This window comes from Dactylosporangium sp. NBC_01737 (assembly GCF_035963215.1).
GTDB lineage: Bacteria > Actinomycetota > Actinomycetes > Mycobacteriales > Micromonosporaceae > Dactylosporangium.
Window position 1 is genome coordinate 4167932 of sequence record NZ_CP109153.1, and the last position, 115343, is coordinate 4283274.

Below are 115343 nucleotides of genomic sequence, written 5' to 3' on the forward strand. Positions count from 1 at the left end.
CGGTGAGGCTGCCCGCGACCGCGAGGTACGTCCCGGCCGCCCCACCGGCGACGAGCAGGGCGACGCCGCTGGTCGCCGCGACCCGCCGCGGCCGGCGCGGCTCGTCACGGGCCCGGTGCCGCGCCGCGAACTCGGCCGTCTCCGCGGTCAGCAGAGAAGCCAGCTGGCGCCGGCTCACCTGCCGGTAGACGTCGTAGCACGCGGAGCGCCAGGCACCGGTGACCTCACGGTGGACCTTGAGCCAGAGCCCCACAGCCGTTCCCCTCCGTCAGTTGTCGTCGCAGCGACATGGCACTGTGTTCCCTGTGACCGAACAACCTGTGGGCCCCACCGACTGGCTGACCATGCCGGACGTCGCTGAACGCCTCGGCATCCCGGTGAACCGGGTGCACCAGCTCGTCCGGGAGCGCAAGTTCCTCGCCGTGCGCAAGGACGGCGTGCTGCGCGTACCGGCCGACTTCATCAGCGACGACGGTGTGGTGAAGCACCTGCCCGGCGTCCTCACGGTGTTGTACGACGCTGGGTACAACGACGATGAGGCCCTGCGGTGGCTGTACACGCCCGACGACACCCTGCCGGGCACACCCGCCGCGGCGTTGCGCGGCAACCGGGCGACCGAGGTCAAGCGCCGCGCGCAGGCGCTGGGCTTCTGACGGTGCTGGCGCACTGCACGTACCTGCTGGTGCTCGCCGGCTGTCTCTTCGGCGCGCTGTGGCTCGAGCCGCTGCTGAAGGTCGGCGTGCTCCGGCAGGTACGCCGGCTCGTCCTGACCATCGCGCCGGTCGCCGCCGTGTTCGTCGTCTGGGACCTCCTCGCGATCCGCGCCGGGCACTGGACGTTCGACCCGCGGCAGATGCTCGGCGTGGTCCTGCCCGGCGGGCTGCCCCTGGAAGAGGTGCTGTTCTTCCTCGTCGTGCCGGTCTGCGCGATCCTCGGCTTCGAGGCGACCCGGCAGACCCTGCTGCGCCTCTCCCGCGCCTCCGGCGCCTCCCGGTCCTCCCGGCGCCGGCCGTGACCTACACCGCCGCCGCCGTCACCGGGGTCGTCGCAGCCGTCCTCATCGACGTGTTCGTGCTGCGCAGCCGGGTCGTGCTCGGGCGGGTGTTCTGGTGCACGTACCCCATCGTCTTCGGCTTCCAGCTGCTGTCCAACGGCATCCTCACCGGCCGGGGCGTGGTCCTCTACAACCCCGCGGACATCCTCGGCCTGCGGCTCGTGTACGCCCCCGTCGAGGACCTCGCGTTCGGCTTCGCGCTCGTCGTCCTGACGTTGTCGCTGTGGGTCAGACTGTCCGCTGCGTCGCCGCCTGGGCCAGACCCGTCAGAACCTCCCGCGCCTCCGCGGTGACCTGCGCGCCGTCCAGCGCCGCCAGGGCCTCGGCGGTCAGGTCCTCGATCCTGCGTTCGGTGCTGCGCAGCGCCCCGCTGTCCACGATCACCTCCCGCAACCGCGCGACGCCGCCGGCGTCCAGGCCGGGGTTGCCGAGCAGCTCGTCGAACAGCTGCCGGGCGCCGCTCTTCTCGAGCGCGGCCGCGACCAGGTAGGTGCGTTTGCCCTCCCGCAGGTCGTCCCCGGCGGGCTTGCCCGTCACCGCCGGGTCGCCGAACACCCCCAGCACGTCGTCGCGCAGCTGGAACGCCTCGCCGAGCGGCAGCCCGTACCCCGAGTACGCCTTCGCGAGCGTCTGCGACGCCCCGGCGATCGCCGCGCCCAGCAGCAGCGGCTGCTCGATCGTGTACTTCGCCGACTTGAACCGCGCCACCAGGCTCGCCCGCGCCGTCGACGTGTCACCCGTCGCCTGCGTCTGCACGTCGAGGTACTGCCCGATCGTCACCTCGGTCCGCATGTCGTCGAACACCGGCCGTGCCCGCGCCACGGTGTGCGGGTCGAGCCCGCTCGCGTGCAGCATCTCGTCCGACCACACCAGGCACAGGTCACCGAGCAGGATCGCCGCCGCCGTGCCGAACCCGGCGGGGTCACCACGCCAGCCCGCCCCGGCGTGCAGCCTCGCGAACCTGCGGTGCACGGCCGGCTCCCCGCGGCGGGTCTCCGAGCCGTCCATGACGTCGTCGTGGATCAGGGCACTGGCCTGGACCAGCTCGAGCGCCGCGACCGCGGCGACCACGGCGTCGTCGTCGGCACCCCCGGCGCCGCGATACCCCCAGTACGCGAACGCCGGCCGCAGCCGCTTGCCGCCCTGCAGCACGAGCGCCTCGATCGCGTCGGCGACCGGGGCGAGGGCCTCCAGCTCGATCTCGGCCAACCGGCTCCGCCGCCGCTGCAGGAAGTCACCGAGCGCCTGCCGCACCCGCGTGCGAAGCTCGGCCCGGTCGAGAAAGGGGTGGGTCACGGCAGAGACGCTAGCCCGAAACGGCCGCGACCGCCGCTCCGGTCCCCGCCTTCGCCCACCGGTCCAACCACTCGGCCGACACATTCCCGCCTGCGACAACCCAGCGAAACCATTCCTGCGCAGACCGTCATCGCACTCGGGTCGCCCCTCCCGGCCGCCGCCCAACCCACCCCGCTCCGGACCGCGATCTTCCGCCGGGCTCGGCGGCGCTGGATCAGGTGAGCGCGGACATGGCGTGGCATCACCTCGACACGGCGCGGACCGTCATCGCGCTTGGGTCGCCCCTCCCGGCCGCTGCCCGGCCCACGCCGCTCCGGACCGCGATCTCCCGCTGGTTGCGTGGGCTCTGCCGGTGTTGCGATGTGGGTGATTTGTGCTCGTTCTTGAACCAGCGACGGTGTGGCACCACCGAATGACGACCTCGGCGGCGCTGGATCAGGTGAGCGCGGACCTGGCTCGGCATCACCTCGACACGGCGCGGACCGCAACCGCGCCACCCGTCCGCGCCGCCGGAGGCCGCGCGGAACCACGAAGGCCGCAGCCGTGCCGGATCTTCTGTTACGGGCATGACGAACACCGCACGCGAACCGCAGCACAAAGGCGGCCACCGCACCGGTGCACCGGGTCGCTGCGTCAACTGGCCACCCGCCCCGGAACCTGGGCCGTGCCGATCGGGATCACCGCCGGCCGCCCCGACGCTGACGCACCACCCGGCAGATACGCCGCGGCCGAGCCGGCCAGGTCCGCATAGACGCGCAGTGCCGCGGCCGGCCGTCCGGCGCCGATGGTGGCGTGCAGGGCCGCATCGACACGCCGCAGCCGGCGCAGCACCCGGAACGAGCCCGAGTCCACGCACGTGAGCAGCGTCTCGGTGGCCGCGTCGCAGGCCGCGTCGAGGTCGCCGACGCCGAGGTGGGCGTGGGCCGCGGCCGCGCTCACCAGACCGACCGTGCGGTTCCGCGCGGTCGGAGCGCGCAGCGCGGCGGCGAGCCGGGGCAGCGCCGCCGCGGACCGGCCCGCCGCGGCCAGGCTCAGGCCGGCGAGCGCGTCCACGTGGGCGCCGTCCAGCCAGTAGAGCCAGGGCGGGTCGGCGCCGGGCACCCTGCGGCTGTGCATGTCCTCTGCGGCGGCGAGCGCCGTGTCGCAGGTGCGCCGCTCGCCGGCGTGCGCCGCGCGAACGCGACCCGCAGCGACAGCACCGTCGCGGTCGCCGGGTCGCTGCCGGCCGCGACCCGCTCGGCGGTGGACGCGACCCGCAGCGCGGCCGGCCGTCACCGCGCTCCGCGACGGCCTGGGCGTGGCAGCCGAGCAGGTGGCCCGCCAGGGCCGGTCACCGGCGGCGAGCGCCGCCCGCACCCCACCACGCTGGACGCCGTCCGGCGGGTGCCGGCCTGCGTCGGCGGCCACCCAGGTGTGCAACTGGGCCAGCTCCGCGACCTGCGCCGGCGCGCCGCACCCGGCGGCGGTGTCGCGGGCGGCGGCCCGCAGCTCGGCGAGCACCATGGCGAGCAGCTCGGGCCCGGCGAGGAGATCGTCCATGCGGCGCAGCTCGGCGATGCGTGCACGGCGGTCCGGACCACCGCCCCCACCCTGTCCTGCCCCACCCTGCCCTGCCCCACCCTGCCCTGCCCCACCCTGCCCGCGCGTCACCGCAGCCGGTGCCAGAGCCGGTGCCAGAGCCGTTGCCGTCGGTGGTGGCGGTGCCGTGATGGTGGACATGGTGGTGGACATGGTGGTGGTCAAGGTCATGGTCGGCTCCCTCTGCCGGCGGGTCAGCGCCGCGGCGCGCTCCAGGTCGTCGAGCGGGGTGTCGAGCACGAACGCGAGCCAGCCCAGCCAGACCCGGCTCGGGACGCGCTCCTCCCGCTCCCATCTGGAGATCTCGTGACGGGTCAGCGTCGGCAGCCCCGACGCGGCGCACAGCAACCCGGCGAGCCTCACCTGCGACTTGCCCTGCGCCTGGCGCAGGCGGGTCAGCAGCTCGCCGAGCGACTCGCCCGGACGCGCGGGCGGGTCGATCCTCTGGGACATCGGTCACGACCTCCTGGAACCAGCGACCCCCGTCCGCTCGCGGTCCAGCCGGACACCCGCCACCCGCGGGCCTTCGCGATGCCCGCGGACGTCGAACCGTCCAACGTCTTTTCTACCCCGGGGGTACGACATGATTCGGTCGCCGCGGAGCTCCCGGCCGCGGCGCCGGTGGCACTACAGTCGGGACGTGGCTTCTGGACTTCCTTCTGTGATGGGTGGTGGACCCGCGGCGATCGGTGACCTGATCGCCGGGGACGCACCGACGTTCTCCTTCGAGTTCTTCCCCCCGAAGACCCCCGAGGGCGAGCGCCAGTTGTGGCAGGCGATCCGGGAGCTGGAGCCGCTGCGCCCGTCGTTCGTGTCCATCACGTACGGTGCCGGCGGCACCACCCGCGACACGACCGTCGCCGTGACCGAGCGGGTGGCGACGGAGACGACGCTGCTGCCGATGGCGCACCTGACCGCCGTCAACCATTCCGTCGCCGAGCTGCGCAACGTCATCGGCCAGCTCGCGGGCGCCGGCATCCGCAACTTCCTGCTGGTGCGCGGCGACCCGCCCGGCGACCCGATGGGCGAGTGGGTCCAGCACCCTGAGGGCGTGCTCTACGCGGAGGACCTGGTCCGCCTCGTCCGCGAGTCCGGAGACTTCAGCATCGGGGTGGCGGCGTTCCCGTACAAGCACCCCAGGTCGGCCGACATCGAGTCCGACACCGCCAACTTCGTCCGCAAATGCCGGGCCGGCGCCGACTTCGCCATCACCCAGATGTTCTTCGACGCCGATGACTACCTGCGGCTGCGGGACCGGGTCGCCGCGAGCGGCTGCACCACCCCGATCGTCGCCGGCGTCATGCCGGTCACGGCCATCGGCACCATCGCGCGGTCCCAGCAGCTGTCCGGCGCGCCGTTCCCGCCGGCGCTCGCCGCCCGGTTCGAACAGGTCGCCGACGACCCGCAGGCGGTCCGCAGCCTCGGCATCGACCTGGCCAGCGAGATGTGCGAGCGGCTCCTCGAGGAGGGCGTACCGGGGATCCACTTCATCACACTCAACCGGTCGACGGCCACGCGAGAGGTCTGGCAGCAGCTCGGTGTCGGCGCCCGCGTCTGACGTCCGCGACTGGGACGGTTATGCCGTGCGGTGGGCGGCGGCGCACGGCGGCTACGACCCGAGGTCCGCGCCGCCGCTCGTGCGAGGCTGGCTGCGCATGTCCTACGAGATGGGCGCCGCCCTCGCCCGCATCGGCGTCCGCAGCCCCAACGCCGTCACCGTCCTGGGGCTGCTGCTGTCCGCCGCGGTGCCCCTCACCGTCGCCGTCCCCGGCGGCACCGGCTGGGCCTTCGCGGGTGCCGTACTGGTGCTGCTGTCGGCGATCGCGGACACGGTCGACGGCGTCCTTGCCGTGGTCACCGGCCGGGCGACGCGTCTCGGCCAGGTCTACGACTCCGCCGCCGACCGGATCGCCGAGGCATGCTGGCTGGTCGCACTGGTCATCCTCGGCGGGCCGGCCTGGCTCGCGGCGGGCTGCTGCGGCGTGATGTGGCTGCACGAGTACGTGCGAGCCAGAGCCACCGTCGCCGGCATGACCGACATCGGCACGGTCACCGTCGCGGAGCGGCCGACCCGCGTCCTCATCACGATCTTCGGCCTCCTCGCGATCGCGGGCGCAGGCGCGGCAGGCCGGTGGGAGGAGCAGACCGTCCTCGCCGTGCTCGTCGCCATGGCCGTGCTGACCGTCGCCGGCTTCGTCCAGCTCATCGCCGCCGTCCGCCGCGCCCTGTCCTGACCTCATGGCAGAATCCTGCAAGGGGTGTGAACCGGCGGAATCACGGAAGGTGATGCACCGGCCACGATTCCGAGGGGTGCTTTTTCGGGGGGTGTACGGTTGCTTGGAAGCAGTCAGCCGGCACCGGACCGGGTGCCGGGCCTGAGGCTACGCGGGGCCGATCCGGCCGGCGACGATCTTCGCTGACAGCATCACCAGCGGCAGGCCGCCGCCCGGGTGGACCGACCCGCCGACCAGGAACAGGTCGCGCACGGCGCCGCGGTTCGGCGGGCGGAGCAGGCCGGTGAGGCCGTGGCTGGCGGTGCCGTAGATCGCGCCGCCGGGGGAGCGGGTCGCCGTCTCCAGGTCCGCCGGGGTCAGCACGTCGCGGAACAGCAGCCGGTCCCGCACGTCGAGGCCGCGTTCGGCGAGCGTGGCGAGGACCCGGTCGGCGTAGCCGTCGGCGACGCCGGGCGCCCGCCAGTCGAAGGGGCCCTGCGGCGGGGCGTTGACCAGGACGAACCACGCCTCGTGGCCGTCCGGGCGGGCAGCGGGGTCGTCGGGTGACGTGACGAAGACGGCGGGGTCGGACGGCGGGCGGGGCGGGGCGCTGGTCCGCGACACACCGGCCCCGGCGGTGCCGAAGATCGCGTCGAACTCGGCGTCGTAGTCGCGGGGGAAGAACACCGTGTGGTGCGCCAGTTGCGGGGTGGTGCCGCGCACGCCGAGCAGCAGGACGAACCCGCCGAGGCTGCGCTGGGCGAGGCCGGCCGCGCGGCGGGGGGACGGCAGCAGGTCGCGGTAGACGTGCAGCGCGTCGGCGTTGGCGACGACCAGGTCGCTGCGGACCGTGGTCCCGTCGGCGAGGACGACGCCGGCGGCCCGGGAGCCTTCCACGAGCACGGATGCGACGGCCGTGGCGAAGTGGACGGTGACGCCGAGCGCGGCGCACCGGGCGAGCAGCGCGTCGGCGAGGGTGCCGAGGCCGCCGCGCAGGTACCAGCCGCCGAACTCCAGCTCCGCGTAGGGGATCGCGAGCAGCGCGGCCGGTGCCCTGCGCGGGTCGGCGCCGGTGTAGGTGGCATAGCGGTCCAGCAGCATCCGCAGCCGCGGGTCGCGCAGGTGCCGGCGGCCCAGGCCGCGCAGGGTCCGGCCGGGTGCGATCGCGGCCAGGTCCCGCAGCCGCCACGCCAGGCCGGCCAGTTGCAGCGGGCTGTCGAGCGGGGCCGTGAGGACGTGCCGCCACGAGGTGTCCCAGACGCGGCCGGCGCGCCGCCACAGCCGCCGCCAGTCGTTCGCTGCCGAAGGACCGAGCGCGGCCTCGATCCGGTCGGCGAAGCCGGGCCCCGCGCACGAGTCCAGGGTCGTGCCGTCGGGGAAACAGTGCCGTACCAGCGGATCCAGCGCGACCAGGTCCAGTTCCGGCGCGGGGCCGCCGGTGTGCGCGAACAGCTCCGCCGCCACCTGCGGCAGCGTGAACAGGCTCGGCCCGGTGTCGAACCGGAACGTGCCCTCGGCGGTCACCCGTGACCGCCGGCCGAGCTTGCCGCCGGCGGACGTGGCCTGCTCGAAGACGGTGACGCGGTGCCCGGCCGCGGCGAGCCTGGCGGCGGTGGCGAGCCCGCCGACGCCGGCGCCGATGACGGTCACGGTCGCCATGTGGGGCGCCCCTTCCAGGTGACCCGGCCGCGGCGCCGGTAGGACCGGGCGACCAGCCAGGCGAACAGCAGCACGGAGACGGGGTGGGCGAGGGCGTCGGGCCAGGCCCGGCCGCCGGTCGTTCGGGCGCTGACGACCCGGCCGGCCACGCCGAGCAGGTAGCCGGCCAGCCCCCACCAGGACCCGGCGAGGACGGTGAGCGGCAGCGCGACGTACAGCAGGAGCAACAATGCCACGACGGCCGCCGCACCCGCGGGGGAGCCGAACGACGCCCACAGCGACTTGCTGTAGCCGTCGACCACCTCGCGCCACGACGTGTACATGCGGCACGTGGCAAGGCCGGAGCCGTCGGCGAGCGCGATCCGGCCGCCGGTGCGTTTCACCGCGCGGGCCAGTTCGATGTCCTCGAGGACCTTGTCGCGGACCGCGGCGTGCCCGCCGGCCCGGTCGTAGGCGGCCCGCCGGACCAGCAGGAACTGCCCGCCGGCCGCGGCGAGCGACGGCCGGGGCGAGCGTTCCACGGCCCGCAGCGGCAGGAACGTCAGCCACGACCACTGCAGCAGCGGCTGCACGAGCCGCTCGCCTGCACGTTCCGCGGTGATCCGGGGGTACGGGCTGAGCAGGTCCACGCCCGCACCGGCCAGTACCGCGGTGGCCGCGTCGAGCGCGTCGGGGCGCAGTACCACGTCGGCGTCGAGAAACACGAGGACGTCGGCGGCGGACGAGACGGCGGCGTCGGCGAGCTGCTGGCAGGCGTGCGGCTTGCCGAGCCAGCCCGGCGGCAGCGGCCTGCCGGTGAGCAGCGTGACCCGGTCGCCGGCGGGGGCGAGCACCGACCGGACGAGGTCGGCGGTGCCGTCGGTGGAGCCGTCGTCGAGGATCAGCAGGCGGGGCGCGCCGCGCAGGGCGAGCAGCGCCCGCAGGCACGGCTCGACCCGGTCCGCCTCGTCGCGCAGGGGCAGCAGCACCGCGACCCGGTCGTCCGCCGGCCGCGAACCGGCGGGCGGCCTGCGCAGCAGCAGCGCGTTGACCAGCGTGTGCACGGTGAGCGCGAACACCGCGACGGTCAGGATCGCGAGCGCCACAGCGTCACCGCCAGGGGGACCGCGACCAGGCCCATGCCGAGGGCGCCCCACGCCGCCGACGCCGGCATGCCGAGGAACACCGCGTGCGCGAGGACACTGGAGCCGTACGTCCACAGGTAGAGGGCGTACATCGGCCGGTCATCCGCGCTTCGAAAGCCGACGGCGGTCAGGGCGGCCGCCAGTACCAGCGCCACCACCAGCCAGCCGAGATAGTTGGTGAGCGGGATGCCGGGGACACCGGGCAGCGCCGCACCCGGGGCGTCCCAGTGCCAGTGCCCCTCGGCGACCATCTGCGGGTCGAGGAAGAGGTCCCAGGCGGCCAGCCCCACCCCCGCGGCGGCGACCCGCAGCCACGGCCGTGCGGTGAGGCGGGCGGCGGCGACCCACGCCGGCCACGCCATCCACGTCCAGGCCAGGGGGATCACCAGCGGCACACCCAGCAGGCGCGGCCCGAGCGAACCGGTGTAGTCGTAGTCGCCGAACGGGAAGCCGGTCGCCCGGCCGAGCGCCTCGACCGCGAACCCGCCGCCGGTCGTGACCGCCACGAGCCACGCCGCGGCGCGCGGGCCGCGGGACAGCCAGGCGTGCCCGACGGACAGGACGTAGCCGGTGACGACGGTGGCGACGGTCAGCGCGGCGCGGGTGCCGCCGTGCACGAGCGGGTAGGCGATCTCGACGAGGACCAGTGCCGCGAAGATCGCCCAGAGGGCTTTCACAACGGCAGTTGCCGGCCGAGGACGGCGAACGGGCGGTCGTCGCCCGGGAAGTTGAAGTGCCGCAGGACGTCGACGAAACCGAACCGCCGGTAGAGCCGCCAGGCGCGCGACGTGGCCTCGGGTGCCTCGGGCGTGGACAGCAGCGCGGTCTGCTGCGGCGCGTTGCTGAGCAGGTCGTGCAGCTGGCGTGCGCCGATGCCGTGGCCCTGCGCGTGCGGGCGGACGTGCAGCTCGACGAGCTCGAAGCAGTTGCCGAGCCAGAACTTGCGGTGCTCCCGGCGCAGTGCGTTGCGCACCTGGTCGTGCCACCACTGCCCGGACGTGCCGCGGTAGCCGTAGCCGAAGCCGAGCAGGTTGTCGTCGTCGTCGAGGGTCGCGACCGCCTGGAACGACTCGCGCCGGGTGTGGCCGGCCACGTAGCCGCGGCGGGTCTGCAGCAGCTGGACCGAGTAGCCCATCGCCTCCCCGTAGACGGCGATGACGTCGTCGAGCCGCGCGAGGAGGTCGTCCCCGCGCCACCGCACGAGCCTCACGGGCTGTCCCTCCAACCGATCACCGCACGGTCGCCGGTGACGTCCAGCACGCGGAACCGGGCGAACAACTCCTCCGCATACCAGCCTTCCCGGGTCGTACGGTCCACGACGGCGGCATGCTCGGGCTGACGGTACGCGAAACGGACGACATCCGCCGCACCGCGCCAGAGGCTGACGGTGCCCTGGAATCCTACGGGTGCCTCACCGATGCCGAACGCGCAGATCATGCCCTCCGCCTGAGGGAGTGCCCGGGACACGGGGTCGATGGCCTTCCAGAACGCGGGCGCCTTGCGGGCCTTCAGCCGGGCCCTGGTCAGCACGGCGATCATGCCGTCCTGTTGCGGGGCGCGCCCCGGTACGAACGGTGCCTGCCCCGCCCACGTGCCGCGGCTCGCGACCGGCTCCAGCGTGATGACGCAGCTGGCAGTGACGCCGCGCATCGGCGGGGTCACCGTGGCGTCGCCGACGATGAGCGCGGCCCAGCGGGTCAGGTCGGCCTTGCCGGCGCCGAACTCGCCGCCCCGGCCGGTGCCGAGCAGCTTCACGAACGTGGCGTCGCGGCGCAGCCGCCGCCGGTCGGCCGCCATGCCCCACAGCGCCCGGGGCACGGCGGCGGGCCGCACCCGCCAGACGTGCAGGCGGACCGTCACGCGACCTCGGCGGGGGTGCCGGCGGTGATGCGCACCAGCTCGGCGTACGTGATCGGGAAGACCGCCTGGGGGATCCCGCCGGCGGCCCAGATCTCCTCGTACTGCCCGAGGTCGACGTCGACGAGGGTGTGCACGGGCTTCGGGTGGCCCAGCGGCGACACCCCGCCGATCACCTGGCCGGTGTGCTCACGGACGAAGTCGGCGGTGGCCCGCCTGACCTTGTTCTTGCCGATGCCGAGCAGCGCGGCGACCTTCGCGGTGTCGACGCGGTGCGCGCCGGACGTGAGGACCAGCAGCGGGTCGCCGGCGGCGTCGAAGATCAACGAGTTGGCGATCTGGCCGACCTCGACCCCGACCGCCTCGGCGGCGGCCGGCGCGGTGTGCACCGGCGCGGTGAGCACCGTGACCTGGCAGGGGGTGCCGGCGGCGGTGCGGGCGCCGGCGGCGTCGAGGGCGTCCTGGATCGCCTGCACGTTGGGATGAAGCTGCATGCGTCGACTCTAGTTCGCGGGCAGGTGCGCCGGCCCGGACGGCTCGGCCTTGATCCGCGCGGTCTCGGCGAGCCCGACCCCGGCGAGGATCAGCACGCCGCCGCAGATCTGCGCCACGTTGAGGTGCTCGTGCAGGACCAGCCACGCCACCGCGGTGGCGATCACCGGCTCCGATATGCCGATGATGCTGACGCTCGTCGGCGGCAGGTGCCGCATCGCGCCGGCGAGCAGCAGGTACGGGGCGATCGACCCGCCGATCACCACGTAGATCAGCAGCAGCCACACCGGGACGCCGTGGGTGGTGACCGTGGTGCGGGCGAAGTCGAAGTCCCACCACGGCCGGACCACGGAACCGGCGAGGGCGGACACCCCGAACGCGTACGCGGTCAGCGACAGCGTGTCGCGGCTGGCCACGCCCCGGGCGCTGAGCAGGTAGTAGACGGCGAGCAGCACGGCGGCGCCGAGCGCGGCGCTCACCCCGACCGCGTCCAGGCGCAGTTCGCCCCAGATCTCCGCGACGCAGGCGAGCCCGGCGAGGCTCGCGGCGAGCCCGGCCCACAGCCTCGGCCGCACCGCGTGGCCCTGGACGAACCGTGCCCACAGCGCGACCAGGACCGGCGCGGTGTACTCGAACAGCAGGCTGATGCCGACGGGCAGCCTCCCGATGCCCACGAAGTAGAGCATCGGGACGAAGAAGAAGCCGGCGAGGCCGTACGCGACGAGCATCGGCACCTCCCGGCGGGTGATCCGCAGCCGGGCCGGGCGCAGCAGCAGCGCCAGCGCGAACAGTCCCAGCGCGGCGCCGCCGGCCCGCAGCGTGGTGAGCTGCGGCGCGTCGATCCCGGTCTCGGCGGCGAGCTTGGAGACGGTGCCGTTGACGGCGAACAGGACGCTGCCGGCGAGGACCATCGCGACACCGATGGCGGGGCGGGGCTGGTGGGTCACCCGCAGAGGGTACAGGTCAGGGGTGGGTGGCTTGAGACTCCTTACGGGGTTGCGAGCCAGGCAGTGCGGCTCGCCTGGACGGTGAGGTCGGCGCGGTGCGGCACGGCCTCGGCGAGGGCCTCCAGCGCGGCCAGGTCCTCCGGGCTCAGCCGGCCCTCGAGGCCGTCGCGCAGGCGGCGCAGGGTCGCCTGCGCGTACCGGCCGGTGGCCTCCGGCAGCGGCGGGCGCAGGTCGATCTCGAAGCGGTGCTCGTCCTGCACGGTGAAGCCCGCCGCGCGCAGCAGCGGCGCCCAGTCGGCGCCGAGGTGCGGCATGTCACTGACCCGCGCCTCGGTCACCGCGGCGTGGCAGCGGGCCTCGAGCGTGTCGCCGGGCAGGAACCGCGGGAACGCGCTCATCTCCAGGGCCACGAGGTGCCCGCCGGGGCGGATCGCGGCGCGGATCGTGCGCAGCGTGCCGACGGGGTCGGCCAGGTGGTGCAGGGAGTTGGCGGCCCACACCAGGTCGGCGGAGGTCTCGCCCGGGATGTCGCCGCGGGTGTCGAGGTCCGCCTCGACGGTGCGGATCCGGCCGGCCACGCCCGCGGCGTGCGCCTTGTGCCGCAGGTACTCCAGCATCTGCGGGGACACGTCGACGGCGGTGATCCGCGCGTCCGGGAAGCGGCGGGCCAGCGCCAGGGTGCCGGCTCCGGTGCCGGCGCCCAGGTCGAGGACCGTCGCGGGGTCGCCGGCGCGCCCGTGCACCCAGGCCATGACCTCGGTGAGGTGTTCGTGCAGCACCTCGGCGTCCAGGTCGAGGATGTCGGCGAGCCCGGCGTGGTGCTCGTTTTCATGGTGTACGTGGTGACGGTGGTCGTGTGCCATGCGCCGACCATAGCGGGCGATTGCGCGAATGACATAGCATCTTGCGTATGACGCAAGACGGTGAGCTCGACGGACTGGTCCGCAAGCGGATCCGGGGGCTGCGGGTGGCCAAGGGCTGGTCCCTCGACGACCTCGCCTCCCGCTGCTACCTGAGCCCCTCCACGCTGAGCCGGATCGAGACGGGCCACCGGCGCATCGCCCTGGACCAGCTCGCCCCGATCGCCCGCGCGCTGGGGACCAGCCTCGACCAGCTCGTGGAGGGCGTCGACGACGAGGACGTGGTGATCCGGCCGCGGCGCGACACGGCGCACGGGATGACCACCTGGATGCTGACCCGGGAGCCGGGACCGCACGGCGTCTCCGTGGCCAAGATGCGGGTCACCCGCCCGGTCCCGGAGGAGCTGCGGGTGCATCCCGGCAAGGACTGGTTCACCGTGCTGTCGGGGACGATCGTGCTGCGGCTGGGGGAGCGGACCATCCTGGTCGAGACCGGTCAGGCGGCGGAGTTCTCCACCATGACGCCGCACGCCTTCGGGGCGCACGGCGGCCCGGCGGAGATCCTCTGCATCTTCGACCACGACGGCGAGCGCACCCATCTGCACCCCTCGACGGGGGCCGACACGACCGGATGATCGTGCGAACGAATGTTCGAAAAATCTGTCCCCACCGTTGCACCTCCCCCGCCCCCCGGGTGTAGTCTTATCCCAGTCGAACGAGTGTTCGAACTGCTTCGGGAAGGCGATTCGCGGCGTTCTTCCCGAGCGCGGTCCGCGACACCGCGGAGGCCGGATTTTCGCGGGTCTGGCCTCAGGTGGGGTCGCTGCCCGCCGCCCACGACCCCCGGGCGGCGGGCAGCGGCCCAGCCGGCTCGCCGGCCGGGGGTGGTGTGGGGAAGCTCCACGCCCGGTCGGCGACGTCGCCGTTCGACCCGCTGTCCGAGCACCGTTCGACCCGCGCGCGTCACCGCTACTCCCCCAGCGGCGACCCGCACGCACCACGGGCACCCATGGCGGGGCCCGCCGACGCACCACAGAGGGAGACACCGATGCCGACGAACCGTTCGACCCACTCGTCCAACGTCAGTCGATTCCCGACCGCCCCGGCCACCTCAGCGGTCGCCGGCCCGGCCGGCGGTGCACCCCGACAGCAGCTTCCGGTTCCCGCACACGCGCTTCCCCACCGCACTCCGCGGGAGCTGTTGACCCTCGCCCGCCGCGGCCTCGAAGAGGCGGCGGAGATCCGCACCGACGGCATGCGCTATGCCACCGCCCACCTCGCCGCCCTGCGCGCCGCCGCCGCCGTCCTCGCCGCCCGGGCCGTGCCCGCCGCGCCGGGCCGCCGCAGCCGGGTGACGAGCGTCTGGTCGCTGCTGGTGCTCGTCGCGCCCGAGCTGACCGAGTGGGCGGCCTATTTCGCCGCCGGCGCCAGCAAGCGCTCCGCCGCCGAGGCGGGCATCCCGCGGGTGGTCACCGCCCGGGAGGCCGACGACCTCATGCGCTCCGCGGAGCAGTTCATCGCCGTCGTCGAGGTCGGCCTCGGCTTCTCCTATCAGCCCAGGATCGAGGGCCTGGCCAGCTGACCCGCGGCCGGTGCCAGCACCCGACCGGCCCAGGCCCGCGCCGCCACCATCCCGGTTCCGGCGCCCACGCCGCGGTGACGACGACCGCAGCCGCCCGGCATCGAAGCTGCCGTCCAGGGTCCCGGTTCGTGGTGCCGGTCGCAGGTCTCCGGTCGCGGCCGGGTCTCGCCCACCTCGCGCCGGACCGGCATCAGGTCCCACCGCGGGACCGGTCGGACCGGGTCGGGAGGCGGTGGCCGGCGTCGCAGACGGTGGCCGGTCCGGGCGGGAGCCCGGGGCACGTGCCCCGGACCGCGCCGCGGGCCCTGCCGGGCCGGCGGTGCGGAGCGTTCGGACCGGCCGCCATCTGCGACGCCGGCCACCCGGCCTCGGCGCCGACGGGAGCTTCGGTCGCAGGCAGGATCCGTCAGCCGCCCGCACCGTTCCTCCGCCGCATCGTTTCTCTCGCAGGCCTGTTCAGCGCGGCACCCGACCGGCACCCGCCGGTCGACCGGCATCCACGAGCTGACGGGACGGCGTCGAAGGTGCGGGACCTCTGGCCCAGCAGGTGTGACGGCGGGACCGGCAGGTGGGCAGCGGGATCTGACGGCACGGTTTGACGGCGCGGGCCTTGGCCGGCGGCACGGCGGGACAGCATCGCAGCAGGACAGCGTCACGCAAGGCCGTCGCAGCGGGCGGGCCGGAGCGCGGCGGGAGAACAGCACAGACAGTGGGGGAGCAGGTGCCGTGGCTGGCATGTCGGCTTCGGTGGCCGCCGAGTCCTACGACGCACACGTCGGCGCCGACGCTGTGCTCAGGACCGACGGCATGACCACTCCTGCCCACCTCCAACCGGACCCCGGCCCAGCCCGCCCTCAGCCGGACCCCGTTCCCGTTCGCCTTCGGCCGGACCCTGCTCTGCGCGCCCCGGCCGTCCGCCGCGGGCTGCAGCCCGGGTCTCCCACCGCGAGCGGCCAACCCCAGGACATGCCCGCCGTCCCGGGTCCGCTGCGGCTCGCCGCAACTTCCGCTCCCGCGCTCGCTCCCGCACCGGCCCGCGGTGAACAGCCGGTCCGCGGTGAGCAGCCGGTCCGCGGTGAGCAGCCGGCGTCGGTCTCCGGGCGCGTCGAGCAGCCCGCCGGTGGGCCCGGCCGTTCCGGCGGCCGGCAGGATCCGCCGGCAGACTCGGGCCGGTTACGGCTCGCTCCGGTGCCCGGCTCCACCCACGGTGGACGTGGGGGCGGTGCTCCGGTGGCCCACCCGGAGCCGGCGGGCGGGGCCGGACAGGTCCGGGACCTCAAGGAGCAGCGGGGCAGGGGCGAGCCGGTTCGTGGGTTGGCGGGGCTGGTCAGCGCCGGGATGGTGCGGCCGGCGAGCGAGCACACCGCCGAGGCGGGGATCGGGGTCGGGAAGGTCCTGCCGGTGCTTGCTGGGCTGCGGGCGTTGCTGCCCGGCGGGGGGCTGCGGCGGGGCGCGACGATCGCGGTGCAGACGTCGTCGGTGCTGCTGGCGTTGCTGGCGGCGGCGAGCCGGGCCGGGTCGTGGTGCGCGGTGGTGGGGATGCCGGCGCTGAGCCCGGTGGCGGCCGCCGAGATGGGGATCGCGCTGGATCGGCTGGCGCTGGTGCCGGACCCGGGGACCGAGTGGGCGAGCATCGTCGCGGCGCTGCTCGACGGGGTCGACATCGTGGTGGCGGCGGTGCCGGGGACGGTCGCACCGGCGGTGGCGGGCCGGCTGGCGGCGCGGGCCCGCCAGCGCGGCAGCGTGCTCATGCCGGCGGGGGTGTGGGCGGGCGCGGACGTGACGGTGACCCCGGTCCAGCAGAGCTGGGGCGGCCTCGGCGAAGGCCGGGGACGGCTGCGCTGCCGGGAGCTGACCATCCAGGCCCGCGGCCGCGGAGCGGCGAGCGCCGCACGCGAGGTGACGCTGTGGCTGCCCGCGCTGGAGGGGCCGCTGCCACCGGTCCGTGACGCCCGGATGCCACGCAAGGCCGCCACCGTGCTGCGAAGGGTCGGCTGAGATGCCGCCGGGGTGGCCACGGCACGACTTCGACCACGGATGTGCGGTGTGGTCGCGGGCCTCGGTGGCTTCGGTGGCTGGCGGTGGGCGGCGTGTCGTGATCGAAGTCGCGTGGTGGTCGCGGGGGTGGCCACGGCACGACTTCGATCACGGGTGGGTGGTGTGGTCGGTGGCTTCGGTGGCTGGCGGTGGGCGGCGTGTCGTGATCGGAGTCGGGTGGTGGTCGCGGGGGTGGCCACGGCACGACTTCGATCACGGGTGGGGTCGGTGGTCGGTGGTGGGTGGTGCGGGCGTGATCGGGGTCGGGGGGTGGGGGTGATGGTGCGGACGATCGTGGTCTGGTGCCCGGACTGGCCGGTGGTTGCCGCGGAGATCGTCGACGGGTACCCGGCGGACGAGCCGGTGGCGGTGCTGCACGCCAACCGGGTCCTTGCCACGTCGCCGGCGGCGCGGGCCGAGGGGGTGCGGCGGGGGCTGCGGAAGCGGGAGGCGCAGGGGCGGTGCCCGCACCTGATCGTCCTTGAGCACGACCCGGGGCGGGACATGCGGGCGTTCGAGCCGGTGCTCATGGCGGTCGAGGAGCTGGTGCCCGGGGTGGAGACGCTGCGGCCGGGGGCGTGTGCGCTCGCGGCGCGGGGGCCCGCGCGGTACTACGGCGGCGAGGCGGAGGCCGCAGAGCGGATCGTCGAGCAGATCGCGCAGCGGTGCGACGTGGAGGCGCAGGCCGGGATCGCCGAGGGCACGTTCGCGGCGGGGCTCGCCGCGAGGGCCGGGGTGCTCGTCGCGCCGGGGGAGACCGCGGGGTTCCTCGCGGACCTCAGCATCGCGGCGCTCGGGCGGCCCGCGCTCGCCGACCTGCTGCGGCGGCTCGGGATCCACACGCTCAGCGAGTTCGCGGCGTTGCCGGGGGCGGACGTGCTGGCACGGTTCGGGTTCGACGCGGCGCTCGCGCACCGGCTCGCCGGTGGGCGGGACGAGCGGCCCCTCGCGCCGCGGCGGCCGCCGCCGGACCTCGACGTGACGGAGACGTTCGACGAGCCGGTCGAGCGGGTCGACGCGGCCGCGTTCGCCGCCAGGGCCCTCGCGGAGCGGCTGCACGAGCGGCTCCAGCAGCACGGGCTCGCCTGCACACGGCTGGGGATCGAGGCGACCACCGTCACCGGGCAGGAGCTGCTGCGGACCTGGCGGCACGACGGGCTGCTGAGCGTCAACGCGATCGCCGACCGGCTCCGCTGGCAGCTCGACGGCTGGCTGAAGAGCCGGTACAGCCCCAACAGCGGCATCATCAGGCTGCGGCTGGTGCCCGAAGGGGTCGTCGAGCACCTCGGGCTGCAGCCGGGGCTGTGGGGCGAGGCGGGGGAGGAACGCGACCGCGCCCACCGGGCCCTGACCCGCGTCCAGGGGCTGCTCGGGCCCGATGCCGTCCTGACCGCGGTCCTGGACGGCGGGCGCGCCGACAGCAGCCGGATCCGCCTTGTGGCGTTCGGCGACGAACGGGTCGCGCAGGGCACGGACGCGCCGTGGCCGGGGCGGCTGCCGTCGCCGTCGCCGGCGACCGTGTACCCGGTGCCGCTGCCCGCGGTCGTCGCGGACAAGGACGGGCAGGTGGTGCGGGTCAGCGGGCGCCTGGAGCTCAGCGGCGCGCCGGCGAGCGTGCGCATTGGCGAGGAGCAGGCGGTCGGGGTGGTCGCGTGGGCCGGGCCGTGGCCGGTCGACGAACGCTGGTGGGACGAGGACGGGGCCCGCCGCCGCGCCCGGTTCCAGCTCCAGCTCGCCGACGAGCGGGCGATCCTGGCGGTCCTCGAGGAAGGCACCTGGCACGTGGAAGGGCTGTACGACTGATGGGATTCTCCAACCCCGACATCCCGTGGCGTGAGTTCGAACAGAAACTCAGCGGGAGAAGAGCCGAGTACCACCCCGACCCCCTGGCCGCCGACGACGGCGACGGCGGGGACTCCCCGGCGTGGACCCGCAAGCGCGCCGGGTACACGGCACCGCCGGAGCTGGAGAAACCCGCCGACGTCGTGCCGTACGCCGAGCTGCACTGCCACACCAACTTCAGCTTCCTCGACGGGGCCAGCCACCCCGAGGAGCTCGCCGAGACCGCGGCGCGGCTCGGGCTGTCCGCGGTCGCGATCACCGACCACGACGGCTTCTACGGCGTGGTCCGGTTCGCGGAGGCCGCCAGGGAGCTGGACATCCGGACCGTGTTCGGCGCGGAGCTGTCACTCGGGCTGCCCGGGCCGCAGAACGGCGAACCCGACCCGCACGGCCGGCACCTCCTCGTCCTGGCGCGGGGGCCGGAGGGGTACGCGCGGCTGTCGCGCACGATCAGCGACGCGCACTTCCGGGGCGGGGAGAAGGGCCGGCCGGTGTACGACCTGGAGGAGGCCGCGGCGAACCTCAAGGACCACGCGCTGGTCCTCACCGGCTGCCGCAAGGGGCACGTCCCCGCGGCGCTGCTGGAGCACGGCCCGGAGCAGGCAAAGAAGGAACTGGACCGGCTGATCGACCTGTTCGGCCGGGAGTCGGTGGCGGTGGAGCTGACCTCGCACGGCGGCCCGTACGACGACGAACGCAACGACGCCCTCGCCGAACTGGCTGCGGCCGGACGGCTCGGCACGGTCGCGACGAACAACGTGCACTACGCGACCCCGGGCCGCCGGAAGCTGGCGACCGCGCTCGCCGCCGTGCGGGCCCGGCGCAGCCTCGACGACATCGACGGCTGGCTGCCCGCCGCCGGCACCGCCCACCTGCGCTCCGGTACGGAGATGGCGGCCCGGTTCGCGGCGTGGCCCGGCGCCGTCGCCAGAGCCGCGCGGTTCGGTGAGGAACTCGCGTTCGACCTGCAGCTGGTCGCGCCGAGGCTGCCGGACTACGCGGTGCCGGTGCCCGGCATGTCGGAGATGGACTGGCTGCGGCACCTGACGATGACGAAGGCCGCCGACCGGTACCGCGGCAACGCGAAGGCGTACGCGCAGCTGGAGCACGAGCTGGCCCTCATCGAGGAGCTCAACTTCCCCGGGTACTTCCTCGTCGTCTACGACATCGTCACGTTCTGCAAGGAACACAACATCTACTGCCAGGGGCGTGGCTCCGCGGCGAACTCGGCGGTCTGCTTCGCGCTCGGCATCACCAACGTCGACGCCGTCAAGTGGGGGCTGCTGTTCGAGCGGTTCCTGTCCCCGGAACGCGACGGGCCCCCGGACATCGACATCGACATCGAGTCCGACCAGCGGGAGAAGGTCATCCAGCACGTCTACGCCAAGTACGGCCGGCGGTACACCGCGCAGGTCGCCAACGTCATCTCGTACCGGCCGAAGTCCGCCGTGCGGGACATGGCGAAGGCGTTCGGGCACTCACCCGGGCAGCAGGACGCGTGGAGCAAACAGGTCGAGCGGTACGCGGCGATGAGCGACGCCGACCACGACGACATCCCGCGGCAGGTCGTCGAGCATGCCAACGCGCTGCTGACGTTCCCCCGGCACCTCGGCATCCACTCCGGCGGCATGGTCATCTGCGACCGGCCGGTGATCGAGGTCTGCCCCGTCGAGCACGCGAGGATGGCCGACCGCACCGTCCTGCAGTGGGACAAGGACGACTGCGCCTCCGTCGGCCTCGTCAAGTTCGACCTGCTCGGCCTCGGCATGCTGTCGGCGCTGCGGTACGCGTTCGAGATGATCGGCGGCGAGCTCGACATCTCCACGATGCCGCTGGACGACCCCGAGGTGTACGACATGCTGTGCCGCGCCGACTCCGTCGGGGTGTTCCAGGTGGAGAGCCGCGCCCAGATGGCGACCCTGCCCCGGCTGAAACCCCGCGAGTTCTACGACCTGGTCGTGGAGGTGGCGCTGATCCGGCCCGGCCCGATCCAGGGCGGTTCGGTGCACCCGTACATCCGCCGCAAGAACAACCTGGAGCCGGTCACGTACCCACATCCGCTGCTGGAGCGGTCCCTGGAGAAGACGAAGGGGGTGCCGCTGTTCCAGGAGCAGCTGATGCAGATGGCGATCGACGTCGCCGGTTTCAGCCCCGCCGAGTCCGACGAGCTGCGCCGCGCCATGGGCTCGAAGCGGTCCATGGAGCGCATGGGCCGCATCCGGCGGCGGCTGTACGAGGGGATGGCGGCCAACGGGATCACCGGCGCACTGGCCGACGACCTGTTCGACAAGCTCGCCGCGTTCGCCAACTACGGCTTCCCGGAGAGCCACGCGATGAGCTTCGCGTACCTCGTGTACGCGAGTGCCTGGCTGAAGCGGTACCACCCGGCGGCGTTCTGCGCGGCGCTGCTCAACGCGCAGCCGATGGGGTTCTACTCGCCGCAGTCGCTCGTCGACGACGCCCGCCGGCACGGTGTCACCGTCCGCCGCCCCGACGTCAACCTGAGCGCCGACGCGGCGACCCTGGAGGACCCCCTCCCCGGCGAGACACCGGGCAACGGGCCCAGCGGGTGGGGGCGGGGCGGGCCGGTCGTGCGGCTCGGGCTGTCCGCGGTCCGGTCTCGCCGCCGTCGCCGAACGGGTCGCCGGCGAACGGGCGGAGCACGGCCCGTACACCTCGATGAGCGACCTCGCCAGAAGGGCCGGGCTCACCACCGCGCACCTGGAGGCCCTCGCGACCGCGGACGCCTTCGCGGGGCTCGGCCTGCGCCGGCGGGAGGCGCTGTGGGCGGCGGGCGCGGCGTCCCGGGAGACGGCGGGGCGGCTGCCCGGCACGACCGGCGGCCTGGAGGCGCCGATGCTGCCCGGGATGGACGCCGTGGAACGCATGGTCGCCGACGTGTGGGCGACCGGCCTGGCACCGGACGCGCACCCGGCGCAGTTCGCCCGCGAGTACCTGGACCGCATCGGCGCGGTGTCCGTGGAGCGGCTGCACACCGTCGAACACGGCCGCAGGGTCTCCGTCGGCGGGGTCGTCACGCACCGGCAGCGACCGGCGACCGCCGGTGGGGTCACGTTCATCAACCTGGAGGACGAGACGGGGATGCTCAACGTCACCTGCACGCCCGGGTTGTGGCAGCGGCACCGCAGGGTCGCGCGCACCGCGAGCGCGATGGTCGTCCGCGGAATCCTGGAGAAGGTCGAGGGCGTGCTCAACCTGCGCGCCGACCACCTCGCCGTGCTGAGCCTGCCGATCCGCTCGGCGTCACGCGACTTCCGCTGAGGGGTCGACCCGCTCGCACGCCGACCAGCCCCGCGGGTTGCCGGTGACGGCAGACGCGCCGGCGGGTTCCTTCATGCAGAGGGGCGGGCCCGCAGCAGCCACCACAGGCCGATGACCGGCAGGACGAGCGGGACGTACCCGTACCCCTGCCCGAAGTCCGACCAGACGGTGGCGTCCGGGAACGCCTCGCTGTCCACGACGCTGAGCGTGCCGACGGTGAGTACGCCGAGCAGCTCGAACCCGCAGGCGGCGAGCGCGACCCGGCGGGCGCCGCGGGCCAGGGCGACGGTCGCGACGATGTACACGGCGCCGGCGAGCGCCGACAGCGAGTACGCGAGGGGCGCGTCACCGAAGCTCGTCGCGATCTGCACGCCGGCGCGGGCGGTCGCGGAGAGCGCGAACACGCCGTAGATCGCGACGAGGACCCGCCCGGGTCCCTTGTTGAGCCGTTCAGCCATTCCAGATCTGTCCCAGTCGCAGGATGAGCACCGGCACGATGACGGCGGCGCTGCCGATGAGCAGAGAACCCCAGCGGGTCGGCTCCATCCTGGCGAGGACGGCACCGGCCGGCGGCAGCAGCAGCGCCGTCAGCATGTACCCGACGAGGGTGACGACCTCGCCGCCCTCGCCGGGCCCGTGGCCGCCGGCGAGACCGACGACGAGCGCGACGACCTGGACCGCGACGAGCACCCCGACGACACCGAGCCCGGTGAAGAGCGGGCGGGTCGGCTCGCGGTGCCGGAAGAACTCCACGAACGCCCAGGCCGCCAGGGCGAGCGACAGCACGTGGATGGCGACTGCCAAGGGCCCGATCACGGCCGACAGCGTAATGCGGCGGGCCCGGAGCGCCTGCCCCGGGCCCCTCCTGCTCTATGTTCCGGGCTGGTTACCGGCCTCGTGAGGGGTTGACGACGCTGTGGACACCGCAGGACATCGGGTTCGAGCGGTGTCCCCAGCTGCCCGGTGACACGGCCGCCGGCGCCGGTGCGGTTCGGGACTGTCGCCTACCTTGCACAGCGCTGGGCGGTGGCACGTTTCGGGGATTCAATGCAGTCCAGGATTGCCTAACGTTCATGGCAACGGAGCAACGCGATCACAGATGAGCTGGGGGATGTAATGAGCGAGTGGGACAGCGGCGACAACGGCGGCGTCGACTACGGCCACGTTGAGGCCGGCCAGGAGCACGAGTCGCTGGACCAGCTGCACCAGGTCCACGCGGCGGAGAACGACTACGACTCGAACTTCGGCGTGTACGAGCAGGACCACGCGTCGGCGGAGTCGACGTCGTTCGACCAGGGCCACCACGTGGAGTACTCGAACCCGTCGGGTGAGCACTACGAGGAGTCGGACTTCACCTCGTACGACCACAACGAGGCCGAGACCGACCACGTGTTCGCCGCGGAGGGCTCGGAGTCGTCGCACGCGTCGGAGTACGACCAGCTCGACGCCCTGCAGGCCCGCTTCGACAGCGCGTTCGCCTCGGGCACCGAACTGCACACCGACGGTGGCAGCGCCGCCCTCGGCGTGGCCTCCAACTGAGCTTGCGCTGCCCGAAGGCCGGCACCCCCGGGGTGCCGGCCTTCGGCGTGTCAGTGACCCAGGACCGGGTGCGGCACGTACGGCGCCTCGAGACGCTCGATCTCCTTCTCGTCCAGCGTCAGCCCGGTCGCGGCGATCGCGTCGTCCAGGTGCGACAGTTTCGTCGCGCCGACGATCGGGGCGGTCACCACCGGCCGCGACAGCAGCCACGCGAGCGCCACCTGCGCCGAGGGCACGCCCCGCTCACCGGCGACCTCCGCGTTGACGTCGACGACGGCGAAGTCGTCATCGGTGTACATGGAGGTGAACGCGTCGTTGGCGGAGCGCACCGTGCGGCGCTCGTCGCCGCGGCCCCGGTTGCCGGCGAGCAGCCCCCGCGCCAGGGGGCTCCACGGGATGACGCCGATGCCCTGGTCGGCGCAGAGCGGCAGCATCTCCCGCTCCTCTTCCCGGTACACCAGGTTGTAGTGGTTCTGCATCGACACGAACTCGGTCCAGCCCCGCTCACGGGCGGTGTGCTGCATCTTCGCGAACTGCCACGCGTACATGCTCGACGCGCCGATGTAGCGGGCCTTGCCGGCGCGCACCACGTCGTGCAGTGCCTCCATGGTCTCCTCGACCGGGGTGTCCGGGTCGAAGCGGTGGATCTGGTACAGGTCGACGTGGTCGACGCCGAGCCGCCGCAGCGAGCCGTCGATGCCGGCCAGGATGTGCTTGCGGGACAGCCCCGAGTCGTTGGGCCGGTCGCTCATGACGCTGAACACCTTGGTGGCCAGGACGTAGTCGTCGCGGCGGGTGAAGTACTTCGCCAGCAGCCGCCCCGTGACGGTCTCGCTGGCGCCGAGGGAGTAGACGTCGGCGGTGTCGAAGAACGTGATCCCGGCCTCGACGGCCCGGCGCACGAACGGGTCCGCGGCCTCCTCGTCGAGCACCCAGTCACGCCACGCTGGATCGCCATAGCTCATCATGCCGAGACAGATCTCGGAGACCTTCAACCCGGTCCGGCCAAGTCGCACCTGCTTCATGTCTGAAAAACTATCGCGGTGCAGACCCTCGGACGACTCCATCTCATCACCGACACCCGCCCCGGGCGAGACGTGCTCGGCGTGGTCGCGCACGCCCTCGCCGCCGGGTTCGGCGTCGTGCAGGTCCGCCCCGAGGACGCCGTCACCGACCGCGAGGCGTTCGACCTGACCGTCCGGGTCGTCGCGCTGTGCCGCGCCGCAGGCGCGACCTGCCTCGTCAACGACCGGCTGCACATCGCCCTCGCCGCCGGCGCCGACGGCGGCCACGTCGGCGCCACGACCGCCCGTCGCCGCGGCCCGCCGCGTCCTGGGGCCCCGCACGCGATCCTCGGCGCGACCGCCCGCAACCCGGTGACGGCGCGGCAGGCGGTCGCGGACGGCGCCACGTATCTGGGTGTCGGCCGGCCGTACGCGACGACGACGAAGACCGGCCTGCCCGACGCGATCGGCCCCGCCGGGGTGCGTGCCGTCGTCGAGGCGGTCGACGTGCCGGTGATCGCGATCGGGGGCGTCACCCCGGAGCGGGCCGCCGAGCTGTTCGCGGCCGGTGCGCACGCGGTCGCCGTCGTCGGCGCGATGAGCGCGTCCCCCGACCCGGCCGCGACCGCGGCCCGCTTCGCGGCGGTCCTCGCCTCGGCGCCTGCTACCGGCATACACGAAATGTCGGACATATACGGGCATTTGCGCCTGGACATGTCCGGGGAGGACGGGGCGGCTGCGGGGAGGGGGCGGGCGTGAAGGTCGGGGTCGTCGGGGGCGGGATCATCGGGCTCTGCGTCGCGTGGGAGCTGACGCGGCGCGGGGAGCAGGTCACCGTGTACGACGCCGATCCTGCCCGCGGCGCGGGACGGGTCGCGGCCGGGATGCTGGCGCCGACGGCCGAGGCGAACTTCGGCGAGGAGGCGCTGCAGGAGCTGATGCTCGACTCGATGCGGCGCTGGCCAGGGTTCGCCGCCGAGCTGGGCGCCGCGACCGGGATGCCGCTCGGGTACCGCACCGACGGCACCCTGCTCGTCGCGCTCACCGACGACGACCTCACCGAGGTGCGGCGGCTCGTCGACTACTACCGGCGGGCCGGGACACCCATCGAGCCGCTCGGCGGCCGGCAGCTGCGCGAGCTCGAACCCCTGCTCAGCCCCCGGGTCCGCGGCGGCGCACGGGCCGGCGGGGACCATCAGGTGGACCCGCGGCTGCTCCTCGCGGCGCTGCGGAGCCTGCCGGTGCGGCACGAGCGGCGGGACGTGACCGACCCGGGCGACCTGCGCGACGATGTGATCATCGTCGCCAACGGGTGCGGGCTCGCCGCGTCGGCCGGGCTGCCGGTGCGGCCGGTGAAGGGGCAGCTGCTGCGGCTGCGGGGGCCGGAGCCGCTGCTCACGCACGTGGTGCGGGGGGTGGCGCTGGGCCGGCACGTGTACCTGGTGCCGCGCGCCGACGGGGAGCTGGTCGTCGGGGCGAGCGAGGAGGAGCGCGGCGCCGACACGACGGTGACCGCCGGTGGGGTCCTCGACCTGCTGCGACCCGCCGCGGACCTGCTGCCGGGCGTCGCCGAGCTGGCGCTCGCCGAGACCCTCGCGGGGCTGCGGCCCGGCACCCCCGACAACGCCCCGATCCTCGGGCACCTGCACGGCAACGTGTACGTGGCGGGCGGACACTACCGGCACGGGGTGCTCCTCGCGCCGGTCACCGCGCACGTCATCGCCGACCTCGTCACCAAGGGATCGACAGACGTAAACGTCACGCCGTACCGGGCGAGCCGCTTTACCTGAGGACCGCGACGGGGTTATGGTCAGCGCGTACCCCACGGGAGTCCGGTGTGACCGGGCTGAGAGGGGGGCTGTCAGCCCCCGACCGTCGAACCTGATCCGGATCATGCCGGCGCAGGGAGTCAGGAGTGAGCCGCATGCAGCTCGTGGTCAACGCCGTCACCGCCGACGTGGACGACACCGCCACCATCGCCGACGTCATCCAGGGCCTGGTCGGCGACGCCGGCCCACGGGGGATCGCCGTCGCCCTCAACGGGGCCGTCGTCCCGCGGGACACCTGGGCCGCCACCAGGCCCGCCGACGGCGACACCATCGACGTGCTCACGGCGGTCCAAGGTGGCTGACGATCTGACGATCGCCGGGGAGCAGCTGCCGTCGCGACTCATCCTCGGCACCGGCGGGGCGACCAGCCACGCCGCCCTCGAAGCCGCGATCCGCGCCAGCGGCACCGGCCTCGTCACCGTCGCGCTGCGGCGGCTCGACCCGGCCGCCCCGTCGCTGCTGGACGTCGTCGACCGGTGCGGGGTGCGGGTCCTGCCCAACACCGCCGGCTGCTACACCGCCACCGAGGCCGTGAAACTCGCCCACCTCGCCCGCGAGGCGTTCGACACGGCGTGGGTGAAGCTGGAGGTCATCGGCGACGAGGAGACCCTGCTGCCGGACGCGGTCGAGCTGGTCGCCGCCGCGGAGCGGCTCGTCGAGGACGGCTTCACGGTGCTGCCGTACACCACCGACGACCCGGTCCTCGCCCAGCGTCTCGCCGACGCGGGATGCGCCGCGGTCATGCCGCTGGGCAGCCCCATCGGCTCGGGGCTCGGCATCCGCAACCCGCACAACATCGCGCTGATCCGGCAGAAGGTGACGGTGCCGGTCATCCTCGACGCCGGGATCGGCACCGCCTCCGACGCCGCGCTCGCCATGGAGCTCGGCTGCGACGGGGTCCTGCTCGCGTCCGCGGTCACCCGCGCCGAGCACCCCGCGCGGATGGCGGCGGCGATGCGGCTCGCCGTCGAGGCCGGACGCCTGGCCCACGCCGCCGGGAGGATCCCGCGCCGCCTGTACGCGACCGCCTCGAGCCCGACTGGAGGGTTGCCGTGGTGACCCGATTGATCCTGTTCACCGACCGGCTGCAGGCACACCGGCCGCTCGACGAGGTGGTCAACCGCGCGATCGACGGGGGCGCGCGGCTGGTCGTCCTCGGCGAGCAGGACCTCCCAGCGCCGCAACGTCAGGACCTCGCCGACCGGCTGCGGGTCATGCTCGACGGCGTCAAGGGCCGCCTGGTCCTCGCCGAGGACACGACCGCGTTCCGCAAGTGTCACAACCTCGGCGACCTGGTCGCCGCCGCCGAGGCCGAGGTGGGGTTCGCGACCCTGTCACCGATCTACCCGACCCGCTCCAAACCCGGCTACGGACCCCCGCTGGGCCTCGCCGCCCTGGGCAGGATGGCGCAGGTCGTCCCGCTGCCGGTGTACGCCCTGGGCGGCGTCGACTCGCCGCAGCGCGTCCGGGACTGCCTCGACGAGGGGGCCACCGGGGTGGCCGTCATGGGCGCGGTCATGCGCGCGGAGGACCCCGCGAGGTTCGTGAAGGAGCTGATGACCGCATGAGCGGCCAGCGCAGCGGTTCGGGCGGCTCATCAGCATCACAGGTTGGCTCGGGCCGGCGCCGGAGCGCAGCGGGGGTGACGGCATGAGCGGCCAGCGCAGCGGTTCGGGCCGCTCATCAGCATCACAGGTTGGCTCGGGCCGGCGCCGGAGCGCAGCGGAGGTGACGGCATGAGCACCCCGGTCGTCGCGCTGACGATCGCCGGTTCGGACTCCGGCGGGGGTGCCGGCATCCAGGCGGACCTGAAGACGTTCGCCGCGCACCGGGTCTTCGGCACCAGCGTGATCACGGCGCTGACCGCGCAGAACACCACCGGCGTCAAGGGGATCTCCGCGGTCGGCCCCGGGTTCGTCGGCGCGCAGCTCGACGCGGTCCTCGACGACCTGCCCGTCGCCGCGGTCAAGACCGGCATGCTCGCCACGCCGGAGACCGTCGCCCTCGTCGCCGGGTACGCGCCGCGGCTGCCGGGGCTGGTCGTCGACCCCGTCCTCGTCGCCTCCTCCGGCGACCGGCTGTTCACCCGCGACGCCGAACGGGCGTACCTGGACCTGCTGTTCCCGCACGCCGCGGTGGTCACCCCCAACCTGCGGGAGGCGTCGGTGCTGCTCGGCCGCGACGTCCTCGACGTCGACGACGCGATCAAGGCGGCCCAGGACCTGGCCGCGACCGGGGCCCGGTGCGTCGTGGTCAAGGGCGGGCACCTGCGCGGCAGCCGCGACGCCGTCGACGTCGTCTGCGCCGGCGACACCGTCGAGCTGCTCAGCGCGCCGTGGGTCGACACGGCCAACAACCACGGGACCGGCTGCACGCTCGCCGCGGCGACGGCGGCCCGGCTCGCGCTCGGGCAACCCGTCGCCGAGGCCCTTGCCGGGGCGAAGGAGTACGTGCACGCGGCCCTGACCGCATCGTCCGGCTGGCGGCTCGGCACCGGCCACGGCCCGCTCGCATGGGGACCGTTCGAGCCGCCGCTCACCTAGACACCCGGCCGAAGCTCACCCAGTACACCTGCCGAAACGCGGAACAGGTGCGCCTCCGGCGTGCCCGCTCCGCCGTGCCCGAGAGAGGATCCGCATGAAGCGCAAGGTCCACGTCCAGGGGTCCCGCGACGACGTCCGGGTGCCGTTCGCGGAGATCGAGCTCAGCGGCGGCAACCCGCCGGTGCGGCTCTACGACACCTCCGGCCCGCTCAACGATCCGCCCGTGGGCCTTCCGCCGCTGCGGGCGCCGTGGATCGCCGAGCGCGGGGTCGAGCGGACCCAGCTGTACTACGCGCGGCAGGGGATCGTCACGCCGGAGATGGAGTTCGCCGCGATCCGTGAGGGCGTTTCTTCAGCGGTCGTGCTGGAGGAGATCGCGGCCGGGCGGGCGATCCTGCCCAACAACGTCAACCACCCGGAGAGCGAGCCGATGGTCATCGGCAGCCGCTTCCTGGTGAAGGTCAACGCCAACATCGGCACGTCCGCCGTCTCCTCCGGTGTCGAGGAGGAGGTCGCGAAGCTCACGTGGGCGACGAAGTGGGGCGCCGACACGGTCATGGACCTGTCCACCGGCAAGCACATCCACGCGACCCGCGAGGCGATCGTGCGCAACTCGCCGGTGCCGATCGGGACCGTGCCGATCTACCAGGCCCTGGAGAAGGTCGGCGGGGACCCGCTCAAGCTCACCTGGGAGGCGTACCGCGACACCATCGTCGAGCAGGCCGAGCAGGGCGTCGACTACATGACCGTGCACGCCGGGGTGCTGCTGCGGTACGTGCCGATGACCGTCGGACGGGTCACCGGCATCGTGTCCCGCGGCGGTTCGATCATGGCCGCGTGGTGCCTGGCCAAGCATCGCGAGAACTTCCTGTATGAGAACTTCGCCGAATTGTGTTCGATTTTCGCCCGGTACGACGTCGCCTTCTCCCTCGGCGACGGCCTGCGGCCGGGCTCCATCGCCGACGCGAACGACGAGGCCCAGCTGGCGGAGCTGCGCACCCTCGGCGAGCTCACGACGATCGCGTGGAAGCACGACGTGCAGGTGATGATCGAGGGCCCCGGCCATGTGCCCATGCACAAGATCAAGGAGAACGTGGACCTGCAGAAGGAGTGGTGCCACGAGGCGCCGTTCTACACGCTCGGCCCGCTCACCACGGACGTGGCACCCGCGTACGACCACATCACCAGCGCCATCGGCGCCGCCATGATCGCCATGTACGGCACGGCGATGCTCTGCTACGTCACGCCGAAGGAGCACCTCGGGCTGCCGAACCGCGAGGACGTGAAGGCCGGGGTCATCGCGTACAAGATCGCCGCGCACGCCGCCGACCTGGCCAAGGGCCACCCGGGCGCGCAGGCGTGGGACGACGCGCTGTCCAGGGCACGGTTCGAGTTCCGCTGGGAGGACCAGTTCAACCTGGCCATGGACCCGGACACGGCCCGCGCGTATCACGACGAGACGCTGCCGGCCTCGCCCGCGAAGACCGCGCACTTCTGCTCCATGTGCGGACCCAAGTTCTGCTCCATGAAGATCTCCCAGGATCTGCAGGAGTACGCGGCGCTCGGGATGGAGGCGAAGTCGGCCGAGTTCGCGTCGTCGGGCGGTCAGGTGTACCTGCCGGTCGTGTCGTAGCGGGGTACTAAGGTCGTGGGGGTGGAGTCCTCTGTGGCGTCGCCACGCACCGCGGTGGTCTGGCAGGTCCTGCGTCGCGAGATCGCCGGGGCCGACCACCCCCTGACCGCCCTCGACGTCGGCGGCGGCACCGGTGGGTTCGCCGTGCCCCTCGCCCGCGCCGGGCACTCCGTCACCGTCGTCGACCCCAGCCCCGACGCCCTGGCCGCGCTCACCCGGCGGGCCGCGGAGGCCGGGGTCGCCGACCGGATCACCGCCCTGCAGGGTGACGGCGACGACCTCGTCGACCTCGTCGCGCCGGACAGCGTCGACCTGGTCCTGTGCCACAGCATGCTGGAGGTGGTCGACGACCCGCACAAGGTCGTCACCGCCCTCGCCGCGACCCTGCGCCCCGGCGGCGCCGCCAGCGTCGTCGTCGCCAACCGGGCCGCGGCCGTGCTCGCCAAGGCCATCGGCGGGCACCTCGCCGCCGCGGCGCTGCTCGTCGCCAGCCCCGACGGGCGCGGCGACACCCGCGACCGGCTCCGCCGCCGGTATGACGTCGACACGGCCAAGGCACTGCTGTCCGGCTGCGGGCTCGCCGTCGAGCAGGTCCACGGCGTGCGGATCATCGCCGACCTGGTGCCCGGCATCGTCGCGGAGAGCGAGCCGGAGGCGCTGCAGGCGTTCGAGCTGGCCCTCGCGGGCTCGTCGCCCTACCGGGACATCGCCACCCAGCTGCACCTGCTCGCCCGGCGAGCCTGATGGGCCTCCTCGACCAGGTCGCACCCCGCTACGGGCAGGGCAGCCTCGCCGAGGTCATGCCCAGCGTGCTCAGCGTGCTCGGGATGCCGTATGAGCGCGACGCCCTCGGCCTCGGCGCCACCCTCGCCGGCGTCGACCGGGTCGCCGTGATCCTCCTCGACGGCCTCGGCTGGCACCAGCTCGGGATCGCCGCCCCCCACGCGCCGACCCTCACCGACTTCCTCGGCGGCCGGCTCGGCACCGCCCGGTCGATCACGGCGGGCTTCCCGTCGACGACCCCGGTCAGCCTCGTCACCCTCGGCACCGGCGCCCCGCCCGGCGCCCACGGCATCGTCGGCATCGTGCTCAACCAGCCCGGCACCGACCAGCTCGTCAACCACCTGCACTGGGACGGCCGGCCGGACCCGGCGCAGTGGCAGCCGCTGCCGACCGCGTTCACCCGGGCCTTCAACGCCGGCCTCGCCCCGACCGTGGTCAGCAACCCGCAGTTCGAGCGGACCGGGCTGTCCGTGTCGGCATACCGGGGCGCCCGCTTCGGCGCGGGTGTCGCCGCTGACGAGGTCGCGGCCGCGATGCTCGCCGCCCTCGCGACGTCCCGGCTCGTCTACGGATACCTGCCCGACGTCGACCGCGCCGGCCACGACCACGGCATCGGCACCGGCGAGTGGCGCACCGCCGTCGGCAACGCCGACCGGCTCCTCACCCGTCTCGTCGACGGGCTGCCGCCCAACTCGGCGCTGGTCGTCACCGCCGACCACGGCCAGATCGACGTCCCCGCCGACCGGCGCCTCGACCTCGACCAGGACGCCCGGCTGCGGGCCGGGGTGGCCGTCGTCGCCGGCGAGCCGCGGGTCCGCTACCTGCACACGATCCCCGGCGCCCGCGCCGACGTCATCGCCGCCTGGCAGGGCGTGCTCGGCGCGGCCGCGACCGTGCTGAACCGGGAGGAGGCGGTGGCGGCGGGCTGGTTCGGGCCAATCCCGCAGCAGCACCTGGCCCGCGTCGGCGACGTGGTCGTCATCTGCCACGACCGGTGGGTGGTGATGGCCTCGGAGCACGAGCCGCGCCGGCTCTCCCAGATGGTGGCGTTCCACGGCTCCAGCACGGCGGCGGAGATGCAGATCCCGCTGCTGGTGGTGCGCCGCTAGCTTTTTCCTCTTCGTCTTCGTCTTCGTTTTGTCTCTTGCTTCGTCTTTTGTCTGCCGTCTGCGTCTTTTGTCTGCCGTCTGCCGTCTGCCGGCCTAGCAGCCGGCCGGGGTCCTTGTCGCCGTCAGTCGGTGCATCGTGGCCCGCAGCTCCGGGCCGGCGTCCACCGCGTGCTCCAGCACGATCGCGAACAGATCCTCGCGGGTCGCGGCGACCACCACGCCCGGCGCGCCGGCCACGGGATCGTCGCAGAGCACGGCCACCCTCGCCCGGCGGATCCCCAGCTGGCCGGCCTGGTTGAGGAACGTCTCGCCCTCCACCGGCAGCGGCACCCGGCGCGCCCTGGTCCAGCCCGCGACCAGGAGCACGGCGAGGGCGCACCGGTCCGCTCCGGGCCGCCAGCCGTCGCCGCCGCCCGTCATCAACCCCGGCGCGACGCAGCGCACCAGATCCGGATACTGCAGCCGCAGCCCCTCAACGGCCGCGACGACCGGCGCCAGCGGCGAGGTCAGCGCGAGGAGGGCCATCTCAGGAAGGTAAGGCAAACCTAACTTTTCGTCAATTCGTTCAGGTGTACGGCTCGCCTCGCGTTTTTGTCGGGGGGTCTGGTTAGGGTGCGGGGGTGGGACGCAGTCAGGTGGTGCCGAGGGACGGTTCGGGCGCGGGGGAGTTCGGCCCCGACGCCGACGACACCGGCTGCACGATGCTGCACGTCGACATGGACGCGTTCTACGCCTCCGTCGAGATCCGCCGCCGCCCGGAGCTGCGCGGCAAGCCCGTCATCGTCGGCGGCGCCGGCCCGCGCGGCGTCGTGTCCGCCGCCAGCTATGAGGCCCGCAGGTTCGGCGTGCACAGCGCCATGCCCGGCAGCCGGGCCCAGCGGCTCTGCCCGCACGGCATCTTCCTGCCACCCGACTTCGCCGCGTATACCGAGGCGTCCCGGGCCGTCATGGCGATCTTCCGCGACGTCACCCCGTTGGTCGAGCCGCTGTCACTGGACGAGGCGTTCCTCGACGTCGCCGGCGCCCGCCGGCTCCTGGGCCGCCCCGCGCAGATCGCGGCCCTGATCCGCCACCGGGTCGCCACCGAGCAGCGGCTCACCTGCTCCGTCGGGGTCGCCTCGACCAAGTTCATGGCCAAGCTCGGCTCGACCCGGGCCAAGCCCGACGGCATGGCGGTCGTCCCCGCCGACCGTGCCCTGCAGTATCTGCACCCGCTGTCCGTCAGCGCGCTGTGGGGCGTCGGCGAGCGCACCGCCGAGACCCTCCAGCGGCTCGGCCTGAAGACCGTCGGCGACCTCGCCGCCGCCCCGCTCGGCATGCTGCGCGCCGCCGTCGGCGACGCCGCCGCGCACCACCTGCACGAGCTGTCCTGGGCGAGGGACCCCCGGCGGGTGATTCCCGACCACGTGGAGAAGTCGATCGGCGCCGAGACCACGTTCGACGTCGACGTGAGCGACCTGTCAATCATCCGACGCACGATGCTCGCCCTGTCCAACAAGGTCGCCCAGCGCCTCCGCCACGCCGACCAGGCCGGCCGCACCGTCTCGGTCAAGATCAGACTCGCCGACTTCCAGACCCTCAGCCGGTCACGCACCGTTGATGTCCCGACCGACGTCGCCCGCGAAATCTTCGAAATCTCATGGGCGTTGTTCTCCGCCGCCCGCCCCGGCGAGCGCATCCGCCTCATCGGCGTCCGCGTCGAAGGCCTCACCTCCGCCGACGGAGCGCCACGACAGATGACGCTCGGTGAGCGCGACCACGGCTGGCGCGACGCCGAACGCGCCGCCGACGCGGTCGCCGCCCGCTTCGGCACAGGCCTCGTCAAACCCGCCAGTCTGCTGCGCGGCGACGGCGTCCGCCAAGACGGAAACGGCGCCGCACCGCCCCCCAACTCCCCGGAAGGGCCTCCGACACGACACAATGGGGGTAGATAGAGACCGACTCGACGGAAAATCGGCACGGCCGGACCATCGTCCCGCTTTCCGACCCGGTGAGCCCCTCGTAAACTTGCCAGTACGCAGCCCGACGGGCTGTGCCGGACTGTCGGTCCATCAGGGTCGACCTTCGCGACCGGGGAGGAGTGCCGTGCCGCTCTCGGAACACGAGCAGCGGCTGTTCGAGCAGATCGAGCGGTCGCTAGCCGAGGACCCCAAGTTTGCCTCGGCGGTGCGAGCCACCGACCCGCGGTTCCATGCCAAGCGTCGGATGATCGCCGCCGCGGTGCTCCTACTCGCCGGCATGGCGCTACTGGTCTATGGCGTCGCCATCTCAATCCCACTCCTCGGCGTCGGCGGCTTCGTCGTCATGCTGGGCGCCCTGTTCTTCGGCGTCCAGGCATATCGCCGCGGACAGAGCACCGACCTGCACGCCGTCGGCGGCACCGCCACCCGCCGCACCCGGCAACGCAGGGCGGGACTGGTCGACCGCCTGGAGGAACGCTGGCGCCGCCGCCCAGAAGGCGACGCCTGACCAACCAGGCCTGAGGGCGCGTCGACCCCCGTGTCGACGCGCCCACCCGTCTGCCCACCTCCCGTCCATTTCACCCTGCCCGCCACCCGCTCGCATCACCCCGCCCACTGCGTGTTTGCGCCACTCTGCGCACTTCCGGCCCGTGCACTCCCCGCCTGCGCCGGCCACCCTGCCCGCCGCACGCTCGTGCCGCCCCGTCCACCGCGTGCTTGTGCCGCCCCGTCGACCGCGTGCTTGTGCCGCCCCGTCCACCGCGTGCTTGTGCCGCCCCGTCCACCGCGTGCTTGTGCCGCCCCGTCCACCGCGTGCTCGTGCCGCCCCGTCCACCGCACGCTCGCGCCACTCTCCGCCCCCCGCCTGCGCCGCCCTGCCCGGCAGCAGGCTCGCGCCCTCGCCGCCGCCCACCACGTGCTAGCGCCACCCTGCGCACTTCCCGCCCACTCAGCCCTGCCAGCCACGCGCTCGCGTCACCCCCCGCCCGCTGCGTGCTCGCGTCACTCTGCGCACTTCCCGTCCACTCAGCCCTGCCCGCCGCACGCTCGCGTCACCCCGCCCACCGACTGCGCCGCCCCGCCTGCGCCGCCCGCCGTCGATGCCTGTTTGCCGCCGCTTGCACCCGTTTTCGCCGCTTCCGTTCGTCGGCGAACGCCTTGCACGGCCGGAACATGCCGGATCAGGTTGGCTTCGATCCTGCCGGGGTCGTGCTGGTCAGACCGGTGGCAGGTCCCGCCTCGCCTTCGCGCTCATTGCCAGCGGCATCCTGCGCGCCAGCAGGATCGGGCGGCCCACGCCCATCTCGCCACCATCGACCTGGCGCCTTGACGCTGCTCGTCAACCCATGTCGGCCCGCTGGTCGCCGGTCACGGGCCGGCCTTCGCACGGTGCCCCGCCGTCTCCGTCGATTCGATCTCGGGTCCGTGATCGAAGGACGGCCCTGGTCGTCCCCGCGGCCGGAGCGCGCCTTGGATCACTGGCGGGGTTCGCCGCTCGATGCTGGCGCTGCGATCCCGGGAGGTGATCAGGCCGATTGCGGACGTTGGTGCCACGCTCGGGTCGCTGTCTTTCGTTGCGTTCCCCGTCGATTCGATCTTTGTTCGATGATCGAAGGACGGTCCTGGTCGTCCCCGCGGCCGGAGCGCGCCCTGGATCACGGTGGGGGTCGCCGCTCGGTGCTGGCGCTGCGACCTGCAGATGATCGCGGGACTTCGATGGCGCCGCAGGCACAGCGACGTTCCGTGATCACGGGAGGCGATCAGGCCGATTGCGGGCCGTGCCACGCTTCAGGTGGCGATCTTCGCCGGGCTCCCCAGTGATTGGATCTTGGTTCCGTGATCGAAGGACAGGGCTGGTCGTCCCCGTGGCCGGAGCGCGCCTTCGAACATCGGTGGAGTTCGTCGCTGAGTGTCGAGCACTGTGACCTTCAAGTGATCACGGACGTTCAGTGGCACCCCGGGCCCAGCGAAGCTCCGTGATCACGGGGAGGTGATCAGGCCGGTTGCGGGCCGTGCCACGCCCTGATCGCTGTTTTGTCGCGTTCCCGCGATTCGGTCGCGGGTCCATGATCGAAGGATAGGGCTGGTCCGCGTACGCACCAAAGCCCGCAAAAGGGTGCCGCTCAGCGGGAGGCTGCCCGGGGTGCGGGTGATCGTGGGACTTCGGCGGACCAAAACGTCCACCGAAGTTCCACGATCACGGGCGAGCGGTCGGCGGGGTCAGCGGTCGGCTCGGCGGGCGACGAAGCGGCGCACGCTGATCGCGCGCATCAGCTTGTCCCAGCCTCGGCCGAGCCACAGGGACGCGGTGCTCGAGCGCTGGGACGTGGTGGCGCGCCAGCGGCGCAGGACCGACGGGGGCAGGAGGACCGCCAGGATGCGGGTCTTGCGGCTGGCCCGGGCGGCGAACGCCGTGCGGACGTCGTCGACCGCGGAGCGCAGCTGGCCGCCGGTGAGCGGGTGGCGGGCGTACCGGGCGTGCTCCTCGACCGTGCTGAGGAGGCGGACGCCCTGCTCGGCCTGGTCGCGGAGGCGTTCCTTCGTGACGAGGCGGGTGACCGTGGCCCGTGGGGTCTCGGCGTCGTCGGTCGGCACGTGGTAGTCGATCATCGTGTCGACGAGCTCGTCCCAGGCGTGGTGGGCCTGGGAGCGGGCAACGTGGTCCTCGCCGACGAGGACCATGACGCCGGGGGCGGCTTCGTCCGGGGCGAGCTTCGGTGCGGCGGCCGCGGACTGCAGGCGGGTGCGGCGGGTGCGGCCGCGGACGAGGGCCGGTGACAGCAGCAGCGCGACGATGAGCAGGCCGCCGAGGAGCCAGCCGCCGGCCACGGCGGCCGTGGCGAGCAGTGAGCCGGTGTCGCCGGTGACGCCGGTGCCGCCGGTGTCGCCCGGGTTGTTGCCGGGGTCGCCGACGGCGCCGGGGTCGACGCTGCTGGTCGGGTTGGCGCCGGGGCGGTTGCGCAGGTTCTCGTCGACCGGATCGCCCGTGTCGCTGGTCTCGCTGGGCAGGTACGACGGGGACACCGAGCCGCCGATCGACTGCGAGGGGGTCGCGTCGAAGGGCAGCCAGCCGTAGCCCGCGAAGTACACCTCGGTCCAGGCGTGCAGGTTGAAGTTGGTGAGGGTCATCGTCTGGCCCTGGCGGGTGCCGCCGCGGGCGAAGCCGAACGCGACCCGGGACGGGATCTTGGCCTCGCGCAGCAGCCAGCCGAAGGCGGCCGCGTACTGGGCGCAGTAGCCGCGCTTGTTCTTGAGGAAGTCGGCGATGCCGGTGCCGCTGGTGTCGGCGCCGGTGCTGGTGTCGTAGGCGAAGCCGTTGGCGACGGAGAAGTACTCCCAGATCGCCTTGACCTTGTCGTACTGGGTGGTCTTGCCCTTGGTCAGCTCGGCGACCTTGTCGGTGACCACCTTGTTGGCCGGGGCCATCATGGTGCCGCGCAGCGCCGGGTCGTTCTCCTTCACGGCGGGTGCCTTGCGCAGGTCATCGGGGCTGATCTCGGCGCGTGTGTACTCGACCGTGTACTTCTTCTTGGCGGTCGTCTGCTTGCTGGAGTACACGACGGCGGTGTTGGCGTCGAAGGACCAGTTGTTGTCGACCTTCTCCAGCTTCGTCGGCCAGGTGTAGATCGGCAGGAAGTAGATGGCCAGGTCGTTGGTGATCTCGATGCTGGCCTTCTGGGTCGTGGTCTTGACCGAGGGGTCCCAGACGGGGGCCGCCAGGCCGGAGCCGACGGTCTTCCCACCGGTGATCGGCTTCTGGTTGAAGCCGCGGCTGGTGAGCTCCTCGAGCACGTTGAAGCGCAGGTAGTACGGGTTGGGGTCGTTGCTGACGTTGGTCACCTTGACCATGTCGAACGCCTTGTCCCGGTTGAGCTGCCCGGAGAGCAGGGCGAACATGCTGACCTGCTTGCCGTTCTTGCCGCCGGGGCCGATCCCGCCGCCGCCACCCGCGCCGGAGCCGAGCTGGTCGATCACGCCGGCCGGCATCGCGAACGGGATGAGGGGCAGCAGTACCGCGGCGATGACACCGACCGCACCGAGCCGCTGACCGGCGGCGGCGAGGGGGGAGGGCTCCCACAGGTCGACGTCGCGGCCGTCGCCGGTGAAGCGGCGGCCGAAGCGCCGGACCCGGTCGACGTTGTCGGTGACCAGCAGCCACAGGAAGCCCACGGCGCCGAGCACGAACGGGAACCAGTTGGTGCTCTCGGTGGTCACCGTGACCGGCACGGAGTAGATCGCGAGCATCGGCAGGCCGGCGAGCGCGGGCCGGCGCAGCACGACGGCGAACAGGTCGACGACGAGGGCGACGACCGCGACGCCGAGGGTCGCCAGGAACAGGAACCCGGGCCGGTCGCCGACCGGGGTGGCGAACTCGCTCATCTCGGTCGACGCGGTGCTCAGCAGCGAGCCGAAGTGCTTGATCGTGCCGGGGGTCGGGATGATCCCGATGAACTCCTGCGAGCTCGGGTAGAGCCAGGTCAGCCCGAACAGGGCGGCGACGGCCATCGCGGCGCTCGGCGCCCAGCTGGGCGCGCGGAGGCTGCGGACCAGCAGCGCCACGCCGCACATGGCGGCCACGACGAGGAACGCCCGGATCGCCCAGGTGATCTCCTCGAAGACGTTGATCAGCGGCAGCGCCGAGAGGAACGCGGAGCCGGCGGCGATCAGGGTCAGGTGCTTGCGCTGGTTCACCGCACGCCTCCGGCGACGCTCTCCGCCGACGCGGCCCGCCAGGCGAAGCCCTGCGACCCCCGTCCGGCCTGTGGCCACAGTGCGGGGAGTTTCGCACCGTGCGGCACCTCGACGACCCGCCAGCCGCTGCGCAGCAGCGCGAGCGAGGCGACGCCGTGTGCCTTGTCGGCCTCCTCGCGGGCCGCGGTCGGTAGGTTGAGCCACGTCGAGGAGTCGATGAACAGGGCGATGCAGGTGGCGTTGTTGGACCGGAACCCCGCGAGGAGCTCCGCCTCCGCCGAGGACAGCAGCCCGAAGACGCCGATGATCAGGCCGCCGTCGCTGCGGCGGCGGACCCGCTCGATGAGGGTGGCGATGTCGCCGCGCTGGGCGAGCCGCACGTCGGCGAGCTGGTCCAGCAGCGGGCCGTCACCGTCGATCTCGGTCGCGTCGACGTCGACGCCGGCCTCGGTGACCAGGCGCATCTTGTAGCCGGCGTGACGCAGGTGGACCGCGACGCTGGCGGCGGCCGACACCGCCCACTCGAAGCTGGCGGTCGGGCCCTCACCGCGGTGGGCGGTGGAGCGGGTGTCCAGCACGACGGTCGCCCGGCTCTCCCACGGCTGCTCCTCACGGCGGACCATGAGCTCGCCGGTGCGGGCGGTGGAGCGCCAGTGGACGCGGCGCAGGTCGTCGCCGTAGCGGTACTCCCGGGTGGCGGCGTCGTCCTCACCGTGCACGGCCACGGACCGGGCGCGGCTCTCGCCGGAGCCGGCGAACTCGCCGGCGAGGCGCACCGACGGCAGCGGCACCACCTGCGGGATGACGGTGAGCCGGTCCACGGACGGGAACGCCCTGGTCAGCTCGCACAGCCCGAACGGGTCGGTGAGCCGCACGACGAGCGGGCCCACCTCGTAGCGGCCGCGGACGTCGGCCCGCACCGTGTACGCCACGGAGCTGGCCTGATGCGCGCCGAGCTTCTCCAGGACGAGGCGGGGTCGGCTGCCCAGGGCATACGGCAGCCGGTCCTCGAGGAGCATCGTGCCGGTGGGCAGCCGGGACAGGTTCTGCAGGCGCAGGATCACCCGGGCGCTCGCGCCGACCTGGACCCGGTGCGGGTCCAGGGTGCGGCTGCAGGACAGCCGGTAGCGGGTGCGCCCGACGTAGGCGGCGGACAGCAGCGGCAGCGCCGCGAGCAGCACCGCCACCCGGAGCAGGTCACGCTCGCCGAGGATCAGCGACGCGATGAGGGCCGCTGCGGCGGCGGCCAGGAAGCTACGGCCCCGTGTGGTGAGCCCCCGCAGCGCCTCGCGCATGCTCAGCGACCCCCGAACTGTTGTCCGCGTGGCGGCGCGGTGCGGGTGTCATACGGTGACCGCGGCTGCCGGTCCGAGGGCAGCGGCAGCCGGTGGACCAGCTCGGCGATGATCGCGTCGGTGGTGCGCCGCGACAGCTGCGCCTCGGCGGTCGGGATGACCCGGTGCGCGAGGACCGGCACGGCCAGGGCCTGCAGGTCGTCGGGGAGCACGAACTCGCGGCCCTCGAGGGCCGCGACGGCGCGGGCGGTGCGCAGCAGCTGCAGCGTGGCGCGGGGCGACGAACCGAGCCGCAGCTCGCTGGACTCGCGGGTGGCGGTGACGATGTTGACCGCATACTGCTTCACTGCGTCGGCGACGTGCACGTCGCGGACGGTGGCGATCATCCGGCGGACCTGGGTGGCGTCGGAGACGGGCAGGATGTCGTCGAGCGCGTCGTGGCGGCCGTGCACGTCGAGCATCGCCAGCTCGGCACCCATGTCCGGGTAACCCATCGCGATCCGGGCGGTGAACCGGTCGCGCTGCGCCTCGGGCAGCGGGTAGGTGCCTTCCATCTCGATCGGGTTCTGCGTGGCGATGACCATGAACGGGATCTGCAGCGGGTAGGTCGCGCCGTCGACCGTGACCTGCCGCTCCTCCATGCTCTCCAGCAGCGCCGACTGCGTCTTGGGGGAGGCGCGGTTGATCTCGTCGCCGACGACGATGTTCGCGAACACCGCGCCCGGCTTGAACTCGAAGTCGCGGGTCTCCTGGTTGTACACGCTGACCCCGGTGACGTCGCTGGGCAGCAGGTCGGGCGTGAACTGGATGCGCCGCACCGAGCAGTCGATGGACTTGGCAAGGGCCTTGGCGAGTTTGGTCTTGCCGACGCCGGGAACATCTTCGATGAGGAGGTGGCCCTCAGCGAGCATGACGGCGAGCGCGAGCCGCACGGTGGCGGTCTTGCCCTCGATGACCTGCTCGATGTTGGCGACGATCGCATCGGTCGCGGCGCGGAACTCCGGGCTGGGAAGTGGGGCCCCGAGCTCCTCGAACGTGCGGTGCCTGGTCAACTGGCCTCCTCGTGTCCTGCTGTGGCCACCGTTAGGTGTAAGACCCATAGGTGAACCGCCCGGTTGCACAAATAGGTTGGCAAGCCGAGCCGCTTGTATCCCCTCAGGCTAGCCGGGGAATTGACACCGCGCCGCACCGGAAACCGTCATTGCGGACATCACGGTCGTGACTGTCTGCGACGTTTTTTCCGGCGGGCCGGCGGCGAGCCGCACGTACCCCCGCAAATGTTCAACAAACGGATCTGCCGGGATGCGGCCGGCGCCGATTCCGGCAGACTGGGACCGTGGACGAGGGGCAGCTCCTCAACGGTCGCTACCGCCTGGGCGACCGCCTGGGCGAGGGCGGCATGTCGGTGGTGTGGCGCGCCCGCGACGAGGTGCTCGACCGGTCCGTCGCGGTCAAGGTCCTCGCCGGCACGTTCGCCGCCGACGCCGATTGGCGCCGCCGGATCCGGGTCGAGGCCCGGGCCGCCGCAAGCCTTTCGCATCCGAACGTGACCAATGTGTACGACTACGGCGAAACCGCAGAGGGCAACCCGTTCGTCGTCATGGAACTGCTGCGCGGCCCGACGCTCGCCGAGCGGCTCACGGCGGGCCCGCTGCGCCCCGCCGCGGCGATCCGGGTCTGCGCCGAGGTCGCCGCGGGGCTCGCCGCCGCGCACGCCGCGCAGTTCGTGCACCGCGACGTCAAACCCGCCAACGTCGTGCTCACCCCCGCCGCGGCGAAGCTCGTCGACTTCGGCATCGTGGGCATCCCCGGCGACCCCGGCAGCGGTCTGGACGCCGACGGCCTGGTCCTCGGCACCCCCGCCTACCTGGCCCCGGAGCGGCTCGTCGGCGACGACGCGGTGCCCGCCAGCGACGTCTACGCGTTCGGGCTGCTGCTCTACCGCTGCCTCACCGGCCGGTTGCCGTGGGACAGCGAGACCACCACCCAGATGCTGCGCTCGCACGTGACCGTCGCGCCGGATCCATTGCCGGAGCTGCCCGGGGTGCCACCGCAGGTCCGTGACCTGTGCATGCGCTGCCTGGTCAAGGCGCCCGCCGCGCGACCCTCCGCGGAGGAGGCGGCGGCCGTCCTGGCGGCGGCGGCGGGCGTGTCGCCACGTCCGAGTGCCGAAGAGCTGGATGTGGTACACCCGGCGCCACCGTCGCCCGTCGACGCCACCGCCCTGGTGTACGCCGGAGCGGGCCCCGCCGCCGCGGTCATGACGGATGGCACCCCCACCGAAGGTCTCCCGTCCGGGGAATCGACCGGCCTCGTGCGTGCCGGGCAGGACGCGCCCGACGACGGCCCGACCGGCCTGGTGCGGGTCGGGGGCATCGCGGCCGTCGACGGCGCCACCGACGTGATCGGCGACGACGCGGGCGAGCGCCGCCGGGTGCTCGCCGGTCTCGCCGTGGTGGTCGTGGTCGCGGCGCTGCTGGTGACGTTCACGCTGCACCGGCCCACCGGAGGGCCGCAGGCCTCGGCCGAGGCGGCCCGCGGTGGCCCAGGTCGCGGTGCCGTGGCCACCGCGACCGCAGGCCCGGCCGTGCCGCCGTCCGGTGACACCGGCACCCCGGCGTCCGCCGATGCCGAGGTGCCGGCCGTGGAGGACGGCGCCACGGGCGGGCCCGGTGGCGGCCCAGGCGGCGGACCCGGTGGTGGACCCGGTGGCGGACCCGGTGGTGGACCCGGCAGGGGGGGCAGGGCGGCTCGGTCGGCGGGCCCGGCCCCGGCAGCACCGGCGGTCCCGGCAGCGGCGGCTCCGGCGGTGGGGGTACCACACCGGCCGCCGGAAACCCGGTCCGCCTCGGCACGCTCGGTGGCGTCATCGTCGCGGTGTGCTCCGGGAACAAGGTCAACGTCACCGGCGCCGAACCGGCCGCGGGCGCCACGCTGGTCTCCCTGCAGAGCGGCGCCCGCGACAAGTCCCGGGTGGAGTTCAACCTGGCCGGGATGCGGCTGCGCTTCGAGGTCAGGTGCGCCGGGGGAGTCCCGGTGGCCACCCCGGACTGAAACGCGCTGCGACCGGCGGCGGACGCTGCGGTACACTGCGAGACATGACACGGGCAGTCCGGCTTCTTAGTGAGCCGTGCTGACGCACTGACAGCGTCCGCACGGCGACCCCTCCTGCGTGAGGGGTTTTTTCATGCCCGGACAATGACGCCGGGTGAAGCGTGCATCCCCGAGACATCCGGCGAGACCGAAGGCGGCGAGAAGCTCATGAGCGAGGCTGTGACCGACGGAGCGGTCGACATTCCGCCCTACCGATACACGGCGGCGATGGCGGCGGACATCGAGGCGTGCTGGCAGGACTACTGGTCCGAGCACAGCACCTTCTACGCGCCGAACCCGACCGGCCCGCTCAGCGACCCGAGCCACCCCCGCGCGGGCGCGCCGAAGCTGTACGTGATGGACATGTTCCCCTACCCGTCCGGCTCGGGGCTGCACGTCGGGCACCCGCTGGGCTACATCGGCACCGACTGCTACACGCGGTACTTCCGCATGGCCGGCTACAACGTGCTGCACCCGATGGGGTTCGACGCGTTCGGCCTGCCCGCCGAGCAGTACGCGGTGCAGACCGGCACGCACCCGCGGATCACGACCGAGGCCAACGTCGAGCGGTACCGCGGGCAGCTGCGCCGGCTGGGCCTGGCCTACGACGACCGGCGCAGCGTCGCCACCACCGACACCGAGTTCTACCGCTGGACACAGTGGATCTTCCTGAAGATCTTCAACTCGTGGTTCGACACCGACGCGGGCAAGGCCCGGCCGATCGAGGAGCTGATCTCCGCTTTCGCCTCCGGTGAGCGGGTTGTGCCGGACGGCCGCGCGTGGGCGGACCTGACGCCGATCGAGCGGCGCGAGGTGATCGACGGGTACCGGCTGGCGTACATCTCCGAGGCGCCGGTCAACTGGTGCCCTGGGCTGGGCACCGTCCTGGCCAACGAGGAGGTCACCCCCGACGGGCGCAGCGAGCGGGGCAACTTCCCCGTGTTCAAGCGCAGCCTGCGGCAGTGGATGATGCGGATCACCGCGTACACCGACCGCCTGCTGGACGACCTGGACCGGCTGGACTGGCCGGACAAGGTCAAGACCATGCAGCGCAACTGGATCGGCCGGTCCCGGGGCGCGCACGTCGACTTCGCCACCGACGGTGACGAGCCGATCCGCGTCTTCACCACCCGCCCCGACACGCTGTTCGGCGCGACGTACATGGTGCTGGCCCCCGAGCACGAACTGGTCTCCTCGCTGATCCCGCCGGCGTGGCCCGCCGGTACCAACGACAAATGGACCGGCGGCGCGGCCACCCCGGCCGAGGCGGTCGCGAGCTACCGCGCGTTCGCGGCGGGGAAGTCCGACGTGGAGCGGCAGGCCGACGCCAAGGAGAAGACCGGCGTCTTCACCGGCGCGTACGCGGTCAACCCGGTCAACGGCACCCGCATCCCGGTCTTCATCGCCGACTACGTGCTGGCCGGCTACGGCACCGGCGCGATCATGGCGGTCCCCGGCCAGGACGAGCGCGACTGGGCGTTCGCCGAGGTCTTCGACCTGCCGATCATCCGCACCGTGCAGCCCTCCGCGGACTTCCCGTCCGACGGCAAGGCCTACACCGGTGACGGCCCGGCGATCAACTCCGCCTTCCTGGACGGCCTGGGCGTCACCGAGGCCAAGGCGAAGATCATCGACTGGCTGGAGGCCGAGGGCCACGGCGTCGGCGCGATCACGTACCGGCTGCGCGACTGGCTGTTCAGCCGCCAGCGGTACTGGGGCGAGCCGTTCCCGATCGTCTACGACGAGACCGGCCTGCCGATCGCGCTGCCCGAGTCGATGCTGCCCGTCGAGCTGCCCGAGGTGGAGGACTTCTCGCCGCGCACGTTCGACGTCGACGACGCCGACAGCATGCCCGAGACGCCGCTGTCGCGCGCCAAGGAATGGGTCGAGGTCACGCTGGACCTGGGCGACGGGCCGAAGTCCTACACCCGCGAGACCAACGTCATGCCGCAGTGGGCCGGCTCATCCTGGTACGAGCTGCGCTACCTGGACCCGGCCAACAAGGACGACCTGGTCGACAGGGAGAACGAGCGCTACTGGATGGGCCCGCAGCAGCCCGGCGACGTCGGCGGCGCCGACCTGTACGTCGGTGGCGTCGAGCACGCGGTGCTGCACCTGCTGTACGCGCGCTTCTGGCACAAGGTCCTGTTCGATCTGGGCCACATCAGCAGCGAGGAGCCGTTCCGCAAGCTGTTCAACCAGGGCTACATCCAGGCCTACGCCTACACCGACGAGCGCGGCGTCTACGTGCCCGCCGAGGAGGTCGAGGAGCGCTCCCCGGGGCAGTTCTTCTACCGCGACGGCCGCGTGAAGCGCGAGTACGGCAAGATGGGCAAGTCGCTGAAGAACGTCGTCACGCCCGACGAGATGTGCGAGCGGTACGGCGCCGACACCTTCCGCGTCTACGAGATGTCCATGGGTCCCCTGGACGTGTCCCGCCCGTGGGAGACCCGCGCGGTCGTCGGCGCGCAGCGCTTCCTGCAGCGCGTCTGGCGCCTGGTCGTCGACGAGCAGACCGACGCCACCCGCGTCGTGGACGCCCCCCTGGACGACGAGACCCGCCGCCTGCTGCACCGCGTCGTGGACGGCGTCCGCGTCGACATCGAGGAGATGCGGTTCAACACGGCGATCGCGAAGCTGATCGAGCTGACGAACCGGGTCACCCAGGTCTCCGCCGCCGGCGCGCCCCGCGAGGTCGTCGACCCGCTGGTGCGCATGGTGTCACCGTTCGCGCCGCACCTGGCCGAGGAGCTGTGGCAGCGGCTGGGCAACGACACGTCGATCGCCTACGCCGACTTCCCGGTCGCGGACCAGGCATACCTGGTCGCCGAGTCGGTGAAGTACCCGGTCCAGGTCAACGGCAAGGTCCGCGGCACGTTCGAGATCGCCGCCGACGCGGGGGAGGACGCGGTGCGCGAGGCCGCGCTGGCCGAGGTCGCCACCCACCTGGCCGGCAAGACCCCGAAGAAGGTCATCGTCGTGCAGGGCCGCATGGTCTCGGTCGTCGTCTGACCCTGGCTCGCCCAACTGGTTCCGCGAAGACGTCGGTCGCTACGATGCCGGTCGTAGCGACCGACGTCTTTCGTCGCGCAGCGCCGCTCCGGCTTCGAAACGGCCGGCGAGGCCCTGGCGGGCCACCGGCCAGTCTTGCTGGCGTGATCGAAGTCGCCCCGTGGCCGCCCGGGCGGCCACGGGGCGACTTCGATCACGCCGGGGCCGGGCCTGGGTTGCGAAGCGAGCGACCGGCGGAGGCCGACGTTGCCGTAACGGACGCAGACAATGCGGAACGTGAGTGGGTGGTGACGGCGCCGGAGATCAATTAGGTCGGGTGCGGTACGGTGCTTTGGAAGCAGCCAGCCGTCACCGGCCCGGGTCCGTGTCCGTCACGGTGGCAGGCACGGACGCCGCAGGACTGTTGGACGTGGGACTGCCGGGCCGCGGAACTGCAGGGCCGCGGGACGTGGAGACGTGGGACCGCCGGGACGTGGGACCGCGGAACGTGGGGACGTGGGGACGTGGGGACGCGGGAGTGCGGGGCGTCAGGGCTTGAGGACGGCGGCGAGGCGTTCGTCGCGCAGGCGGGTGGGCCAGCGGTCGTCGATCGGCTCCATGGTCATGCCGGTCGCCCAGCGCAGCAGCAGGTCCGCGATCCCGGGGTTGCGGGCGAGTGCCGGCCCGTGTGAGTACGTGCCGAGGATCCGGCCGTGCCACGCGCCCTCGGAGCGGCCGTCGTTGCCGATACCCGCGGTGACCCGGGCCAGGGGACGCACGCCGGGGCCGAGGTGGGTCCGGCCGCCGTGGTTCTCGAAGCCGGTGAGGGTCGGCAGGCCCAGCGACGGGTCGACCTCCCCGGCCAGCTCGCCCACGGCGCGGGTCTCGCCGCGGTCGGAGTCCAGGTCGAGCAGGCCGAGGCCCGCGCACTTGGCGCCCTTGGCGAAGAACGAGTTGCCCATGAGCTGGTAACCGGCGCACACGGAGAAGATGGTGGCGCCGCGGTCGACGGCGCGGCGCAGGCCGCCGTCGGCGATGAGCCGCTGCGCGGCCAGGGCCTGCGGGCCGTCCTCGCCGCCGCCGATGAGGTAGACGTCGCCGTCGGCGGGCACGGCCTGGTCGGCGCGGACCTCCGCGCACTCGACCGGCAGGCCGCGCAGGTCGGCCCGGCGGGCGAGGATCAGCAGGTTGCCGCGGTCGCCGTAGGTGGACAGCAGGTCCGGGTACAGCCAGATCAGGCGCAGGCGCGACTCAGTTGACACGGTCCAGCTCCGCTCTGATGTCCTGGAATGCGGTGTAGTTGGCGATGACCTCGAGCCGGCCGGGCGGGATCACCGTCAGGGCCTGCGAGAAGGACTTCACGTGCTCGAAGGGCACCTCGTTGACCTCGAGCCGGACCGCGAGGTCCATGGCCCGGTCGCCGGTGACGAGGACCCGCCGCCCGCGCAGCGGGGAGAAGTCGACGTCGTAGAGCCACGAGGTGTCCAGGCCGTCGGGGTCGCGGGCGTTGATGGACAGCAGGGTCGGCACGTCGTCGGCCATGTCGAACGCCTCCAGCCAGCCGGCCGGGTTCTTCGACAGCAGCAGCCGCACGACCCGGCCGTCGCGCTCGACGACCGCATACCGCCCGGCGATCGAGGCGACCTTCGCCAGCTCCGGCACGGCCTTGGCCGGGGGCACGCCGAAGTGGGCGGCCACGGCCAGGGCGGTCGCGGCGTTGGCGCGGTTGACCCGGCCCGGCAGCTGCAGCTCGATGTGGTGGTAGGTGCCGGTGTTGTCCACGACCCCGTCGCCGGAGACCGCCCAGTGCGGCACGGGACGGCTCAGGTTGCCGGCGACGCAGGCCCACTGCTCGCCGTTGCGCTCGATGGAGGCGCCGCACTCGGGGCACACCCACGAGTCGTCGTGGAAGCGCTGGCCGGCGGCGACCCAGGTGACGCTGGTGCCGGCGGCGACGGCCTTGCCCGCCGCCCACACCACCATCGGGTCGTCGGCGTTGGCGACGAGGTGCAGGTCGCGGCCGGGCAGCGCGTCGCGCCACAGGGCCGCCATCATCGCGACCTCCTTGGCCCGGTCGAGCTGGTCGCGGCTGAGGTTGAGCAGCGCGACGACCTTCGGGTGGGTCGCGTCGAGGACCTGCTTGAGGTAGTGCTCGTCGACCTCGAGCACCGCATACGGCGTGGCGCCCGCCTTGGCCAGCGCCGACGTGTGCCCGGTGGGCATGTTGGCGCCGAGGCTGTTGGTGGCGACGTCGCCGAGGACGCCCATGGCGGCCGCGGTGAGCCGGGTCGTGGTGGTCTTGCCGTTGGTGCCGGAGATCAGCGCGATCTCCCGGCCCGCCGCGAGCTCGGCGAGCAGGTTGGGGTCGACCATCAGGGCGATGCGGCCGCCGATGACGGAGCCGTCACCCCGGCCGGTGGCGCGGGACAGTGCGGCAGCGCCGCGCGACAACGATGTGGCGAGCTTCGCCCGCATCGGGAGCTTGTGGTCCGTCATCTCACTTCCACGTCTTCCGGCGATGCGCCAGACCCTACCTGCCACCGATCACGCACCCAACGCCTCCACCGCCGAACCGCTCACCCCGCTGGTCGTCCCAGAACGCTCCACTTCCCTCCACCGTGCCGGAGCGAGGGCCCGGGCCGACCTTAACGGAGCCATAAAGGGGCGGTAAAGTCCGACCTCATGGGCGGTTTGTCCTCATTTACGGTCAGCCGAAACGACCGGACGAGTGACCGGCCGGCCAATCCCCCTCCACCCAGCGACACCCCGTCTGACGTGGGATTTCTTCACGCGTACCGATGTCACTTCCGGTGTTTTCTCGTTGACGGTGGAGGGAAGTGGAGTACAGTGGAGCGCGATGGCGGAGCCGGGGGGCTCGGCCGGCCCCGGGGGGACCGTTCGCGGTGGGAAGGGGTGGTTGTCGATGTTTCTCGGCACCCACACTCCTCGCCTGGACGACAAGGGCCGGTTGATCCTGCCGGCCAAGTTTCGGGATGAGCTGGCGGGAGGTGTCGTGATCACCAAGGGGCAGGAGCGCTGTCTGTACGTGTTTCCCGGCGCCGAGTTCGCCCGGATCGCCGAGCAGCTTCGCGCAACACCGATGACCCACAAGGCCGCCCGGGCCTACAGCCGGGTGTTCTTCGCCAGTGCGCACGACGAGGTTCCCGACCGTCAGGGTCGGGTCACCATCCCGCAGCATCTCCGCGAGTATGCCGGGCTGGACCGCGAACTCGTCGTGATCGGCGCGAGCACCAGGGTTGAGATCTGGGACCGGCAGGCGTGGGACTCCTACCTCGCCGAAAGCGAAGACGACTTCGCCGGCATCGAGGAGGGGGTGCTGCCGGGCGGGCTGTGAGGTCCATCTGCAGACACCGGATCGACCGCCGTACCGCGAGCTCTCCAGCCGCTCCAAGGTCCTGACGCCACTTCCCCGGCGCCAGGGCGGAGTGGGCGGATGGGGAGCTGGCGGTACGGCGCTCGTGCACTACCGCACCTGTACGCCGCCCGACGATGCCCGACGACGACCCGTGAAGCAGGACGTGAATCACGTTTCAGCTCAGCGGCGCGCTGGGCAACACCAACGTTCAGTACGACGGCGGGCCGCGAACCCGCCGCGGTAGGGGGTCGACGATGGGGGAGCGGGACATTCACGTTCCCGTGCTGCTCGAGCGCTGCCTCGAGCTGCTCGCCCCGGCGTTGGACCGCACGGGCGCGCTGCACCTGGACGCCACGCTCGGCCTCGGTGGTCACGCCGAAGCCGTGCTCCTGGCACATCCGCAGGTGCGGCTGCTCGGCCTGGACCGCGACACCCAGGCGCTGCGCCTCGCGGGGCAGCGGCTGGCACCGTTCGCCGACCGGACCCGCCTCGTGCACGCCGTCTACGACGAGCTCGAGGACGTGCTGGACGGCGAAGGGCTCGACGGGATCGACGGCGCGCTGTTCGACCTGGGGGTGTCCTCGATGCAGCTCGACGACGCCGACCGCGGGTTCGCCTACGCCCAGGACGCACCGCTGGACATGCGCATGGACCAGACGCGGGGAGTCACCGCGGCCGAGGTGGTCAACACCTACAGCCACGGCGACCTCGCCAGGGTCCTGCGGGTGTACGGGGAGGAGAAGTTCGCCTCCCGGATCGCCCAGGCGATCCTGCGGGAACGCGCGAAGGGGGAGCTGAGCTCCTCGGCCAGGCTGGCCGAGCTGGTCAGGGACTCGATTCCGGCACCGGCGCGGCGGACCGGGGGGCATCCGGCCAAACGCACGTTCCAGGCGCTGCGGATCGAGGTCAACGGCGAGCTCGCCGTGCTCGAGCGGGCGCTGCCGGCGGCGCTCGACGCGCTGAAGCCGGGCGGCCGGATGGTCGTGCTGTCGTACCACTCGCTCGAGGACCGCCTGGTCAAACAGGCGATCGCCGGGCGGACCCGCTCCACGGTGCCGGTCGAGCTGCCCTTCGAACCGCCGGGCAGCGAGCCGGCGCTGCAGGTACTGACCAGGGGAGCCGAGCTCCCCGACGCGGCCGAGGTGGCGGCCAACCCGCGGGCGGCATCGGTGCGCCTGCGGGCCGTCGAGCGCAAGCCAGCCACGGACGGCAAGCAGGACAGCAGGTAACAGCAACAGGCACAACCTCTGGGGGAGGTGTGAGATGAACGTGACGACACTGCCGGCCGACCGGCCGCGCAGGACTCAGCAGGGTGCATCGCGGTCGGGGGGCCGGACCACGGCGCGCCAGGCTGAGCAGAGCAGCGACGCCCCGACCGTCGGCGCGACGGCGCTCCAGCCGGAGCGGGGGACCACCCAGCCGGCACCGCCGGCCCGCGACGAGAAGCGGCCACGGCTGCGGGTGGCACCACCCGCGCCGGTCAGCGCACCACGCGCGCCGTTCGTGGCGCTCGTGCTCGTGCTGGTGCTCCTCGGCGTGATCGGCATCCTCGTGCTCAACACGCGGATCGCCGAGAACGCCTTCAAGCTCGACGCGCTCAGAACCAAGCAGAGCACCCTGGACCGGGACGAGGAGCGGCTGCGCAGCGACCTGGCCAGCAAGGAGTCCCCGGTGACGCTCGCGTCGCGGGCCAAGCAGCTGGGTCTCGTGCCGTCGCGCACGCCGGCCTTCCTGCTGCTGCCGGACGGGACCAAGCTCGAGATGCCCGGGCCGAGCAAGTAGACGACGGCACGGACCGGGCAGGTGGGCGACGGCACGGACCAGGCTCGACCGAACTCGGGATGTCCGGGCCGAGCAGGTAGGCGACGGCACGGACCGAAGGCGCCAACTCAACAACGGGAAGTTGCAGGACGATGGCTGGCGACACTCCTGATCGGCGGGGCAGCACCGAGCGGCGCGGGGGCGCCGGGCGGGAGGCCGGTCGTGACGCCGGTCGGCAGCGGACGGGCGGTCGCGCCGGCGCGGGGGGTGCCGGTGCGGCCCCGTTCCCGTGGCGGCACCGACCAGCCGGCCGAGCCGCCGGTGCGGGGCACGATGTCCGAGGCGCGCCGCTACACGCCCCGGGGCCGCTCGGTTCGCGACGCGTCGGTCGAGCACGCCGGCTCGGGACGGGGCGACCCGTTCCGGCCGGCCCTCGAGGTGCTGCAGGGCGGCCGCACCGACACGGGCCGCCGCGCCGCCGGCCGCGCCGCGGACACCCGCGGGCCGCCACCCCGAAGACGCAGCCGCAGCCGCCGGCGGCGAGGACCCCGAAGACCCAGCCGGCGGCGAGGACCCGGGAGAGCACGCCACAGCTACGGATGCAGGCCAGGACGCCGCAGCGGGTGCGCCGCACCGCGACGGACGTCGACGACGAACCCCGCACCGGCCGGACCAGGGCACCGCTGAAGCGGGCCGTGCCAGGGCGCGGCGCCGGTCGTACCCCCGTGCGCAAGACGACACCGGTGCGCAAGCCGCGTAAGCAGAGCCGGGTGCGGGTGCCCCGCCTGCCACGCACCACCCGCGCGCCGAAGCTCGCCGAACCGCGCCGCAGGCTGCGCCTGGCCACGGTCCTGGCGCTGCTCATGTTCGCCGCGATCGGCATCCGCCTCGTCCAGCTGCAGCTCACCGACGCCAGCGCGTACGCCGCCGACGGGCTCAAGGACCGGCTCGTGCACGACGTCCTCCCGGCGTCCCGCGGCGCGATCCTCGACCGCACCGGCAAGATCCTGGTCCACTCGGTCGAGACGCGCTACGTCGCCGCCGACCCGATGGTGATCAAGAACCCGGAGAAGACCGCCGACCAGCTGTTCGCGATCCTCGACCGGTACGGGGTGCTGCGCTCCGACCTGGTGCGCAAGCTGACCCCGCACAAGCGCGACGACGGCAAGACCGACGTGCGCTTCGAGTACCTCGTGCACCAGATCGACATCGAGGACGGCGACCGGATCCAGGCCCTCGGCTACGGCGGCGCGCTCAAGGTCGCCCGCGACGAACGCCGCGAGGTGCCCGGCTACGACCTGGCCTCCAACGTCCTGGGGTACACCCAGAAGAGCGATCTGTCCGGCCAGCTCGGGATCGAGAAGGCCTACAACGACCAGCTGCGCGGCGTGGACGGCATGCACACCTACGAGCACGGCGAGGGTGACCTCGACAAGCCGCTGCCGTATGGCGTCCAGGAGCTCAGGCCGGCCCGCCCGGGCAGCTCGGTGGAGCTGACCATCGACGCCGACCTGCAGTACTCGGTGCAGAGCACCCTCGGCGCCAAGATGACCGCGCTCGGCGCCAGCTTCGGCACCGCCATCGTGCTGGACCGCAGGACCATGGAGGTCATGGCGATGGCGAGCTACCCGTCCTTCGCCGCCGCCGACCCGGGCAAGTCGCCGCCGGAGCAGCTCAAGGACCAGTGCACGGCGACGGTCTTCGACCCGGGGTCGATCCACAAGGCGATCATCATGGGCGCCGCGCTGCAGGAGGGCCTCATCACGCCGTCCTCGACGGTGACCGTCAATTCCCGGGTCAAGAAGGGCGACACGACCTACACGGACCACCCGCCGCAGAAGGACGGCACGGCGATGACCATCCCGGGCATCCTCGCGCTGTCGTCGAACGTCGGCACGATCGCCGTCGCGGACATGCTCGGCAAGGACAAGCTGTACGAGTACCAGCGCAAGTTCGGTCTCGGCGAGCGCACCGGCGTCGGCCTGCCCAACGAGTCGCCCGGGCAGCTGCTGCCGCCGGACAAGTGGACCGGCTCCAGCCCGGGCTCGATCCCGATCGGCAACGGCGTGGCCACGACCGCGATCCAGATGGCCGCCGTCTACGGCGCGATCGCCAACGACGGCCTGTGGGTCCAGCCGACCCTGGTCAGGAAGATCATCGCGCCGGACGGCACGCAGACGAAGCCGGCCGCGCAGGTGACCCGCCGTGTCATGGATCCGGTGTACGCGCAGCAGCTGCGCGTCATGCTGGAGGGCGTCACGACCCTCGACGACGCGACCGGCCACCAGGCGGCGATCCCCGGCTACCGGATCGCGGGCAAGACCGGCACGTCGAAGCTGCCGCAGGACGGCGGCTACGCCCCCGGCGACGTGGTGTCGTTCATCGGCATGGCCCCGGCGGAGGCGCCACGGTATGTGGTCGCGGTCACCGCGCACGTCCCGGGCGGTGCCGGCGGGTCGGTCGCCGCGCCGTTGTTCAAGGAGATGATGGCGGTCACCCTGAGCAACTTCGGTGTGGTGCCGACGGGCACCGAGGCGCCGAAGCTGACGATCTACCCGTGACACCGGCTCTGGCACTTCGCCACGGGACGGGTAGGGTCTGACCCCGTGCCCGGCTATCCCCGCCCGAGGAGTGTCCGTCCCGTGCTCGCCGTCGAGCTGGCGGCCCTCGTAGGTGCGCCCATGGCGGCGCAGGACGGCGAGACCGCCGTCACCGGCGTGACGCACAGTAGCTCCTCGGTTCGTCCCGGTGACCTCTACGCGGCGCTGCCCGGCGCGCGGTTCCACGGCGCGCAGTTCGCCGACCAGGCCAGGGCCGCCGGCGCGGTCGCGGTGCTGACCGACGCCGCGGGCGCCGCGCAGGTGCACGACCTGCCGACGATCCTGCCGACGATCCTGCCGACGATCGTCGTCGACGACCCGCGCGCGGTGCTCGGCGCCGTCGCCTCGCACGTGTACGGCGAACCGACCCGGCAGCTGACCACGATCGGCATCACCGGCACCGCCGGCAAGACCTCCACCGCCTACCTCATCGAGGCCGGTCTGCGCGCCGCCGGGCAGGTCACCGGTCTGATCGGCACCGTCGAGACGCGCCTCGGCGACCTCACCATCGACAGCGCCCGCACCACGCCGGAGGCGACGGACCTGCACGCGCTGTTCGCCGCCGGGCTCGAGCGCGGCGTCGAGGCGGTCGTCATGGAGGTCTCCAGCCACGCCCTGGAGCTCGGGCGGGTCAACGGCGTGCGGTTCGCCGCCGCCGGCTACACCAACTTCGGCATGGATCACCTCGACTTCCATCCCGACGTCGAGGCGTACTACGCGGCGAAGGCCCGCCTGTTCGACGGCCGCGCCGCGACCGAGATCCTGAACCTCGACGACGCGCAGGTCATGCGGCTGCGCAAGCCCGCGACGTGGACCTACTCGGCGGCCGGCTACTCCGTCGCCGACTTCCGCGCCACCGGCATCACACCCGACGGCTACGGGCAGCGCTTCACCGTCCACCGGCACGACCACGCCGTCGCCTCCGGGATCGGCCTGCCCGGCCGGCACAACGTGGCCAACGCGCTGCTGGCGATCGCCGCGCTCGTCGCCGTCGGCGTCGACATCGCCGTCGCCGCGAAGGCCGTCGCGCAGGCACCCGGCTCGCCGGGCCGGATGGAGCGCGTCGAGGCCCCCGGTGACGTGCTCGGCGTCGTGGACTACGCGCACAAGCCCGACGCGATGGTCGAGGTCCTCGCCGCGCTGCGGACCCTCGCCGCGTCCCGCGGCCACGGCATCTGCGTCGTCGGCGCCGGCGGCGACCGCGACCGCGGCAAGCGGCCCCTGATGGGGCGGGCCGCCGCGTTCGGCGCCGACCTCGTCGTCATCACCGACGACAACCCCCGCACCGAGGACCCCGCCTTCATCCGGTCCGAGGTCCTCGCCGGCACGAAGGGCGGCTCCGCCACCGTCGTCGAGGTCGACGGCCGGGGGGCCGCCATCGCCCACGCCGTCGCCGAGGCCAAGCCCGGCGACGTGGTGGCGCTGCTGGGCAAGGGCCACGAACGCGGCCAGGAGGTCGGCGGCGAGGTCCTGCCATTCGACGACCGGGTCGAGCTCGCCGCGGCGCTGCGGGCGGCCGCGTCATGATCGCCCTCACCGTCGCCGAGATCACCGCCGCCGTCGGCGGTACCCTGCACGGCGGCGACCCGTCCGCGGTCGTCGACGGGCCCGTCGAGTACGACTCGCGCAAGGTGGCCCCGGGCGGGCTGTTCGTGGCGTTCGCCGGCGCGAAGGTCGACGCGCACGACTTCGCCGCCAAGGCGGTCGCCGACGGCGCCGTCGCGGTCCTCGGCAGCAGAGCCGTCGACGGCGTGCCCACCATCGTGGTCGAGGACCCCCTGACCGCCGTCGGGCTGCTCGCCCGCGCCGTCCTGGCCCGGCTGAGCGACCTGACCGTCGTCGCGATCACCGGCTCGTCGGGCAAGACGAGCACCAAGGACCTCATCGCCGCGCTGCTGCGCACCGCCGGGCCGACCGTGGCGACCACCGGGTCGGAGAACAACGAGCTCGGCACGCCGTACACGGTGCTCAAGGCCGGCGCGGACACCCGCTTCCTGGTCCTGGAGATGGGCTCGCGCGGGATCGGGCACCTGCGGTACCTGTGCGACATCGCGCCGCCGGACGTGTCCGTGGTCGTCAACGTCGGTGTGGCGCACATCGCCGAGTTCGGCTCGGTCGAGGGCACCGCCGTGGCCAAGGGCGAGCTCGTCGAGGTACTGCGGCCGTCTGGGCTGGCCGTGCTCAACGCCGACGACCCCCGGGTCGCCGCGATGGCCGCGCGCACCACCGCCACGGTCGTGCTCGCCGGCGAATCGGCACTGTCGGATTTCCGCGCGACCGACGTGACGGACCTGGGCCGCGGGCGGTTCGGGTTCACCTTGCACGTCCCCGGCGCCGCCGCCGTGCCCGTCCGGCTCGACGCCGCCGGGCGGCACCAGATCGGCAACGCGTTACTCGCCGCTGCCGTGGCGTCGCACGCCGGTGTGGATCCGGCCACGATTGCCGCCACACTCGGCGATCTAGAGGGCTTGTCGACCCGAAGGATGGATGTCTTCGACCGTGCCGACGATGTCACGGTCATCGACGACTCGTACAACGCCAACCCGGCGTCCATGGCGGCGGCGCTCCGCGCGCTCGCCACGGTGGCCGGCGGGCGGCGGATGATCGCGGTGCTCGGCTTCATGGCGGAGCTCGGCGAGTATGAGCGAACCGGGCACGAGGAGGTCGGTCGCCTCGCCGCTGAACTCGGCGTCGACCGTCTCGTGGCCGTGGGCGAGCAGGCCGCGCCGATCCTGCACGGTGCGACCGTCGTGGCGAGTTGGGGAGGAGACCCGGTGCTCGTGACCGATCAGGAGGCTGCCGTCGCGCTGCTGCGCGACGAGCTGCGCCCCCGCGACGTGGTCCTGGTCAAGGGATCCAGGTACCGGACGTGGGGCATCGCGGACGCCCTGCGCGCAGAGGCGGCGTCGAAGTGAGGGCGGTCTTCGTCGCGGCGTTCGTCGCGTTCCTCATCTCGCTGTTCGGCACCCCGATCGCGATCAGGTACTTCACCCGGCTCAAGGCCGACCAGCCGATCCGCGCCGACGGGCCGCAGGGGCACCTGGGCAAGAAGGGCACGCCCACGATGGGCGGCGTGGTGTTCATCTTCGCCACGCTCATCGCCTACACCGGCGGGCACGTCGCGCTGACCACGCTGCCGGACCAGCAGCTGCGCCCGAGCGGCCCGACCGCGACCGCGGTGGTGCTGCTGGGCCTGTTCGTCTTCACCGGCCTGCTGGGCTTCCTCGACGACTACCTCAAGGTCGCCAAGCGCAACAGCGACGGGCTCAACAAGCGCGGCAAGCTCATCGGCCAGGCACTGATCGGTGCCATCTTCGGCGCGATCGCGCTGTACGTGCCGGCGGAGAAGACCGGCGACGCGGTCGTCACCACGGTGGCGAGCCCGAAGCTGTCGTGGGTCCACGACATCGACTGGCTCAACATCACCAAGATCGGCGCGGTCGTCTTCTTCGTCTTCGTGGTCATGTCGATGTCCAACGCGGTGAACCTCACCGACGGCCTCGACGGCCTCGCCACCGGCACCTCGATCCTGGTGATCGGCAGCTACATGGCGATCGCGTTCTGGCAGTACCGGCACTGGTGCGCCGACCCGGAGTACACCGCCAACTACTGCTACGACGTGCGCGACCCCCTGGAGATGGCGCTGATCGCCGGCGCCGCCGTCGGCGCGCTGGTCGGCTTCCTGTGGTGGAACACGTCACCGGCGCGGATCTTCATGGGCGACACCGGCTCGATGGCGCTCGGCTCCCTCATCGCGGGGCTCGCCGTGGCGACCAAGACCGTGCTGCTGCTGCCGCTGATGGGCCTGCTGTTCTTCATCATCGTCGTGACGTGGATCATGCAGATCGGCTCGTACCGCACGACCGGCAAGCGCATCTTCCGGATGGTGCCGCTGCAGCACCACTTCGAGCTGGCCGGCTGGAGCGAGGTCAACATCGTGGTCCGCTTCTGGATCATCGCCGGGCTGGGCATGGCCGCGTCGCTGGGCCTGTTCGCCGCGGACTTCCTGCGGGTGATGAGCGGCTCCGGCTGACGCCCCGGACACATCGAGCCGTCCCGACACGCCGGGACCCGCACGGTCGGCCGACCGCGGGGGTCCCGGCTGCATGATGGTCCCCATGCGGGGCGATGCGGAGCGGGACGCGGCGGCACCATCCGCACCATCGGCGCCGGCACCGCCGGGCAGCGGCATCCTCGGCTGGTTCGACGCGCTGCGGGGGCTGCTCGACCGGCCCCTCGCCTCCTACTACCTGCTGCTGTCCAGCGTCGGGCTGCTGGTCTTCATCGGCCTGGTCATGGTGTTCTCGGTGACCGGCGTCGACAACTACGCCACGACCGGCAGCCCGTTCGGCTCGGTGCTCAAGCAGACGATCTTCGCCGTCGTCGGCCTCATCGCGTTCTGGGTCTGCCAGCGGCTGCCGGTGCGCACGTTCCGGGCCGTCGCCGCGCCGCTGCTCATCGCCGTGTTCGTGCTCATGAGCTTCGTCGACCTGATGGGCTGGCTGTCGGCCAGCCGCACCCCGCCGGGGCAGGAGGTGAAGGCGATCCACCTCGGGCCGATCTGGGCCGAGGACCTGTGGCTGCACCTCGGCGGCGTGCAGATCCAGCCGGCCGAGCTGGCGAAGGTCGCCCTCGTCGTCTGGGGCGCCGACCTGCTGGTGCGCAAGGGACGCACGATCCTGTCGTGGCGTGAGCTGTTCATGCCGCTGCTGCCGGTCACCGTCGTGCTGCTGCTGCTCGTCGGCTACAACGACCTCGGCTCGATGATCTGCCTGGTGGTGCTGTTCACCGGGCTGCTGTGGGCGGCCGGGGCCAGGCTGCCGGTCTTCGGCTGGCTCGGCGGCCTGGTGGTCGCCGGCGTGCTGGCACTGATCCTCCTGCCGGCCGAGAAGGACTACCGGCTGGCCCGCATCAAGGTCTTCTTCGACCCGTCCATCGACGCCGACGCGACCGCCGGGCGCTACCAGTACCTGCGGGGGCTGTGGGCGATCGGCAACGGCGGCTGGTTCGGCGTCGGGCTCGGCGAGGGCCACCTCAAATGGGGCCGGCTGCCCAACGCGCACAACGACTTCATCTTCGCCATCGTCGCCGAGGAGCTCGGCGTGGTCGGCTGCGTGGTCGTGCTGATGCTCTTCGGCATGCTCACCTACACCGGGCTGCGCATCGCCCGCCGGGTCGAGGACCCGTTCCGCCGGCTCGTCGCCGCGGCGATCACCATCTGGTTCGTCGGGCAGGCGATCATCAACATCGGCGGCGTCGTCGGCCTCATGCCGATCACCGGCCTGCCCCTGCCGTTCATCTCCGACGGCGGCAGCGCCCTGGTCGTGGCCCTCGGCGCGGCCGGGATGCTCAGCTCCGCGGCCCGCGCCGAGCCCGACTGCGCCAGAGCCATGCACGCCCGTCCGCCGCGAAAGTGGGTGCGACTACTCTGGGCGCCGTTGCCGCCGCTGCCGCGCGCACGCTCGGAGAGCGACGGTGACGTCCCCTCGACACGCGCGACGGGTCGTCCCCTGGTGCCTGACGGCAGCAGCCCCGGGCGGACCCGCGGAAGGAGCTCCTGATGGCAGCGCTGCGCTCCGTGGTGCTGGCCGGCGGAGGCACCGGCGGGCACATCTACCCGCTGCTCGCCTTCGCCGACTGCCTCCGCCGGCACGATCCCGGCCTGCGGATCACCTGTATCGGTTCGGAGCGCGGGATGGAGGGCGAGATCATCCCGCAGCGCGGCTATGACCTGCGCCACGTCCCCGCCTTCCAGCTGCCCCGCTCGGTGAACATGAATCTGGTCCGCACCCCGGACCGGATGTACAAGTCCGCGAAGGCGACCCGCGAGATCCTCGACGAGGTCGAGGCGGACGCGGTGGTCGGCTTCGGCGGTTACGTCTCCGTCCCGGCGTACATCGCCGCGTGGCGGCGCAAGACGCCGACGATCATCCACGAGGTCAACGTCCCCGTCGGCGTGGCCAACAAGATGGGCATGCGCTTCACCAAGCACATCGTGCTCGGCTTCCCCCACCAGGCGCAGCAGATCCCGTCCGTGGCGCACGCCGAGGTCGTCGGGGTGCCGCTGCGGCAGAGCATCGCCACCCTCGACCGGGCCGCGCTGCGGGAGCGGGCCCGCGCCCACTTCGGCCTGGACCCGCACCTGCCGACGCTGTTCGTGTTCGGCGCGTCGGCCGGCGCCCGCTCGATCAACCTCGCGGTGTCCGGCGCGGCGAAGCAGATCACCGGCTCCGGGGTGCAGGTGCTGCACATCATCGGCGCCCGCAACGACGACGTCGAGGTGCCCAGCGGGCTGCCCGCGCCCTACGTGAAGATCAAGTTCCTGTCGGAGATGGAGCTCGGCTACGCCGCGGGCGACCTGGCGCTGTGCCGGGGCGGCGCGATGACCTGCGCCGAGACGGCCGCGGTCGGCATGCCGGCGATCTACGTGCCGCTGCCCTGGGGCAACGGCGAGCAGCGCCGCAACGCGCTGCCGGTCGTGGAGGCCGGTGGCGGCCTCATCGTCGAGGACGGCGACCTGTCCCCGCAGTGGGTCACCGACACCGTCGTCCCGCTGGTCCGCGACGGCGCGAGACTGGCCGGCATGAGCCGCGCCGCGGCGGGGTACGGCCGCCGCGACGGCGACGAGGCACTGCGCCGGTATCTGCTGAAGGTGGTCGGAGCATGACTGAGGCACCCGCACTGACGGCCGAGGACCTCGGCACGGTGCACCTGGTCGGGGTCGGCGGGGTCGGCATGAGCGGGCTCGCCCGGCTCCTGCTCACCCGGGGAATCCCCACCTCCGGCAGCGAGCTGCGCGAGTGGCCGCAGCTGGCGGCGCTCAAGGCGCTCGGCGGCACCATCTTCCGCACCCACCTGGCGTCCAACCTCGACGGGGTCGACACGGTCGTCTACTCCACCGCCATCCCGCAGGACCACATCGAGCTGGCCACCGCCCGCGAGCGGGGGCTGCGGCTGATGCACCGCTCCGAGGCGCTCGCCGCCACCATGGTCGGGCGGCGGGCGGTCGCGGTCGCCGGTACCCACGGCAAGACGACGACCACGTCGATGATCACGCTGATGCTCCAGCACGCCGGGCTGGACCCGTCGTTCGTGATCGGCGGCGAGATCTCCGAGGTCGGCTCCAACGCCCACCACGGCAGCGGCGAGCTGTTCGTGGCGGAGGCCGACGAGAGCGACCGGTCGTTCCTGCTCTACAACCCGCACGTCGCGGTCGTCACCAACATCGACGCCGATCACCTCAACACCTACGGCGACCTGCAGGGCCTCGAGGACGCGTTCGTCGAGTTCTGCGCCCGCACCGAGCCCGGCGGGTTCGTGGTGACCTGCGCCGACGACCCCGGCGCCCAGCTGATGACGGTGCGGGTCCGCGCCGCCGGCGGCGACGTGGTCACCTACGGCACGGCCCCCGACGCCGACCTGCGCCTGTCCGAGGTGCGCTCCTCGGCGCAGGGCGTGCGCTACGTGGCGCACCACAACGGGGTGCCGCTCGGCGAGGTGTACCTGCCCGTGCCCGGCGCGCACCTCGGCCTCAACTCGGCCGGGGCGCTGCTCACCGCGCTGCGGCTGGGCATCTCCGCGGAGTCGGCGATCGAGGCGCTGTCCACGTTCCCCGGGGTGCGGCGGCGCTTCGAGTTCAAGGGCGCCGAGGCCGGCGTGCGGATCTACGACGAGTACGCGTACCACCCGGTCCCGATCGCCGCGGCGATGCACACGCTGCGCGAGGTCGCCGCGGGCGGCAGGCTGATCGTGGTGTTCCAGCCGTACCGGATGTACCGCACCCGCGACTTCCAGACCGAGATCGCCGCCGCGCTGTCCCTGGGCGACGAGGCGATCGTCATGGAGGTCTTCGGCCCGGGCGAGGTCCGGGAGCCGGGGGAGGGCGGGGTCGCGCTGACCGCCGCCGTCGACCTGCCCGAGGACCGCAAGGTGTTCGTGCCGTCGTGGGAGGACGTGCCCCGTGAGGTCGTCGCCCGGGTCCGGGAGGGCGACGTCGTCGTCACGATGGGCGCGCCGCCGATCTCCCTGATGGGCGACGAGCTCCTGGCGGCGCTCAAGGACGCCGGCGCCGGCTACGTCGGCAGGCACAACCGGCCCGAAGGAGACTGAGACGCCCTTGACGTCCACGCGCGGCTGGCGGCTCGTCCTGGCACCTCGCACCGCGCCCGCCGGCTCCTCCCAGCGGCGGTTCGCGCAGCGGGCCCGGCGGCACCGCCTGCGCGCGGTGCTGTCGTGGCTGGTCGGGCTGGGCGTGCTCGCGCTGCTCGGCGGGGTCGTCGCCGTCGTCTACGCCACGCCGGTCCTCGGGGTCCACGGGATCCGGGTGACCGGCGTGTCGGCGCTGACGGCCCAGGACGTCCGGGACGCGGCGCGGGTCGGCACCGGCACGCCCCTCGCGCGGCTCGACCTGTCCGCCGTCGAGCGGCGCGTCCGCGAGCTCAAGCCGGTGCTGTCCGTGGCCGCGTCGAAGGACTACCCGCGCACGCTCGTGCTCGCCGTGCGGGAGCGGACCGCGATCGCCGTGGTACCGCGGGCGCTCGGCTTCACCCTGCTCGACGCGGCCGGCGTGGCGTACCTGCCGGTCGGGTCGGCCGCCCGGCCTGCCGGTGCTGCGCATCGGCAACCCCGGGCCCGGCGACGCCGCGACGAAGGCCGCGCTGAACGTCCTGGCGGCGCTGCCGGACTGGCTGCGCGAGCCGCTCGTCGCGCTGGTCGCCGGCGCGCCGACCCGGATCCGCCTGGAGCTCACCGGCGGCCGCACCGTGATCTGGGGCGACGCGACCGAGAACGAGGCGAAGATCCGGGTGCTGCAGTTCACGAAGATCGAGCCGGGCAAGACCCTCGACGTGAGCGCGCCCGGGGTGGTGCTGGAGCGATGAGCCGGGACGACGTGCCGTTCACCGGCGACGAACGGAGCCTGGTGCTCGGCTGGCTCGACTGGCACCGCGAGACGGTCCACGTCAAGTGCGCCGGGCTGGCCGAGGCCGACGCCTGGCGCACCCCGCTGCCGCCGCCGTCGCTGACCAGCGCGGCCGGCCTGGTGTCGCATCTCACGGCGGTCGAGTCGTACTGGTTCGAGCGGGTCCTCGCCGGGCTCGAGGTGCCGGTCCCCTGGACGGACGAGGACCCGGACGCGGACTGGCGCCGCCCGCCGGGCGCGACGCTCGCCGGGACCCTGCTGCGGTACCGCCGGCAGTGCGACGTGTCGCGGGCCCTGATGGACGGTGTGGATCTCGGCGCGGCGTGCGCCGTGCGGCGCCACGGCGCCGTCGTCACGGTCCGCTGGGTGCTGCTGCACATGATCGAGGAGACCGCCCGTCACAACGGACACCTCGACGCCGTTAGGGAATTGGTCGACGGCATCGTGGGCGAATAGCCGACACGCCGGGCGGCGGTCCTTGGATCACGACAGTCGGGCCCTTACCTTGCGATAAGGCATTAGTTGACATAACTATAAGCCTCTAGTAAAGGGTGAGGGTTTGCGGGACCCGCATCCAGTGCGTCTGCATGGCGGACGCCGCCCGTCGCGGGGTCGGGCTTCACCAGTTCGACGGCTCCGGGAAGGATCGGCGCTCGCCAACCTCGAAAGGAAAGGCAGTCCGATGACACATCCGCACAACTATCTCGCGGTCATCAAGGTCGTCGGCATCGGCGGCGGCGGGGTCAACGCCGTCAATCGCATGATCGAGGTTGGCCTCAAGGGCGTCGAGTTCATTGCGATCAACACCGACGCCCAGGCCCTGCTGATGAGCGACGCCGACGTCAAGCTCGACGTCGGCCGGGAACTGACCCGCGGGCTCGGCGCGGGCGCCAACCCCGACGTGGGCAAGAACGCCGCCGAGGACCACCGCGACGAGATCGAAGAGGTGCTCAAGGGCGCCGACATGGTCTTCGTCACCTGCGGTGAGGGCGGCGGCACGGGCACCGGCGGCGCGCCGGTGGTGGCGAACATCGCGCGCAAGCTCGGCGCGCTGACGATCGGCGTGGTCACCCGGCCGTTCTCCTTCGAGGGCAAGCGCCGGCAGGTCCAGGCCGAGGCGGGGATCGAGGAGCTGCGCAACCAGTGCGACACGCTCATCGTCATCCCCAACGACCGGCTCCTGGCGCTCGGCGACCGGGGCATCTCGATGATGGACGCCTTCCGGCAGGCCGACCAGGTGCTGCTGTCCGGTGTCCAGGGCATCACCGACCTGATCACCACGCCCGGCCTGATCAACCTCGACTTCGCCGACGTGAAGAGCGTCATGAGCGGTGCCGGGAGCGCCCTCATGGGCATCGGCAGCGCGCGCGGGGACAACCGCGCCGTGGAAGCGGCCGAGTCGGCGATCTCCAGCCCGCTGCTGGAGCAGAGCATGGACGGCGCGCGCGGGGTGCTGCTGTCCATCGCCGGCGGCTCCGACCTGGGCCTGTTCGAGATCAACGACGCGGCGCAGCTGGTCACCGACGCGGCACACCCCGACGCCAACATCATCTTCGGCGCGGTCATCGACGACGCGCTCGGCGACGAGGTCCGCGTCACGGTGATCGCGGCCGGGTTCGACGGCGGCGCGCCGGCCTACCGGCCGGTGGAGGCCCGCCCGCCGCGCTCGCACCACCAGCCCAAGGAGCCGGCGCCGGTCGAGCGCCAGGCACCGCCGCCGCCCCGGCGGGTGCTGTTCGACGACGTCGACGTGCCGGACTTCCTGAAGAACGGCGCCTGAAAGACTTGGGTGGGTCCCCCGGGACCCACCCGGTTTCTGTTCCTGGCTCCGTGGGCTTCGCCTGCGGTTTCGTGGGGGGCTGCGCCTCCCCACACCCCCCATGCGACGCTGCGCGCCGCACTAGATCTTTCGGCGGCGGGAGACCTCAGTGAACGACGCGCGGACCGAGGAGATCGGGCGCAACCTGGCCGCGGTGCGGGCACGCATCGCGGCGGCCTGCAAGGCCGCGTCCAGGGACCCTGCCGAGGTGACCCTGGTCGCGGTCACCAAGACCTACCCCGCGCAGGATGTGGCCCGCCTGGCGTCCCTGGGGGTCCTGGACGTGGGGGAGAACCGCGACCAGGAGGCCGCGCCGAAGGCCGCCGCCGCGCCGGGCGGCCTGCGCTGGCACTTCATCGGGCAGCTGCAGCGCAACAAGGCCCGCTCGGTCGTGCGGTACGCCTCCGTCGTGCACTCCGTGGACAGCCTGCGGCTCGTCGACGCGCTCGTGGACGCCGCGGTCAAGGCGGAGCGCGACACCCCGCTCGGCGCGCTCGTCCAGGTGAGCCTCGACGACGACGAGCATCGCGGCGGCGTGGTCACCGGCCTTATCGAACAAATGGCCGAATCAATCGCGGCGAGCCCCGTTCTGGCACTCAAAGGTGTGATGGCGGTCGCGCCGCTCGGGTGGGAACCGGACGCCGCATTCGCGCGACTCGCCGACCTATCCGCACGGCTGCGGATCGCCTTTCCCGGCGCGGACTGGATTTCCGCGGGCATGAGCGACGACCTCGAATCGGCGATTTCGCACGGCTCGACACATGTCCGTGTCGGTAGCGCATTGCTCGGAAATCGACCCCCACTGGGGTAGCCTGACCGCGGGAACGGAAAAACTACACGGGTGTGGTTCTGCGCCGGCGGGTCGGTGTCGCACCAGGTGATCGGTGGCACCGACAACGGGGGGAAGTGCCGCATGGCGGTGGACGGAGGAGCGCGCATGGGTGCTCTGCGCAGGGCGGGCGTATGGCTCGGACTCGTCGAGGACGAAGACGAACGGGGTTACGACGACCGTCACTACCGGGGTTACGGTGACGACTTCGCCGACGACGAGGACGACGTCGACGAGGTGCCGGCGCCGCGTGCCCGCACGATGTCCGAGCGCCTCTCCGTGTCGGACCGGCTGTCGGCGTCCGACCGGCTGTCCGACAGGCTGAGCGGGTCCGACCGGCTGAGCGGGTCCGAGCGGCTGTCCACGTCGGAGCGGCTCACCGCCTCCGAGCGCCTCGCGGCCACGGAGCGGATGACGGCGTCCGAGCGGCTCTCGGCCGCCGAGCGCGACGCGACCGCGAGCCGCAGCACCGTGCGCTCGATCACCCGGCCCACGACCGTCAGCTACCCGACACGAGACAATCTGGCCATTGCGCCGCAGCCGTCGACGAGGGAGCGGCCGGTGGTCGAGGAAGACGCCGAGGACCGTCGCTACGCGATCACCACGCTGCACCCGACCACGTACAACGAGGCCCGCACCATCGGCGAGCACTTCCGCGACGGCCACCCGGTGATCATGAATCTCACCGAGATGGACGAGTCGGACGCGAAGCGACTGGTCGACTTTGCGGCAGGACTCGTATTCGGCCTGCGTGGTAACTTCGAGCGGGTGACCAACCGAGTCTTCCTGCTCTCTCCGGCAAATGTCCAGGTCACCGCTGAGGACAAAGCTAAGATCGCCGAGGGCGGGTTCTTCAACCAGAGCTGATGCGAGGACTCAACGGCCGTGGTGTCCATCACCCTGCAGATCGTGTATCTGCTGCTCTACCTGTTCTTGGTGGTGCTCCTCACGCGCTTTGTCATGGGCTACGTGATGCAGTTCGGCCGCCGCTGGCAACCGGGCCGGGGAGCCGCGGCCGCCCTTGAAGTGGTGTGGAGCGTCACCGATCCGCCGCTCAAAGCGTTGAGGCGGGTGATCCGTCCGCTGCGTATTGGTACCGTGGCCGTGGACCTGTCTTCGCTTGTGCTGCTGGTTATCCTGTTCGTGCTGATGAACGTCGTGGTAAGGCAACTGATCGAGGTGTTCTCGTGACCCGCCCCGATCGGCGGCCACGCGGCCGCAACTGACCCGAGGAGTTTCGATGCCGCTGACCCCGGCCGACGTCCACAACGTCGCCTTCAAGAAGCCCCCCATCGGTAAACGGGGCTACGACGAGGAGGAGGTCGACGCCTTCCTCGACGAGGTGGAGCGCGAGCTCGCCCGGCTGATCGAGGAGAACAACGAGCTGCGCGCGCAGCTCGAGCGCGGCGGTGGCGGTCGTGCCCCCGCCGGTCCCGGCGGCGGTGACCCGCGCCTTGCCTCGGAGCTCGCCGACCTCAAGACGCAGTTCGAGCGCGTCCAGCGGGAGAAGCAGTCCGCCGAGCAGGCCGCCCGCGGCATGCAGCAGGAGCTCGACCAGATCCGCTCGCAGGGCGGGCCGACCGGCGGCGACGGCGAGCAGCAGGCGCTGCGCGTGCTGATGATGGCCCAGCGCACCGCCGACGACCACGTGTCCGACGCCCGCCGCGAGGCCGACAAGCTGCTGTCCGAGGCCCGCACCAAGGCCGAGGAAGTCACCCGCGACGCGCGGGCGAAGGCCGACGCGCTCGAGCGTGACGCCCGCCAGCGCCACCAGGAGGCGATGGGCGGCCTCGACGCCAAGCGCACCGCGCTGCAGAAGCACATCGAGGAGCTCAAGCAGTTCGAGCGGGAATACCGGACCCGCCTGAAGGCCTACCTGGAGAGCCAGCTGCGCGACCTGACCGGCCGCGAGCAGAGCCTCGAGGCCGAGATGGCCGCCCGCAACGAGGGTGCGACCCGTGCCGCCGCCGGCGGCGCCGGCCTCGCCACCGCCGGGCTCGCCGGTGGCTACGAGGGCGCGGGACGGTAGTCCCGTCCCACCCAGCACGGTGACCAGCACAGAGCACTGATCCGACACGCCGGTCAATGCGACACGCGGCGCCCCAGCCGAAATTCGGCTGGGGCGCCGGTCGCTATCCGGGGTCTCGTTCGTTGTACGGGCGAGAGACACTCGCCCGGGTATGTGTGTGCATGTGCCGGGTTCAGCTTGCGGAGGGGTAGGCCGTGATCGTCGGAAGTCTGCTGCTGATCGTCGTGGCCGTGGGCCTGCTCGTGGTGGGCCTGCTGCAAGGCGCCGACGCCCTGCTGGTGGCGTCCATCGGGGCGAGCCTCCTCGCGGCGGTCGCGCTCATCGTCGGCGGGCGCCAGGCCGCCGCCGCCCGCTCGTCCCGCGCCGGTCGCATCGGCCGGCAGGTGCCCTCGGACGAGCGCTACGACCCGTTCGAGTCCCGCCTGGACGGCGACGGCGGCGTGGGCGCGAGACCCGCCAGCCGGTCGGCGCCGGCGCCCGCTCCACCGGCGGGACCACCTACGGCCGCGGCGGCGCCGCGGCCGGCGGCGCGACCCGCCTGGGCGGCAGCGCCCGGTCGGACGCCAACCTGCCGCCGGTGGACGAGACCGCGATGACGGCGCCGGTGCGCGGCGAGCCCGCCGCGCCGCAGCAGCCGGAGGTGCCCCCGTTCGAGGAGTACCCGCCGGCCGCCGGCGGCGACTGGTCCGTCGACGGCGACGACTACGACGACGAGGACCCGGAGGACGAGCCGCCGATCCAGCCGTCGTCGCCCGCCGACATCGCCCGCGTCTCCGCGATGACCGACGAGGTGCTGGTCATCGACGGCCGTCCCCGCTACCACATGCGCGGCTGCGTGCACCTGCTCGGCCGGGAGAGCGAGCCGCTGCCGATCGGCGAGGCGGTCGAACTCGGCTTCACGCCGTGCAGCGTCTGCGAGCCCAACGACGTGGTCCTGGCCGGTCAGGGCTGATGCTCACCGATCCGGGCTATCGTCCTCGATCGGGTGAACCTTCACAATGAGGCATGCCAACCATCGCGATCCGCGTCAAGCCTGGTGCCTCGCGCACCGCGGTCGGCGGTAGCTACGCCGGCCCCTACGGCCCCGCGCTGGTCGTCGCGGTCGGTGCCCGGCCGGTCGACGGTCAGGCCACCAAGGCGGCGCTGAAGGCGCTCGCCGCCGCGCTGCGGGTGCGGCCCTCGGCGCTGCGGCTCAAGGCGGGCGCCGCCAGCCGGGACAAGCTCGTCGACCTGCCCGACGGGCACGCCGAGGTCGTGGCCGCGCTGATGGACCCCGCGGCGACGGACCCCGGGCGTTGAGCCACGAGCTCAACCTGGCGCTGCTGATCGGTGCGGCGGTGCTGCTGGTCTGCGTGGGCGCGGTGCGCCTGTCCGTGCGCCTCGGCCTGCCCAGCCTGCTGGTCTACCTGCTGCTCGGCGTCGTGATCGGCGAGGCCGGGTTCGGCATCGAGTTCGAGAACGCCGAGCTCACCCGGACCCTCGGCATCTGCGCGCTCGTGGTGATCATCGCCGAGGGCGGCCTGACGGCCCGCTGGTCCACGCTGCGGCCGGTGCTGGGTCCGGCCGTGGTGCTGTCGACGGTCGGCGTCGCGGTCAGCGTGGCCGTCGTCGGCGTGATCACGCACTACGCGCTCGGCGTCGGCTGGCAGCAGGCACTGCTGTACGGGGCGGTGCTCTCCTCGACCGACGCCGCCGCCGTGTTCTCCACGCTGCGCCGGATGCCGGTGCGGCCCAGGCTCGCCGCGATCCTGGAGGCCGAGTCCGGCATCAACGACGCCCCCGTGGTGATCCTGGTGCTGCTGCTGTCGCTGCCGGAGGGCGTCACCAGCCCGTGGTGGCAGCAGCTGGGGCTGGTCGGGTACGAGCTGCTCGCCGGTGCCGTCATCGGCCTGGTCGTCGGGCTCGGCGGCGCGTGGGCGCTGCGCCGGGCCGCGCTGCCGTCCGCCGGCCTGTACCCCCTCGCGGCCGTCGGGCTCACGGTCCTGGCCTACGCGGTCGGCTCGGTCGCGCACGCGTCGGGCTTCCTCGCCGTCTACGTCACCGGCGTGGTGCTCGGCAACGCGCATCTGCCGCACCGGCGGGCGATGCTCGGCTTCGCCGACGGGCTGGCCTGGCTCGCCCAGATCGGCCTGTTCGTGCTGCTCGGGCTGCTCGCCTCGCCCAGTCAGCTCAGCAGGGCGGTGGTGCCGGCCATGGTCGTCGGGCTGGTCCTGATCCTCCTCGCCCGCCCGCTGTCGGTGCTGGTCAGCGTCACCCCGTTCCGCTTCGGCTGGCGCGACCAGGCGTTTTTGTCCTGGGCGGGGCTGCGCGGCGCGGTGCCGGTCGTGCTCGCCACCATCCCGCTGTCGGCCGGGCTGCCGGGCGCGCAGACCCTGTTCAACGTCGTGTTCGTGCTGGTCCTGGTGTTCACCGCGGTGCAGGGCGTGACGCTGCCGCCGGTCGCCAAGCGGCTCGGGGTGGCCGCACCCGGCGAGACCACCGACCTGCAGGTCGAGTCGGCGCCGCTGGAGAAGATGGGGGCAGATCTGCTGCAATTGGAGGTACCGGCCGGCTCGAAGCTCAACGGTGTGCACGTGGACGAGCTACGATTGCCTGTCGGCGCGGTCGTGACGCTGGTGCTTCGCGACGGCGGCGCGTTCGTTCCGGCGCCGCAGACCCGGTTGAAGACCCGCGACAGTCTCTTGATCGTGGCCACGGAGCAGGTGCGTGACGCGGCGGAGCGCAGGCTCCGTGCAGTAAGCAGGCGCGGAAGACTTGCCCGTTGGTTTGCCGAACATGGCGAGGATCGGCGCCAATAACTGATCCAATTGGTCGGAATGCGTGTGGCATGTTTGTCGGACGCGTGTACATTCCGTATTCTTGCCAGCCACTGGAGTGCGCGACGGCGCGTCGCGCGCCCATTTTGCATCTGGGGGAGCCATGGCCGAGCGAGCGGGTGGCGTGCCGAAAGGCAGGTCCGCGAGCACCGCCGGGCAGGAAGACGCCGCTGAAGTGACGCGAGTGACCACTGTGACAACAGCACAGAATCGCGGCACTCGGCAAGCGGCGGCTCGGGGGAGCAGCACCACGTCGGCGCAGAGCAAGCGCGGCAACACTGGGGGGCTTGCGGAGGACGCGGGCAGCTCAGGCACCACATCCAACACGTCGACGATCGCCGCTCGTGCGGCCAAGGGAGCCACGATGGCCAAGACCGCCGAAACGAAGACCGCCGCGGCCAAAGCCGCCGTCGCGAAGGCCGCCCGTGGCACGCGCACCGCGGCGGAGACGGAGAAGATCCGGGTGGCGTTGATCGAGCGGCGCGACGAGCTCAAGGCCGAGCACGACCAGACCCTGGTCGAGATCGCCGAGCTCCAGCAGCACCGGCTCACCGACTCCGCCGGCGACGACCAGGCCGACACCGGCACCAAGACGTTCGAGCGCGAGCAGGAGATCACCCTCGCCAACAACATCCTGGAGCGGGTCAACCAGGTCGAGCGCGCCCTGGAGCGGCTCGACGAGGGCGGCTACGGCTGGTGTGAGAAGTGCGGCAACGCGATCCCGGTCGAGCGGCTGGCCGCGTTCCCATCCGCTACGCTCTGCGTCACCTGTAAGCAGTTGGAGGAGCGACGCTGACCACCCAGGACGACATCACCACGACCACCCCTCGCGGCAGCCGGCGCAGAGCCTGGGGGCTCTTCGGCATCGTCGCGGTCGTGGTGATCGGCATCGACCTCGCGGTGAAGGAATGGACCACGTCCGTCATCGCGCACCGCGAGCCGATGAAAGTGCTCGGCGGGCTGATCTACGTGATCTACGCGCGGAACAGCGGCGCCGCGTTCAGCATGTTCAGCGACCTGACCTGGGTCTTCCCGATCATCGCCACCGCGGTCATCGTCTGGCTCCTCGTCATGGTCCGCACGACGGTGTCGCTGCCGTGGGCGGTGGCCCTCGGCCTCGTCCTCGGCGGGGCCGCCGGCAACCTCGGCGACCGGATCTTCCGCGCGCCGAAGCCGTTCCACGGCCACGTGGTGGACATGTTCAGCTTCCTCGACGACCACGCCGGGCACTTCCCGGTGTTCAACATCGCCGACTCGGCGCTCACCGTCGGTGTGGCCCTCGCGATCCTGCTGGAGTTCACCGGCCGGCGCCGCGACGGCCGGCGCGTCACGGGGAAGGACGACACCCCGGATGCGTGAGACCCGATCGCTGCCGGTGCCCGACGGCCTGGACGGCACCCGGCTCGACCAGGCGCTGACGCGGCTGTTCGGCTTCAGCCGGACCGTCGCCGCCGCGCTGGTCGAGGCCGGGGACGTGGCCGTCGACGGGCAGGTCCGCCCCAAGTCGGACAAGGTCTCCGCCGGTGCCTGGCTCGAGGTGACGCTGCCCGCGCCGCCGTCGGAGATCGCCGTCGAGGCGACCCCGGTCGACGGCCTGCGCGTCGTGCACAGCGACGAGGACATCGTCGTGGTCGACAAGCCGGTCGGGGTGGCCGCGCACCCCAGCCCCGGCTGGACCGGCCCGACCGTCATCGGCGGTCTCGCCGCGATGGGGCTCACGATCGCCACCAGCGGCGCCGCCGAACGCCAGGGTGTCGTGCACCGTCTCGACGTCGGCACCACCGGCCTCATGGTGGTCGCGAAGAGCGAGATGGCATACAGCGCCCTGAAGCGCGCGTTCAAGGAGCGCGAGGTCGAGAAGCGCTACCACGCGGTCGTCCAGGGCCACCCGGACCCGCTGCGCGGCACGATCGACGCGCCGATCGACCGGCACCCCGGCCACGACTACAAGTTCGCGGTCGTCTCCGGCGGCCGGCCGAGCGTCACCCACTACGACATGATCGAGGCGTTCCCGTCGGCGAGCCTGCTCGACGTGAAGCTGGAGACCGGGCGCACCCACCAGATCCGGGTGCACTTCTCCGCGCTGCGGCACCCGTGCGTCGGCGACGTGACCTACGGCGCCGACCCGACGCTGTCCGCCCGGCTGAAGCTCGGCAGGCAGTGGCTGCACGCCCGGGAGCTGGGCTTCATCCACCCCCGCGGCGGCGAATACGTGTCGTTCCTCAGCGACTACCCGCCGGACCTGACCAAGGCGCTGGAGATCCTCGCCTCCTGAGACAGGGGCGCCCGATCCGTGCAAGTTGCCTGTGCGACGCTCGGAAGGTCATGAACTTTTTCCAGCGGCTCGATCAGCGGCTGCTCCCCGCCGCCGGCAACGTCCTCGCCCGGCTCTTCCGGGGTGCCGTGCGGCTGCGCGTCTTCACCGCCGTGACCGCGGTGGTCGCGGTCACGGCGACGCTCCTGGTCGTGCACGGTGCGCAGCGGCACCAGCGCAGCGACCCCTCGCTGGGTGACGTGCTGCGCGTCGGCGTCGACGAGGGTGGCTCGATCCCGGTGTACGTGCAGCGCGCGGGCGACGAGCTCGCCGCCCTGCAGGGTGAACAGTCCGTCTACGCGCTGGTCTCGTTCACGGCCTACCTCGGGCCCGACCGGCTCACCCCGGTCCTCACCGGGGTCGCGCTGTCCAGCGTCTTCGCCCGGGTGCCGCTGCCGGGCACCCAGACGGAGCTGGTCCGGCTCGGCGCCTACGAGGTACCCAGGGACGTGGTCGCGGCGATGGACGCGACCGCCGCCCGCAAGGCCGAGGAGGCCGTGCACTACCGGCGGCTGCTGGACAAGGCCGCCAACCAGCCCGGGGACGTGCGGGCCGTGTACCTCGACGGGGCGATCATCGCGGACAAGGAGGCCACCGCGTACAGCGAGCACTGCTCATGCGTCTACGCCGCCGTGATCTACGCCGCGCCGGCCGGTCTGCGCGCCGTCGCGGCCCGCCCGGAGACCCGCGCCGTCGATCCGATCACCGACCTGCGCCGCCTCGACCGGACGGTGTTCCTGCCGCCGCTGCCGGAGCAGGCACAGGTCGCGGGGCCGCTCTCCTCGGCGGCCGCGTCGCCCGCACCGTCCTGAGGCGATATCCCTTCGGCCTGTCGTGCAGTTGATGCAGGGGATGGGCGCGCAGGTGTGGTCCGAATAGTGTTCGGTCCGTAGCCTGAGGTACGGGTGGACGCTGCGGTGTGAGGGAGGGCCAGCGTGGCAGAGCGGGCCGATGCCAGGTGGGACAGGTCTTCGGAGCCGCCCGCCCGTTGGCGCTCGCTGCTGGACCGGGCGTTGCTGGGCCGGTCAAGCCCGGGTGATCTGGATTACGACGGAAGGTTCGAGCGCCCCAGCGCCCCATATCCGCCCGCGCGGCCCTACGATGACGAGCCAATGCATCCCAACGGTTCGCGCCCCCTCGCCGACGCCCCGCCGGTCCGTCGCGCCGACCCTTATGACACTCGTCGAGGTCCCCAGGTGGAATATCAGACCCGCCCGGCGGACCCGACCGAGCAGATGGTGCAGGTCCTGCGCCAGGAGATCCCGACCCCGAAGGTGCTCGCGTTCGCCAACCCGAAGGGCGGGGTCCACAAGACCACGGCGACCGTGCTGACCGCCGCCACCATCGGCAGCGTCCGCGGCAAGGGCGTCATCGCCTGGGACGACAACGAGCTGCGCGGCACCCTCGGGCTGCGCGCCGGCAGCGCCCGGCACGCCCGGACGATCCGGCACCTCATCGCCGACCTCGTCCGGGTGGAGAACGCCTCCGGCTACGACCTGTACGACCAGCTCGACGACTACCTGCGGCACGCGTCGGACGGGTCGTACGACGTGCTCGCCGGCGAGGAGAACCCGCGCTTCGCGCAGCGCCTCGACCCGCACACGGTGCGCCGCGTCCTGGAGCTGCTGCGCCGCACCCACGACGTGATCTGCGTCGACACCGGCAACAACGTGGAGAGTCCCAACTGGCAGACGGTCCTGCAGACCGCGGACCAGCTGGTCGTCACCAGCGTCCCGCGGGAGGACGCGGCGTTCACCGCCGACTGGATGCTCGACCTGCTCGACGAGGCCGGCATGGACGAGCTCGTCGCCAACGCGGTGACGCTGCTGTCCTGCCCGACGCCCAACCCGACGCCGCTCATCGACGACCTCGCCGGGCACTTCCGCACCCGGACCAGGGCCGTCGTCGTGGTCCCCTACGACCCGGCCCTGGAGAGCGGCTCCAACATCGAGTACACGATGCTGGCGCCCGCGACCAAGCGTGCCTGGCTGCGGGCGGCGGCCGTGATGATGGATCCCTATGCGCGCTGAAGTTCGCTGATCGCTGTCCCGAACTTCTGGGTGTGCTCGTCGACCTGTGCCGCCGTGGTCGCCGGTGACATGAGGGCCATGTTGTGGAACGGGGTGAGCAGGATGCCCCGGTTCGCCAGATAGACGTGCAGGTAGTCCTCCAGGTCCGCGTCGGCTGCGTTCGCGCTTTCCGTGCCGGTCCGGGGTGCCGGACTCGCGAAGCGGTACTCAGCTCTGGCGCCGAGCTGGCTTACCGACCATGGCAGGCCGTGCGTGTCGATGACGCGCTGCACGCCTTCGGCGAACCTGCTCGCGAGGGCTTCCATCCGGGCGAAGGCTTCGCCCGTGAGGACGTGTTCGAGGGTTGCTCTGGTCGCGGCGATCGACAGCGCGTTGCCCGCCAGGGTGCCGCCGACGCCGCCCATGTCGACCAGGTCCAGATCCTTCATGTCGTCGAGCTTCTGGGCGATCTCCTGCGAGATGCCGTATGCGGCGGCGGGGATGCCGCCGCCGATCGCCTTGCCGATCGTGACGACGTCCGGCTGCAGCCCCCAGCGGGCGGTGGCGCCGCCGGGGCCCGCGGAGAACGTGTGCGTCTCGTCGTTGAGCAGGTACGTGCCGTACTTCCTGGTGAGCTCGCGGACGCCCTCCAGGTAGCCGGGCTCGGGCAGCACGATGCCGATGTTCGTCAGCGCCGGCTCCATGACCACCGCGGCGACGTCGCCGTGCGCGAGTTCCCGGTCGAGGCCTTCGAGGTCGTTGTACTCCGCGACCCGGCTCGTCACCGTCACGTCGCAGGGGGCGCCGACGTTGCCCTCCCGTTCCCCGGCCCGTCCGTCTTTCACCACGATGAGTGATTCGTCGACGGAGCCGTGGTAGCAATAGCTGTTGAACAGGATCTTCGGTCGTCCGGTGACCGCCCGCAGCAGCCGGATCGCCCACCGGTTCGCGTCGGTGGCGGTGAGCGCGAAGCTCCACTGGCTGACGCCGAACCGCCTGGTCAGCTCCTCGCCGACCCAGGCGGCGTCGGGGGTCGGCAGCATGGCGCAGGCGCCGTCCTTGAACTGGTGCTGGACTGCTCCGGCGACGATCTCGGACGCGTGACCGGCCATGGCCGCCGTGTCGCCCAGGCAGAAGTCGGTGTAGTCGTGGCCGTCCACGTCCGTGAGCGTCGCGCCGCGGGCCTTCGCCAGGTAGAGCGGGAAGCCGGCGGCGTTCTTGTTCATCCAGGTCATCGGCACGCGGCCGAACAGGTGGGTCGCCTTCGCGTACTCCTGCGCGGAGCGGGGGTTACGGTCGGCGAAGGCGGCTCGCTCGCGGCGCAGCAGTGCGCCCAGACGGTCACGGTCGATCATGCTGCGAGTCTCGCAAAGTGTCGTACCCCGGGGATAGGTTCTGCGGCGTGGGGTCGTTCGTACATCTGCACGTGCACACCGAATATTCGATGCTGGACGGGGCCGCCCGGCTGGGACCCCTGTTCGCCGCGGCGGCGAGGCTCGGGCAGCCGGCGCTCGCCATGACCGACCACGGCAACATGTTCGGCGCCTACGACTTCCACCGGCATGCCGTCGCCGCCGGGATCAAGCCCGTCCTCGGCATCGAGGCCTACCTGACCCCGGGCACCCACCGGGGCGACCGCACCCGGGTCCGCTGGGCCGGTGGCGGCGAGGACGACGTCTCCGGCGGCGGCGCCTACACGCACCTGACGATGCTCGCCACCGACGCCTCCGGGCTGCGCAACCTGTTCCGGCTGTCGTCGCGTGCCAGCATCGAGGGCTATTTCTACAAACCCCGCGCCGATCGTGAGCTGCTGGCCGAATACGCCGGCGGGGTCATCGCCACCACCGGCTGTCCCTCGGGCGAGGTGCAGACGTGGCTGCGCATCGGCGACTTCGAGCGGGCCTGCGCCGCCGCGGCCGACCTGCGTGACATCTTCGGCCCCGGCAACCTGTATCTGGAGCTGATGGACCACGGCCTGGGCATCGAGACGCGGGTCCGCAAGGACCTGCTGCGGCTCGGCAAGCGGCTCGGGCTGACCCCGGTCGCCACCAACGACCTGCACTACACGCACGCCGAGGACGCCGACGCGCACGAGGCGCTGCTGTGCGTGCAGTCCGCCACGACCCTCGCCGATCCGAAGCGGTTCAAGTTCGACGCCCGCGACTTCTACCTCAAGTCCGCCGAGGAGATGCGCCGCCTGTGGGACGCCGAGGTCCCCGGCGCGTGCGACGCGACCCTTGCTGTTGCCGAGCGGATCGGGTCCTACGCATCGGTGTTCGCCCACCGCGACCTGATGCCGCGATTCCCCGTGCCCGACGGCGAGACCGAGGACTCGTGGTTGCGCGCCGAGGTGCAGCGCGGCCTGGCCCGGCGCTTCCCGGCCGGGGTGCCCGCCGAGCATGCCCGCCAGGCCGACTACGAGCTGTCCGTGATCAGCAGCATGGGCTATCCGGGCTACTTCCTCGTCGTCGCCGACCTCGTCGCGCACGCCCGCGGGTCCGGGATCCGTGTGGGTCCCGGCCGCGGGTCCGCCGCCGGCGCGCTGATCGCCTACGCCCTCGGGATCACCCAGCTCGACCCACTCGAGCACGGCCTACTCTTCGAGCGGTTCCTCAACCCCGAGCGGGTCAGCATGCCCGACATCGACATGGACTTCGACGAGCGCCGCCGCGGTGAGGTCATCCGCTACGCGACCGAGCGCTACGGCGACGACCGCGTCTCCCAGATCATCACGTTCGGCACGATCAAGGCAAAGGCCGCGATCAAGGACTCGGCGCGGGTCCTCGGCCTGCCGTTCTCCGTCGGCGAGCGGATCACCAAGGTCGTGCCGCCGCCGGTGCTGGGCCGCGACATGCCGCTCAGCGGCGCCTTCGACCCGGCCCACCCGCGCTATCAGGAGGCCGTCGAGCTGCGCCGGCTGTATGAGGGCGAGCCAGAGGTCCGCACCGTCGTGGACACCGCCCGCGGCCTCGAAGGTCTCAAACGGCAGTGGGGCGTGCACGCGGCCGGCGTCATCCTGTCCCGCGAGCCGCTGCTGGACGTGCTGCCGATCCAGCGCCGCGAGCAGGACGGCGCGATCATCACCCAGTGGGACATGGGCGCCTGCGAGGACATCGGCCTGCTCAAGATGGACCTCCTCGGCCTGCGCAACCTCACCATTCTCGACGACGCCCTCGAGGCGATCCGGCAGAACCGGGGCGTCGACCTCGCCGTGGAGGACGTGCCGCTGGACGACGCGGCGACCTATGCGCTGCTGTCACGCGGCGACACGATCGGCGTGTTCCAGTTCGACGGCGGCCCCGTCCGTGCCCTGCTGCGCTCCATGGCCCCCGACACGTTCGCCGACATCTCCGCCGTCGGCGCGCTCTACCGGCCAGGCCCGATGGGCGCCAACGCGCACAACGAATACGCCGACCGCAAGAACGGCCGCCGCCCGGTCACCCCGATCCATCCCGAGCTCGCCGAGCCCCTCGCGGACATCCTCGGCGACACCTACGGGCTGATCGTCTACCAGGAGCAGGTCATGGCGATCGCCCAGCGGGTCGCCGGCTACTCCCTCGGCGCCGCCGACCTGCTGCGCCGCGCCATGGGCAAGAAGAAGAAGGAGATCCTCGACCGGGAGTTCGCCCCGTTCTCGGCGGGGATGCGCGAGCGCGGCTACTCCGACGGCGCGATCCGCACCCTGTGGGACCTGCTGGTGCCCTTCTCCGACTACGCGTTCAACAAGGCGCACAGCGCGGCATACGGCCTCGTCGCCTACTGGACCGCCTACCTGAAGGCCAACTATCCCGCGGAATACATGAGCGGCCTGCTCACCTCGATCGGCGGCGACAAGGACCGCTCCGCGTTCTACCTCGCCGAGTGCCGGCACATGGGCATCCGCGTCCTGCCGCCCGACGTCAACGCCTCCCAGGGTCACTTCTCCGCCGTCGGCACCGACATCCGCTTCGGCCTCAGCGCCGTGCGCAACGTCGGGCCGGCGGTCGTCGCGGCGATCGTGCGCGCCCGGCCGTATCGCGGCTTCTCCGACTTCCTCGCCAAGGTCGACCAGGTCGTGTGCAACAAGAAGACGATCGAGTCGCTCATCAAGGCCGGCGCCTTCGACTCGTTCGGCCACACCCGCCGCGGGCTGCTCGCTGTCCACGCCGACGCCGTCGAGGCCGTCATGGTCACCAAACGCAATGAGGCCATCGGCCAGTTCGACCTCTTCGGCGCCACCGCGCTGGACGCGTCGCCGCCCATCCCGGCCATCGAGTGGGACAAGGCGGAGCGGCTCGCGTTCGAGCGGGAGATGCTCGGCCTCTACGTCTCCGACCACCCGCTGCGCGGCTTGGAGACGGCGCTGCGCCGCGCCGCCGACCGGTCCGTGGCCGCCCTCGCCGACGAGGACACCGTCCCCGAGGGCACGACCGTGACGCTCGCCGGCATCCTGTCCGGCGTCCAGCGGCGCGTCACCCGCCAGGGCCGCCCCTGGGCCTCGGCGACCCTGGAGGACCTGGACGGCGCCGTCGAGGTCATGTTCTTCCCCAACACGTATGAGCTGGTCGGGCAGTATGTCGCCGAGGACGCCGTGGTGGCGGTCCGCGGCCGCGTCGACCGCCGCGAGGAGGCGCCCCGGCTGATGGCCAGCGACCTGGGCGTGCCCGACCTGACCGCCACCGACCCGGCGCCCCCGGATGCCGTGCCGGCGCCGGGGTCTGTGGGGCCGCTGGTCCTGTCGCTGCCGCCGCAGCGGTGCACGCCGCCGCTGGTGCAGCGGCTCCGGGAGGTCCTCGGCCGGCATCCCGGCGACACCGAGGTGCAGGTCGAGCTGGCCGACGGCGAGCGGCGCCCGCTCCTGGCGATCGGGCTGCCGCGCGTGACGGTCTCGCCGGGGCTGCTCGCCGAGCTCACGACGCTGCTCGGCCCGTCCGCCGTGCCACGGTCCGTTCCCGCCGGTCCGCCGGGCGGGCCGGCCGCGGAGCACCCGGCGGGGGCGGCCGGCGCGGGCGTCCCGGCGGTCGGTGGTGGCGGCACGGGTCGGGGCAAGGACGCGGCGCCTGGCAGGATGGGATGGTGAGCATCGCCCCGATCGAGCCGATCGACCAGCCGGAGCTGCCCAAGCCGTCCCTGCCGCGGCGCCGGTCACCCGGCCTGGAGGCACTGTTCGGCCTGGTCGTCGCGGTCGTCGTGACCGTGCTCGGCGCGCCCGTCGGCCTGCTCTGGTCCTGGATCGCTCCGGAGGTCGAGCTGATCCAGACGCCGTACGGGCCCTATCCGATCGAGGGCGAGCCCGAAGGCTACTTCGCCGACGACGGCTGGTTCATGATCATCGGTGCGGTGGTCGGGATCCTGATCGCGGTCGTCGCCTGGATCGTCCTGCGCCGCTACCGCGGCCCGCTGATCCTCGCCGGCCTGGTCGTCGGCTCCGCGGCCGGTGCGGCGCTCGCCGCCTGGCTCGGCAACAAGATCGGCTACGCGCACTACCTCGACCTGGTCGAGCACGCCCCGGTCGACACCCACATCTTCCGCCCCGCGAAGGTCCGCGCCGGCGACTCGGGCCTGCTGTATGGCTTCGTCCCATGGGTCCAGGGCTCACTGCTCATCCAGGCGATCCTGGCCGCCGTCGTCTACACGGGCCTTGCCGGCTTCCACGCCTCACCCACCCTGACCTACGACTCGGACCCCGCGCTGCCGGGCGACCCTTATCACCCCGCTTACGCCGGCTACCCGTACGGCGCCCCGAACCAGCCTCCCGCCTACGGCCAGCCCGGCTACGCTCCTCCGCCCGGCGACGGCGATCCCGGGCCGGGCCCTTGGCAGCCCGGCACCGGCCAGCACGGATCGGGGCCTTGGCACGGCGGCGGTCAGCCCGGGCCGGGTCCCTGGCCCGGCGTCGGTCAGCTCGGTTCCGGTCCCTGGCCGGAGGGTGGTCCGGCTGCATACGGACCGTCCGGAGGCGACCAGGCGCCGACCGGCCCGCCGGTGAACGGTCAGCCGGCCTCCGGGCTGCTCGACCTCCGCAAGCAGGACCACGCCTCCACGCAGGGCGCGCCCGATGCCCCGGGCGGATCTGCGGCCTCCACCCCGGCCGGCGCCGCTCCTGCTGCCGGGCCTGCGCATCCCCAGCCAGGCTCCGCCGACCCGGCCCACCTGCCGCCGGACCCCGCCCGCGAGGACTGGCAGGCTCCGTGACCCCTGCGCTCCCACCCTTCAGGGTGCGGCAGCGTCCGGTCCCCGCCTGACCCGCACCCGATCACCCGGTCGCCTGGTCACGGAGGAAGTTCGAGCGACCGGCAACGGGCGCGGCACCGTCTTGGGATGACGATCGCCGTCCGAGCCGTGGTCTTTCCGGGCCGGCCATCGGCTCACGCCACGCTGCCGGCCGCCACCTGCTCAGCGCCCGCGGCGTGCGCCCCGACATCCGTTCCTGCGGGTCACCAGGGGCCGGCCCTGCGAACGCGCCACCGTCGCCTCCATCGGCAGACAGGTGAGCGGCGCCGCGCAGCCGGTTGCGGGCAGTGGAAGGGGTCAGTTCGGGCTGGAGGGGACCGCGAGGTCCGACAGCGCGACCGGCACCGCCCTGACCTGGGCGAGCAGGGTCGCCTCGCGGCGCAGCAGGGTGCGTTCGGCCTTCAGGCGGCTGACCGTGTCGGGCTCGGCGAGCAGTGACTGGCGGTCCTCGAGGGTCAGCGAGGCGGTCGCCGCGACCAGGTGCGACAGCACCGTCGGGTCGTCGGGGAGCTGCTCGCCGTCGCCGTCGTCGTCGCTGCGGACCGCCTTCAGGTACTGCTGGAACGCCGCGAGCACGCCCGCCGCCAGTTCCTCCTCGCGGTCGGGCTCGCCCTTGGGCTCGGGGAGCCACTCGACCTCGCCGGTCAGGTACGGGGCGTCGTTGCGGGCGAGGGCGAGGAGCCGGAAGCGGCGCCGGCCGACGGTCATGAGGTCGAAGCGGCCGTCGGGGAGCTCGGTCATCTGGCGGATCTCGGCCGCGCAGCCGACCTCGTACAGCGACAGGGCCTCGCCGGCGGTGATCGACGCGTCGGTCGTCTCACCCTGCTCACCTTCGACCCGGCCGACCTCCCAGCCGCGGCGGATCGCGATGACGCCGAACTCGCGGGGGAGGCTGGCGGGCAGCTCGGCGAGGTGCTGCACGAGCGTGCGGTAGCGGGGCTCGAACACGTGCAGGGGCAGGACCAGCCCCGGGAACAGCACGGTGCCGAGGGGGAACAGCGGCAGGAGGGTCCGCTCGGGTTCGTTCGCTTCCTCCACGGGGCGAAGCCTAGCCGAGCGGACCCGGCGCCGTTCAACGCAGCGCGGCGAAGAATTCGCGGATGTCGTTGACGAGCAGGTCCGTGGCCTCGTGGGCGGCGTAGTGGCCGCCGGCGTCACGTCCTTCGGGGCCGGGCCGGCCCGCGTCGTACGAGTGCCAGCTCACGATGCGGGAGTGGTCACGCTCGGCGAACGGGCGGATCGACTGGAAGTCCCCGGCGAACATGGCCAGGCCCGTCGGCACGGTGGTGGGGCCGCTGACGGTCTCCTCGGCGTGCGCGTCCTCGTAGTAGAACCGCATCGCCGACGCGGCGGTGCCGGTGAACCAGTACACGGCGACGTTGGCGAGGATGAAGTCCGCGTCGAGCGAGGCGCCGAACAACTGCGCGTTCCAGGCGAGCAGCCCGACGGGTGAGTCGGCGAGCGCGAACGCGAGGGTCTGCGGCTGCTGGCTGTGCAGGATGTTGAACGACATGAGGTTGTCGTAGAACCACTGGAGCTTCGCCAGGGCCGCGTGGGCGGTCTCGTCGAGGGCGGCGAACTCGGCGGGGTCGCCGCTGGGGAACGAGAACAGCTGGGTGACGTGCACGCCGATCACCCGGTCGGGGGCGTTGCGGCCCTGCTCGGGCGCGATCATCGAGCCGGCGTCGTTGCCGACGGCGCCGAAGCGGTCGTAGCCGAGGAGGCGCATCAGCTCGTTCCAGGCGCGGGCGGTGCGGTGCCGGTTCCAGCCGCGGCTGCGGGTCGGGCCGGAGAACCCGAAGCCCGGCAACGACGGGATGACCAGGTGGAAGTCCCGTGACAGCGGCTCGATGACGTCGAGGTACTCGATGATCGAGCCGGGCCAGCCGTGGGTGAGGATCAGCGGTACGGCGTCCTCGCGGGGCGAGCGGATGTGCAGGAAGTGGATGTCCTCGCCGTCGATGTCGGCGATGAACTGCGGGTGCCGGTTGATGCGCGCCTCGACGGCCCGCCAGTCGAACCGCTCCAGCCAGTGCTCGGCGAGGGCGCGGACGCGGTCCGCCGGCACGCCGTAGCTGTCGCCCACGCCGGGCAGCTCGTTGGGCCACAGCGCCTTGCGGAGCCGGGCGTGCAGGTCGTCGATCGCGGTCTGCGGGACGTCCACGGTGTACGAGCGGATCATTGCCGGCCTCCAGGCATCGAGCGGAATGTTCTGTTCCGTTTCGAGACTAGCAGACCGGAACGATCCGTTCCAGTCCTGGGGTACAGTGATGGCATGACGACGAACCTGTCCGGCCGGCGCGTGCAGGCGGCCCGCAACGACGGCGCGATCCTCTCCGCCGCGCGCGACGTGTTCCTGGAGGACCCGAAGGCGCCGATCGCCGCCGTGGCGGAGCGGGCCGGGGTCGGGATCAGCGCCTTGTACCGGCGGTACAAGGGGAAGGACGACCTGCTGCGCACGCTGTGCCATGACGGTCTGCGCACCTTCATCGCCGAGGCGGAGCGGGCCGCGGAGGAGCCGGACGGGTGGGCGGCGCTGGTCCGCTTCCTCGGCGGCGTCGTCGAGGCGGACGTGCACTCCCTGACCGTGCACCTGGCGGGCACGTTCACCCCCACGCCGGAGATGAGCGCCGACGCCGTGCGGGCGGGCACCCTCGCGGGCGGCCTGGTCGCCAGGGCGCACGAGGACGGTGGACTGCGCCCGGACGTCGTGGTGGCGGACGTCACGCTGATCCTCGAGGCGTGCGCCGCGGTGCGGGTGCCCGACCGCGACCGCACCGTCGAGCTGCGGCGGCGTCACCTGGCCCTGATGCTGGACGGGATGCGGCGCGGGGACGCCGCCGCGCTGCCCGGGCCGCCACCGGACGCGGCCGAACTGAACTGGCGCTGGGCGCAATCCCGACAGCCCGCACAGCGGGACGCGACAGAATAATTGTCAGCGGTTCCGCCTAGACTCCCAAGGGTGCTGAACCGGATCGACCTGCGCGGCTCCACCACGGATCCGCGCCGTCTGCTGCCCCGCGCCGCCATGGATGTCTCCGTCGCCACCGAGCAGGTGCGCCCGATCGTCGAGGCGATCCGCGAGCATGGGGCGAGCGCGGTCCGCGACGCCACCCGGCGTCTCGACGGGGTGGAGCTGACCGACCTCCGGGTGCCCGCCGAGGCGATCGCCGCGGCCGAGGCCGGCCTCGATCCCGCCGTCCGCGCCGCGCTGCTGGAGTCCATCAAGCGGGCCCGCAAGGTCCACGGCGACCAGCGGCGCACCGAGGTGACGACGCTGCTGAGCACCAGCGGCACGGTCACCCAGCGGTGGGTCCCGGTCCGCCGGGTCGGGCTCTATGTGCCGGGCGGCCTCGCCGTCTACCCGTCCAGCGTGATCATGAACGTGGTGCCGGCCCAGGTCGCGGGCGTGCCGTCGATCGCCGTCACCAGCCCGCCGCAGAAGGGCACCGGCCTGCCCAACGTCAACATCCTGGCCGCGTGCGCGCTGCTCGGCGTCGACGAGGTCTATGCCGTCGGCGGCGCCCAGGCGATCGCGATGTTCGGTTATGGCGACCAGGAGGGCTGCGAGCCGGTCGACATGATCACCGGCCCTGGCAACATCTGGGTCACCGCCGCGAAGCGCATGCTGCGCGGCGTCGTCGGCATCGACGCCGAGGCAGGGCCGACCGAGATCGCGATCCTCGCCGACGACACCGCCGACCCGCGGCACGTCGCCGCCGACCTGATCAGCCAGGCCGAGCACGACCCCCTGGCGGCGAGCGTGCTGGTCACGCCGTCCATGGAGCTCGTCGAGGCGGTCGAGCAGGAGGTCGCCCGGCAGGTCGCGGCGACCAAGCACCTGCAGCGGGTCACCGAGGCGCTGACCGGCACCCAGTCGGCGACGGTGATCGTCGACGACCTGGAGCAGGGCCTGCGGGTCGTCGACGCCTACGGCGCGGAGCACCTGGAGATCCAGACCCGCGACGCGCGGGCCGTCGCCGAGCGCGTCTGGAATGCGGGCGCCGTCTTCGTCGGCGCCTGGTCGCCGGTGTCGCTCGGCGACTACTGCGCCGGCTCCAACCACGTGCTGCCGACCGGCGGCTGCGCGCGGCACTCCTCGGGGCTGTCGACGCAGACGTTCCTGCGCGGCGTGCAGCTCATCGAGTATGGCCGCGACGCCCTGGCCGAGGTCGCCGACCACGTGGTCACCCTGTCCGAGGCCGAGGACCTGCCGGCGCACGGCGCCGCCGTGAAGGTGAGGTTCGCATCGTGACGACCCTTGACGACCTGCCGCTGCGCGACGAGCTGCGCGGCCTGACGCCCTACGGGGCACCGCAGCTCGACGTGGCCGTGCGGCTCAACACCAACGAGAATTCCTATCCGCTGCCCGAGGCGGCCGTCGCGGAGATGGAGAAGGCGCTCTCCGCGGTCCTGCGCGACCTCAACCGCTACCCGGACCGCGACGCGGTCGCGCTGCGCACCGACCTCGCCGCCTATCTCCAGCACGGGCTGACCTGGCGCAACGTGTGGGCGGCCAACGGCTCCAACGAGATCCAGCAGCAGCTGCTGCAGACCTTCGGCGGTCCCGGCCGCACCGCGCTGGGCTTCACCCCGTCCTATTCGATGCACCCGCTGCTCGCCGCGGGCACCGGCACCGCGTGGGTCGACGGGCGGCGCGACGCCGACTTCTCGCTGACCGCCGAGCACGCCGTCGCGAAGGTCCGCGAGCACCGGCCCGACGTGGTCATCCTCTGCTCGCCCAACAACCCGACCGGCACGGCGCTGCCCCTCGACGTGGTGCGGGCCGTCGCGGCCGCCGCCGACGGCATGGTGATCGTCGACGAGGCCTACGCCGAGTTCGCGCGGCCCGGCACGCCGTTCGCGCTCTCGCTGATCGAGCAGTTCCCGCGCCTCGTCGTCACCCGCACCATGAGCAAGGCGTTCGCCCTGGCCGGCGGGCGGGTCGGCTATCTGGCCGCCGGACCCGCCGTCGTCGACGCGGTGCAGCTGGTGCGGCTGCCCTATCACCTGTCGGCGCTCACCCAGGCCGCCGCGCGGGCCGCGCTCGCGCACACCGCCGCGCTGCTGTCGACCGTCGACGCGGTCAAGGCCCAGCGGGACCGGATCGTGGCGACGCTGCGCGGCTGGGGGCTGCGGGTCGCCGACAGCGACGCCAACTTCGTGCTGTTCGGCGCGCCCCGCGACGACAGCAAGGGGATCTGGCAGGCGCTGCTCGACCGCGGTGTGCTGATCCGCGACGTGGGCGTCCCCGGATGGCTGCGGGTCACCGCCGGCACGCCCGAGGAGACCGACGCTTTCCTGAACGCACTGGAGGAGTTGCTGTGAGTAGCAACGCACTGGAGGAGTCGCTGTGAGTCGCACCGCCAAGATCGAGCGGGTCACCAAGGAGACCAAGGTCTCCGTGGAGCTCGACCTCGACGGCACCGGGATCGGCGAGATCTCCACCGGCGTGGGTTTCTACGACCACATGCTCAACCAGATCGCCAAGCACGGCGGGTTCGACCTGCGGGTCGCCACCGTCGGCGACCTCGAGATCGACGCGCACCACACGGTTGAGGACACCGCGCTGGCGCTCGGCGCCGCGTTCGCCGAGGCGCTCGGCGACAAGGCCGGCGTCACCCGGTATGGCAATGCCCAGGTCCCGCTCGACGAGGTGCTCGCCTCCGCGGTCGTCGACCTGTCCGGCCGGCCCTACATGGTGCACGACGAGCCGGCGAACATCGCCCCGCACATCGGCGGCAACTACCCGACCAGCCTGACCCGCCACATCTGGGAGTCCTTCGCCCACTCGGCCCGGGTGACGCTGCACGTCAGCATCCTGCGCGCCGGCCGGCACGGCGCCCAGCCCGACGCGCACCACATCGTCGAGGCGCAGTTCAAGGCGGTCGCCCGGGCACTGCGCCAGGCGTGCGCGCTCGACCCCCGCAACGCCGGCGTGGTGCCCAGCACCAAGGGCGCCCTGTGAGCATCGTCCTGCTCGGGCTCGCCGGGCTGCTGGTCGGCGGCGCGATCACGCTGCGGCAGCAGAGCACGTCCAAGGTCCCGTTCGTGATCACGCTGCTGCTCGCCGCGCTGTCAGCGGCCGGCGGCCTGCTCTGGCTGTAAAGGGGACGGCATGAAGAAGGTGGTCATCCTCGACTACGGCTCGGGCAACCTGCGCTCCGCCGAGCGGGCCGTCGCCAGGGTCGGCGCCGACGTCGAGGTCACGTCCGACCTCGGCAAGGCGGCCCGCGCCGACGGCCTGGTCGTGCCCGGCGTCGGTGCGTATGCGGCCTGCATGGCCGGCATCGACGAGCTCGCCGCCGGACCGACGATCGCCGAGCGGGTCCGCGTCGGCGCGCCGGTCCTCGGCATCTGCGTCGGCATGCAGGTCCTCTTCGAGGAGGGCGAGGAGCACGGCGTGGTCACCAAGGGCCTCGGCCTCGCACCCGGCGCCGTCACCGTCCTGCACGCCCCGGTCGTGCCGCACATGGGCTGGAACACGGTGGACTGGCCCGCCGGCACCGTCCTCGGCGCGGGGCTGCCCGCCGACACCCGCTTCTACTTCGTGCACTCCTACGCGCCGACCCCGATCGACGCCCAGCGGGCCGCGGGCATCAGCGTCGCGACCACGGTGCACGGCGAGCCGTTCGTCGCGGCGTTCGAGTCCGAGGTGCTGCGCGCCACCCAGTTCCACCCGGAGAAGTCCGGCGACGCGGGCGCGACGCTGCTGGCCAACTGGCTCGGCAGCCTTGTCTAAGGAGCGCGCCAAGCGGCGGGCGGTGCTGGAGGCCGAGCGGGCCGAGCGCCTGCTCAAGGCCGAGCAGCGCCGCCGGCGGCGGATCGCGGTCCGCCGGCTGGTGCCGAGGGTCAAGGTCGGCCGGACCGGTAAGCTCTTCGCACGTCGCTCCCGGGGGCAGCGTTCCGTCATCGTCCTGCTCGTCCTGCTGGCACTCACGCTGATCTGGTTGCTCGTCGAGTCCGTCGCGGCACGGATCGGGCTCAGTGCCCTCGTCATCGTCGCCACCCCGGCGCTCACCGTGCTCGTCCTCGACCGCAGACTCTGACCGCCGAACCTGACCGAAGGATCTTGAACCATGGCCCTGCAGCTCCTGCCCGCCGTCGACGTCGCCGACGGCCAGGCGGTCCGTCTCGTCCAGGGTGCCGCCGGCAGCGAAACCACGTATGGTGACCCGCTCGAGGCCGCCCTCGCCTGGCAGCGGCAGGGCGCCGAGTGGATCCACCTCGTCGACCTCGACGCCGCGTTCGGCCGGGGCTCCAACGCGGAGCTGCTCGCCGACGTCGTGCGCCGCCTCGACGTGCAGGTCGAGCTCTCCGGCGGCATCCGCGACGAGGCATCGCTGCGCGCGGCCCTGTCGACCGGCGCGACCCGGGTCAACCTCGGCACCGCCGCCCTGGAGAACCCCGAGTGGTGCGACCACGTCTGCGCCACGTATGGCGACCAGGTCGCGGTCGGTCTCGACGTGCGCGGCCACCAGCTCGCCGCGCGCGGCTGGACGAAGGAGGGCGGCGACCTGTTCGAGGTGCTCGACCGTCTCGAGCGGGCCGGCTGCGCCCGGTATGTCGTCACCGACGTCATGCGCGACGGCACCCTCACCGGTCCCAATCTGACCCTCCTGCTGGAGGTCACCGGCCGCACCAAGAAGCCGGTCATCGCCAGCGGCGGCGTCTCCAAGCTCGACGACCTGCGCCAGCTCGCCGCCCTCGAACCGGCCGGCGTCGAAGGCGTCATCGTCGGCAAGGCCCTGTATGCGGGCGCGTTCGACGTGACCGAGGCCCTCAAGGTCCTGCAGGAGACGGTGTGAGCGATTTGCAGCGCAACGCAGCTGGGGCGGCGGCATGAGCGTGGCCGTGCGGGTCATCCCGTGCCTGGACGTCGACGCCGGCCGCGTGGTCAAGGGGGTCAACTTCGTCAACCTCCGCGACGCCGGCGACCCCGTCGAGCTCGGCGCCGCGTATGACGCGGCGGGCGCCGACGAGCTGGTCTTCCTCGACGTGACCGCCTCGTCCGACGGGCGGTCCACCATGCTCGACGTGGTCCGCCGCACCGCCGAGACGGTGTTCATCCCGCTCACCGTCGGCGGCGGCGTCCGCGCCGTGTCCGACGTCGACACCCTGCTGCGCGCCGGCGCGGACAAGGTCGGCGTCAACACGGCCGCGATCGCCCGGCCCGAGCTCATCGCCGAGATCGCCGAACGCTTCGGCAACCAGGTCCTGACCCTCTCCCTCGACGTCCGCCGCGCCGCCGGCCAGCCCAGCGGGTTCGAGGTCACCACCCACGGCGGCCGCCGCGGCGCGGGCCTCGACGCGGTCGAGTGGGCCGCGCGGGTCGCCGAGCTCGGCGCGGGCGAGATCCTGCTCAACTCGATGGATGCCGACGGCACCAAGGACGGCTTCGACCTGGAGCTCATCCAGGCCGTCCGCGCGGTCGTGACCATCCCGGTCATCGCCAGCGGCGGCGCCGGCGCCCTGGAGCACTTCGCCCCGGCGGTCGCATCAGGCGCCGACGCCGTCCTTGCCGCCAGCGTCTTCCACTTCGGCGACCTGTCCATCGGTGACGTGAAGACCTCACTGCGCGAGGCCGGCCACCCGGTCCGCTGACCCGCACACCGCCCGCCCCTGCCCCGCACGTCGTCCAGCCCCGGGCATGCGCGTCGTCCGCCTCCGCCCCGCGCGGCGGGCAGTCGTGACCTACGCGTCGTGCGGCTCCGGCCTGCGCGGCGTCCGCCCTGACCCGGGTGTTGTGCGGCTGCGGCGTGCGCGGTGTGCCTCGTCGTGCGAAGCGCGGGCCCTGAGCTGCGCGTTTTGCAGGCCCGGTATGTGCGTCGTGCGGCTCCGGCACGCGCGGCGGGCGTTCGTGATCCGCGTGTCGTGCGGCTGCGGGGTGTGCAACTGCGGCGTGTGCGGTGGGCGGCCCTGACTTGCGTGTCGTGCGGCCCGGTGCGTCGTTTGCCTCTGGCACGGGCGGCGGGTGTTCGCCCTGACCCGCGTCGTGCGGTTCCGGCCTGCGCGGCGGGTGGCCTGACCCGGGTGTTGTGCGGCTGCGGCGCGGGCGGCGGGTGGCCTGACCCGGGTGTTGTGCGGCTGCGGCGCGGGCGGCGGGTGGCCTGACCCGGGTGTTGTGCGGTTCCGGCGCGGGCGGCGGGTGGCCTGACCCGGGTGTTGTGCGGTTCCGGCGCGGGCAGCGGGTGGCCTGACCCGGGTGTTGTGCGGCTGCGGCGCGGGCGGCGGGTGGCCTGACCCGGGTGTTGTGCGGCTGCGGCGCGGGCGGCGGGTGGCCTGACCCGGGTGTTGTGCGGTTCCGGCGCGGGCGGCGGGTGGCCTGACCTGCGTGTCGTGCGGCTGCGCCGGGACCGCCCGGCGCGGGCCGCCGGTGGCCCTGACCCCCGGGTTGTGCGGTCCCGGCATGCGCGGCGTCCGTCCCCGGCACGCGCGGCGGCTGCACGCACGTGTACGGAAAGGTCTCGGTTGCCTGGATGCGGCTTTTGTCCGGCGTGGCGTTCGCGGCTTGTCTCGTCGCCGTGATCGAAGGACGGGTCCGGTTGTGATGGCGGCCAGGGCTGTCCTTCGATCAACGGGGGTTCTGCCGCAGGTGTGCCGAGGTGAGGCGGGGGCAAACCGCTCCAAAAGCCGAGGAAGCTCAGGTTGCTGTGCTCCGCGGAGACGTGGGTCGGTGCCCGTGTTCGCGGCGGCGTCCGTCCATCCCGCTCGTCCTACGGCTCGTCCCGGGGAGGTGGCTGCCGGTCGCTCCGTTGGCGTGATCGAAGGACGGGGGCGGTTGTGGCCAGGACCGTCCTTCGATCAAAGGCGGTCCTGGCGCGGGGGATGGGGTCAGTCGCCGCGTTTGCCGGTGGTGACGGCGATGCCGACGATCCAGCCGACGAACAGGCCGTAGCCGGCGGCGGCTGCTGCGGCGGCGAACGCGCTCAGCAGGGTCGGGTTGGCGGTGATGAAGTCGGTGGCGAAGGCCGCGAGCGCCGCTCCGAAGATCAGCGACGCCCAGCCGAGGATGAAGGCGCCGCCGCCGGTGACGATGGAGCGGCCGGCGATGGCGAGGATCAGGGCTGTGAACAGGACCAGTAGGAGGGCCTTGAGGTCGTTGGCCAGGAGCTCGCGGGCGGCGTTGCCGGAGTCGTCGCGGGGCACGAGCCACCAGCGTGGCCAGGTGAGCAGCTTGAGGAACCAGCCCCACACCGTGTCGGTGTCGGCGTGGCGGTCGGCCCATTCGGTGAAGATCTGGTTGCCGAAGATCAGGACGAGTAGCAGCGTCGCCAGGACGCCTGCGCCGGTGGCTGTGCGGGTGCGTCCGAAGATGGCCATGACATCAATGTAAGGGGCGCCGACGAAACGCGCAGAAGTGAATCGAGTGAGTGAATGATCACGCGGTGAAACTGCTGCTGAGCTGGGGTTATACGACGTGAATGGACAGGTCGCCGGCCCAGTGGTCGCGGTGTGACCAGGCCTCGCGCAGGGCGGCGACGGTCGCGCCGATCGCGGGGCGGCCGCCCGAGGCGGCGCGCCAGACGACGCTGACGCGGCGGGCCGCCTCGGGGGTGATCGGGCGGGCCACGACGCCGGGCGGGAGGGTGCTGCGGGCGAGCCGGGGGACGAAGGCGACGCCGAGGCGTTCGGCCACGAACGTCAGCTGGGTCTCGAACTCGTTGACCAGGATCGTGGGGCGGGCGCCGGGCAGCATCCGCTGCAGCCACTCGTGGCAGACGGTGCCGGGCTTCGAGGCGATCCACCGCTCGCCGCGCAGCAGGTCCAGCTCGACGGGGCCGGTCGCGGCGGCCAGGGGATGGTCGACGGGCAGGATCAGGTCGCCGACGTCGAGGCCGAGCTCGAGACTGGCCAGCCCGGCGGGGAACGTGGCGGGCATGTCGAGCCACTCGTCGATGACGGCCACGTCGATGGTGCCGCGCAGGATGCCGTCGAAGCCGGCCTCCCGGTCGCCCTCCTGCAGGGTCGGCTCCAGCAGCGGGTGGTCGACGGCGAGGCTGCGCAGGGCGTGCGGCAGCAGGCCGCGGCACGCGGTCGGGAACGAGGCGATGCTCAGGTGCCCGGACACGGTCTCCTGATGCGCGGCGAGGGCGGCCTCGGCCTCCTCGACGACGGCGAGGATCCGCCCGGCGTGCTCGGCGAGGACCCGGCCGGCCTCGGTGAGCCGCAACCGGCGCCCGTCCTTCTCCACGAGTGTGCTCCTGGTCTCGCGTTCCAGCTTCGCGAGGTGCTGGGAGATCGCCGACGGCGTGCAGTGCAGGGCTCCGGCGGCGGCCGTGACCGTGCCGAACGTGGCCACGGCCCGCAGCGCCTGGAGCCGTGGCAGGTCAAGCATGAAGCGATACTACAACGATGTTGTAGAACCTTTCGATGGTGCTTCACGGTTGGGTGCGCCGACGATCGGGGCATGAAGCATCGTGACGTCGCCCTGGCGATCCTCGTCTCGGCGATCTGGGGCGTGAACTTCGTCGTCATCCACGTGGGGCTGTCCAGCATGTCGCCGCTGCTGTTCTGCGCGCTGCGCTTCGGGGTGGCGGCGCTGCCCGCGGTGCTGCTGGTCGGCCGGCCGAAGGTGCCGTGGCGGTGGGTGATCGCGACCGGCGTGGCGCTGGGCGTGGTGAAGTTCTCGCTGCTGTTCGCCGGGATGGCGGCCGGGCTGCCGGCGGGGCTGTCGGCGCTGGTCCTGCAGAGCCAGGTGATCTTCACATTGGTGTTCGCCGTGGTACTGCTGCGCGACCGGCCGGGCAAGCGGCGCGTCGCCGGGGTCGCCCTGTCCGGGGCGGGGATCGTGCTGATCGCCTCGCAGCTCGGGCTGGACCGGCCGCTTGGCGCGTTCCTGCTGGTCGTCGCGGCCGGCGCGGCCTGGGGGCTGGCCAACATCGCGATGCGTAAGGCGAAGGCGACCAACATGCTCAACTTCATGGTGTGGGTCAGTGCGGTCGCGACCCCGCCGCTGGTGCTGCTGACCCTCGCCGTCGACGGGCCGGCCGAGGTCTGGCGCACCCTGGCCGGCCTGGATTTCACGGCCGCCGGTGCGATCGCGTACATCGCGTACCTGAGCACGCTGTTCGGCTTCGGCGTGTGGGGGCGGCTCATCGCCCGCTACGACGCCGGGACGGTGGCGCCGTTCGCGGCCCTGGCCCCGGTGTTCGCCATCGTGTCCTCGGCGGTGCTGCTCGGTGAGCGCATCCACTGGTACGACGCCGCCGGCGGCGCCGCCATCCTCGGCGGTGTGCTGCTGGGCGCGGTGCGGCTCAGGCCAGTGCGGGAATCGCCGCCGGCGCAGGATCCCGGACCGCGAACAGCGGTAGGAACAGCTGCGTGAGCGGCCCGATGCCGAACGCGTACAGCACGGTCGCGACGCCCACGGAGCCGCCGAGCAGGAACCCGGCGGCGAGCACGGTCACCTCGATCGAGGTGCGCGCGACCCGGATCGACAGCCAGCCGAAGCGCTGCGACAGGCCGGTCATGAGGCCGTCGCGCGGGCCGGGTCCCATCCGCGCGCCGATGTACAGGCCGGTCGCGGCCGCGTTGAGCACCACGCCGCCGACCATCAGCGCGCCGCGCAGCCACCACGCCCCGGCGTCCGGCACGACGCGCAGCGCCAGGTCGGCGGCGACGCCGATGACCACGACGTTGCTGATCGTGCCGAGCCCCGGCCGCTGGCGCAGCGGGATCCACAGCAGCAGCACGAGCGCGCCGACCGCGCAGACCACCGTGCCGAAGCTCAGCCCGGTATGTCGGGAGATCCCCTGCTGGAACACGTCCCAGGGGTCCAGCCCCAGGTGCGCCCGGACCAGGAGGGCGAGGCTCAGCCCGTACACCAGCAGACCGGCCTGCAACTGCACGAAGCGACGCCCGAAACGGTGGCGCAGGGGGATGGGATTGGTCTTGCCTGGGGCGTCCATGCATGCCACCCTAGGGCCAATCCATCCCGTGCAAAGAGCCAATTGAGGGGGACTGGCCTTGTCAGCGATCGTCCGCGGCGCGCAACTGGCCCGCATGCTCAACGCCTGGCAGGTCGCCGTCGGCGTGCGTGGCCCCGCCGGCCGCCGCCCCGAATACGTGGTGCTCGCCAACGCCGTGCGTGGCCTGCTCATCGACGGCCGCCTGGCACTGGGCGTGCGGCTGCCCGCGGAGCGTGAGCTCGCCGCCGCGCTCGGCATCAGCCGGACCACCGTCACCGCCGCCTACCGTGAGCTGCGCGACAGCGGCCACCTCAGCAGCCGCCGCGGCGCCGGCAGCTGGACCGCGCTGCCCGCCGGCCACCGCGTCGGCACGTCCGGGCTGTGGACGCCGAGCGACGACGCCGACCTCATCGACCTCGGCTGCGCCGCGATGCCCGCCCCCGCGGAGCTCGCCGAGGCGGCCACGGAGGCCGTCGCCGACCTCGCCCCTTACACACTCGGCGCCGGATACCAGCCGATGGGGCTGCCGGTGCTCCGCGAGGCGATCGCCGCCTGCTACACCGAGCGGGGCCTGCCGACCGACCCTGACCAGGTCATGGTCACCGGCGGCGTCCAGCAGGCCCTCGACCTGCTGCTGCGGCTGCTCGTCGCGCCGGGGCAGCGGGCCCTGGTCGAGACGCCCACGTATCCGAACGCGCTGAGCGCCTTCACCGCCAGCCGCGCCCGGATCAGCGCCTACGCGATCGGCCCCGACGGCTGGGACGAGGACCTGCTGCTCTCGACGGTCCGTGCGGCGCAGGCGCGGGTCGCGTACCTCATCCCGGACTTCCACAACCCGACCGGCCACCTCATGCAGACGGCGCTGCGGGAGCGGCTGCCGTCCGCCGCGCACGCCGCCGGCACCGACCTCATCATCGACGAGTCGTTCGTCGACCTGGCCCTCGACGACGTCGTGATGCCGCCGTCGGTGGCCGCGTTCGACCGCAGCGCCCGGGTGCTCACGATCGGCGGCATGAGCAAGCCGTACTGGGGTGGCCTGCGCATCGGCTGGGTGCGCGGCGCGGCGCCGCTGATCGCCCGGCTCGCGGCCGCCCGGGTCGGCGTCGACATGGCCTCGCCGGTGCTCGACCAGCTCGTCGCCGTGCAGCTGCTGCGCCGCCGGGAGGCGATCGTCACCGCCCGCCGCCGGCAGCTCCTCGCGCGCCGGGACACGCTCGCCGCCGCGCTGCGCGCCGAGGTGCCCGACTGGCGCTTCGTCCTGCCGGGCGGCGGCATGGTGCTGTGGGTCGAGCTCGACGCGCCCGTGTCCAGCGCCCTGGCCCGGGCCGCGGAGGAGCTCGGGGTGCGGGTCGCGCCGGGGCCGAGGTTCGGTGCGGACGGGACGATGGAGCGGTTCCTGCGGCTGCCGTACACGCTGCCGGAGGCGGACCTGGTCGAGGCGGTCCGCCGGCTCGCCGCCGCCCGCGCCGACCTGGACCGCCCGCGCCGGCACGCCTGGTCGTCGCCGGTCGTCGTCGCCTGACACCGCACTGCTCCTGCGTGCCGCACCGGCGGGAAAGCGGGGTGTTCGCGGCCGTCAGGTCGCGTCGCGGCCGTTCACGGCCGCGGGCCTGTCGCGGCCGGAGGTCGCGGCCGCGCAACTGTGCGCGGAGGTGGCAGGGAGGCCGTTCACGGCCGACCGGTGGCTGACGGGAGCGACGGCGCGTGCCCACGACGGACCGGAGCAGTGCGCTCCTGCTTGCAAAAGCGTCATGGCCCCCGGGATGGCGGATCCCGGAGGCCATGACACTGTGGGGTGTGATCAGAGTTCGGCGAGCGACCCCGCATACATGCGGTCGATGTCCGATGCGAAGGACTTCTCGACCACACGTCGCTTGACCTTGAGCGACGGTGTGAGCTCGCCGTCCTCGATGGAGAGGTCGCGGCTGAGGATGGTGAACTTCTTCACCGTCTCCCAGCGGTTGAGCCTGGTGTTGAGCTCCTTGACGTAGCCCTCGACGAGGGCGTGCGCCTCGGGTGACGCGGCGATCTCGTCATAGGACTTCCCCGCCAGCGGTGTGCCTTCCGCCCAGCCCTTGATGGCGTCGGGGTCGAGGCTGACCAGCATCGTGACGTAGTTGCGGGCCTGGCCCACGACGATGCACTGGGAGGTGTACGGGCAGACCGACTTGAACAGGCCCTCGATGTGGCTCGGCGCGACGTACTTGCCACCGGAGGTCTTGATCAGGTCCTTCTTGCGGTCGGTGATGCGCAGGTAGCCGTCGGCGTCGAACTCGCCGATGTCGCCGGTGCGGAACCAGCCGTCCTCGGTGAAGGCGGCGGCGGTCTCGTCGGGCAGGTTGTGGTAGCCGCGCATGATCGGTGTGCCCTTGAGCAGGACCTCGCCGTCGGTGTCGAGCTTGGCCTCCAGGTCGCCGAGGGGCTGGCCGACGGTGCCGATGCGGGGCGTGGCCTCGCGGTTGACGAACGAGCCGGCGGACGTCTCGGTCAGGCCGTAGCCCTCCAGGATCGGCAGGCCGGCGGCGAAGAAGAACTCGCCGATCTCCTTGGACAGCGGCGCGGAGCCGGACACCATGGCGCGCATCTTGCCGCCGAGGCGGGCGCGGAGCTTGCTGAAGACCAGCTTGTCGGCGACGCCGGCCTGGACCTTGAGCATGCCGCCGGGCTGCCGGCCGGCGAGGCGCTCCGCGGAGGCCTGCTTGCCGACCTTCACCGCCCAGGTGAAGATCTTCCACTTGGCGCCGCCGTCGGCCTGCGCGCCGGTGACGACCCGGTTGTAGACCTTCTCGAAGACCCGGGGCGCGGCGCACATGATCGTCGGCTGGATCTTGCCGAGGTTGTCGATGAGCTTGTCGACGCGGCCGTCGACGTACGTGGGGAGCCCGACGTACACGATCCCGCACAGCAGGGTCTTGCCGAACGAGTGCGACAGCGGCAGCCACAGGTACTGCAGGTCGTCGGCGGTCAGCAGGCCCATGTCGACCTGGGTGTAGCCCTGCCAGACCCAGCCGAGGTGCATCAGCTCGACGCCCTTGGGGCGCCCGGTCGTGCCGGAGGTGTAGATCAGGGTGGCGAGCTGGTCGCCCTGGATGCCGGCGACGATCCGCTCGATGAGCTCCGGGTCGTTCTTGAGCGCCGCGCGCCCGGCGTCCTCCAGCTGGGCCAGCGACAGGGTCTTCGTGTGCTCGCCGCCGCCGGGGACGCCGTCGATGAGCACGATCGCGACCAGGTCGGGCAGGTCGGCGCCGTCGAGCTTGGCGGCCTGCGCGGCGTTCTCGGCGAACAGCACCTTCGAGCCGGAGTCGGCGACGATGTAGACCGCGTCCTCGGGCTCGGTCGTCGGGTACACCGTGGTGGTGGCCGCGCCGGCGAGCATGATGCCGAGGTCGGCGAGGATCCAGTCCAGGCGGGTGTTGGCCAGGATGCCGACGCGGTCCTCGGGCTGCACGCCGAGCGTGGTGAGGCCGGCCGCGATCGCGCGGGCCTGCTCGTCGACCTCGCGCCAGGTGAGCCAGACGGGGTCGCCGGCGTCGTCGTCGGCGGGCTTGCCGAACGCCCGCTTGTCCGGGGTCTCGGCCACGCGGTGCAGGAACATGTCCGGGATCGAGCGGTAGGGCAGTTCGAGCCGCTTGGTCATGTGGAAGGCCTCCGGGGCTGGCGTGGACGTAACGGTGACTGGCATCACGTCCCGTCGGTTACTGGAGGGTAAATGGTCGGTCGCGTTACCGGCTAGACCCGAAACCGAAACGTAGTGGAATGCTCAATCCCTTGTCTGGAACCAGATTCAAGACCCAGCGCGGCTGCCGCGTCACAATCCGAGGCGGGCGCCCTTGAGCCTGTCCGCGAGGGCGTCCGGACCGGTCACGGTGACGTCCGCTGCCGCCTGCCGTCCGGTGAAGAACAGGAGCAGTTCCGACGGTTTCCCGTGTACGTGCAGCTCGTCGCCGCCCTTGCCGACGGTGAACGGTGTGCCGTGCTGCGGCTCGACCGTGATCGCGGCCGGGAAGCGGCGGGTCGACAGGCGCGCCGACTGCTTGAGGCGGCCGGCGAGGGCCTGCTCGTACGCGGCGTCGAGAGCGCGCGGGGTCCAGCCCGGCGCGGCGCGGCGCACGTCCTCGTGGTGGACGAGGAACTCGGTGATGTTGACGGCCTCGTCGGCGAACGCCGGGCGCACCCACAGGGCCGGCCTGCGGACCTTGCCGACCAGTGCCGCGTAGTCGCCCGCGGCCAGGCGGTCCTGGACCTGCTTCGTATGGCGCTGCACCGCCGTGATCAGGATGCCGGCGGCCGCGTCCGGGCGGCGCTCCCGCAGCACCAGATGCGCGGCGAGGTCGCGGGTCGCCCAGCCGTCGCAGAGCGTCGGCGCGTCCGGACCGGCGGCGAGGAGGGTGTCGGCGAGCGCCAGGCGCTCGGCCCGCGCGAAGGAAGTCATGAACGTAACGCTAGCGGGGTTCCGTCAGGGCCGTTTTCTGTCGTACCCCGTCGGTAAGGTTGCAAGCGGCCGGGGCGACTTACCGGCGGACGCTACGGAGGGCGGAACGTGACCAGCGGCAAGGTGCTCCTCAAGGGGCTGTGGGTGCTCGGGCGGGCCGTTCGTGACGAGCCTCACATGTTCGCGATCTCGGTCGTCGGCAGCGTCGTGTTCAGCCTGCTCACCATCGCCACCGCGTTCGTCTCCGGCTGGGTGGTGGGCGAGATCGCCCTGCCCGCGATCGACGAGCGGCACGTCACGACCGGCACCCTGCTGCTCGGCGGCGTCGCGATCCTCGCGGTCAGCCTCGGCAAGATCATCGGCATCTTCGGCCGGCGGCTCGGCGCGGGCGCCATGCAGTTCCGTCTCCAGGCGCGCTACCGGCAGGCCGTCACTCGGCGTTACCTGCGGCTGCCCCTGGAATGGCACCAGCGGCACGCGACCGGCACGCTGCTGTCCAATGCCAACGCCGACGTCGAGTCCGCGTGGTATCCGATCGCGCCGTTCCCGATGGCGGTCGGCACCGTCGTCATGCTCGTCGCCGCGATCGTCTCCCTCTTCGCCACCGACTGGGCCATGGCCCTCGTCGGCGTCGCCGTGTTCCCCTCGCTGCTCGGGGTCAACGTCGCCTATTCGCGCCGGATGGCGCCCCGCGTCGCCCGGTCACAGCAGCTGCGGGCCGAGGTCAGCGCCGTCGCGCACGAGAGCTTCGACGGCGCGCTGGTGGTCAAGACCATGGGCCGGGAGGCCGCCGAGACCGAGCGGTTCTCCGCCAAGACGGTCGAGCTGCGCGACGCCACGATCCAGGTCGGGCGGGTCCGGGCCGTGTTCGACCCGGTGCTCGACGCGCTGCCGAGCATCGGCACCCTCGCCGTGCTCGTCGTCGGTGGCCTGCGCTTCCGGCAGGGCGCGGTCGACGTGTCCGAGGTGGTCAGCGTCGCGTTCCTGTTCACGGTCCTCGCGTTTCCCGTGCGGGCGATCGGCTGGGTGCTCGCCGAGCTGCCCCGCAGCGTCGTGGGCTGGGAGCGGATCCGGCACGTGCTGGACGCCGAGGGCGACATGGTCTACGGCACGACCACGCTGCCGGAGGTGCACAAGCCGGCCGCGCTGCGCTTCGACGACGTCCACTTCGCCTACGCCGGCGCCGACGGCGAGCGCGGCGGCGACGTGCTCAGCGGCGTCACGTTCGACGTGCCGGCCGGGCGCACCGTGGCGCTGGTCGGCTCGACCGGCTCCGGCAAGTCGACGGTCGCCGGCCTCGCCGCCCGCCTGGTCGACCCGCACAGCGGCGCCGTCCGTCTCGACGGGGTCGACGCCCGCGAGCTGACCCAGGAGGCGCTCGTCGGCACCGTCGCGCTGGTCGCCCAGGTGCCGTTCGTCTTCGACGACACCGTGCGGGGCAACGTGACGCTCGACAGGCGCACCGCCGCGGGCCACGCCGTGGACGACGAGGCCGCCTGGTCGGCGCTGCGGCTCGCCCAGGCCGACGGGTTCGTCGCCCAGCTCGGCGAGGGGCTCGACACGAAGGTCGGGGAGCGCGGCACGTCACTGTCCGGCGGGCAGCGGCAACGCCTCACCATTGCCCGGGCCCTGGCCGGCGCGCCTCGGCTGCTCGTCCTCGACGACGCGACCAGCGCCGTCGACCCGCGCGTCGAGGCGGCGATCCTCGCCGCGCTGCGCCGCGACGACGACCGGCAGGCCTCGATCCTCGTCGTGGCGTATCGGCGGGCCACGATCGCCCTCGCCGACGAGGTCGTCTATCTCGAGCGGGGCAGGGTCGCCGCCCGCGGCACCCACGCCGACCTGCTCGCCACCGTCCCCGGCTACGCCGACCTCGTCACGGCCTATGAGAAGGCCGAGGCGGAGAAGGAACGGGAGCACGTCTTCGACGACGAGGAGAGCGTGACCGCATGACCGGTCCGGAGCGTAGCGGAGGAGCCGGTCATCAGCGGCTCAGTGTTGGGTCAGGCCGGCGCCGGAGCGCAGCGGAGGTGACGGCATGACCACGGTTCTGGACGCCAAGGGGACCGAGGTCGCCAAGCCGGGGGTGCTGCGGCGCGGGCTGAGCCTGTCGCCTGAGCTGTTCACCGGGCTCGCCGGCACGCTCGGGCTCGCCGTCCTCGCCACGACCGGCCGGGTCGCGATCCCCGTCGCCATCCAGCAGGGCATCGACAAGGGGCTGCGCGCGCCCGGCGGCCCCGACGTCGGCGTGCTCACCGTCATCGTGTCGATCACCGTCGGCGTGCTGTTCCTGACGATGCTCAGCGCGGCGATGATGAATGTGCGGCTGTTCACCGTCAGCGAGACGGCGCTCGCCGGCATCCGCACCCGCACGTTCCGGCACATCCACGACCTGTCGATGCTGCACCAGCAGTCGGAGCGGCGCGGCGCGCTGGTCTCCCGGGTCACCGGCGACGTCGACCAGATCAGCCAGTTCCTGCAGTTCGGCGGCCTGATCTTCCTGATCAGCCTCGGGCAGCTGATCGTCACCACCGCCGTGATGTTCTTCTACTCCTGGCAGCTGACGCTGGTCGTGATCGTCGCGTTCGCGCCGCTGGTCTTCGTCGTGCGGCACTTCCAGCGCCGGCTCAGCGTGCTCTATCTCGACGTGCGGGAGAGCATCGGCGCCATGCTCGGCGCGATCGCGGAGAGCGTCGTCGGCGCCCCCGTCGTGCGGGCCTACGGGGTGCAGCACCGCACCGCCGAGCGCCTCGACACCGCCATCGACCGCAGTCGCCGCGCCCAGTTCCGCGCCCAGACCAACAACGTCGTCAGCATGAGCTTCGGCGAGTTCGCGGCCGGCCTCGCGCTCGGCAGCGTGATCGTCGTGGGCACCCTGCTCGGCGTCGACGGCCAGCTCAGCATCGGGCAGCTGACCGCGTTCCTGTTCCTGGCCACGCTGTTCGTCCAGCCGGTGCAGGTCGCCACCGAAGTGCTCAACGAGGCGCAGAACGCGATCGCCGGCTGGCGCCGCGTCCTGGACATCATCGAGACGTCGCCGGACGTCGCAGACCCCGGCGCGGCCGGCCGGGACCTGCCCGAGGGCGCGGTCGACGTCCGGTTCGACCACGTGCACTTCGCCTACCCCGACGGCCCCGAGGTCCTCACCGACGTCGACCTGACCGTGACCGCCCGCACCCGCGTCGCCGTCGTCGGCGAGACCGGCAGCGGCAAGACCACGTTCGCCAAGCTGCTGACCCGGCTCATGGACCCCACCACCGGCAGTGTCCTGCTGTCCGGGGTGCCGCTGACCGAGGTGCGGTTCGAGTCGCTGCGCAGCCGCGTCGTCATGGTGCCGCAGGACGGGTTCCTCTTCGACGCGACCGTCGCCGACAACGTCCGCTTTGCCCGGCCCGACCTCAGCGACGTCGACCTGGAGCTGGCGTTCACCGAGCTCGGCCTCCTCGACTGGGTCGACGGGCTCAGCGACGGCCTGCAGACCCAGGTCGGCGAGCGCGGCGAGGCGCTGTCCGTGGGGGAGCGGCAGCTGGTCGCCCTGGCCCGCGCGTATGTCGCCGACCCCGACCTCCTCGTCCTCGACGAGGCCACCAGCGCCGTCGACCCGGCGACCGAGGTCCGCCTCCAGCGCACCCTCGACGCGGTGACCCGCGGGCGCACCACGATCGCGATCGCGCACCGGCTGTCGACCGCCCAGAGCGCCGACGAGGTCATCGTCGTCGACAAGGGCCACGTCGTGCAGCGCGGCCCCCACGTCGACCTCGTCACCGACCCGGACTCGATCTACGCCCGCCTGTACGCGTCCTGGCTCGAACAGACCCGCTGACCTTCCCGCCCCGCCCGCGCTACGGCCTGCCCGCGCTGCGGCCTGCTCGGGCTGCGGCCTGCTCGGCTCGCGGCCCGGCGGGGCCGCTGCCGGTTTCGCGGGGCTCGGCGGTGCTGGAGCGCTGCCGGCTCCATTGGGGCGTGTTGGGGTGGTTGCTTCTGACGCGAGTCACCGTCGGCCTCTGGCAGCGGGTTGCTCGCGGGATGCCCGGCAACCCGAAGGATCGCTGGTGTTCTGCCCCGCGGATCCTTCGGGTTGTCCTGGTCGCGCGAAGCGCGGCACGTTTCGGCGGTGTCGCGTGCCGGTGGGTCGTGAGGCGCGCCGAGGGCTGTTGCTGTCCCGTTTCGTGGCTGCGTGGTCAAGTGTCGGCGAGTTGCTCGCGCCGGTGTCGGTGCTGGGTGGCGTTGCTTTGGGTGGGTCGTGGGATTTCCGGTAACCCGAAGGATCGTTGGTGTCCTGGCCCCGGGGATCCTTCGGGTTGTCCATGTTTCGCCGGTGCCTGGTGCCGGCGGGTCGTGAGGCGCGCAAAGGCTGTTGTCGTCCCGGTTCGTGGCGGCGCGGTCCAGCGGTTGACCGTCCAGGTTGAGTCGTGCTTCGCCGTCTGCGCCGGGCGCCTGGGCAGCGCTTGCCTGTTGGTGTCCTTCGATGTCGCCGTCGATGCGGGCAGGCGCTGGGCAATGCCCCGGTTTGTGGCTTTCGTGTGATGGGGGCGTGCGATCTGTGCGTGGGGCACGAAGAGCCGGGGTTTCGGGGTACACCTGCGGGCCGGTGATCGACGGGGGTGCCGCGCGTCGAGGGTGGTGACGTGGGGCGCAGGACCTACAGTGGCTGGTGTGCCAGCCGGGGGGCGTCGATACGTGCCGATGCAGGTCCGGGTCGCGGTGACGGGGTTCAACGCGATCGGCGGGGTCATGCTGACCCTTGCGCTCACGGCGCTCGGGGTGCTGCTGTCCGGGATGCAGGTCGATCCGGTCAATCAGGGTGGCACCGGGTATCTCGACTTCGTGCTGTTCTTCAACGCCGTGCTGTTCCTGTTTCCGCTGGCCGTGGTGCTGGTGTTCCTCGGGATGCGGATCAAGCGGGGCGAGCACTGGGCGTGGCTGGCGAGCCTGGTGTTCTGGGCGTTCGTGGGGACGATGGCGCCGCTGCTGACGTGGCTGCTGCCGGCGCCGCTGCCGTTCGCGGTGGTGCCGATGTGCTTCGCGGCGGGGCTGGTCGGGTTGCTGCTGACGCGGCAGGCCAGGGCGCACTGCGCCGAGGTCGACGACTAGGGCTTGTGCAGCGGCTCGGTGAGGTACCGCTGGATCGTCGGCGCGATGCTGTACACGATCTCGTCCTGGGACATGGACGCCATCGGCTCGACCTTCAGGATGTAGCGGACCATGACGATGCCGGCCATCTGCGACGCGACCAGCGCGGCGCGGCGCGGGGCCTCGGCGGGGTCGAGCTGCAGGTGGCCGATCGCGCGGCGCAGGACCTGGGTCACGAGGAACTCGCGCAGCATCCGCGCGGACCACTCGTGCTGCAGGGCGCTGCGGAACAGCGCCGCCGCGGAGGAGCCGGCCGGTGAGTCCCACACGCCGAGGAACGTGCGGACGAGCCGCTCGCCGATGCCGTCGAGGCCTGCCTCGAAGATCTTCGGGATCAGCTCGCCCGGGTCGATCGGGGCCTCCATCGTGGCGAGGAACAGCTTGTCCTTCGCCCCGAAGTAGTGGTGCACCAGCGCCGGGTCCACCCCGGCGCTGGTCGCGATCTGGCGGATGGACGCCCCGTCGTAACCACGTTCGGCGAACGCGTGGCGGGCGGCGGTCAGGATCGCCTGGCGGGTGTCCTGGTTGCCGGGGCGTCGTCCGGTGCGTGCCATGGGCCTCTTTCCGTCGTCTTTCCGTGGCGCAGGGTGCCGTCGTGTCGTTTGCTCAGGGGGTACGCCGGCGGAGCGTGGCTGCCCCGAGCAAGAGTGCCACGATCACGCACCCGACGATGACGCCGAGGTCGCGCCACATCACGCCGGTCGGCTCGGCGTGAGCGCCGAGCTCCGTGAGCGCCTGCACCGCGTAGGACATGGGCAGGACGTCACTGATCGCCTGCAGCCAGCCGGCCATCTGGTCGCGGGGCTGCAGCAGCCCGCAGAGCAGCACCTGCGGCAGGACGACCGCGGGCATGAACTGCACCGCCTGGAACTCGCTGTTGGCGAACGCGCTGACCAGCAGGCCGAGCGCCATGCCGAGCACCGAGTTGCCGACCGCGATCACGCCGACGAGCCACGCGGGGCCGAGCGTGTCCAGGCCCAGGAGGAGGTACGCGAGCGCCGACACCACCGTTGCCTGCACCGCCGCGGCGACGGCGAAGGCGATGCCGTACCCCAGCAGGATGTCGACCTTCCCGATCGGCGTGGTGAGCAGGCGCTCGAGGGTGCCCGTGGTCCGCTCCCGCAGCATCGCCACGCTGGTCAGCAGGAACATGATCACCAGGGGGAACACGCCCAGCATGATCAGGCCGATGCGGTCGAACATCATGGGGCTGGCGTCGTACAGGTAGCGCAGGAGCGTCAGCAGCACCGTCGGCACGACCAGGATCAGCGCGATCGTGCGCCGGTCGTGCCGCAACTGCCGGAGAATGCGGCCAGCGGTCGCGAACGTCAAATGGGCGGACATGGCTCAGGCCACCTTTTCCTTCTCTGACTCCTGCGCCTGGACCAGCCGCAGGAACGCCTCTTCCAGGTCGTCGGTGCCGGCGCGCTCCCGCACGGCGGCGGGTGACTCGTCGGCGATGAGCAGGCCCTCGCGGATCAGCAGGAGCCGGTCGCAGCGCCCCGCCTCGTCCATCACGTGGCTGGACACCAGCAGCGTGGAGCCGGCCTTGGCCAGGGCGTGGAACCGCTGCCACAACTCGTTGCGCAGCACGGGATCCTGCCCGACGGTGGGTTCGTCCAGTACGAGCAGTTGCGGCTTGCTCACGATCGCGCATGCGAGCGAGGCGCGGGCCCGCTGACCACCCGACAGGGTCCCGACGAGCTGGTCCTTCGCCTGGCTCAGGCCGACGTCGGACACGGCCGCGTCGGCATCGGCGGCGCCCAGCCCGTACAGCGAGGCGAAGTACCGCGCGTTCTCCCTGACGGTCAGATCCGCGTAGACGCTCGGCGCCTGCGTCAGGTATCCCACCTTGTCCCGCAGCGGCTTCGAACCGGCCGGGTGCCCCAGCACCGTGACCGTGCCGCTGACGATCTTCTGCACGCCGACGACCGCGCGCATGAGCGTGGTCTTGCCGCTGCCGCTCGGTCCGAGCAGCCCTGTGACGCTCCCGCTGGGCACCGAACAGGTGAAGTCGTGCAACACCCGCCGTTTGCCGCGCGCGATGACGAGGTGCTCGACCTCGATCGCGTTGGTCATCTTCGATTCCTCCGGTCAGGAAATAACTCAACGGTTGATGAACTCAACGGTAGATGAAATCTTGGACGTGCGTCAAACACGAAATCGGGGCGGACCGATGACTCGGTCCGCCCCGCTGCCTTCGTTGCCGGGTGGTGACTAGAGCGCGAGGACGCGCTCCAGGAACTCCTTGTACTGCCGCAACGCCACCCGCAGCGCCTCGGTGTCGGGGTTCTTCGCCGACCGGTGCGGGTCGATCGCGAGCTGCTGCTCCTGCAACTTCTCGGCAAGTGTCTCGATGGCGTCACTCACCACCGCGGACGCCCGCGTCAACGCCTTCACCGGGTCGTCGACGAACTTCGACTCCGCCTTGACCAGCCGCGACCGGAACTTGTCCGCCCGCTTCGGCTTCCACAGCACGATCCGCTGCTCGGCGACGTCACCGGGGCGGAGGGGGAGGGCGGCGACGGCCGCGTACTCGAGCTCCTCGTCGAGCTCGTCCACGTCATCGTCATCGTCGTCATCGGAGTCGGCCGCTTCGGCGGTGGGCTCGTCGTCCTCGTCCTCGTCCTCGTCTTCGTCGTCGGCTGCTGCTGCGACGGGCTCGTCGTCGTCGTCGTCCTCGGAGTCGTCGCTGTCGGCTTCGGCGGCGGGCTCGTCGTCAGCTTCCTCGGCGTCGTCGTCGGTTTCGGCGGTCGGCTCCGCGTCCTCGTCCTCGTCCGCGTCATCGTCGGCTTCGGCGGTGGGCTCGTCGTCAGCTTCCTCGGTGTCGTCGTCCGCTTCGGCGATGGGCTCGTCGTCAGCTTCCTCGGCGTCGGCCTCGGCCTCGGCGGTGTCGGCGGTCAGCTCGTCGATGTCGGCGACGAGGTTGACGTCGTCGGCCGTGTCGTCGTCCGCGTTGTCGACACCGGCGTCGATCGCCTCGGCCAGGACCTCGGCCGGGGTCTCGTCGGCGCTCGCCTCGACCTCGTCCGCGGCGTCCTCGGCTTCGGCTTCGGCGGCGGGTTCGTCCGCGACCTCGTCGGCCTCGGCTTCGGGCTCGGTGCCCTCGGCGTCGGCGTCTTCGGTGTCGGCGGCCTCGGCCTCGGGCTCGGCGGTCAGCTCGTCGATGTCGGCGACGAGGTTGACGTCGTCGGCCGTGTCGTCGTCGGCGTTGTCGACACCGGCGTCGATCGCCTCGGTCAGGACGTCGGCAGGGGTCTCGGCCTCCGCGACCGGCTCCGCGCCGTCCGGCTCCTCGTCCGTGTCCGCGGTGGCGTCGGCCTCGTCCCTGGCCTCTGCCACGACGTCCTCGGCGGCGTCGTCGTCAGCGTCCTCAGCCGCCTCGGCCTCGAACACCGCCTCGACCTCCGGCTCGTCCTCACCGGACTCGTCGGCGTCGGTCTCCGCAACGACCTCCTCGGCCTCCGCACCCGGCTCGTCCTCGGCCGCCACGTCTTCGGCGGCTGCTTCGGCGTCAGGCTCGGCGACGGCTTCGTCGTCATCGCCGGCTGCTTCAGCGTCGGGCTCGGCCGTGGCTTCGGCCTCCTCGGTGGCGGCTTCGGCTTCCGGCTCGTCTTCGGCGGTGACGTCTTCGGCGACCGCGTCCTCGGTGGCGGCGGGCTCCTCCTCGACGGCCGCTTCGGCGTCGGGCTCGGCGGCCTCGGCCTCCGCTGCGGGCTCGTCCTCGGTGTCGGCCTCGGCGTCCGTTTCGACCGCGGCGTCGGCTTCCGGCTCGTCGGCCGCTGCCTCTTCCTCGGCGGCGGGCTCGTCCTCGGCGGACTCCTCGTCAACGACGGCTTCGGGCTCGTCGGCAACCGCTTCGTCGTCCGCGGTGGCCTCGTCGGCCACGGCCTCGGGCTCCTCGTCGGACTCCGACTCGGCCGCCGGCTCCTCGGCGGCCGTCTCCTCCTCGACGTCAGCCTCCGCTGCTGGCTCCCCGTCGGCGTCGGTCTCCTCGGCGGTGACTTCTTCGAGGGCCTCGGGCTCGTCGGCGGTCTCGGACTCTTCGGCGTCGGCCTCTGCTGCGGGCTCCTCGTCGGTTTCCGCGGTGGGCTCGTCGTCGGTTTCCGCGGTGGGCTCGTCGTCGGTGTCGGCGGCGGCCTCTTCGGCGGTGACTTCTTCGAGGGCCTCCGGCTCGTCGGCGGTCTCCGACTCCTCGGCGCCGGCTTCCGCGGCGGGCTCCTCGCCGGTTTCGGTCTCTTCGGCGTCGGCCTCTGCTGCGGGCTCCTCGTCGGTTTCCGCGGCGGGCTCGTCGTCGGCGGCCTCTTCGGCGGCGACTTCTTCGAGGGCCTCCGGCTCGTCGGCGGTCTCCGACTCCTCAGCGTCGGCTTCCGCTGCGGGCTCGTCGGCGGCCTCTTCGGCGGCGACTTCTTCGAGGGCCTCGGGCTCCTCGCCGGCTTCGGTCTCTTCGGCGTCGGCTTCCGCGGCGGGCTCCTCGTCGGCTTCCGCTGCGGGCTCGTCGGCGGCCTCTTCGGCGGTGACTTCTTCGAGGGCCTCGGGCTCCTCGCCGGCTTCGGCCTCTTCGGCGTCGGCTTCTGCTGCGGGCTCCTCGTCGGTTTCCGCGGCGGGCTCGTCGTCGGTGTCGGCGGCGGCCTCTTCGGCGGTGACTTCTTCGAGGGCCACCGGCTCGTCGGCGGTCTCCGACTCTTCGGCTTCAGCCTCGGCTGCGGGCTCGTCCTCGGCAGCGGCCTCCTCGAGAGCGTCGGGCTCCTCAGCCGTTTCGACCTCCTCAGCGTCGGCCTCAGCGTCGGCCTCGGCTGCGGGCTCGGCTGCGGGCTCGTCCTCGGCGGAGACCTCTTCGGCGGCTGCCGCTTCGAGGGACTCGGGCTCCTCGGTGGTGTCGGCGGGTTCCGCTTCGAGGGTGTCGGCCGCTTGGAGGTCGGCGGTCGGGGCGGACTCGGCGGCGTCTGCGTCGACCCCAGCGGCCGGCTCCTCGTCGGTGGGGGCGGCGGACTCCTCCGTGGCCGGGCCGACGATGTCGGAGATGTCGTCCGGGACGGCGACCGTGATCGCGTCGGTGTCCGCGAGAGAGGCCTCGGTGGTCACCTCCGCGGCGGGCTCGTCGGTGGTGTCGGGCGTGTCGGCGGCGTCGGTGGTGACGGCCTCGACGGGTGGGGTGATGTCCTCGACGGGCTGGCGCTGCTCGGGGACGCCCGGTGGGGTCGTGACTTCCGGGGAGGGGCTCGACTGGTCGTTCGGCGGGGTGAAGTTGGGATGCATGGCGGGTCCTCCGTCCGCTCGGTCGGAACGGGGGGAGGGGGCCACCCGTTCAGACTGCTGTGGGCTCAGCGCTGGGGTCGCGGACGCCGGGAGGCCAAACGGCGCCCGGCCCGGAGCCGCCGCGCCGACGGCAAGCGGGACCCCCGGGCGAGGAGGGTCGGCCGACGGCAGGCGGGGAGGGATGAGCGACCGCCCAGACTTCCGTGCGGCGCACCGTCAAGGTACTCCGCAAACACGACCAGCCATAGACCCCAAACCGAGGAGAGAGGGCCGTGCGGGAGAATTCATGATGTGTCGTCGAACCTTGATCCAGAAGTCGCGGACCGTCTCCTTCGCAACGAGGCCGGGTTGGTGCCTGCGGTCGTGCAGGAGCACGGGACCGGGCAGGTGTTGATGTTGGCCTGGATGGATGACGAGGCGTTGCACCGGACGCTGACGACGGGGCGGGCGACGTACTGGTCGCGCAGCCGCAACGAGTACTGGGTGAAGGGCGAGACCTCCGGTCACGTCCAGCACGTGCGGTCGGTGGCGATCGACTGCGACGGCGACACGCTGCTGGTGACCGTCGAGCAGACCGGCGCGGCCTGCCACACGGGCAACCACACCTGCTTCTACACGGACCTGAAGGTGGGCGGATGACGACCGGTGCCGTGGCGCCCGACGAGGCGACGTTCCGTGAGCTGGCCAAGGCGCGGAGGGTGGTGCCGGTGACGCGGCGGCTGCTCGCCGACGGGGAGACGCCGGTCGGGGTGTACCGGAAGCTGGCCGGCGGCCCGGGCACGTTCCTGCTGGAGTCCGCCGAGCAGGGCGCCGGCGCCGCGGGCGCGGTCTGGTCACGGTACAGCTTCATCGGCGTACGGAGCGTGGCGACGCTGGTCGAGCGGGACGGCGGCGCGCACTGGCTGGGTGAGCCGCCCGCCAACGTGCCGGCGCAGGGCGACCCGACCCAGGTCCTGCGGGCGACCATCGAGGCGCTGACCGCCGACGACACGGACCTGCAGGGCCTCGGCCTGCCGCCGCTGTCCGGCGGGCTCGTCGGGTTCCTGTCCTACGACGCGGTCCGGCGGTTCGAGAAGCTGCCGGAGCTCGCCGTCGACGACCTGCACCATCCCGAGCTCGGCATGATGCTGGCGACGGACCTGGTGGCCCTGGACCACTTCGAGGGCGCGGCGCTGCTGATCGCCAACGCCGTGCTGCCGGAGCAGGGCGCCGACGAGGCGACCGTCTCGGCGGCGTACCACCAGGCGATCGGCCGGCTCGACGCGATGACGACGGCGCTGTCCCGCCCGACGCCGCCGATGGTGTCCACAGTGGAGAAGGCGGCACCCGGGGACGTGGTCAGCCGGACCCCCGCGGGCGGGTACCCGAAGGCGGTCGAGATCGCGAAGGAGGCGATCCGCGCCGGGGAGTGCTTCCAGATCGTGGTCGCCCAGCGCTTCGAGCGGGCCACCGACGCCGACCCCCTCGACGTGTACCGGGTGCTGCGCTCCACGAACCCGAGCCCTTACATGTACCTGCTGCGCTTCGACGGCTTCGACGTCGTCGGCTCCTCGCCGGAGGTGCACGTCAAAGTCGACGGGCGGCGGGCGCTGCTGCACCCGATCGCCGGGACGCGGTGGCGGGGTGCGACGCCGGAGGAGGACAACGCCCTGGCCGCGGACCTCCTCGCGGACCCGAAGGAGCGCGCCGAGCACGTGATGCTCGTCGACCTGGCCCGCAACGACCTGGGCCGGGTCTGCAAGCCGGGGACGGTCGAGGTGCCGGAGTTCATGACCGTGGAGCGGTACAGCCACGTCATGCACATCGTCTCCACCGTGGTCGGCGAGCTCAACGACGACCGGACCGCGTTCGACACGCTGGCCGCGACGTTCCCGGCGGGCACGCTGTCGGGGGCACCGAAGGTCCGGGCGATGGAGATCATCGAGGAGCTCGAACCGACCCGGCGCGGCCTGTACGGCGGTGTCGTCGGCTACTTCGGCTTCGGCGGCGACATGGACACGGCGATCGCGATCCGGACCGCGCTCATCCGGGACCGGATGGCGTACGTCCAGGCCGGCGCCGGCATCGTCGCGGACTCCGACCCGCTGTCGGAGGAGACGGAGACACGCAACAAGGCCGCCGCCGTCCTCGCCGCGATCGCCACCGCCGAGACCCTGCGACCGGCCCGATGAAAAGGCCGCTGATACAGAGGCCGCCGAGGCAAAGGCAGCCGATGCGAAGGCCGCCGATGAAAGGCAGCCGATGAACGGGCGCCGGGGACTGACCGTCACGACCCTCGCTACCGCGGTCGCGTCGGCGGTCGTGCTGTTCGCCGCGACCCGCAACTGGGACGCGATCATGACGCACCAGGTGTCGCCGCTGCCGCCGACGACGGACTACCGCACCGGCGCCGAGATGTCGCCGTGGCTGCCGGCGCTCGGCGCGGTCGGCCTGGCCGGCGCCGGCGCCCTGCTGGCGACCAGGAGACGGCTCAGGACGGTCGTCGGCGGGCTGCTCGCCCTGACCGGCATCGGGATCATCGGCGCGGTGATCGAGACCCTGCAGCACCGCATCGACGTGGGCTGGCCGATCCTCACGCTCGTCGCGGCGGCGGTCGTCGCCGTCGCGGGCGTGCTGACCATCCGGTACAGCGACACCTGGCCGGAGATGGGCGCCCGCTACGAACGGCCACAGGCCGGGCGTACCACGGCGAAGAAGGCACCGCAGACAGAGCTCTGGGACGCCCTGGATCGGGGCGAGGATCCGACCGCCGACAAGTAGGGTTCGCCTATGGCGAGCAGCAGCAAGGAAGTCCTCGAGGTCGCCGGGCGTGAGGTGACCGTCACCAACCCCGACAAGGTGTACTTCCCGAAGTCCGGTCGCACGAAGCTCGACGTCGTCCGCTACTACATCGCCGTCGCCGACGGTGCCCTGCGCGGCGCCGGGGGGCGGCCGATGGCGTTGAAGCGGTACGTCAACGGCATCGAGGGCGAGGCGTTCTTCCAGAAGCGGGCGCCGGAGAAACGCCCCGACTGGATTGAGACGGCGCAGCTGCGGTACCCGTCGGGCCGCACCGCCGAGGAGGTCGTCCTGCGCGACGCGGCCCAGCTCGCGTGGGTCGTCAACCTCGGCTGCCTGGAGCTGCACACCCACTCGGTCCTCGCCGAGGACGTCGATCACCCCGACGAGCTGCGCATCGACCTGGACCCGGTGCCCGGGGTGCCGTGGTCGCAGGTGGTCGACGTGGCACTGGTCGCCCGTGACGTCCTCGCCGACCACGGGCTGATCGGCTGGCCGAAGACGTCCGGTTCGCGCGGGTTCCACGTGTACGCCCGTATCCACCCCAACTGGACGTTCGCCGAGGTGCGCCGGGCGGCGGAGGGTTTCGCCAGGGAGGTGGCCCGCCGGGCGCCGGAGATCGCGACCGGCGCCTGGTGGAAGGAGGAGCGGCACGGGGTCTTCGTCGACTACAACCAGAACGCGAAGGATCACACCACGGCGTCCGGGTATTCGGTGCGCCCCTCCGAGGAGGCGCGCGTCTCCATGCCGCTCACCTGGGACGAGGTACCGGGGTGCGACCCGGCCGCGTACACGATGGAGTCCGTGCAGGACCGCCTCGAGACCGGCACCGACGCGTGGGCCGGCATCGAGGACAGCCGCGGGGACCTGACGGCGCTGCTGGAGCTCGCGGCCACGCATCGGAAGCAGGCGCCGGCGAAGAAGGGCACGGGCCGCCGCGCGCCGAGCATGCCCCTCATCGAGATCGCCCGGGCCGCGACGAAGGACGAGGCCCTGGAGGGTCTGGAGCGGTGGAAGGCCCGGCACCCGGCGGTGTGGCCGCTGCTGGAGCCGGCCGACGTGCTCGTCGACTCGATGCGCGGCATCAACAGCCTGTGGACCCGCATCCGGCTCAACCTGGTGCACGTGCCCGAGGCCGACCGCCCCGCCCAGGAGCCCCTGGAGGTCGACTACGACCCGTTCGCGAAGTGGAAGGAGCTGCAGGCCCGCGGCGAGATCCCGGCCCGCTGGCGCCGCCCCGCCGACGACGCCTGAACGCCCCGCTGCAAGATCGAGGCTAGACCCGCAGCAGGTGGCCGTCGCCGAGGTTGGTCCCGGCGTCGCGGTGCACCGCGCCTCCCCAGATGAACACCAGGTCGGGGCCGGCCACGATCGTCGCGGCGAGCCGGCGGCCGCCGGGCGGGTCCGCCAGGCGCAGCCAGCCGCCGGTCGCCGGGTCGAGCAGGTGGCCGCCGACCGTGACCCGGCCGCCGGTGCTCAGCGCCGGGTCGATCGGCAGCGGACCGGCCGGCCGCGGCGCCGGCGGCAGGGGACGCCACCGGCCGGTGGCGACGGTGAGCATGCCGCCCTCCGGGTAGGAGCGGCCCCAGTTGCCCACCTGCCCGCCGTCCGCGCTGCCGGTGCCGGTCCAGACGACCGTGCCGGCCGCCACCGCCGGGCTGGAGTGCAGGATCTCGGTGCCGGTGGGCGCCGACCACGTCGTCAGCGCCGCGTCGAGCGTGGCCAGCCGCACCAGTGACGGCCGGGTGGCGCCGGGGTCCGGGACCAGGTCCTGCGCGCCCAGCAGCAGCCGGTCGCCGGTCCACACCGCCATCCGGTTGAACGACGGGCCGAGCGAGTCGTCGGGCAGCACCCGCCACGCGCTGGTCGCGACGTCGAACGCGGCGTCCACGCTCCCGCCGTGCTCGTCGGTCCCGGCGACGAGCACCGGCGTGCCGCCCGCGTCGAGCAGCTGCCCCGCACCCGGCGGCGACGGCAGGTTCGTCCACGCGGCGCCGTCGTACCGCAGGAACGTCGCGTCCCGGGTCAGCGCGTAGACCCGGCCGCCGGCGGCGATGAGCTGGTCGCCGGGGCCCAGCGCGACGGGGGCCGCGGCGATCGGCTGCCAGGTGCCGGTCGCCGGGTCGTACGCGGCGCCGTCGGTCAGGGCGTGCCCCGGCGCGCAGTCCGCCTGGGGCGGGCACGGCGCGTCCGCCGATCCGCCGACGACGACGAACCGCCCGCCGTCCCACACGCCGAGCGCGTCGTGCCGCGCCGGGAGGGTCCCGCGGCCACCGCGGTCCACGAGCGGTCGGCCGCCGCGGAGAGCCCGACGGCCGCGCAGCCCGCCGCGGCGGTCAGGACCGTCAACGCCGCCAGGATCCTGCGCATGCGAGCAGTATGTCGCGGGTCGCGCCTCGGGTGGGGGCGGTGTACGGGCCGGGGTCCCGACCCGGCCCTCGAACAGGACCGGGCCGGTCGGACGTCACCCGGACGAGCCGGTGCTCATCGAAGGGGCGGCGCCCGCCGTCCATCCACGCGGCGGCGGTCCCGGACGTCATGCGGTCATGCCGGTTCACGGCGTCCAGCCGGTTGGGTCGGTGACCCAGCCGGCGACGAGGACGAGACCGGTGGGGCGGTGCACGGAGAAGAACCCGAACGGCCGGTCGAACGTGACCGTGACCCGCAGTCTCCGGGTGGTCGGCGGGCGGAACGCCAGGGGGTACATGGCGAGGGCCGTGACCGTCGCGGCCCGGAAGCCCAGGGCGGTGAACGAGGCCACGGCCTGCTGGCGGGCGGAGGTCACGGCCAGGTCGACGGGGCTGATGCCGGGGAACGTGCCGTCGCGCGACGCGGTGCGCAGCCCGAACAGGTCCGCCCGGGCGAGCAGGTCGTGGCTCGCGGTCACGTCGAACGACGGCAGGCTCACCACCAGCTCCGGCGCCGGGTCGGTGGCATCGACCTCCGCCGCGGTGACGCCCGGCCCGGCGGTCGACGGCGCGGCGGAGGCCCAGCCGTCGACGCCGGCGCGCAGGACGTGTCCGGGTGCGGCGGCCGCGGTACCGAGGGCGAGCACCACGTCGACGTCGTTGCCGCCGGCGACGGTGAGCAGCGTGACCGGCCCTTCGGGGCGGCGAGGACCCGCAGCGGCGCCAGGGCGTCCCCGGCGGCACGCTTGCGGTGCAGCGCCGCGAGCCGCCGGCCCTGCCACGGCCCGGCGGCGGGGGACAGGATGCCGTCGTCGAACGGCTGGACCCATTCGGTGAGCACCGACAGCGCCGAGGCGAGCACGACGCCGGTGTCCTCGTCGACGGCGACCGGCATGGCCGGGATGAGCCCGCCGGTCCGCTCGGCGGCCCACGCGTCCAGGCGCGCCTGGTCGGCGGCGGGGTCGCCGCTCAACGGGGAGCCGGCCGTCCAGGAGGGATCGAGGGGCAGGTCGTGGCGGGTCCAGACGCCGAGCGCCGCGCGGACGCCGTCGGTGTCCGGCAGGTCCAGCGGCGACGGCGCGACCGCGAGCAGCTCGTCGCGGGCGGGCCCGGACGCGACCCCCGCAAGCAGCGCGAGCAGCGGATAGACGCCTGCGCCGGAGAAGACGCCCGCGCCGTCGGCGGCGGCCGCCCAGCGTGCGGTCAGAGCATTGCAGGCCTCGACGGTCATGGCTCCAACCATACGAACGGCAAGGCATTATGCCCTAGTCCATCAGGTGACGTCGGCCATACCCCCACGGCCATCCACTGACCGGGGGGCTCCTAGCATCGGACGCATGACCACCGGAGAGGGGAGCTCCTTGATCAACGCGGAATCTGGCCGTGTGCTCGACGAGATCCTCGCCGGCGTGCGCGAAGACTTGGCCATCCGCGAGGCACA

General features: G+C 72.7%; 103 protein-coding genes, 4 pseudogenes and 1 riboswitch (2 of these 108 running past the window's edge). Of the genes and pseudogenes, 73 read left to right on the top strand and 34 right to left on the bottom strand.

Annotated features, from left to right (window positions below; translation table 11 throughout):
- From OHA72_RS18880 to OHA72_RS18895, 4 genes are all read left to right on the top strand, one after another.
- Positions 1-188, top strand: partial view of a hypothetical protein gene (locus OHA72_RS18880; protein WP_327009122.1) — the 3' end only. It extends 223 nt beyond the left edge of the window; the window shows 188 of its 411 coding nt (coding positions 224-411); its start codon lies beyond the left edge, outside the window; the stop codon is at positions 186-188.
- 156 nt (positions 189-344) lie between these two features.
- The gene (locus OHA72_RS18885; protein WP_327011603.1) at positions 345-653 is read left to right on the top strand and encodes an Rv2175c family DNA-binding protein; all 309 of its coding nucleotides are present in this window, start codon (positions 345-347) and stop codon (positions 651-653) included.
- A gap of 2 nt (positions 654-655) precedes the next feature.
- Positions 656-1015, top strand: coding sequence for a lycopene cyclase domain-containing protein (locus OHA72_RS18890; RefSeq protein ID WP_327009123.1), 360 nt, complete (start codon positions 656-658; stop codon positions 1013-1015).
- Positions 1012-1347 carry a lycopene cyclase domain-containing protein gene (locus OHA72_RS18895; protein WP_327009124.1) on the top strand — a complete coding sequence of 112 codons (336 nt, stop codon included), beginning with the start codon at positions 1012-1014 and terminating at the stop codon, positions 1345-1347. The genes OHA72_RS18890 and OHA72_RS18895 overlap by 4 nt, the downstream gene beginning before the upstream one ends.
- Here OHA72_RS18895 and OHA72_RS18900 read toward each other — a convergent pair.
- Positions 1283-2434 carry a polyprenyl synthetase family protein gene (locus OHA72_RS18900; protein ID WP_442788609.1) on the bottom strand — a complete coding sequence of 384 codons (1152 nt, stop codon included), beginning with the start codon at positions 2432-2434 and terminating at the stop codon, positions 1283-1285. The two genes, OHA72_RS18895 and OHA72_RS18900, sit on opposite strands and share 65 nt — an antisense overlap.
- Before the next feature lie 549 nt (positions 2435-2983).
- Positions 2984-4381 (bottom strand): helix-turn-helix transcriptional regulator, encoded by a 1398-nt coding sequence (locus OHA72_RS18905; RefSeq protein WP_327009126.1) that lies wholly within the window; start codon positions 4379-4381, stop codon positions 2984-2986.
- A gap of 187 nt (positions 4382-4568) precedes the next feature.
- On the opposite strand from OHA72_RS18905, the gene metF reads away from it, so the two are divergent.
- Positions 4569-5486 carry a methylenetetrahydrofolate reductase [NAD(P)H] gene (metF, locus tag OHA72_RS18910; protein WP_327009127.1) on the top strand — a complete coding sequence of 306 codons (918 nt, stop codon included), beginning with the start codon at positions 4569-4571 and terminating at the stop codon, positions 5484-5486.
- Between the two features lie 25 nt (positions 5487-5511).
- Positions 5512-6162: a CDP-alcohol phosphatidyltransferase family protein gene (locus tag OHA72_RS18915; protein ID WP_327009128.1), complete on the top strand. Its 651-nt coding sequence runs from the start codon at positions 5512-5514 to the stop codon at positions 6160-6162.
- 147 nt (positions 6163-6309) lie between these two features.
- Here the strand turns inward: OHA72_RS18915 and OHA72_RS18920 are convergent, their stop codons facing one another.
- The 8 genes from OHA72_RS18920 to OHA72_RS18955 are packed head-to-tail and all read right to left on the bottom strand — an operon-like array spanning position 6310 to position 13083.
- Positions 6310-7800: a phytoene desaturase family protein gene (locus tag OHA72_RS18920; RefSeq protein WP_327009129.1), complete on the bottom strand. Its 1491-nt coding sequence runs from the start codon at positions 7798-7800 to the stop codon at positions 6310-6312.
- Entirely contained in the window at positions 7788-8885 is a 1098-nt protein-coding gene (locus OHA72_RS18925) for a glycosyltransferase family 2 protein (protein WP_327009130.1), read from the bottom strand. The genes OHA72_RS18920 and OHA72_RS18925 overlap by 13 nt, the downstream gene beginning before the upstream one ends.
- A complete protein-coding gene (locus OHA72_RS18930; RefSeq protein WP_327009131.1) occupies positions 8867-9601 on the bottom strand; it encodes a carotenoid biosynthesis protein in 735 nt (244 codons plus the stop codon). The genes OHA72_RS18925 and OHA72_RS18930 overlap by 19 nt, the downstream gene beginning before the upstream one ends.
- A complete protein-coding gene (locus OHA72_RS18935) occupies positions 9598-10134 on the bottom strand; it encodes a GNAT family N-acetyltransferase (RefSeq protein ID WP_327009132.1) in 537 nt (178 codons plus the stop codon). The genes OHA72_RS18930 and OHA72_RS18935 overlap by 4 nt, the downstream gene beginning before the upstream one ends.
- Complete coding sequence (locus OHA72_RS18940) at positions 10131-10784, bottom strand: monooxygenase (protein ID WP_327009133.1); 654 nt, start codon at positions 10782-10784, stop codon at positions 10131-10133. Before OHA72_RS18940 ends, OHA72_RS18935 begins: the two co-directional genes overlap by 4 nt.
- Positions 10781-11275 (bottom strand): YbaK/EbsC family protein, encoded by a 495-nt coding sequence (locus OHA72_RS18945; RefSeq protein ID WP_327009134.1) that lies wholly within the window; start codon positions 11273-11275, stop codon positions 10781-10783. The genes OHA72_RS18940 and OHA72_RS18945 overlap by 4 nt, the downstream gene beginning before the upstream one ends.
- A gap of 9 nt (positions 11276-11284) precedes the next feature.
- Positions 11285-12220, bottom strand: coding sequence for an EamA family transporter (locus tag OHA72_RS18950; protein WP_327009135.1), 936 nt, complete (start codon positions 12218-12220; stop codon positions 11285-11287).
- Positions 12221-12261: 41 nt separating this feature from the next.
- Positions 12262-13083: a methyltransferase domain-containing protein gene (locus OHA72_RS18955; RefSeq protein ID WP_327009136.1), complete on the bottom strand. Its 822-nt coding sequence runs from the start codon at positions 13081-13083 to the stop codon at positions 12262-12264.
- A gap of 47 nt (positions 13084-13130) precedes the next feature.
- On the opposite strand from OHA72_RS18955, the gene OHA72_RS18960 reads away from it, so the two are divergent.
- The 5 genes and pseudogenes from OHA72_RS18960 (at position 13131) to OHA72_RS18980 (ending at position 21823) form a co-directional block, all read left to right on the top strand.
- Positions 13131-13715 (top strand): helix-turn-helix domain-containing protein, encoded by a 585-nt coding sequence (locus OHA72_RS18960; RefSeq protein ID WP_327009137.1) that lies wholly within the window; start codon positions 13131-13133, stop codon positions 13713-13715.
- A 413-nt stretch (positions 13716-14128) separates the two neighbouring features.
- Complete coding sequence (locus tag OHA72_RS18965; protein WP_327009138.1) at positions 14129-14662, top strand: SAV_6107 family HEPN domain-containing protein; 534 nt, start codon at positions 14129-14131, stop codon at positions 14660-14662.
- Positions 14663-16000: 1338 nt separating this feature from the next.
- Complete coding sequence (locus OHA72_RS18970; protein ID WP_327011604.1) at positions 16001-16660, top strand: DnaE2-dependent mutagenesis accessory factor ImuA'; 660 nt, start codon at positions 16001-16003, stop codon at positions 16658-16660.
- A gap of 318 nt (positions 16661-16978) precedes the next feature.
- The gene (locus OHA72_RS18975) at positions 16979-18502 is read left to right on the top strand and encodes a DNA polymerase Y family protein (protein WP_327009139.1); all 1524 of its coding nucleotides are present in this window, start codon (positions 16979-16981) and stop codon (positions 18500-18502) included.
- Positions 18502-21823: pseudogene (locus tag OHA72_RS18980) on the top strand (error-prone DNA polymerase). The gene OHA72_RS18975 and the pseudogene OHA72_RS18980 overlap by 1 nt, the downstream one beginning before the upstream one ends.
- A gap of 71 nt (positions 21824-21894) precedes the next feature.
- Here the strand turns inward: OHA72_RS18980 and OHA72_RS18985 are convergent.
- Together OHA72_RS18985 and OHA72_RS18990 are read right to left on the bottom strand one after the other, a co-directional pair.
- A complete protein-coding gene (locus OHA72_RS18985; RefSeq protein ID WP_327009140.1) occupies positions 21895-22281 on the bottom strand; it encodes a hypothetical protein in 387 nt (128 codons plus the stop codon).
- Positions 22274-22639 (bottom strand): hypothetical protein, encoded by a 366-nt coding sequence (locus OHA72_RS18990; RefSeq protein ID WP_327009141.1) that lies wholly within the window; start codon positions 22637-22639, stop codon positions 22274-22276. The genes OHA72_RS18985 and OHA72_RS18990 overlap by 8 nt, the downstream gene beginning before the upstream one ends.
- 300 nt (positions 22640-22939) lie before the next feature.
- Here OHA72_RS18990 and OHA72_RS18995 point away from each other — a divergent pair, with 300 nt between their 5' ends.
- On the top strand, positions 22940-23362 hold the full coding sequence (locus OHA72_RS18995) for a hypothetical protein (RefSeq protein ID WP_327006402.1): 423 nt from the start codon (positions 22940-22942) through the stop codon (positions 23360-23362).
- A gap of 50 nt (positions 23363-23412) precedes the next feature.
- Here OHA72_RS18995 and OHA72_RS19000 read toward each other — a convergent pair whose 3' ends face one another.
- Positions 23413-24387, bottom strand: a complete 975-nt coding sequence (locus OHA72_RS19000; RefSeq protein WP_327009142.1) for an aldo/keto reductase — start codon at positions 24385-24387, stop codon at positions 23413-23415.
- 18 nt (positions 24388-24405) lie between these two features.
- Between OHA72_RS19000 and OHA72_RS19005 the strand changes: the two genes are divergently transcribed.
- The 9 genes from OHA72_RS19005 (at position 24406) to OHA72_RS19045 (ending at position 32263) form a co-directional block, all read left to right on the top strand.
- Positions 24406-25125 carry a thiamine phosphate synthase gene (locus OHA72_RS19005; protein WP_442788610.1) on the top strand — a complete coding sequence of 240 codons (720 nt, stop codon included), beginning with the start codon at positions 24406-24408 and terminating at the stop codon, positions 25123-25125.
- Entirely contained in the window at positions 25122-26156 is a 1035-nt protein-coding gene (thiO, locus tag OHA72_RS19010; protein ID WP_327009143.1) for a glycine oxidase ThiO, read from the top strand. The genes OHA72_RS19005 and thiO overlap by 4 nt, the downstream gene beginning before the upstream one ends.
- Before the next feature lie 25 nt (positions 26157-26181).
- Positions 26182-26292: riboswitch (TPP riboswitch) on the top strand.
- Positions 26291-26497, top strand: a complete 207-nt coding sequence (thiS, locus tag OHA72_RS19015; protein WP_327011605.1) for a sulfur carrier protein ThiS — start codon at positions 26291-26293, stop codon at positions 26495-26497. (Overlaps the previous riboswitch by 2 nt.)
- Entirely contained in the window at positions 26490-27254 is a 765-nt protein-coding gene (locus tag OHA72_RS19020; protein ID WP_327009144.1) for a thiazole synthase, read from the top strand. Before thiS ends, OHA72_RS19020 begins: the two co-directional genes overlap by 8 nt.
- Entirely contained in the window at positions 27251-27763 is a 513-nt protein-coding gene (locus tag OHA72_RS19025) for a thiamine phosphate synthase (protein WP_327009145.1), read from the top strand. The genes OHA72_RS19020 and OHA72_RS19025 overlap by 4 nt, the downstream gene beginning before the upstream one ends.
- Before the next feature lie 168 nt (positions 27764-27931).
- The gene (gene thiD, locus OHA72_RS19030) at positions 27932-28738 is read left to right on the top strand and encodes a bifunctional hydroxymethylpyrimidine kinase/phosphomethylpyrimidine kinase (RefSeq protein ID WP_327009146.1); all 807 of its coding nucleotides are present in this window, start codon (positions 27932-27934) and stop codon (positions 28736-28738) included.
- Between the two features lie 88 nt (positions 28739-28826).
- Positions 28827-30371 carry a phosphomethylpyrimidine synthase ThiC gene (gene thiC / locus OHA72_RS19035; RefSeq protein WP_327011606.1) on the top strand — a complete coding sequence of 515 codons (1545 nt, stop codon included), beginning with the start codon at positions 28827-28829 and terminating at the stop codon, positions 30369-30371.
- A 15-nt stretch (positions 30372-30386) separates the two neighbouring features.
- Positions 30387-31115, top strand: a complete 729-nt coding sequence (locus OHA72_RS19040; protein ID WP_327009147.1) for a class I SAM-dependent methyltransferase — start codon at positions 30387-30389, stop codon at positions 31113-31115.
- The gene (locus OHA72_RS19045) at positions 31115-32263 is read left to right on the top strand and encodes an alkaline phosphatase family protein (RefSeq protein ID WP_327009148.1); all 1149 of its coding nucleotides are present in this window, start codon (positions 31115-31117) and stop codon (positions 32261-32263) included. The genes OHA72_RS19040 and OHA72_RS19045 overlap by 1 nt, the downstream gene beginning before the upstream one ends.
- 93 nt (positions 32264-32356) lie before the next feature.
- Here OHA72_RS19045 and OHA72_RS19050 read toward each other — a convergent pair whose 3' ends face one another.
- A complete protein-coding gene (locus tag OHA72_RS19050; RefSeq protein WP_327009149.1) occupies positions 32357-32788 on the bottom strand; it encodes a hypothetical protein in 432 nt (143 codons plus the stop codon).
- Between the two features lie 95 nt (positions 32789-32883).
- On the opposite strand from OHA72_RS19050, the gene OHA72_RS19055 reads away from it, so the two are divergent.
- Both OHA72_RS19055 and OHA72_RS19060 read left to right on the top strand, forming a co-directional pair.
- Positions 32884-34197 carry a DNA polymerase IV gene (locus OHA72_RS19055; RefSeq protein WP_327009150.1) on the top strand — a complete coding sequence of 438 codons (1314 nt, stop codon included), beginning with the start codon at positions 32884-32886 and terminating at the stop codon, positions 34195-34197.
- 151 nt (positions 34198-34348) lie between these two features.
- The gene (locus OHA72_RS19060) at positions 34349-34732 is read left to right on the top strand and encodes an SCO2097 family morphological protein (protein WP_203852504.1); all 384 of its coding nucleotides are present in this window, start codon (positions 34349-34351) and stop codon (positions 34730-34732) included.
- Between the two features lie 1712 nt (positions 34733-36444).
- Here the strand turns inward: OHA72_RS19060 and OHA72_RS19065 are convergent.
- The 3 genes from OHA72_RS19065 to OHA72_RS19075 are packed head-to-tail and all read right to left on the bottom strand — an operon-like array spanning position 36445 to position 41263.
- Entirely contained in the window at positions 36445-38916 is a 2472-nt protein-coding gene (locus OHA72_RS19065; protein ID WP_327009151.1) for a transglutaminase TgpA family protein, read from the bottom strand.
- Positions 38913-40211 (bottom strand): DUF58 domain-containing protein, encoded by a 1299-nt coding sequence (locus OHA72_RS19070; RefSeq protein WP_327009152.1) that lies wholly within the window; start codon positions 40209-40211, stop codon positions 38913-38915. Before OHA72_RS19070 ends, OHA72_RS19065 begins: the two co-directional genes overlap by 4 nt.
- Positions 40212-40213: 2 nt before the next feature.
- Positions 40214-41263, bottom strand: a complete 1050-nt coding sequence (locus OHA72_RS19075) for an AAA family ATPase (protein ID WP_327009153.1) — start codon at positions 41261-41263, stop codon at positions 40214-40216.
- A 284-nt stretch (positions 41264-41547) separates the two neighbouring features.
- Between OHA72_RS19075 and OHA72_RS19080 the strand changes: the two genes are divergently transcribed.
- Positions 41548-43335 (top strand): serine/threonine-protein kinase, encoded by a 1788-nt coding sequence (locus OHA72_RS19080; RefSeq protein WP_327009154.1) that lies wholly within the window; start codon positions 41548-41550, stop codon positions 43333-43335.
- A 137-nt stretch (positions 43336-43472) separates the two neighbouring features.
- The gene (gene leuS, locus OHA72_RS19085) at positions 43473-46316 is read left to right on the top strand and encodes a leucine--tRNA ligase (RefSeq protein WP_327009155.1); all 2844 of its coding nucleotides are present in this window, start codon (positions 43473-43475) and stop codon (positions 46314-46316) included.
- A gap of 527 nt (positions 46317-46843) precedes the next feature.
- Here leuS and OHA72_RS19090 read toward each other — a convergent pair.
- Both OHA72_RS19090 and OHA72_RS19095 read right to left on the bottom strand, forming a co-directional pair.
- Positions 46844-47557 (bottom strand): type 1 glutamine amidotransferase, encoded by a 714-nt coding sequence (locus OHA72_RS19090; protein ID WP_327009156.1) that lies wholly within the window; start codon positions 47555-47557, stop codon positions 46844-46846.
- Positions 47547-48791 (bottom strand): Mur ligase family protein, encoded by a 1245-nt coding sequence (locus OHA72_RS19095; protein WP_327009157.1) that lies wholly within the window; start codon positions 48789-48791, stop codon positions 47547-47549. Before OHA72_RS19095 ends, OHA72_RS19090 begins: the two co-directional genes overlap by 11 nt.
- Before the next feature lie 427 nt (positions 48792-49218).
- Between OHA72_RS19095 and mraZ the strand changes: the two genes are divergently transcribed.
- The 27 genes and pseudogenes from mraZ to OHA72_RS19225 form a co-directional block, all read left to right on the top strand.
- Positions 49219-49650, top strand: a complete 432-nt coding sequence (mraZ, locus tag OHA72_RS19100) for a division/cell wall cluster transcriptional repressor MraZ (RefSeq protein WP_327011607.1) — start codon at positions 49219-49221, stop codon at positions 49648-49650.
- Positions 49651-49925: 275 nt separating this feature from the next.
- Positions 49926-50900 carry a 16S rRNA (cytosine(1402)-N(4))-methyltransferase RsmH gene (gene rsmH / locus OHA72_RS19105; protein WP_327009158.1) on the top strand — a complete coding sequence of 325 codons (975 nt, stop codon included), beginning with the start codon at positions 49926-49928 and terminating at the stop codon, positions 50898-50900.
- A 34-nt stretch (positions 50901-50934) separates the two neighbouring features.
- Positions 50935-51453 (top strand): cell division protein FtsL, encoded by a 519-nt coding sequence (locus OHA72_RS19110; RefSeq protein WP_327009159.1) that lies wholly within the window; start codon positions 50935-50937, stop codon positions 51451-51453.
- Positions 51454-52031: 578 nt separating this feature from the next.
- The gene (locus tag OHA72_RS19115) at positions 52032-53993 is read left to right on the top strand and encodes a peptidoglycan D,D-transpeptidase FtsI family protein (RefSeq protein ID WP_327009160.1); all 1962 of its coding nucleotides are present in this window, start codon (positions 52032-52034) and stop codon (positions 53991-53993) included.
- A gap of 45 nt (positions 53994-54038) precedes the next feature.
- Positions 54039-55559 carry a UDP-N-acetylmuramoyl-L-alanyl-D-glutamate--2,6-diaminopimelate ligase gene (locus OHA72_RS19120; RefSeq protein WP_327009161.1) on the top strand — a complete coding sequence of 507 codons (1521 nt, stop codon included), beginning with the start codon at positions 54039-54041 and terminating at the stop codon, positions 55557-55559.
- Complete coding sequence (locus tag OHA72_RS19125) at positions 55556-56947, top strand: UDP-N-acetylmuramoyl-tripeptide--D-alanyl-D-alanine ligase (RefSeq protein WP_327009162.1); 1392 nt, start codon at positions 55556-55558, stop codon at positions 56945-56947. The genes OHA72_RS19120 and OHA72_RS19125 overlap by 4 nt, the downstream gene beginning before the upstream one ends.
- Positions 56944-58065 carry a phospho-N-acetylmuramoyl-pentapeptide-transferase gene (gene mraY, locus OHA72_RS19130; protein ID WP_327009163.1) on the top strand — a complete coding sequence of 374 codons (1122 nt, stop codon included), beginning with the start codon at positions 56944-56946 and terminating at the stop codon, positions 58063-58065. Before OHA72_RS19125 ends, mraY begins: the two co-directional genes overlap by 4 nt.
- A gap of 85 nt (positions 58066-58150) precedes the next feature.
- Complete coding sequence (locus tag OHA72_RS19135) at positions 58151-59593, top strand: FtsW/RodA/SpoVE family cell cycle protein (RefSeq protein WP_327009164.1); 1443 nt, start codon at positions 58151-58153, stop codon at positions 59591-59593.
- Entirely contained in the window at positions 59593-60699 is a 1107-nt protein-coding gene (locus OHA72_RS19140; RefSeq protein ID WP_327009165.1) for a UDP-N-acetylglucosamine--N-acetylmuramyl-(pentapeptide) pyrophosphoryl-undecaprenol N-acetylglucosamine transferase, read from the top strand. Before OHA72_RS19135 ends, OHA72_RS19140 begins: the two co-directional genes overlap by 1 nt.
- Positions 60696-62141 (top strand): UDP-N-acetylmuramate--L-alanine ligase, encoded by a 1446-nt coding sequence (murC, locus tag OHA72_RS19145; RefSeq protein WP_327009166.1) that lies wholly within the window; start codon positions 60696-60698, stop codon positions 62139-62141. Before OHA72_RS19140 ends, murC begins: the two co-directional genes overlap by 4 nt.
- 223 nt (positions 62142-62364) lie before the next feature.
- Positions 62365-62481: pseudogene (locus OHA72_RS64700) on the top strand (peptidase S33); the annotation flags it as partial.
- Positions 62482-62638: 157 nt separating this feature from the next.
- Positions 62639-62911: a cell division protein FtsQ/DivIB gene (locus OHA72_RS19150; RefSeq protein WP_327009167.1), complete on the top strand. Its 273-nt coding sequence runs from the start codon at positions 62639-62641 to the stop codon at positions 62909-62911.
- Positions 62908-63408, top strand: a complete 501-nt coding sequence (locus tag OHA72_RS19155) for a DinB family protein (protein ID WP_327009168.1) — start codon at positions 62908-62910, stop codon at positions 63406-63408. Before OHA72_RS19150 ends, OHA72_RS19155 begins: the two co-directional genes overlap by 4 nt.
- A 226-nt stretch (positions 63409-63634) precedes the next feature.
- Positions 63635-64732, top strand: a complete 1098-nt coding sequence (gene ftsZ / locus OHA72_RS19160) for a cell division protein FtsZ (protein ID WP_033356593.1) — start codon at positions 63635-63637, stop codon at positions 64730-64732.
- A gap of 148 nt (positions 64733-64880) precedes the next feature.
- Positions 64881-65582, top strand: coding sequence for a YggS family pyridoxal phosphate-dependent enzyme (locus OHA72_RS19165; RefSeq protein WP_327009169.1), 702 nt, complete (start codon positions 64881-64883; stop codon positions 65580-65582).
- A gap of 126 nt (positions 65583-65708) precedes the next feature.
- Positions 65709-66467 (top strand): cell division protein SepF, encoded by a 759-nt coding sequence (locus tag OHA72_RS19170; RefSeq protein ID WP_327011608.1) that lies wholly within the window; start codon positions 65709-65711, stop codon positions 66465-66467.
- An 18-nt stretch (positions 66468-66485) separates the two neighbouring features.
- Complete coding sequence (locus OHA72_RS19175) at positions 66486-66791, top strand: YggT family protein (RefSeq protein WP_327009170.1); 306 nt, start codon at positions 66486-66488, stop codon at positions 66789-66791.
- Between the two features lie 49 nt (positions 66792-66840).
- Positions 66841-67629: a DivIVA domain-containing protein gene (locus OHA72_RS19180; protein WP_327009171.1), complete on the top strand. Its 789-nt coding sequence runs from the start codon at positions 66841-66843 to the stop codon at positions 67627-67629.
- Positions 67630-67823: 194 nt separating this feature from the next.
- Complete coding sequence (locus tag OHA72_RS19185; RefSeq protein WP_327011993.1) at positions 67824-68225, top strand: hypothetical protein; 402 nt, start codon at positions 67824-67826, stop codon at positions 68223-68225.
- Positions 68207-68581, top strand: a complete 375-nt coding sequence (locus OHA72_RS19190; protein ID WP_327009172.1) for a hypothetical protein — start codon at positions 68207-68209, stop codon at positions 68579-68581. The genes OHA72_RS19185 and OHA72_RS19190 overlap by 19 nt, the downstream gene beginning before the upstream one ends.
- A 53-nt stretch (positions 68582-68634) precedes the next feature.
- Positions 68635-68928: a DUF167 domain-containing protein gene (locus OHA72_RS19195; RefSeq protein ID WP_327009173.1), complete on the top strand. Its 294-nt coding sequence runs from the start codon at positions 68635-68637 to the stop codon at positions 68926-68928.
- Positions 68925-70427, top strand: a complete 1503-nt coding sequence (locus OHA72_RS19200) for a potassium/proton antiporter (protein WP_327009174.1) — start codon at positions 68925-68927, stop codon at positions 70425-70427. The genes OHA72_RS19195 and OHA72_RS19200 overlap by 4 nt, the downstream gene beginning before the upstream one ends.
- A 382-nt stretch (positions 70428-70809) precedes the next feature.
- On the top strand, positions 70810-71241 hold the full coding sequence (locus tag OHA72_RS19205) for a TraR/DksA family transcriptional regulator (protein ID WP_327009175.1): 432 nt from the start codon (positions 70810-70812) through the stop codon (positions 71239-71241).
- 80 nt (positions 71242-71321) lie between these two features.
- Positions 71322-71804, top strand: coding sequence for a signal peptidase II (lspA, locus tag OHA72_RS19210; protein ID WP_327009176.1), 483 nt, complete (start codon positions 71322-71324; stop codon positions 71802-71804).
- The gene (locus OHA72_RS19215; RefSeq protein ID WP_327009177.1) at positions 71797-72720 is read left to right on the top strand and encodes an RluA family pseudouridine synthase; all 924 of its coding nucleotides are present in this window, start codon (positions 71797-71799) and stop codon (positions 72718-72720) included. The genes lspA and OHA72_RS19215 overlap by 8 nt, the downstream gene beginning before the upstream one ends.
- Positions 72721-72770: 50 nt before the next feature.
- The gene (locus OHA72_RS19220; protein WP_327009178.1) at positions 72771-73571 is read left to right on the top strand and encodes a hypothetical protein; all 801 of its coding nucleotides are present in this window, start codon (positions 72771-72773) and stop codon (positions 73569-73571) included.
- Between the two features lie 426 nt (positions 73572-73997).
- A pseudogene (locus OHA72_RS19225) lies at positions 73998-74789 on the top strand (MinD/ParA family ATP-binding protein); the annotation flags it as partial.
- Here OHA72_RS19225 and OHA72_RS19230 read toward each other — a convergent pair.
- Positions 74777-76123 carry a transaminase gene (locus OHA72_RS19230; RefSeq protein ID WP_327009179.1) on the bottom strand — a complete coding sequence of 449 codons (1347 nt, stop codon included), beginning with the start codon at positions 76121-76123 and terminating at the stop codon, positions 74777-74779. The pseudogene OHA72_RS19225 and the gene OHA72_RS19230 overlap by 13 nt on opposite strands.
- 89 nt (positions 76124-76212) lie before the next feature.
- Here OHA72_RS19230 and dnaE point away from each other — a divergent pair.
- Both dnaE and OHA72_RS19240 read left to right on the top strand, forming a co-directional pair.
- Positions 76213-79686: pseudogene (gene dnaE / locus OHA72_RS19235) on the top strand (DNA polymerase III subunit alpha); the annotation flags it as partial.
- Positions 79687-79823: 137 nt separating this feature from the next.
- The gene (locus tag OHA72_RS19240; protein ID WP_327009180.1) at positions 79824-80942 is read left to right on the top strand and encodes a DUF2567 domain-containing protein; all 1119 of its coding nucleotides are present in this window, start codon (positions 79824-79826) and stop codon (positions 80940-80942) included.
- Between the two features lie 336 nt (positions 80943-81278).
- Here the strand turns inward: OHA72_RS19240 and OHA72_RS19245 are convergent, their stop codons facing one another.
- Positions 81279-82019 (bottom strand): LON peptidase substrate-binding domain-containing protein, encoded by a 741-nt coding sequence (locus OHA72_RS19245; RefSeq protein ID WP_327009181.1) that lies wholly within the window; start codon positions 82017-82019, stop codon positions 81279-81281.
- 34 nt (positions 82020-82053) lie between these two features.
- Positions 82054-83163: an epoxide hydrolase family protein gene (locus tag OHA72_RS19250; RefSeq protein WP_327009182.1), complete on the bottom strand. Its 1110-nt coding sequence runs from the start codon at positions 83161-83163 to the stop codon at positions 82054-82056.
- Positions 83164-83256: 93 nt separating this feature from the next.
- On the opposite strand from OHA72_RS19250, the gene OHA72_RS19255 reads away from it, so the two are divergent.
- The 9 genes from OHA72_RS19255 to hisF are packed head-to-tail and all read left to right on the top strand — an operon-like array spanning position 83257 to position 89585.
- Positions 83257-83913, top strand: coding sequence for a TetR/AcrR family transcriptional regulator (locus OHA72_RS19255; protein ID WP_327009183.1), 657 nt, complete (start codon positions 83257-83259; stop codon positions 83911-83913).
- A 30-nt stretch (positions 83914-83943) separates the two neighbouring features.
- Complete coding sequence (hisD, locus tag OHA72_RS19260) at positions 83944-85236, top strand: histidinol dehydrogenase (protein ID WP_327009184.1); 1293 nt, start codon at positions 83944-83946, stop codon at positions 85234-85236.
- On the top strand, positions 85233-86309 hold the full coding sequence (locus OHA72_RS19265; RefSeq protein ID WP_327009185.1) for a histidinol-phosphate transaminase: 1077 nt from the start codon (positions 85233-85235) through the stop codon (positions 86307-86309). The genes hisD and OHA72_RS19265 overlap by 4 nt, the downstream gene beginning before the upstream one ends.
- 25 nt (positions 86310-86334) lie before the next feature.
- Complete coding sequence (hisB, locus tag OHA72_RS19270) at positions 86335-86949, top strand: imidazoleglycerol-phosphate dehydratase HisB (RefSeq protein WP_327009186.1); 615 nt, start codon at positions 86335-86337, stop codon at positions 86947-86949.
- Positions 86946-87089 (top strand): CG2302 family histidine operon protein, encoded by a 144-nt coding sequence (locus tag OHA72_RS19275; RefSeq protein ID WP_327009187.1) that lies wholly within the window; start codon positions 86946-86948, stop codon positions 87087-87089. The genes hisB and OHA72_RS19275 overlap by 4 nt, the downstream gene beginning before the upstream one ends.
- A gap of 10 nt (positions 87090-87099) precedes the next feature.
- Positions 87100-87723 carry an imidazole glycerol phosphate synthase subunit HisH gene (hisH, locus tag OHA72_RS19280; protein ID WP_327009188.1) on the top strand — a complete coding sequence of 208 codons (624 nt, stop codon included), beginning with the start codon at positions 87100-87102 and terminating at the stop codon, positions 87721-87723.
- Positions 87716-88030, top strand: a complete 315-nt coding sequence (locus OHA72_RS19285) for a hypothetical protein (protein WP_327009189.1) — start codon at positions 87716-87718, stop codon at positions 88028-88030. Before hisH ends, OHA72_RS19285 begins: the two co-directional genes overlap by 8 nt.
- 30 nt (positions 88031-88060) lie before the next feature.
- Positions 88061-88789, top strand: a complete 729-nt coding sequence (gene priA, locus OHA72_RS19290; protein ID WP_327009190.1) for a bifunctional 1-(5-phosphoribosyl)-5-((5-phosphoribosylamino)methylideneamino)imidazole-4-carboxamide isomerase/phosphoribosylanthranilate isomerase PriA — start codon at positions 88061-88063, stop codon at positions 88787-88789.
- A gap of 34 nt (positions 88790-88823) precedes the next feature.
- Positions 88824-89585, top strand: a complete 762-nt coding sequence (gene hisF, locus OHA72_RS19295) for an imidazole glycerol phosphate synthase subunit HisF (protein ID WP_327009191.1) — start codon at positions 88824-88826, stop codon at positions 89583-89585.
- A 1230-nt stretch (positions 89586-90815) separates the two neighbouring features.
- Here the strand turns inward: hisF and OHA72_RS19300 are convergent.
- Positions 90816-91304, bottom strand: a complete 489-nt coding sequence (locus OHA72_RS19300; protein ID WP_327009192.1) for a hypothetical protein — start codon at positions 91302-91304, stop codon at positions 90816-90818.
- An 88-nt stretch (positions 91305-91392) separates the two neighbouring features.
- Complete coding sequence (locus OHA72_RS19305; RefSeq protein WP_327009193.1) at positions 91393-92319, bottom strand: LysR family transcriptional regulator; 927 nt, start codon at positions 92317-92319, stop codon at positions 91393-91395.
- 72 nt (positions 92320-92391) lie between these two features.
- Here OHA72_RS19305 and OHA72_RS19310 point away from each other — a divergent pair, with 72 nt between their 5' ends.
- Positions 92392-93309 carry an EamA family transporter gene (locus tag OHA72_RS19310; protein ID WP_327009194.1) on the top strand — a complete coding sequence of 306 codons (918 nt, stop codon included), beginning with the start codon at positions 92392-92394 and terminating at the stop codon, positions 93307-93309.
- On the opposite strand, the gene yczE is transcribed toward OHA72_RS19310, so the two are convergent.
- Positions 93239-93892 carry a membrane protein YczE gene (yczE, locus tag OHA72_RS19315; protein WP_327009195.1) on the bottom strand — a complete coding sequence of 218 codons (654 nt, stop codon included), beginning with the start codon at positions 93890-93892 and terminating at the stop codon, positions 93239-93241. The two genes, OHA72_RS19310 and yczE, sit on opposite strands and share 71 nt — an antisense overlap.
- Before the next feature lie 94 nt (positions 93893-93986).
- Between yczE and yczR the strand changes: the two genes are divergently transcribed.
- The gene (yczR, locus tag OHA72_RS19320) at positions 93987-95414 is read left to right on the top strand and encodes a MocR-like transcription factor YczR (RefSeq protein WP_442788727.1); all 1428 of its coding nucleotides are present in this window, start codon (positions 93987-93989) and stop codon (positions 95412-95414) included.
- A gap of 279 nt (positions 95415-95693) precedes the next feature.
- Here yczR and OHA72_RS19325 read toward each other — a convergent pair whose 3' ends face one another.
- Entirely contained in the window at positions 95694-97529 is a 1836-nt protein-coding gene (locus tag OHA72_RS19325) for an AMP-dependent synthetase/ligase (RefSeq protein WP_327009197.1), read from the bottom strand.
- A 171-nt stretch (positions 97530-97700) separates the two neighbouring features.
- Positions 97701-98324: a TIGR03085 family metal-binding protein gene (locus tag OHA72_RS19330; protein WP_327009198.1), complete on the bottom strand. Its 624-nt coding sequence runs from the start codon at positions 98322-98324 to the stop codon at positions 97701-97703.
- A gap of 123 nt (positions 98325-98447) precedes the next feature.
- Between OHA72_RS19330 and OHA72_RS19335 the strand changes: the two genes are divergently transcribed.
- From OHA72_RS19335 to OHA72_RS19345, 3 genes are all read left to right on the top strand, one after another.
- The gene (locus OHA72_RS19335; RefSeq protein WP_327011609.1) at positions 98448-100277 is read left to right on the top strand and encodes an ABC transporter ATP-binding protein; all 1830 of its coding nucleotides are present in this window, start codon (positions 98448-98450) and stop codon (positions 100275-100277) included.
- 85 nt (positions 100278-100362) lie between these two features.
- The gene (locus OHA72_RS19340; RefSeq protein ID WP_327009199.1) at positions 100363-102147 is read left to right on the top strand and encodes an ABC transporter ATP-binding protein; all 1785 of its coding nucleotides are present in this window, start codon (positions 100363-100365) and stop codon (positions 102145-102147) included.
- An 833-nt stretch (positions 102148-102980) separates the two neighbouring features.
- The gene (locus OHA72_RS19345) at positions 102981-103418 is read left to right on the top strand and encodes a hypothetical protein (RefSeq protein WP_327009200.1); all 438 of its coding nucleotides are present in this window, start codon (positions 102981-102983) and stop codon (positions 103416-103418) included.
- Here the strand turns inward: OHA72_RS19345 and OHA72_RS19350 are convergent.
- The 4 genes from OHA72_RS19350 to OHA72_RS19365 all read right to left on the bottom strand — a co-directional run bounded on the left by OHA72_RS19350 (position 103415) and on the right by OHA72_RS19365 (position 108716).
- Entirely contained in the window at positions 103415-104011 is a 597-nt protein-coding gene (locus OHA72_RS19350; RefSeq protein ID WP_327009201.1) for a TetR/AcrR family transcriptional regulator, read from the bottom strand. The genes OHA72_RS19345 and OHA72_RS19350 overlap by 4 nt on opposite strands.
- 52 nt (positions 104012-104063) lie before the next feature.
- Positions 104064-104801 (bottom strand): ABC transporter permease, encoded by a 738-nt coding sequence (locus OHA72_RS19355; protein ID WP_327009202.1) that lies wholly within the window; start codon positions 104799-104801, stop codon positions 104064-104066.
- Positions 104802-104804: 3 nt separating this feature from the next.
- A complete protein-coding gene (locus tag OHA72_RS19360) occupies positions 104805-105536 on the bottom strand; it encodes an ABC transporter ATP-binding protein (RefSeq protein WP_327009203.1) in 732 nt (243 codons plus the stop codon).
- A gap of 138 nt (positions 105537-105674) precedes the next feature.
- Positions 105675-108716 carry a midas domain-containing protein gene (locus tag OHA72_RS19365; RefSeq protein WP_327009204.1) on the bottom strand — a complete coding sequence of 1014 codons (3042 nt, stop codon included), beginning with the start codon at positions 108714-108716 and terminating at the stop codon, positions 105675-105677.
- Between the two features lie 282 nt (positions 108717-108998).
- Between OHA72_RS19365 and hisI the strand changes: the two genes are divergently transcribed.
- The 4 genes from hisI (at position 108999) to ligD (ending at position 112748) form a co-directional block, all read left to right on the top strand.
- Positions 108999-109355 (top strand): phosphoribosyl-AMP cyclohydrolase, encoded by a 357-nt coding sequence (hisI, locus tag OHA72_RS19370; protein ID WP_327011610.1) that lies wholly within the window; start codon positions 108999-109001, stop codon positions 109353-109355.
- Positions 109352-110887 carry an anthranilate synthase component I gene (locus tag OHA72_RS19375; protein WP_327009205.1) on the top strand — a complete coding sequence of 512 codons (1536 nt, stop codon included), beginning with the start codon at positions 109352-109354 and terminating at the stop codon, positions 110885-110887. Before hisI ends, OHA72_RS19375 begins: the two co-directional genes overlap by 4 nt.
- A gap of 70 nt (positions 110888-110957) precedes the next feature.
- On the top strand, positions 110958-111476 hold the full coding sequence (locus OHA72_RS19380) for a Trp biosynthesis-associated membrane protein (protein WP_327009206.1): 519 nt from the start codon (positions 110958-110960) through the stop codon (positions 111474-111476).
- 9 nt (positions 111477-111485) lie between these two features.
- A complete protein-coding gene (gene ligD, locus OHA72_RS19385) occupies positions 111486-112748 on the top strand; it encodes a non-homologous end-joining DNA ligase (protein ID WP_327009207.1) in 1263 nt (420 codons plus the stop codon).
- 22 nt (positions 112749-112770) lie between these two features.
- Here ligD and OHA72_RS19390 read toward each other — a convergent pair whose 3' ends face one another.
- The 3 genes from OHA72_RS19390 to OHA72_RS19400 form a co-directional block, all read right to left on the bottom strand.
- Positions 112771-113778: a Kelch repeat-containing protein gene (locus tag OHA72_RS19390; protein ID WP_327009208.1), complete on the bottom strand. Its 1008-nt coding sequence runs from the start codon at positions 113776-113778 to the stop codon at positions 112771-112773.
- A gap of 270 nt (positions 113779-114048) precedes the next feature.
- The gene (locus OHA72_RS19395; RefSeq protein ID WP_327009209.1) at positions 114049-114402 is read right to left on the bottom strand and encodes a serpin family protein; all 354 of its coding nucleotides are present in this window, start codon (positions 114400-114402) and stop codon (positions 114049-114051) included.
- Positions 114399-115133, bottom strand: a complete 735-nt coding sequence (locus OHA72_RS19400; RefSeq protein ID WP_327009210.1) for a serpin family protein — start codon at positions 115131-115133, stop codon at positions 114399-114401. The genes OHA72_RS19395 and OHA72_RS19400 overlap by 4 nt, the downstream gene beginning before the upstream one ends.
- A 154-nt stretch (positions 115134-115287) precedes the next feature.
- Here OHA72_RS19400 and trpC point away from each other — a divergent pair, with 154 nt between their 5' ends.
- On the top strand, positions 115288-115343 hold the start of the coding sequence (gene trpC, locus OHA72_RS19405) for an indole-3-glycerol phosphate synthase TrpC (protein WP_327011611.1). Its footprint extends 748 nt past the window's final position; the window shows 56 of its 804 coding nt (coding positions 1-56); it begins with the start codon at positions 115288-115290; its stop codon lies off the right edge, out of view.

Bases quoted from the DNA above. Each gene is read 5' to 3' on its own strand.
- OHA72_RS18965 (WP_327009138.1), top strand. From the start codon at position 14,129: ATGCCGACGAACCGTTCGACCCACTCGTCCAACGTCAGTCGATTCCCG.
- OHA72_RS19230 (WP_327009179.1), bottom strand. From the start codon at position 76,123: ATGATCGACCGTGACCGTCTGGGCGCACTGCTGCGCCGCGAGCGAGCC.
- yczE (WP_327009195.1), bottom strand. From the start codon at position 93,892: ATGGACGCCCCAGGCAAGACCAATCCCATCCCCCTGCGCCACCGTTTC.
- OHA72_RS19180 (WP_327009171.1), top strand. From the start codon at position 66,841: ATGCCGCTGACCCCGGCCGACGTCCACAACGTCGCCTTCAAGAAGCCC.
- OHA72_RS19125 (WP_327009162.1), top strand. From the start codon at position 55,556: ATGATCGCCCTCACCGTCGCCGAGATCACCGCCGCCGTCGGCGGTACC.
- priA (WP_327009190.1), top strand. From the start codon at position 88,061: ATGGCCCTGCAGCTCCTGCCCGCCGTCGACGTCGCCGACGGCCAGGCG.
- rsmH (WP_327009158.1), top strand. From the start codon at position 49,926: ATGGGGGAGCGGGACATTCACGTTCCCGTGCTGCTCGAGCGCTGCCTC.
- OHA72_RS19330 (WP_327009198.1), bottom strand. From the start codon at position 98,324: ATGACTTCCTTCGCGCGGGCCGAGCGCCTGGCGCTCGCCGACACCCTC.
- OHA72_RS19365 (WP_327009204.1), bottom strand. From the start codon at position 108,716: ATGCATCCCAACTTCACCCCGCCGAACGACCAGTCGAGCCCCTCCCCG.
- OHA72_RS18975 (WP_327009139.1), top strand. From the start codon at position 16,979: ATGGTGCGGACGATCGTGGTCTGGTGCCCGGACTGGCCGGTGGTTGCC.
- OHA72_RS19050 (WP_327009149.1), bottom strand. From the start codon at position 32,788: ATGGCCCTCCTCGCGCTGACCTCGCCGCTGGCGCCGGTCGTCGCGGCC.
- OHA72_RS18985 (WP_327009140.1), bottom strand. From the start codon at position 22,281: ATGGCTGAACGGCTCAACAAGGGACCCGGGCGGGTCCTCGTCGCGATC.
- murC (WP_327009166.1), top strand. From the start codon at position 60,696: ATGACTGAGGCACCCGCACTGACGGCCGAGGACCTCGGCACGGTGCAC.
- OHA72_RS19070 (WP_327009152.1), bottom strand. From the start codon at position 40,211: ATGCGCGAGGCGCTGCGGGGGCTCACCACACGGGGCCGTAGCTTCCTG.
- OHA72_RS19205 (WP_327009175.1), top strand. From the start codon at position 70,810: ATGGCCAAGACCGCCGAAACGAAGACCGCCGCGGCCAAAGCCGCCGTC.
- OHA72_RS19400 (WP_327009210.1), bottom strand. From the start codon at position 115,133: ATGACCGTCGAGGCCTGCAATGCTCTGACCGCACGCTGGGCGGCCGCC.
- OHA72_RS19380 (WP_327009206.1), top strand. From the start codon at position 110,958: ATGAACGGGCGCCGGGGACTGACCGTCACGACCCTCGCTACCGCGGTC.
- OHA72_RS18885 (WP_327011603.1), top strand. From the start codon at position 345: ATGCCGGACGTCGCTGAACGCCTCGGCATCCCGGTGAACCGGGTGCAC.
- OHA72_RS19000 (WP_327009142.1), bottom strand. From the start codon at position 24,387: ATGAAGCAGGTGCGACTTGGCCGGACCGGGTTGAAGGTCTCCGAGATC.
- OHA72_RS19195 (WP_327009173.1), top strand. From the start codon at position 68,635: ATGCCAACCATCGCGATCCGCGTCAAGCCTGGTGCCTCGCGCACCGCG.
- OHA72_RS19255 (WP_327009183.1), top strand. From the start codon at position 83,257: ATGACGACGAACCTGTCCGGCCGGCGCGTGCAGGCGGCCCGCAACGAC.
- OHA72_RS19095 (WP_327009157.1), bottom strand. From the start codon at position 48,791: ATGACGGACCACAAGCTCCCGATGCGGGCGAAGCTCGCCACATCGTTG.
- OHA72_RS18995 (WP_327006402.1), top strand. From the start codon at position 22,940: ATGAGCGAGTGGGACAGCGGCGACAACGGCGGCGTCGACTACGGCCAC.
- OHA72_RS18900 (WP_442788609.1), bottom strand. From the start codon at position 2,434: ATGTGTCGGCCGAGTGGTTGGACCGGTGGGCGAAGGCGGGGACCGGAG.
- OHA72_RS19305 (WP_327009193.1), bottom strand. From the start codon at position 92,319: ATGCTTGACCTGCCACGGCTCCAGGCGCTGCGGGCCGTGGCCACGTTC.
- leuS (WP_327009155.1), top strand. From the start codon at position 43,473: ATGAGCGAGGCTGTGACCGACGGAGCGGTCGACATTCCGCCCTACCGA.
- OHA72_RS19215 (WP_327009177.1), top strand. From the start codon at position 71,797: ATGCGTGAGACCCGATCGCTGCCGGTGCCCGACGGCCTGGACGGCACC.
- hisF (WP_327009191.1), top strand. From the start codon at position 88,824: ATGAGCGTGGCCGTGCGGGTCATCCCGTGCCTGGACGTCGACGCCGGC.
- OHA72_RS19310 (WP_327009194.1), top strand. From the start codon at position 92,392: ATGAAGCATCGTGACGTCGCCCTGGCGATCCTCGTCTCGGCGATCTGG.
- OHA72_RS19155 (WP_327009168.1), top strand. From the start codon at position 62,908: ATGAGCCGGGACGACGTGCCGTTCACCGGCGACGAACGGAGCCTGGTG.
- OHA72_RS19115 (WP_327009160.1), top strand. From the start codon at position 52,032: ATGCAGGCCAGGACGCCGCAGCGGGTGCGCCGCACCGCGACGGACGTC.
- OHA72_RS19110 (WP_327009159.1), top strand. From the start codon at position 50,935: ATGAACGTGACGACACTGCCGGCCGACCGGCCGCGCAGGACTCAGCAG.
- OHA72_RS19170 (WP_327011608.1), top strand. From the start codon at position 65,709: ATGGGTGCTCTGCGCAGGGCGGGCGTATGGCTCGGACTCGTCGAGGAC.
- OHA72_RS18945 (WP_327009134.1), bottom strand. From the start codon at position 11,275: ATGCAGCTTCATCCCAACGTGCAGGCGATCCAGGACGCCCTCGACGCC.
- OHA72_RS19375 (WP_327009205.1), top strand. From the start codon at position 109,352: ATGACGACCGGTGCCGTGGCGCCCGACGAGGCGACGTTCCGTGAGCTG.
- OHA72_RS19325 (WP_327009197.1), bottom strand. From the start codon at position 97,529: ATGACCAAGCGGCTCGAACTGCCCTACCGCTCGATCCCGGACATGTTC.
- thiS (WP_327011605.1), top strand. From the start codon at position 26,291: ATGCAGCTCGTGGTCAACGCCGTCACCGCCGACGTGGACGACACCGCC.
- thiD (WP_327009146.1), top strand. From the start codon at position 27,932: ATGAGCACCCCGGTCGTCGCGCTGACGATCGCCGGTTCGGACTCCGGC.
- OHA72_RS18905 (WP_327009126.1), bottom strand. From the start codon at position 4,381: ATGTCCCAGAGGATCGACCCGCCCGCGCGTCCGGGCGAGTCGCTCGGC.
- hisH (WP_327009188.1), top strand. From the start codon at position 87,100: ATGAAGAAGGTGGTCATCCTCGACTACGGCTCGGGCAACCTGCGCTCC.
- ligD (WP_327009207.1), top strand. From the start codon at position 111,486: ATGGCGAGCAGCAGCAAGGAAGTCCTCGAGGTCGCCGGGCGTGAGGTG.
- OHA72_RS18960 (WP_327009137.1), top strand. From the start codon at position 13,131: ATGACGCAAGACGGTGAGCTCGACGGACTGGTCCGCAAGCGGATCCGG.
- OHA72_RS19250 (WP_327009182.1), bottom strand. From the start codon at position 83,163: ATGATCCGCTCGTACACCGTGGACGTCCCGCAGACCGCGATCGACGAC.
- OHA72_RS19045 (WP_327009148.1), top strand. From the start codon at position 31,115: ATGGGCCTCCTCGACCAGGTCGCACCCCGCTACGGGCAGGGCAGCCTC.
- ftsZ (WP_033356593.1), top strand. From the start codon at position 63,635: ATGACACATCCGCACAACTATCTCGCGGTCATCAAGGTCGTCGGCATC.
- yczR (WP_442788727.1), top strand. From the start codon at position 93,987: ATGCTCAACGCCTGGCAGGTCGCCGTCGGCGTGCGTGGCCCCGCCGGC.
- OHA72_RS19360 (WP_327009203.1), bottom strand. From the start codon at position 105,536: ATGACCAACGCGATCGAGGTCGAGCACCTCGTCATCGCGCGCGGCAAA.
- OHA72_RS19300 (WP_327009192.1), bottom strand. From the start codon at position 91,304: ATGGCCATCTTCGGACGCACCCGCACAGCCACCGGCGCAGGCGTCCTG.
- OHA72_RS19340 (WP_327009199.1), top strand. From the start codon at position 100,363: ATGACCACGGTTCTGGACGCCAAGGGGACCGAGGTCGCCAAGCCGGGG.
- OHA72_RS18970 (WP_327011604.1), top strand. From the start codon at position 16,001: ATGGTGCGGCCGGCGAGCGAGCACACCGCCGAGGCGGGGATCGGGGTC.
- OHA72_RS19135 (WP_327009164.1), top strand. From the start codon at position 58,151: ATGCGGGGCGATGCGGAGCGGGACGCGGCGGCACCATCCGCACCATCG.
- OHA72_RS19355 (WP_327009202.1), bottom strand. From the start codon at position 104,801: ATGTCCGCCCATTTGACGTTCGCGACCGCTGGCCGCATTCTCCGGCAG.
- OHA72_RS19350 (WP_327009201.1), bottom strand. From the start codon at position 104,011: ATGGCACGCACCGGACGACGCCCCGGCAACCAGGACACCCGCCAGGCG.
- OHA72_RS18955 (WP_327009136.1), bottom strand. From the start codon at position 13,083: ATGGCACACGACCACCGTCACCACGTACACCATGAAAACGAGCACCAC.
- OHA72_RS19220 (WP_327009178.1), top strand. From the start codon at position 72,771: ATGAACTTTTTCCAGCGGCTCGATCAGCGGCTGCTCCCCGCCGCCGGC.
- mraZ (WP_327011607.1), top strand. From the start codon at position 49,219: ATGTTTCTCGGCACCCACACTCCTCGCCTGGACGACAAGGGCCGGTTG.
- OHA72_RS18920 (WP_327009129.1), bottom strand. From the start codon at position 7,800: ATGGCGACCGTGACCGTCATCGGCGCCGGCGTCGGCGGGCTCGCCACC.
- OHA72_RS19140 (WP_327009165.1), top strand. From the start codon at position 59,593: ATGGCAGCGCTGCGCTCCGTGGTGCTGGCCGGCGGAGGCACCGGCGGG.